Annotated in this window: 101 protein-coding genes (2 of these 101 cut by a window edge); 43 read left to right on the forward strand and 58 right to left on the reverse strand. The window is 68.0% G+C overall.

Annotated features, from left to right (window positions below; translation table 11 throughout):
* Together GGR66_RS17575 and GGR66_RS17580 are read right to left on the reverse strand one after the other, a co-directional pair.
* Window positions 1–239: the start of a lytic transglycosylase domain-containing protein gene (locus tag GGR66_RS17575; RefSeq protein ID WP_184449462.1), read on the reverse strand. 544 nt of this gene lie to the left of the window's left edge; 239 of the gene's 783 nt are visible here — the first part of the coding sequence; the start codon lies at window positions 237–239; its stop codon lies beyond the left edge, outside the window.
* Between the two features lie 277 nt (window positions 240–516).
* Window positions 517–1,515, reverse strand: a complete 999-nt coding sequence (locus GGR66_RS17580) for a hypothetical protein (protein ID WP_326521060.1) — start codon at window positions 1,513–1,515, stop codon at window positions 517–519.
* A 269-nt stretch (window positions 1,516–1,784) separates the two neighbouring features.
* Between GGR66_RS17580 and GGR66_RS17585 the strand changes: the two genes are divergently transcribed.
* On the forward strand, window positions 1,785–2,570 hold the full coding sequence (locus tag GGR66_RS17585) for a transporter substrate-binding domain-containing protein (protein ID WP_184449464.1): 786 nt from the start codon (window positions 1,785–1,787) through the stop codon (window positions 2,568–2,570).
* A gap of 233 nt (window positions 2,571–2,803) precedes the next feature.
* On the opposite strand, the gene GGR66_RS17590 is transcribed toward GGR66_RS17585, so the two are convergent.
* Both GGR66_RS17590 and GGR66_RS17595 read right to left on the reverse strand, forming a co-directional pair.
* Window positions 2,804–4,738, reverse strand: coding sequence for an asparagine synthetase B (locus GGR66_RS17590; RefSeq protein ID WP_184449466.1), 1,935 nt, complete (start codon window positions 4,736–4,738; stop codon window positions 2,804–2,806).
* Window positions 4,739–4,760: 22 nt separating this feature from the next.
* Entirely contained in the window at window positions 4,761–4,907 is a 147-nt protein-coding gene (locus tag GGR66_RS17595) for a hypothetical protein (RefSeq protein ID WP_184449468.1), read from the reverse strand.
* 205 nt (window positions 4,908–5,112) lie between these two features.
* Between GGR66_RS17595 and GGR66_RS17600 the strand changes: the two genes are divergently transcribed.
* From GGR66_RS17600 to GGR66_RS17615, 4 genes are all read left to right on the forward strand, one after another.
* Window positions 5,113–5,853 (forward strand): class I SAM-dependent methyltransferase, encoded by a 741-nt coding sequence (locus GGR66_RS17600; RefSeq protein WP_184449470.1) that lies wholly within the window; start codon window positions 5,113–5,115, stop codon window positions 5,851–5,853.
* Window positions 5,854–5,939: 86 nt separating this feature from the next.
* Complete coding sequence (locus GGR66_RS17605; protein WP_184449472.1) at window positions 5,940–6,221, forward strand: PqqD family protein; 282 nt, start codon at window positions 5,940–5,942, stop codon at window positions 6,219–6,221.
* Window positions 6,222–6,244: 23 nt separating this feature from the next.
* Window positions 6,245–7,165 (forward strand): hypothetical protein, encoded by a 921-nt coding sequence (locus GGR66_RS17610; RefSeq protein WP_326521061.1) that lies wholly within the window; start codon window positions 6,245–6,247, stop codon window positions 7,163–7,165.
* Entirely contained in the window at window positions 7,162–7,983 is an 822-nt protein-coding gene (locus GGR66_RS17615) for a sulfotransferase domain-containing protein (RefSeq protein ID WP_184449474.1), read from the forward strand. The genes GGR66_RS17610 and GGR66_RS17615 overlap by 4 nt, the downstream gene beginning before the upstream one ends.
* A 137-nt stretch (window positions 7,984–8,120) precedes the next feature.
* Here the strand turns inward: GGR66_RS17615 and GGR66_RS17620 are convergent, their stop codons facing one another.
* From GGR66_RS17620 to GGR66_RS17635, 4 genes are read right to left on the reverse strand one after another with little or no spacing between them, the layout of a single operon-like run.
* The gene (locus GGR66_RS17620) at window positions 8,121–8,597 is read right to left on the reverse strand and encodes an N-acetyltransferase (protein ID WP_184449476.1); all 477 of its coding nucleotides are present in this window, start codon (window positions 8,595–8,597) and stop codon (window positions 8,121–8,123) included.
* Window positions 8,598–8,641: 44 nt separating this feature from the next.
* Entirely contained in the window at window positions 8,642–9,229 is a 588-nt protein-coding gene (locus GGR66_RS17625; protein ID WP_184449478.1) for a tail fiber protein, read from the reverse strand.
* 24 nt (window positions 9,230–9,253) lie between these two features.
* Window positions 9,254–9,805, reverse strand: coding sequence for a tail fiber protein (locus GGR66_RS17630; RefSeq protein ID WP_184449480.1), 552 nt, complete (start codon window positions 9,803–9,805; stop codon window positions 9,254–9,256).
* 24 nt (window positions 9,806–9,829) lie between these two features.
* Window positions 9,830–10,363, reverse strand: a complete 534-nt coding sequence (locus GGR66_RS17635; protein WP_184449482.1) for a tail fiber protein — start codon at window positions 10,361–10,363, stop codon at window positions 9,830–9,832.
* A 356-nt stretch (window positions 10,364–10,719) separates the two neighbouring features.
* Here GGR66_RS17635 and GGR66_RS17640 point away from each other — a divergent pair, with 356 nt between their 5' ends.
* Window positions 10,720–11,886, forward strand: a complete 1,167-nt coding sequence (locus tag GGR66_RS17640) for a nucleotidyltransferase family protein (RefSeq protein ID WP_184449484.1) — start codon at window positions 10,720–10,722, stop codon at window positions 11,884–11,886.
* A 326-nt stretch (window positions 11,887–12,212) separates the two neighbouring features.
* Here GGR66_RS17640 and GGR66_RS17645 read toward each other — a convergent pair whose 3' ends face one another.
* The gene (locus tag GGR66_RS17645; protein ID WP_184449486.1) at window positions 12,213–13,112 is read right to left on the reverse strand and encodes an AraC family transcriptional regulator; all 900 of its coding nucleotides are present in this window, start codon (window positions 13,110–13,112) and stop codon (window positions 12,213–12,215) included.
* Window positions 13,113–13,413: 301 nt separating this feature from the next.
* Between GGR66_RS17645 and GGR66_RS17650 the strand changes: the two genes are divergently transcribed.
* A complete protein-coding gene (locus GGR66_RS17650; RefSeq protein WP_184449488.1) occupies window positions 13,414–13,770 on the forward strand; it encodes a hypothetical protein in 357 nt (118 codons plus the stop codon).
* Between the two features lie 31 nt (window positions 13,771–13,801).
* Here GGR66_RS17650 and GGR66_RS17655 read toward each other — a convergent pair whose 3' ends face one another.
* From GGR66_RS17655 to GGR66_RS17670, 4 genes are all read right to left on the reverse strand, one after another.
* A complete protein-coding gene (locus GGR66_RS17655; protein ID WP_184449490.1) occupies window positions 13,802–14,722 on the reverse strand; it encodes a CorA family divalent cation transporter in 921 nt (306 codons plus the stop codon).
* 78 nt (window positions 14,723–14,800) lie between these two features.
* Window positions 14,801–16,171: a D-serine/D-alanine/glycine transporter gene (gene cycA / locus GGR66_RS17660; RefSeq protein ID WP_184449492.1), complete on the reverse strand. Its 1,371-nt coding sequence runs from the start codon at window positions 16,169–16,171 to the stop codon at window positions 14,801–14,803.
* Window positions 16,172–16,310: 139 nt separating this feature from the next.
* Window positions 16,311–16,682 (reverse strand): hypothetical protein, encoded by a 372-nt coding sequence (locus GGR66_RS17665; RefSeq protein WP_184449494.1) that lies wholly within the window; start codon window positions 16,680–16,682, stop codon window positions 16,311–16,313.
* Window positions 16,683–16,865: 183 nt separating this feature from the next.
* The gene (locus GGR66_RS17670; RefSeq protein WP_184449495.1) at window positions 16,866–17,741 is read right to left on the reverse strand and encodes a DMT family transporter; all 876 of its coding nucleotides are present in this window, start codon (window positions 17,739–17,741) and stop codon (window positions 16,866–16,868) included.
* A gap of 177 nt (window positions 17,742–17,918) precedes the next feature.
* On the opposite strand from GGR66_RS17670, the gene GGR66_RS17675 reads away from it, so the two are divergent.
* Entirely contained in the window at window positions 17,919–18,818 is a 900-nt protein-coding gene (locus GGR66_RS17675) for a nuclease-related domain-containing protein (RefSeq protein ID WP_184449496.1), read from the forward strand.
* A 130-nt stretch (window positions 18,819–18,948) separates the two neighbouring features.
* A complete protein-coding gene (locus GGR66_RS17680) occupies window positions 18,949–19,785 on the forward strand; it encodes an SAM-dependent methyltransferase (protein WP_184449498.1) in 837 nt (278 codons plus the stop codon).
* A 21-nt stretch (window positions 19,786–19,806) separates the two neighbouring features.
* Here the strand turns inward: GGR66_RS17680 and GGR66_RS17685 are convergent, their stop codons facing one another.
* A complete protein-coding gene (locus tag GGR66_RS17685; protein ID WP_184449500.1) occupies window positions 19,807–20,700 on the reverse strand; it encodes a LysR family transcriptional regulator in 894 nt (297 codons plus the stop codon).
* Window positions 20,701–20,783: 83 nt separating this feature from the next.
* Between GGR66_RS17685 and GGR66_RS17690 the strand changes: the two genes are divergently transcribed.
* Window positions 20,784–21,599, forward strand: a complete 816-nt coding sequence (locus GGR66_RS17690; RefSeq protein ID WP_184449502.1) for an NAD(P)H-dependent oxidoreductase — start codon at window positions 20,784–20,786, stop codon at window positions 21,597–21,599.
* A gap of 82 nt (window positions 21,600–21,681) precedes the next feature.
* Window positions 21,682–22,773: a DUF1615 domain-containing protein gene (locus GGR66_RS17695; RefSeq protein WP_160970374.1), complete on the forward strand. Its 1,092-nt coding sequence runs from the start codon at window positions 21,682–21,684 to the stop codon at window positions 22,771–22,773.
* 27 nt (window positions 22,774–22,800) lie between these two features.
* On the opposite strand, the gene GGR66_RS17700 is transcribed toward GGR66_RS17695, so the two are convergent.
* From GGR66_RS17700 to GGR66_RS17710, 3 genes are all read right to left on the reverse strand, one after another.
* Window positions 22,801–23,133, reverse strand: a complete 333-nt coding sequence (locus tag GGR66_RS17700; RefSeq protein ID WP_255421763.1) for a hypothetical protein — start codon at window positions 23,131–23,133, stop codon at window positions 22,801–22,803.
* 111 nt (window positions 23,134–23,244) lie between these two features.
* Window positions 23,245–23,565 carry a DUF3817 domain-containing protein gene (locus tag GGR66_RS17705; protein ID WP_184449794.1) on the reverse strand — a complete coding sequence of 107 codons (321 nt, stop codon included), beginning with the start codon at window positions 23,563–23,565 and terminating at the stop codon, window positions 23,245–23,247.
* Between the two features lie 214 nt (window positions 23,566–23,779).
* Window positions 23,780–25,867, reverse strand: a complete 2,088-nt coding sequence (locus tag GGR66_RS17710; RefSeq protein WP_184449504.1) for a beta-galactosidase — start codon at window positions 25,865–25,867, stop codon at window positions 23,780–23,782.
* A 334-nt stretch (window positions 25,868–26,201) separates the two neighbouring features.
* Here GGR66_RS17710 and GGR66_RS17715 point away from each other — a divergent pair, with 334 nt between their 5' ends.
* The gene (locus GGR66_RS17715; protein ID WP_184449506.1) at window positions 26,202–27,419 is read left to right on the forward strand and encodes a glycoside hydrolase family 30 beta sandwich domain-containing protein; all 1,218 of its coding nucleotides are present in this window, start codon (window positions 26,202–26,204) and stop codon (window positions 27,417–27,419) included.
* Window positions 27,420–27,568: 149 nt separating this feature from the next.
* On the opposite strand, the gene GGR66_RS17720 is transcribed toward GGR66_RS17715, so the two are convergent.
* The 5 genes from GGR66_RS17720 to GGR66_RS17740 form a co-directional block, all read right to left on the reverse strand.
* Window positions 27,569–28,393 carry an alpha/beta hydrolase gene (locus tag GGR66_RS17720; protein WP_184449508.1) on the reverse strand — a complete coding sequence of 275 codons (825 nt, stop codon included), beginning with the start codon at window positions 28,391–28,393 and terminating at the stop codon, window positions 27,569–27,571.
* 650 nt (window positions 28,394–29,043) lie between these two features.
* Window positions 29,044–29,679: a DUF2076 family protein gene (locus GGR66_RS17725; RefSeq protein WP_184449510.1), complete on the reverse strand. Its 636-nt coding sequence runs from the start codon at window positions 29,677–29,679 to the stop codon at window positions 29,044–29,046.
* A gap of 212 nt (window positions 29,680–29,891) precedes the next feature.
* On the reverse strand, window positions 29,892–30,095 hold the full coding sequence (locus tag GGR66_RS17730; protein ID WP_184449512.1) for a hypothetical protein: 204 nt from the start codon (window positions 30,093–30,095) through the stop codon (window positions 29,892–29,894).
* Window positions 30,096–30,193: 98 nt separating this feature from the next.
* Window positions 30,194–31,162: a polysaccharide deacetylase family protein gene (locus GGR66_RS17735; RefSeq protein ID WP_184449514.1), complete on the reverse strand. Its 969-nt coding sequence runs from the start codon at window positions 31,160–31,162 to the stop codon at window positions 30,194–30,196.
* 107 nt (window positions 31,163–31,269) lie between these two features.
* The gene (locus GGR66_RS17740) at window positions 31,270–32,085 is read right to left on the reverse strand and encodes a hypothetical protein (protein WP_184449516.1); all 816 of its coding nucleotides are present in this window, start codon (window positions 32,083–32,085) and stop codon (window positions 31,270–31,272) included.
* Between the two features lie 218 nt (window positions 32,086–32,303).
* Between GGR66_RS17740 and GGR66_RS17745 the strand changes: the two genes are divergently transcribed.
* Window positions 32,304–33,260, forward strand: coding sequence for an alpha/beta hydrolase-fold protein (locus GGR66_RS17745; protein WP_184449796.1), 957 nt, complete (start codon window positions 32,304–32,306; stop codon window positions 33,258–33,260).
* A 179-nt stretch (window positions 33,261–33,439) separates the two neighbouring features.
* On the opposite strand, the gene GGR66_RS17750 is transcribed toward GGR66_RS17745, so the two are convergent.
* The 15 genes from GGR66_RS17750 to aceE form a co-directional block, all read right to left on the reverse strand.
* Window positions 33,440–34,360, reverse strand: coding sequence for a hypothetical protein (locus GGR66_RS17750; RefSeq protein WP_184449519.1), 921 nt, complete (start codon window positions 34,358–34,360; stop codon window positions 33,440–33,442).
* Between the two features lie 148 nt (window positions 34,361–34,508).
* Entirely contained in the window at window positions 34,509–35,288 is a 780-nt protein-coding gene (locus tag GGR66_RS17755) for an SPFH domain-containing protein (protein ID WP_184449522.1), read from the reverse strand.
* Between the two features lie 232 nt (window positions 35,289–35,520).
* Window positions 35,521–36,357, reverse strand: coding sequence for a hypothetical protein (locus GGR66_RS17760; protein ID WP_255421764.1), 837 nt, complete (start codon window positions 36,355–36,357; stop codon window positions 35,521–35,523).
* Between the two features lie 85 nt (window positions 36,358–36,442).
* Window positions 36,443–36,928 (reverse strand): hypothetical protein, encoded by a 486-nt coding sequence (locus tag GGR66_RS21275; protein WP_255421765.1) that lies wholly within the window; start codon window positions 36,926–36,928, stop codon window positions 36,443–36,445.
* Between the two features lie 131 nt (window positions 36,929–37,059).
* Window positions 37,060–37,785, reverse strand: a complete 726-nt coding sequence (locus tag GGR66_RS17770) for a hypothetical protein (protein ID WP_326521062.1) — start codon at window positions 37,783–37,785, stop codon at window positions 37,060–37,062.
* A 107-nt stretch (window positions 37,786–37,892) separates the two neighbouring features.
* Window positions 37,893–38,885, reverse strand: a complete 993-nt coding sequence (locus GGR66_RS17775; protein ID WP_255421766.1) for an XVIPCD domain-containing protein — start codon at window positions 38,883–38,885, stop codon at window positions 37,893–37,895.
* Window positions 38,886–38,897: 12 nt separating this feature from the next.
* On the reverse strand, window positions 38,898–39,539 hold the full coding sequence (locus GGR66_RS17780; RefSeq protein ID WP_326521063.1) for a hypothetical protein: 642 nt from the start codon (window positions 39,537–39,539) through the stop codon (window positions 38,898–38,900).
* A 149-nt stretch (window positions 39,540–39,688) separates the two neighbouring features.
* Window positions 39,689–40,342: a hypothetical protein gene (locus tag GGR66_RS17785; protein ID WP_255421767.1), complete on the reverse strand. Its 654-nt coding sequence runs from the start codon at window positions 40,340–40,342 to the stop codon at window positions 39,689–39,691.
* 164 nt (window positions 40,343–40,506) lie between these two features.
* Window positions 40,507–41,106: a hypothetical protein gene (locus GGR66_RS17790; protein WP_184449525.1), complete on the reverse strand. Its 600-nt coding sequence runs from the start codon at window positions 41,104–41,106 to the stop codon at window positions 40,507–40,509.
* A gap of 462 nt (window positions 41,107–41,568) precedes the next feature.
* On the reverse strand, window positions 41,569–42,936 hold the full coding sequence (locus GGR66_RS17795; RefSeq protein WP_184449527.1) for a zf-TFIIB domain-containing protein: 1,368 nt from the start codon (window positions 42,934–42,936) through the stop codon (window positions 41,569–41,571).
* Between the two features lies 1 nt (window position 42,937).
* Entirely contained in the window at window positions 42,938–45,013 is a 2,076-nt protein-coding gene (locus GGR66_RS17800; protein ID WP_184449530.1) for a DUF87 domain-containing protein, read from the reverse strand.
* A gap of 31 nt (window positions 45,014–45,044) precedes the next feature.
* A complete protein-coding gene (locus tag GGR66_RS17805) occupies window positions 45,045–45,956 on the reverse strand; it encodes a DNA adenine methylase (protein ID WP_255421768.1) in 912 nt (303 codons plus the stop codon).
* A 61-nt stretch (window positions 45,957–46,017) separates the two neighbouring features.
* On the reverse strand, window positions 46,018–46,596 hold the full coding sequence (locus GGR66_RS17810; protein WP_184449533.1) for a hypothetical protein: 579 nt from the start codon (window positions 46,594–46,596) through the stop codon (window positions 46,018–46,020).
* Window positions 46,597–46,609: 13 nt separating this feature from the next.
* A complete protein-coding gene (locus GGR66_RS17815; RefSeq protein ID WP_184449535.1) occupies window positions 46,610–47,539 on the reverse strand; it encodes a DUF4747 family protein in 930 nt (309 codons plus the stop codon).
* A 280-nt stretch (window positions 47,540–47,819) separates the two neighbouring features.
* The gene (aceE, locus tag GGR66_RS17820) at window positions 47,820–50,510 is read right to left on the reverse strand and encodes a pyruvate dehydrogenase (acetyl-transferring), homodimeric type (RefSeq protein WP_184449538.1); all 2,691 of its coding nucleotides are present in this window, start codon (window positions 50,508–50,510) and stop codon (window positions 47,820–47,822) included.
* A gap of 216 nt (window positions 50,511–50,726) precedes the next feature.
* Here aceE and GGR66_RS17825 point away from each other — a divergent pair, with 216 nt between their 5' ends.
* The 8 genes from GGR66_RS17825 (at window position 50,727) to GGR66_RS17860 (ending at window position 57,505) form a co-directional block, all read left to right on the forward strand.
* Complete coding sequence (locus tag GGR66_RS17825) at window positions 50,727–52,703, forward strand: SpoIIE family protein phosphatase (protein WP_326521076.1); 1,977 nt, start codon at window positions 50,727–50,729, stop codon at window positions 52,701–52,703.
* Window positions 52,700–53,140, forward strand: a complete 441-nt coding sequence (locus GGR66_RS17830) for an ATP-binding protein (protein WP_184449543.1) — start codon at window positions 52,700–52,702, stop codon at window positions 53,138–53,140. The genes GGR66_RS17825 and GGR66_RS17830 overlap by 4 nt, the downstream gene beginning before the upstream one ends.
* Window positions 53,137–53,523, forward strand: coding sequence for an STAS domain-containing protein (locus tag GGR66_RS17835; protein WP_160970416.1), 387 nt, complete (start codon window positions 53,137–53,139; stop codon window positions 53,521–53,523). The genes GGR66_RS17830 and GGR66_RS17835 overlap by 4 nt, the downstream gene beginning before the upstream one ends.
* Before the next feature lie 395 nt (window positions 53,524–53,918).
* Complete coding sequence (locus GGR66_RS17840; RefSeq protein ID WP_255421769.1) at window positions 53,919–54,464, forward strand: PadR family transcriptional regulator; 546 nt, start codon at window positions 53,919–53,921, stop codon at window positions 54,462–54,464.
* Window positions 54,465–54,547: 83 nt separating this feature from the next.
* Window positions 54,548–55,339 carry a siderophore-interacting protein gene (locus GGR66_RS17845; RefSeq protein WP_184449545.1) on the forward strand — a complete coding sequence of 264 codons (792 nt, stop codon included), beginning with the start codon at window positions 54,548–54,550 and terminating at the stop codon, window positions 55,337–55,339.
* A 439-nt stretch (window positions 55,340–55,778) separates the two neighbouring features.
* Window positions 55,779–56,762, forward strand: coding sequence for a radical SAM protein (locus GGR66_RS17850; protein ID WP_160970410.1), 984 nt, complete (start codon window positions 55,779–55,781; stop codon window positions 56,760–56,762).
* An 11-nt stretch (window positions 56,763–56,773) separates the two neighbouring features.
* A complete protein-coding gene (locus GGR66_RS17855; protein ID WP_184449547.1) occupies window positions 56,774–57,034 on the forward strand; it encodes a hypothetical protein in 261 nt (86 codons plus the stop codon).
* Window positions 57,035–57,058: 24 nt separating this feature from the next.
* Entirely contained in the window at window positions 57,059–57,505 is a 447-nt protein-coding gene (locus GGR66_RS17860; RefSeq protein WP_237475457.1) for a hypothetical protein, read from the forward strand.
* A gap of 114 nt (window positions 57,506–57,619) precedes the next feature.
* Here GGR66_RS17860 and GGR66_RS17865 read toward each other — a convergent pair whose 3' ends face one another.
* Together GGR66_RS17865 and GGR66_RS17870 are read right to left on the reverse strand one after the other, a co-directional pair.
* Entirely contained in the window at window positions 57,620–58,258 is a 639-nt protein-coding gene (locus GGR66_RS17865) for a YceI family protein (protein ID WP_184449549.1), read from the reverse strand.
* Between the two features lie 83 nt (window positions 58,259–58,341).
* Window positions 58,342–58,932 (reverse strand): malonic semialdehyde reductase, encoded by a 591-nt coding sequence (locus GGR66_RS17870; RefSeq protein ID WP_048489355.1) that lies wholly within the window; start codon window positions 58,930–58,932, stop codon window positions 58,342–58,344.
* 127 nt (window positions 58,933–59,059) lie between these two features.
* Between GGR66_RS17870 and GGR66_RS17875 the strand changes: the two genes are divergently transcribed.
* Window positions 59,060–60,031 (forward strand): ELM1/GtrOC1 family putative glycosyltransferase, encoded by a 972-nt coding sequence (locus tag GGR66_RS17875; RefSeq protein ID WP_326521065.1) that lies wholly within the window; start codon window positions 59,060–59,062, stop codon window positions 60,029–60,031.
* Window positions 60,032–60,089: 58 nt separating this feature from the next.
* Here the strand turns inward: GGR66_RS17875 and GGR66_RS17880 are convergent, their stop codons facing one another.
* Window positions 60,090–61,964, reverse strand: coding sequence for a S53 family peptidase (locus tag GGR66_RS17880; RefSeq protein WP_184449553.1), 1,875 nt, complete (start codon window positions 61,962–61,964; stop codon window positions 60,090–60,092).
* Between the two features lie 894 nt (window positions 61,965–62,858).
* On the opposite strand from GGR66_RS17880, the gene GGR66_RS17885 reads away from it, so the two are divergent.
* The 3 genes from GGR66_RS17885 to GGR66_RS17895 all read left to right on the forward strand — a co-directional run bounded on the left by GGR66_RS17885 (window position 62,859) and on the right by GGR66_RS17895 (window position 67,101).
* Window positions 62,859–65,159, forward strand: coding sequence for a TonB-dependent receptor (locus tag GGR66_RS17885; RefSeq protein WP_184449555.1), 2,301 nt, complete (start codon window positions 62,859–62,861; stop codon window positions 65,157–65,159).
* An 80-nt stretch (window positions 65,160–65,239) separates the two neighbouring features.
* Window positions 65,240–66,313, forward strand: a complete 1,074-nt coding sequence (locus tag GGR66_RS17890; protein WP_184449812.1) for a glycerophosphodiester phosphodiesterase — start codon at window positions 65,240–65,242, stop codon at window positions 66,311–66,313.
* Window positions 66,314–66,543: 230 nt separating this feature from the next.
* The gene (locus GGR66_RS17895) at window positions 66,544–67,101 is read left to right on the forward strand and encodes a queuosine precursor transporter (protein WP_160966541.1); all 558 of its coding nucleotides are present in this window, start codon (window positions 66,544–66,546) and stop codon (window positions 67,099–67,101) included.
* A 404-nt stretch (window positions 67,102–67,505) separates the two neighbouring features.
* On the opposite strand, the gene glnE is transcribed toward GGR66_RS17895, so the two are convergent.
* Window positions 67,506–70,346 (reverse strand): bifunctional [glutamate--ammonia ligase]-adenylyl-L-tyrosine phosphorylase/[glutamate--ammonia-ligase] adenylyltransferase, encoded by a 2,841-nt coding sequence (glnE, locus tag GGR66_RS17900; protein WP_184449557.1) that lies wholly within the window; start codon window positions 70,344–70,346, stop codon window positions 67,506–67,508.
* Window positions 70,347–70,977: 631 nt separating this feature from the next.
* On the opposite strand from glnE, the gene proP reads away from it, so the two are divergent.
* Window positions 70,978–72,459: a glycine betaine/L-proline transporter ProP gene (gene proP / locus GGR66_RS17905; protein WP_167088057.1), complete on the forward strand. Its 1,482-nt coding sequence runs from the start codon at window positions 70,978–70,980 to the stop codon at window positions 72,457–72,459.
* A gap of 451 nt (window positions 72,460–72,910) precedes the next feature.
* Here the strand turns inward: proP and GGR66_RS17910 are convergent, their stop codons facing one another.
* Complete coding sequence (locus GGR66_RS17910) at window positions 72,911–75,124, reverse strand: hypothetical protein (protein WP_184449559.1); 2,214 nt, start codon at window positions 75,122–75,124, stop codon at window positions 72,911–72,913.
* 388 nt (window positions 75,125–75,512) lie between these two features.
* Between GGR66_RS17910 and GGR66_RS17915 the strand changes: the two genes are divergently transcribed.
* Window positions 75,513–77,033, forward strand: coding sequence for an acetyl-CoA hydrolase/transferase family protein (locus GGR66_RS17915; RefSeq protein WP_184449561.1), 1,521 nt, complete (start codon window positions 75,513–75,515; stop codon window positions 77,031–77,033).
* A 31-nt stretch (window positions 77,034–77,064) separates the two neighbouring features.
* On the forward strand, window positions 77,065–78,228 hold the full coding sequence (locus GGR66_RS17920; RefSeq protein WP_184449563.1) for an AAA family ATPase: 1,164 nt from the start codon (window positions 77,065–77,067) through the stop codon (window positions 78,226–78,228).
* A 213-nt stretch (window positions 78,229–78,441) separates the two neighbouring features.
* Here the strand turns inward: GGR66_RS17920 and GGR66_RS17925 are convergent, their stop codons facing one another.
* From GGR66_RS17925 to GGR66_RS17945, 5 genes are all read right to left on the reverse strand, one after another.
* Complete coding sequence (locus GGR66_RS17925; RefSeq protein ID WP_184449814.1) at window positions 78,442–78,741, reverse strand: GIY-YIG nuclease family protein; 300 nt, start codon at window positions 78,739–78,741, stop codon at window positions 78,442–78,444.
* 429 nt (window positions 78,742–79,170) lie between these two features.
* Window positions 79,171–80,244 carry a 3-deoxy-7-phosphoheptulonate synthase gene (locus tag GGR66_RS17930; protein ID WP_160966527.1) on the reverse strand — a complete coding sequence of 358 codons (1,074 nt, stop codon included), beginning with the start codon at window positions 80,242–80,244 and terminating at the stop codon, window positions 79,171–79,173.
* Window positions 80,245–81,231: 987 nt separating this feature from the next.
* On the reverse strand, window positions 81,232–84,126 hold the full coding sequence (locus GGR66_RS17935; protein WP_255421770.1) for a TonB-dependent receptor: 2,895 nt from the start codon (window positions 84,124–84,126) through the stop codon (window positions 81,232–81,234).
* 885 nt (window positions 84,127–85,011) lie between these two features.
* Window positions 85,012–86,658 (reverse strand): chaperonin GroEL, encoded by a 1,647-nt coding sequence (gene groL / locus GGR66_RS17940; RefSeq protein ID WP_184449565.1) that lies wholly within the window; start codon window positions 86,656–86,658, stop codon window positions 85,012–85,014.
* A 141-nt stretch (window positions 86,659–86,799) separates the two neighbouring features.
* Window positions 86,800–87,087, reverse strand: coding sequence for a co-chaperone GroES (locus tag GGR66_RS17945; protein ID WP_010340979.1), 288 nt, complete (start codon window positions 87,085–87,087; stop codon window positions 86,800–86,802).
* Between the two features lie 281 nt (window positions 87,088–87,368).
* Here GGR66_RS17945 and GGR66_RS17950 point away from each other — a divergent pair, with 281 nt between their 5' ends.
* The 4 genes from GGR66_RS17950 (at window position 87,369) to GGR66_RS17965 (ending at window position 92,495) form a co-directional block, all read left to right on the forward strand.
* Complete coding sequence (locus GGR66_RS17950; protein WP_184449567.1) at window positions 87,369–89,150, forward strand: endonuclease; 1,782 nt, start codon at window positions 87,369–87,371, stop codon at window positions 89,148–89,150.
* A gap of 126 nt (window positions 89,151–89,276) precedes the next feature.
* Window positions 89,277–89,609, forward strand: coding sequence for a divalent-cation tolerance protein CutA (gene cutA / locus GGR66_RS17955; RefSeq protein WP_160966521.1), 333 nt, complete (start codon window positions 89,277–89,279; stop codon window positions 89,607–89,609).
* Window positions 89,610–89,613: 4 nt separating this feature from the next.
* Window positions 89,614–91,899 (forward strand): protein-disulfide reductase DsbD, encoded by a 2,286-nt coding sequence (locus GGR66_RS17960; RefSeq protein WP_184449569.1) that lies wholly within the window; start codon window positions 89,614–89,616, stop codon window positions 91,897–91,899.
* A complete protein-coding gene (locus GGR66_RS17965) occupies window positions 91,896–92,495 on the forward strand; it encodes a TlpA disulfide reductase family protein (RefSeq protein WP_184449571.1) in 600 nt (199 codons plus the stop codon). The genes GGR66_RS17960 and GGR66_RS17965 overlap by 4 nt, the downstream gene beginning before the upstream one ends.
* A 489-nt stretch (window positions 92,496–92,984) precedes the next feature.
* Here the strand turns inward: GGR66_RS17965 and GGR66_RS17970 are convergent, their stop codons facing one another.
* A complete protein-coding gene (locus tag GGR66_RS17970; RefSeq protein WP_184449573.1) occupies window positions 92,985–94,382 on the reverse strand; it encodes an FAD/NAD(P)-binding protein in 1,398 nt (465 codons plus the stop codon).
* A 182-nt stretch (window positions 94,383–94,564) separates the two neighbouring features.
* Window positions 94,565–96,457 carry a beta-N-acetylglucosaminidase domain-containing protein gene (locus GGR66_RS17975; protein ID WP_255421787.1) on the reverse strand — a complete coding sequence of 631 codons (1,893 nt, stop codon included), beginning with the start codon at window positions 96,455–96,457 and terminating at the stop codon, window positions 94,565–94,567.
* A gap of 393 nt (window positions 96,458–96,850) precedes the next feature.
* Between GGR66_RS17975 and aroQ the strand changes: the two genes are divergently transcribed.
* The 4 genes from aroQ (at window position 96,851) to accC (ending at window position 99,681) form a co-directional block, all read left to right on the forward strand.
* Window positions 96,851–97,297, forward strand: coding sequence for a type II 3-dehydroquinate dehydratase (gene aroQ, locus GGR66_RS17980; protein ID WP_184449577.1), 447 nt, complete (start codon window positions 96,851–96,853; stop codon window positions 97,295–97,297).
* Window positions 97,298–97,389: 92 nt separating this feature from the next.
* On the forward strand, window positions 97,390–97,872 hold the full coding sequence (gene accB, locus GGR66_RS17985; RefSeq protein WP_160966509.1) for an acetyl-CoA carboxylase biotin carboxyl carrier protein: 483 nt from the start codon (window positions 97,390–97,392) through the stop codon (window positions 97,870–97,872).
* Between the two features lie 20 nt (window positions 97,873–97,892).
* Complete coding sequence (locus tag GGR66_RS17990) at window positions 97,893–98,327, forward strand: four helix bundle protein (RefSeq protein WP_160966507.1); 435 nt, start codon at window positions 97,893–97,895, stop codon at window positions 98,325–98,327.
* Window positions 98,317–99,681 carry an acetyl-CoA carboxylase biotin carboxylase subunit gene (gene accC, locus GGR66_RS17995; RefSeq protein ID WP_048489337.1) on the forward strand — a complete coding sequence of 455 codons (1,365 nt, stop codon included), beginning with the start codon at window positions 98,317–98,319 and terminating at the stop codon, window positions 99,679–99,681. The genes GGR66_RS17990 and accC overlap by 11 nt, the downstream gene beginning before the upstream one ends.
* Window positions 99,682–99,881: 200 nt before the next feature.
* On the opposite strand, the gene GGR66_RS18000 is transcribed toward accC, so the two are convergent.
* Together GGR66_RS18000 and GGR66_RS18005 are read right to left on the reverse strand one after the other, a co-directional pair.
* Entirely contained in the window at window positions 99,882–100,235 is a 354-nt protein-coding gene (locus GGR66_RS18000) for a hypothetical protein (RefSeq protein ID WP_184449579.1), read from the reverse strand.
* The gene (locus GGR66_RS18005) at window positions 100,232–101,158 is read right to left on the reverse strand and encodes a hypothetical protein (RefSeq protein ID WP_160966503.1); all 927 of its coding nucleotides are present in this window, start codon (window positions 101,156–101,158) and stop codon (window positions 100,232–100,234) included. Before GGR66_RS18005 ends, GGR66_RS18000 begins: the two co-directional genes overlap by 4 nt.
* A gap of 233 nt (window positions 101,159–101,391) precedes the next feature.
* Here GGR66_RS18005 and prmA point away from each other — a divergent pair, with 233 nt between their 5' ends.
* The 7 genes from prmA to fis all read left to right on the forward strand — a co-directional run bounded on the left by prmA (window position 101,392) and on the right by fis (window position 106,217).
* Entirely contained in the window at window positions 101,392–102,312 is a 921-nt protein-coding gene (prmA, locus tag GGR66_RS18010; protein WP_184449581.1) for a 50S ribosomal protein L11 methyltransferase, read from the forward strand.
* Window positions 102,313–102,479: 167 nt separating this feature from the next.
* On the forward strand, window positions 102,480–103,085 hold the full coding sequence (locus GGR66_RS18015; protein WP_184449583.1) for a hypothetical protein: 606 nt from the start codon (window positions 102,480–102,482) through the stop codon (window positions 103,083–103,085).
* Window positions 103,085–103,306 (forward strand): helix-turn-helix transcriptional regulator, encoded by a 222-nt coding sequence (locus GGR66_RS18020; RefSeq protein WP_160966497.1) that lies wholly within the window; start codon window positions 103,085–103,087, stop codon window positions 103,304–103,306. The genes GGR66_RS18015 and GGR66_RS18020 overlap by 1 nt, the downstream gene beginning before the upstream one ends.
* Before the next feature lie 47 nt (window positions 103,307–103,353).
* Entirely contained in the window at window positions 103,354–104,250 is an 897-nt protein-coding gene (locus GGR66_RS18025; RefSeq protein WP_184449585.1) for a retroviral-like aspartic protease family protein, read from the forward strand.
* A 198-nt stretch (window positions 104,251–104,448) separates the two neighbouring features.
* On the forward strand, window positions 104,449–104,826 hold the full coding sequence (locus GGR66_RS18030; protein WP_184449587.1) for a helix-turn-helix domain-containing protein: 378 nt from the start codon (window positions 104,449–104,451) through the stop codon (window positions 104,824–104,826).
* Window positions 104,827–104,952: 126 nt separating this feature from the next.
* Entirely contained in the window at window positions 104,953–105,828 is an 876-nt protein-coding gene (locus tag GGR66_RS21280; protein WP_255421771.1) for a DUF3426 domain-containing protein, read from the forward strand.
* Between the two features lie 116 nt (window positions 105,829–105,944).
* Window positions 105,945–106,217: a DNA-binding transcriptional regulator Fis gene (gene fis / locus GGR66_RS18040; protein ID WP_003471008.1), complete on the forward strand. Its 273-nt coding sequence runs from the start codon at window positions 105,945–105,947 to the stop codon at window positions 106,215–106,217.
* Between the two features lie 501 nt (window positions 106,218–106,718).
* Here the strand turns inward: fis and GGR66_RS18045 are convergent.
* The 7 genes in view from GGR66_RS18045 to GGR66_RS18075 are tightly spaced (at most 13 nt apart) and all read right to left on the reverse strand, a layout consistent with a single transcriptional unit that may run on beyond the window.
* The gene (locus GGR66_RS18045; RefSeq protein ID WP_184449589.1) at window positions 106,719–107,693 is read right to left on the reverse strand and encodes a phosphatidate cytidylyltransferase; all 975 of its coding nucleotides are present in this window, start codon (window positions 107,691–107,693) and stop codon (window positions 106,719–106,721) included.
* Window positions 107,690–108,322 (reverse strand): lysophospholipid acyltransferase family protein, encoded by a 633-nt coding sequence (locus tag GGR66_RS18050; protein WP_160966489.1) that lies wholly within the window; start codon window positions 108,320–108,322, stop codon window positions 107,690–107,692. The genes GGR66_RS18045 and GGR66_RS18050 overlap by 4 nt, the downstream gene beginning before the upstream one ends.
* Window positions 108,319–108,972 carry a CDP-alcohol phosphatidyltransferase family protein gene (locus GGR66_RS18055; protein WP_160966487.1) on the reverse strand — a complete coding sequence of 218 codons (654 nt, stop codon included), beginning with the start codon at window positions 108,970–108,972 and terminating at the stop codon, window positions 108,319–108,321. The genes GGR66_RS18050 and GGR66_RS18055 overlap by 4 nt, the downstream gene beginning before the upstream one ends.
* Window positions 108,972–110,444: a TIGR04222 domain-containing membrane protein gene (locus tag GGR66_RS18060; protein WP_184449591.1), complete on the reverse strand. Its 1,473-nt coding sequence runs from the start codon at window positions 110,442–110,444 to the stop codon at window positions 108,972–108,974. Before GGR66_RS18060 ends, GGR66_RS18055 begins: the two co-directional genes overlap by 1 nt.
* A gap of 13 nt (window positions 110,445–110,457) precedes the next feature.
* Window positions 110,458–110,892 (reverse strand): hypothetical protein, encoded by a 435-nt coding sequence (locus GGR66_RS18065; RefSeq protein WP_184449594.1) that lies wholly within the window; start codon window positions 110,890–110,892, stop codon window positions 110,458–110,460.
* Window positions 110,889–112,226: a phosphatase PAP2/dual specificity phosphatase family protein gene (locus GGR66_RS18070; RefSeq protein WP_184449596.1), complete on the reverse strand. Its 1,338-nt coding sequence runs from the start codon at window positions 112,224–112,226 to the stop codon at window positions 110,889–110,891. Before GGR66_RS18070 ends, GGR66_RS18065 begins: the two co-directional genes overlap by 4 nt.
* A protein-coding gene (locus GGR66_RS18075; protein ID WP_184449598.1) for a bifunctional alpha/beta hydrolase/class I SAM-dependent methyltransferase crosses the window boundary here: on the reverse strand, window positions 112,223–113,597 show its 3' portion. It continues 380 nt past the right edge of the window; the window shows 1,375 of its 1,755 coding nt (coding positions 381–1,755); its start codon lies off the right edge, out of view — the gene reads right to left on this strand; it ends in the stop codon at window positions 112,223–112,225. Before GGR66_RS18075 ends, GGR66_RS18070 begins: the two co-directional genes overlap by 4 nt.

Below are 113,597 nucleotides of genomic sequence, written 5' to 3' on the forward strand. Positions count from 1 at the left end.
TGCTCGCGCTCGTACAACGTGCCGCTGAACACGCCCAGGTTGCCCCACAGATTGGGCGTGGCGATCGCCGCGTCGTCCAGTTCCTTCGGCGTGCAGCGCGAGCCCGGCTCCGGCGCCGTGGCCAGGCTGACCGTACCGTCGCGCACGCAGCGGTACACGGTACGCGCAGACGCGCCGGCGACCACGCCACAGCACAGCAGCAGGCACAGCGCGGCACGGGCTAGGGGCATCGGCGACATGATCGAACAGGACGGGCGCGCATCATCGCCCAGCGCATGTCGACGCGAGTGACGGCCGGTCCCTCGGTCCGCTTTCCGACAGCCCCTTGTAGGAGCGGCTTCAGCCGCGACCAGGCGCCGACACACCACGCGTCGCGGCTGAAGCCGCTCCTACAGGAACGTGCGACGCGTTGTCTGGATGCACTGTAGGAGGGACTTCAGTCCCGACTGCTGCCATGGTCGAAGCGCCCCGCCGCCTCCGCTCTTCGCAGGTGAAGCCGCGCCCATCGCACGCCACCTACGGCGCGCACGCCGCCAGTTTCTGGTCGGCATACCACAGCGCGCGCCGCGCCAGGTCGTAGGCGCTGTCGGCCTCGCGCGGCAGGAGTTGCTGCGCGCGGATCGGGTCGGCGCCCTTGGCCATCGCGGTCTCCACCTGCAGCAGCGCATCCAGGTGCTGCTGCACCGGCGCCAGCAGGCGCGCACGCTGTGCCGCCGGACAGGCGCCGCGGCGTTGCTGCAGATCGGCCAGGGCCTGGCGAATCCGCCGGCTCGCTTCGCCATCCAGTCCCGGCGCCTTCTCGAAGGCGATCGGCGCGGCCTTGTAGGCATCGCCGGTGGCCTCGCTGCCAAGGTCGCTGGGGCGTTCGTGCAGCGCCGGATTGAAGCGCACGTCCGGCGGCGGCCGCGCCACGGCCGACTGATGCGTGTTCTTGGGCAGCAGCTGCCTGATCGCCCGGTCGATGCCCTGCACCGCGACGTCGCCAAGCGTGCCGTCGCTGGCCCAGTCCTTGTCGAAGCGGGTCGACCGGTAGTCGATCGGGTTGGGCCGTTCGAGCAGGCGCTTGGACTTGGCGACGTCGCGCGGATTGAGCGTCCCCGGCGGCGTGCCTTGCGCCTGCGCGAACGGATCCACCGCCACCCCGTCCGGCAGGCGCGGATGGCCATCGCCGGTATAGAGCGTCGCCGCCATCCGCGTGTCGGCCGCGGCGGGCGCAGCCTGCGTGGGCGTGAGCGTGGGCGGGGACGGCGGCGCGGCGGCGGCGGGCGGCTGCCGTGCGGGGGCGTGCGTGCGCGCGGCCGTCGACGGCGCGGGCGCGGAGGCCGATGGCGGGACCGCGGCGCGCTGCACAGGTTGCGGCGGCAGGAACACCAGCCGCAGCGCATCGTCGGCCGCCACGCGTGGCGGCGCCGATGGTGCGCCCCACAGCAGGCGCCCCAGCAACACCAGGATCATTGCGGTCGCCAGTGCCGCCCACAGCTGCTGCCAACGGTCTTGCGCAGGGAGGGCGGTCACGACGATCGGGGATCCATGGGCAGGCGCGATAGCGAATGTGGAGGACGGACCGGTACAGCGTGCCGCGAGTTCCGTTGCCGGCGCGTGCCGCCGCGCGCGGCGGGCGGCGATACCGCGCCACCTGCGGCCGCTCTGCGCACGCAAGGCCTTGTCCTGCCAGGGATTGTGCCGGCGCGCGCGGAAACCGGCTAAGGTGGCGCGCGCCGGCGCTGCGACAGCCGGCGTACAGCCAGCGGGCACCGGCGCCCGCCCTGCCGCAGGAGACCCGCATGATCCGACGCCTGGCCGCCACCCTGTTCGGCGCCGCATTGGCGCTGCCGGCGCACGCCGCGCCCTCGCACCTGGACAGCGTCCTGCAGCGCGGCGCGCTGCGCGTGTGCACCACCGGCGACTACGCGCCCTATAGCCGCCTGCGTGCCGACGGCAGCTACGAAGGCATCGACATCGCCCTGGCGCAAGCGCTGGCCGAGAGCCTCGAGGTCAAGGTCCAGTGGGTGCCGACACGCTGGCCGACGCTGCTGCCGGACCTGCTCGCCGACCGCTGCGACATCGCCGTCGGCGGCATCTCGGTGTCGCTGCCGCGGCAGCGCCAAGCCTGGTTCAGCGCGGTGCTGGAGGTCGACGGCAAGATCCCGCTGGTGCGCTGCGCCGATCGCGCGCGCTACCGCGCCATCGCCCGGATCGACCGCCCCGAGGTGCGCGTGATCGAACCGCGCGGCGGCACCAATGAGGCCTTCGCCCGCCGCGAGTTGCCGCATGCGCAGCTGATCCTCTCCGACGACAACCCGGCCATCTTCCGCGACCTGCGCGAGGGCCGCGCCGACGTCATGATCACCGATGCCTCCGAAGCGCGCTTCCAGCAGCGCCAGGTTCCGGGCCTGTGCGCGGTGGCGCCGCAGCAGCCGCTGCAGTACAGCGAGAAAGCATTCCTGCTGCCGCGCGACGACATGGCATGGAAGGCCTACGTCGACCAGTGGCTGCACCTGAGCAAGGCCAGCGGTGCCTATGCGCGGATCGTGGCGGCGTGGCTGGGCGAGACCACGCCCAGCCATTGAGCCGCGCTACCGGCGTAGCGCGTGTGATGCACGTTGCGACGAGAGGTGTTGGCCGTCCGTGGTGGGGAAGCGGTGTTGCGGGGTGCGGCCTTGGCTAGCGCCAAGGCAAACCGCGCAGCACTGGCCCCGCGCCGCGGACGACCAACCGTTCGGGCAGCGTCCTGTGGCGCACCGAGACCGCGTCGGCGCCTCGCCTCGACGTCACACGACGCTTCACACGCATCTCAACCGACCTAGCGCGCGCTAATCCCGCCGCGTTCGCGCCACGCGAGGAATCCGCCCATCTGCAGGGCATGCGGCAGCATCTGCAGATAGTCGTGGCGGCGCGGCTCGGCGGCAACCGCATCCGATGGCCAGTGGTCGAGCAGGCCCTGCAGTCGCGGCAGGTCGAGGACGCGATTGGCCAGCGCAGACGTGCGCAGGCCGGCGAGTTGCTGCTGCATGGCGCCGCGTCGGGCGCACAGCCGTGCGAACCAGTCCCCCTGCTGCACCCCGACCGCCCGGTTGTCGAAGACCTGCGGCGGGCCGCCGCGCGCGGCCAGCAACCGGCGCGGCAACGACCGACTGACCCCGTCGCGCAGGAACTGGTCCAGCGGCAGCGCGCCGAAGAACTCGATCACCCGCCGGTCGCCCAGCGGCATGCGCATGTCGATGCCCGAGATGGCACGCAGGGTGCTCCAGTCGTCCATTGCCGCGGCGTTGCCAAGCAGCCACTCGCGCAAGACGCGCAGCGATCGATGGCGCCCGCCCAGACGGAGCCGGTAACGGCCCAGGTCGAGCGACCGATGCAACCCCAGTTCACGCGCCAGGGCAGGATGCAATGCCGAACCCCGCTCCCAGACGGCGGCCGGCAGACCGTGCCAATAGCGCAACAACCATACAGGCGCATACGGACGCAGGACGTGCCGCTGCAGGGCCTTACGCAGGCTCAGGCCTTCGCGCCCGGCCAAGGCGCGCGCCTGTGCCAGCAGCGCCGCCCATCTTCCCTCGCGCAACAGGTGCGGCAGGCGCAGCAGGCCGTCGTAACTGAAGAACGCATTGCCCAGTTCGCCGCCGATCAACACGCGGCCGCCGCGCGCGTGCAGCACCCGATGCAGCGGAAAGAACCAGGCCATGTTGAGCGGCGAACGCACCGGTTGACCGCTTTCCCGCCACCAGCGTGCGTCATCGTTTTCGCCCCAATCGTCGGCATCGTCGCCGACCGCCTGCCAGTCGATGCCGGGATGACTGGCGGCCAGCAGGCGCGCACGCGGCGATTCGTCGTAATAGTGCGTGGCGCTCGCGGCCGCGGTCGCTCCCTGCGGCACGCGGGTCAGCGCAAGCACGCGCGCCGGGGCCGCCTGCCTGGCCGCCGACAGCACGACAGAGCCGCTGTCGAGCCCACCGGTCAGACAGGCAGCCACCGGACCCTGCGCGCGCAACGCGTCGGCCACCGCGCGATCCAGAACCTCCGCCGCTGCCGCCTCGACCTCGGCATCGTCGCCCAGGCGCAGCGATCCCGCTTCCGGCAGCGTCCACCAGCGGCGGCGATGCGTGGTCTCGGGCGTGAGCACCAGCGCATGGGCCATCGGCACCCGATCGATGGCACGGTAGAGCGTGCGTTCGGGTCGGACCCGGTCCATCACCAACTGATCGGCGATGGCCTGCTCGTCCAGGTCCAGCGGCACGCCGGGCAACGCCAGCAGCGCACGCAGGCGCGTGGCGAACGCGATCAGGCCCGCCCCTCTGTGCACGAACAGCGAACGCATGCCCACCGGGTCGCGGGCAAGCAGCAAGCGCCGGCGATCGGGTCGATACAGCGCCAGCGCATAGGATCCGTGGATTCGCGGCAAGGCGTCGACGTCCCAGCGTTGCAATGCCTCCAGCAGCAGCGCGCTGTCGCTGTCGCGCCTGCTGGCCGGCGCCCCCAGGGCCTGCGTCAACTCCTCACGTGCCGCCAGCACCACATCCGCCGCCAGCACGGCACCGGAGCGCCCGACCGACGGCATCGCCTCGCTGGCGTCTTCCGGGGTGATCACCCGCTGGCGATGGACGATGGCCACCGCACCGTCCTGCCAGATGCGGATCGGCCCGATGCCGCGTGCATCCAGCGCCTCACCGAGGCGGAGCAACTCCGCGCGCTCGACCGGCGCCCCGTCCAGGCACCAGACGCCGGCGAAATCGCTCATGCCTCACATCGCGGCCGGTTCTTCAGGAACCCGTGGTGGGACCGGCACCGTCGTTACCGACTGTCGCATTGTTCGCGGTCTCGTCGATGGACAGGAACGCCACGACAGGCGCCGACCAGGGTTTGCGCGCATCGTGCGCGGAAGACACGACTGGATTGTGCTCGTTCATCGGAGGGTCCTTTGCGTGTGAGCGAACCGGCCAGACGGGCGGCTTGCGGTGTAGTGCGTCAAGCACAGGGACGGCCTGCAATTGGGCCATCGCGCCCATGCAACCGAACCGGCGACCCCGTTGCGGTTGCACGTTAAGCTTGGCACTGCAACGTACACGCTGCATGGCCGCCAATCGAGTTCCTAGATAAGAACCACAATTTCGCATGACTTCGTCGTCCGCTCCCTGGCGTCGCGCGTTTTCGATCCAGGCCATCCGCTGGCTGTACCGTGCTCTGCGCAGCCGCGAAGATCGGACCTACGCCTGGCTGCAACTCACCTCCGCTGCTCCGCTGTTCCAGGACTACGGCACCACGTCCATGGATCGCTATCCCGCGCTGTTCCGCTTCGCCCAGGAGACACTGGGTGCCGCGGCCAACCTGCGCCTGCTGTCCTTCGGCTGCGCCAGCGGCGACGAAGTCTTCACCCTGCGGGACTATTTCCCGCAGGCCGCGATCTGCGGAATGGATATCCATCCCGGCCACATCGCCGCATGCTGGCAACGCCTCGCCGCCGCGCCGGATCCGCAATTGGAGTTCCGGGTCGCCGGCAACACGGCGGACGAGGCGGATGCGTCCTACGATGCGATCTTCTGCCTGGCGGTGCTGCGCCGCGGCGATCTGGCGATGCATCGCGGCGCGCGCTGCGACCATCTGCTCCGATTCGAGGACGTGCAGGCGCAGTTGCAGGATTTCGCGCGCTGTCTGCGCCCCGGGGGACTGTTGGTCCTGCGCCACGCCAACTTCCGCCTGCGCGATACCGAAGCGGCGCGCTGGTTCGATCCCGTGCTGTGCGTTGCCACGCCGCCACGGGCGGACACGCCCCTGTTTGGCGCAGACAACCGGCGGCTGTCCGTGCAGTCCGACGACCAGGCCGTGTTTCGCCGGCGCGTTTCGCCGCGCGACTGAGCCGCCACGACATCGCTGCGCTGCGCGCTTTCCAGGCAGGGCGCTTCCCGGGTAAGGTGCCGTTTTGGCACTCGTCACCTTCGCACATGAGCATCGATCCGAACGCAGTGATCGCGCAGCATCCTGGTTGCCTGGCCGCCGAGATGGGCGAGGAACTAGTGATCATGAGCGCAGAGCGCGGCCTCTATTTCTCGCTGGATCCGGTCGGCAAGGCGGTGTGGTCGCAACTGGCGGCACCCTGCACTTTCGCGACCTTGTGCGATCGGCTGGAAGCGGACTACGCAGGCCCGCGGGCGGTCATCGAGACGGACGTGGCGGCGCTGCTGGACACCCTGCTCGGCGCAGGCGCCATCGAGATCCGCGCCTGAACGGTGGCACGGCCGGCGCCGCGGTGCGGGCGTTGCCGGCGGGCGACGACAGGCATTACCTGCTGTGCGGCTGGCATGTGCGCAGTACGCTGGCGCTGCCGGAACTGCCGCCGTGGCCGGCAGCGGCAGGCGCAGCGGACGTGCAGATCGAGGAAGCCCGATTGCCCGACCGACTCGACCCGGCCGAACCGGACGGAACGTGGCTGAGCGTCGGTGCGGACGGCGCGGTGCTGCTGCAGGTCCCGAACCTGGTTCGCCTGCACATCCAGGGCGGTCGCTCGATCCGGGTGCAGCGGCTGTGCGACCACGACGAGGGGTGGCGGCTGTTCCTGCTCGGCGGAGCACTGGGCTGCCTGTGCCTGCAGCGTGGCCTGTTTCCGCTGCATGCCGCCTGCCTGCGCATCGGCGGCCGCACCGTGGCCATCGCTGGCCACAGCGGTGCCGGCAAGTCCACCCTCTCGGCCGCACTGCTCGAGCGCGGCCATGGCGTGCTGAGCGACGATCTGACCGTCGTCCGCACCGCAGCCGAGCGCGCGCCCGAGGTATTGCCCGCCTTTCCGCGCCTGAAGCTTTGGCGAGACACGCTGGAATCGCTGCGGCTCCCCGTCGCCGGCCTGGCGCAGGTTCGCCATGGCATGGACAAGTTCGATCTGCGGCCGCAGTCCGGATTCGATGCGACGCCCGCGCCGCTGGACGCCATCCTGATCCTGCAGGACGCAGCGACGCCGCAGTTGGTGCGCTGCCCACCAAGCGCGGCGCTGCCGCTGTTGCACAGCTATCTGGCGCGACCGCAGGTGGCCGACCGCCTCGGCCTGCGTGCAACCACCTTCGCGCAGGCAGCCGCGATCGCGCGCCATGTCCCTGTCTGGCGCCTGCAGCGCCCGCGCCGCTTCGATGCGCTGGATGCCACCGCGACCGCGATCGAGAACGGCCTGGCGCGATGAACCGGCGCGGCATCGTCTGGCTCGCGTCCTATCCCAAGTCCGGCAACACCTGGGTGCGCTGCCTGATCGCCAACCTGCGCTCGGACGGCGCGGCCGTGCCGTTGAACGCGCTCGGAGACGCACTGCCCAATGGCGCCTCGCATGCGTGGTTGCAACAGCGTGTCGACGTGGACATCGGCGAACTGCTGCCCGCGGAGCTGGACCGGTTGCGCGCCGCTGCCTACCGGCAGTGCGCCGCACAGGACACAAGCCTGCTGAAGGTGCACGACTTTTACCACCCGGCGTTGTTCCCTCCCGACGCGACCCTCGGCACCGTCTACATCGTGCGCGATCCGCGCGACGTGGCACCCTCGTGGGCGGACCATATGCGGGTGGATCTGGACACGGCCATCGAGCAGATGGGCGATGCGCAACGCATCATGAGCCAGTCCACGTCCGCTCCGCGATCGCAGACGCCGCAGCGCTTCGGAACGTGGTCGGGTCATGTCGCGTCATGGCTGCAACGCGCACCGGGCCCGCGCCTGCTGCTGCACTACGAGGCGCTGCAGGCGCAACCGCTGCGCGAAGCGACGCGGCTGGCGCGGTTTCTGGGACTGAACGCCGACCCGGCGCGCGTGGCCGCCGCGATCGCGGCTTGCAGTTTCGAACGTTTGCGCAACGCCGAGAAACGCGAGGGCTTCGTGGAACGTCGCCAGGGCCAGGCGCGGTTCTTTCGCCAGGGCCGCGCCGGTGCCTGGCGCTCGACACTCGACCCGGCGCAGGTGGCACGCCTGACCGCCGACCATGGCGTGGTCATGGCTTGGCTAGGCTACCACTAGGAACGGCCGACACTACGACGGCGCAGCCGCCAGGCGGGCGTCGACGGTGCTCTGAATCCGCATCCACCACGTTCGTACACAGCGGTGCCTGCCGTCCGCACTCACCTGGCGACGCTCGCGACGTTGCGTTGGCCGCCCTAAGCGTTCGCTGCACCGCCGGACCAGGCCATCTGCCAACCGATCGGGGTCTCGGCCCACACACGGAAACCGAGACGGTGGTACAGGCACGCCGCTGGATTGGCCTTGTCCACTTCCAGCAACACCCGCCGTCCACGCGCGGCCGCCTGTGCCTGGACGGCACCGATCAGGGCAGCACCGATGCCCTGGCCGCGATCCTCCGACGACAACAGGATATCCAGCAGGCGAAGGTCGCCGGCCTGGGTGCTGCCGAGGTAGATCCGGCCCGCCAGCCGTTCCCCATGCAGCAGCACCAGGAAGCGGACCTCGGAATTGGCGGCGGCGTAATGGCGGCGCTGCGCATCGAACTGCTGGTCGAGCAGCGCCACCTTGGCCGCATCGTCCCACGGCAGCATCGCGAACTCGGGCCAGCGGTGGTGGCGGAACAGCGCCCGCAATGCGGGCAGGTCCGCCACGCATTCCGCGCGCATCATCATGCCCCGCGCGGATAGCGCCGCCGGACAAGCGACATCCAGCGGCATTATGGCCTCGGCGGGAAGACGCCGTCGGTGGCACAGATGCAGTACCGCAGTGTCGCGAACGGCTGCCGATTCTCGTGGGCCTGCGGCAGCGCCGCCACGTCGGGAAAGGCGGACAAGGCGGCGGGCGACATCTGCGCGTCGAGCGGGGGCCCCGGCAGCATGAACGGGGTATAGGTCGTCGGCGGCGACGTCGTCGGATTGAGCAGCCTGGAGGCGTAGCTCGACGCACTGGGCGTTTTGCCGGAAGCGCCCGGAGCCACGCCCGGCGCCATGTACTTGCTGCTGATCGCATGGGTGTGGGCCGGTAACTGCAGTTCGGAGGCCAGGACCACCCCATCGCTGCCCTGCAGCTGGCCGATCGCATAGGTGCTCAAGCCGACGCCCTGCCCCTGTCCCAGCGCGGCACGGCCGCGCAGGTCCGGCAAGCCGAATGTCGTGCGGCCGTCACCGCCGTACGTGAATCCGATGACGCCGAACAAGGCCTGGTATTGCTGCAGGCTCACCACCTGTCCCAGGCAGTCGAGCCAGCCCTCCGGCGCGAAGTTGTAGGTGAATGCGCGCACCTCACCGATGAAGCTACTGGACATAGCGAACCCCTTTGCGATGGCCGGTCACGGCCGGTCGGGAAAGATGCCATTCAGGCAGATCAGGTAACTCAACGCCTGCGTTGCCATGCGGTTGTCGTGCGCCTGGTTTCCGCCGCCGACGGCAACGGTATCGGGAGCGAAGGTGGAGGCGGTGGGAGTGGAGCTGGGCGGTGGAGTGAAGTACATCACTTCCGCGTTCTGCGGAGTGGCCAGCACGTTACCGGACGGCGTGGTCAGCGTGGCGGCGGCTGTGGTCGCCTGCAGGGTATGCCGATGCGGCGGCATTTCCGCCAGTTGCAAGGCGACCGTTTCCGCGCCCACCTTCTGTCCGATCGTACGCGCCGTCAGTTGCGGCGCCGGCGCTCGCGCCTCGCCCTGTCCCTGCCCGATCGCGACGCGGCTGCGCAGATCGGGCAGATTGAAGTAAACGCGCGCGTCGCCTCCGTACGTGGTGCCGATGAGCGCGTAGAGCGCCTGGTAATCGTTGATCCGCAGTTGGCGCCCATCGCAGAACGCCCAGTCCTGCGGCTCGTAATTGCCGGCGAACAGAATGATCTGACCGGTGTAAGCATCCATGGTGTGGTTCCTTGTATGGCCGCGTCAGGGGTGTTGCGGATACAGCCCGCTCGTGCAGATGCAGAAATTCAGAACCAGGGACGGCTGCATGTTGTTGTGCGCGGCTCCAGCGCCCTCCTGGCTGACCGAATCCCCTGCCAATCCGACCAGCGTACCGCCCGGCGGCGCGTACATGTTGTGCGATGCGGGAGCCTGGGCGAAATGCGCACCGTTGATCGCGCCGATGGTACCGACCACGGAGACCGCGTTCACCATGTGCGTATGCGCGGGAATCTGCGCCGCGGTCAGCGCCACGCCCTCGAGCCCGCCGTAGTTGCCGACCCGGTAGTTCACCGCCGGCGTGGTCAGCGGGTTGACGCCCTGGCTCACCGGAACGCGGCCGCGCAGGTCGGGCAGATTGAAGTTGGTCTTGCCATCGCCGCCGAACTGATTGCCCAGCAGCGATGCCAGCGCCTGGTTGCCGAGGATCGGCAAGGTCCGTCCGTCGCACGGGAGCCAGCCCTTCGGCGCCCAGTCGATCGGGAACAGGCGGATTTCGCCCAGATACGCGTCAGTCATAGAGCATCTCCTCAGATGTCAGTGCCGTCGAGCGAAGGGCCGCATCCATGGCCGCGCGCGAGTCCCGCAGAATCCCCAGGCGATGCAGCCCTTTGCATCGCGTCTTGACGGATATGCTACACAGCCGCTGAGCACCCGAGACATCGGCCTGACGCTGATTCGGACCAACCGAAGCGAACGAGACAGACCAAAATCATGTGCCCAGTGAGTGACTTAGTCCGCCTGCGAAGCGACGCCGCCTGCGCGCGTCAAGAAATTTTGTCTACGTCGGAATACAAATCGCAAAATCCGGCCAATTGCGGCTCAAGCGCCGCGGTCCGTGCCGATCGCGCGCGCGATGCCCGCCGGGTCCGTCGATGACGGCGGCGGCCGCCAACTGGTCGCCCGCCTTCGCACATGCATTGTGTCTTTGGCGGGCCGACGCGGACCCGTTGCGCGCAAGGACCATCGACCCGCGGGCGTTCGCACGCACGCTCGCGCAGCATCGGCTGGCGTTGGCGCTGCCGCCTGCCGACACCTTGGCTGGGGCCATGCCGGCGCCGCTGTGGGCCGTACTCCACCAGCGGCAGCACCGCATGCTCGCCCATACACTGCGGCAGACCGCCGCGCTGCGCGCGGTCGTGCCGCGCTTGCATGACGCCGGCCTGCGCTACTGCCTGCTCAAGGGGCAGGGCTATGCCGCGTTGTTTGGTCGTCCCGAGCATCGCGAAGCCTGCGATATCGACCTGTTGGTCGATGCCGCAGACCGCGATCGCGCGCTGCCGTTGCTGCAGCGGCTCGGCTATGTGCTGGATCCGGCCGTGGCGAAGGCGCTGGATCGCTATGCGCGCGATAATCACGCCTTGTCGCTGCGGCATGCGACGAGCGGCCTGGTGCTGGAGCTGCATCTGCGTCTGGCCAACCAGGCGCATGAGTTCCCGCTGGATCAGCGTGCGCTATGGAACGAGCACACCACGCGCGTCGCCTTGGGCGACCTGCAGGTGACCACGCTGGCGCCGTCCCTGGCGGTGGTCTATGCCGCCTTCCACGGCAGCAAGCACAACTGGCACCGCGCGTTCTGGCTGGTGGACATCGCGCAGGCGTTGCGTAGTCCGTCGCTGGATTGGGACGCAACCGTGGCGCTGGCGCGTCGTCTGGGCGTGGAACGGCACCTGGCGTTGGGCGCCTTGCTGGCGGAGACGGCGCTTGGCACGCCCTTGCCCGAGGCCTTGCAGGCGCAGACGCCGTTGTTGCGCAGCGGGCATTTCGCCGCACGGACGCTGTTGCCGCATCTGGACGCGCTGGGTTCCGACCGCGGCGCCGACCTGGCAGCCAGGCTCGGCGTGATCCGCTATGCCTTGCGCCTGTTGTCGCTGCAATCGAGCTGGCGCGGTCGCCTGCAGGTAATCCCGTTCCTGCTCACTCCGACCGAAGACGATCGCGCCGCAACCGCGCTGCCGCGCGCGCTGCACTGGGCCTATCCGGGAGTGCGTGCCCTGCGGCTGGCCAGACAGCATCTGCACAAGCGGCGGCGCATGCGCTGACACCGGCACCGCTGGCGATCCGGCGCAGTGCGTAATCGAAACCCGAGCGCAGACCAGGATCAGCACGCAGATCGGGCCCGTGGAACCCGTACTTCCTGGCCGCATGCTCGGCGTGCCGATGATGGGTGATGGTGATTGTCCGCGCGTGCCGTGGCCGTCGGAAGCGGCGCCAGCGGGCGTGCCGCAGCCGCAGATCAGCAGGTGGACGCGCTGCCGCGCGGCAATGCGCTACGAGTGTCGTTATCGCCGGAACTGCTCCGGCATCGCGGCGGATTGCTGTGACCGCGGGCAGCCAGCCGATCCGCCGACCGCACCGGCGCACTCGCTCAACCGGCCAGGCCCAACTGTTCGGCCAGGTCGCTGCGCGGCGAACGCCCGTAGAGCCGGCTGTATTCGCGGCTGAATTGCGACGGGCTCTGGTAGCCGACCCGGTAGCCGGCCGCGCCCACGTCCATGCGTTCCACCACCATCAGCCGCCGCGCCTCGCGCAGGCGCAATTGCTTCTGGTACTGCAGCGGCGTCATCGCCGCGACCGCACTGAAATGGTGATGCAGCGAGGACACGCTCATGTTGACCTGGCGCGCCAGGTCCTCGATCCGCAGCGGTTCGGCGTAGTGCTGGCGCAACCAGGCGATGGCCTTGGCGATGCGGTTGCTGGGGCTGTCCTCCTGGGCGATGCGCAGCAGGTTCGGCCCACAAGGACCGACCAGCAGTCGGTACAGGATCTCCTGCTCGATCAACGGCGCCATCGCCGCGATATCGGCCGGCCGCTCGAGCAGCCGCAGCATGCGCAGCGTCGCGTCCAGCAGGTCCGGGCAGGCGGTGTTGACCGATACCCCGCGCGGGCGCTCGGCGCCGACCTGCGGCGGCAAGGGAATGCGCTCGAGCAGTTCGCGCAGCCGGTCCGGCCGGATCGACATGCCCACACCCAGCAGTGGCTGCTCCGGGCTGGCCTGGGTGATGCGCGAGACCACCGGCAGATCCAGCGTCACCAGCAGAAAGGTGCCGACCCCGTAGCGGTACTCCTCGCTGCCCAGGGTCAGGCACTTCTCGCCCTGCAGCACCAGTGCGAAGACGGGCCATTGCGCGGTATGCGTCTTCGGCGAAGGCGCGGAGCGGTAGGAACAGAAGAAGCCCTCGATGGCGGTGTCGTGGTCGCCATCGGGCGTGGCCAATCGGGCAACCAGGGCGGCCATTTCCTGGTAGCGGTGGGCGAGCGCGGTCATCGGCAAGGGCGCCGTAGCGTGCGGAGAAGGAAGGGAAGCTTGCACGATGCTGCGCCGGCACGGACCACGGCGCGACGCGGCTTGCAGGATCGTACAAGAATTCCGTTGGATCGCGCTAACGCGCCCGCAACGCGGGCCAGCATCCTGTGTCGGCCGGTTCCCGTCCCGGCGCCGTCCCGGAACGCCCGCCCCCGCCCGCCTGTTCCGGCCGTTCGGCCCTGTCCTTCCCCCATGCCCCTCGTCGCGCTGCCGCGTCGCCGCCAGCGCGCCATGCGGGCGACGCAGACCGCAGGAGAGACCGATGCATCCCCATACCGAAGCCCTGGAAATTGCCACCTTCCGCCTGCACGACTGCACCTGGCGCACCTTCCTGCGCGCCAATGCCGAAGTCGATGCCTGGCTGCAGCGCCAGCCCGGCTTTCGCTCGCGGCGCATCGCCCGCCGCCGCGACGGCAGCGTGGTCGACATGGTGCTGTGGGATAGCGTGGCGCACGGCACCGCGTCGGCGCGGCGGCTGATGCGCGAACTGCAGGGCGCCGCGATTCACGCCCTGATCGATCCGGACACGGTGTCGTGGGACATCGCCGCGGTGCAGCACGTCAGCGGCGAGGAGCACGACGTAGAGGCCGCCACGGAGGCGGACAGCCTCGCGGCGTGATCCTATGCGGCCGGCACCGAGCGTGGCTGGCTCAGACCCAGCCGCGCCGGCGGAACCACGCCAACGGCAACAGCATGCTCAGCGCGATCACGCCCAACGCCCAGTAGTAGGCGTCGTGCCATTTCAGCTCGGGCATGTGCGCGAAGTTCATGCCCCAGATGCCGACCAGCACCGTCGGCGGGATGCCCACCACCGAGGCCACCGCCATCACCTTCATCACGTTGTTCTGGTCGACGTTGATCATGCCCAGCACGCTGTCGAGCAGGAACTCGATGCGGTCGTCCAGGTGCTGCTCGAATTCGATGAGGGTGGCCAGATCCTTGTGCAACAGGCCGATGCGCTTGGCCGCGTCCTCGCCGAACCAGTCCGGCGCGGCGTCGTCCAGGTAGGTGGCCAGGCGCAGCAGGCCGTGGCCAGCGTTGTGCATGCCGCCCAGGCGCCGGCCCATGTCGCCGACGTCGTGCAGCATCCGCTCCAGGTGCCGCGACTTGTGCCGCGCATGCGGCTTGGCGAACGCGGCGCGCGTGGTCTCGGTGATCTGCGCTTCCAACGCTTCCAGGCGGTCGGCCAGGCGCCCGACCAATTCGTCGAGCAGGCGCAGCAGCAGGTCGTCGCTGCTGCGGCAGGGGTTGTGCTGCAACTGCGCGGCCACCGCATCCAGCGAGGCCATCGGCTGCTCGCGCTGGGTCACCAGCACCCGCGGCGACACCGCAAAGCCCAGCGGCGCGGTCGGGCCATCGTCGTCCTGGAAGCGCGGCACGTTGAGGAACAACACCTCGCCTTCCACCCGCACCCGGCTGCTGAACTCGATCTCGCCGATGGCCGCGCGCGTCGGCACGGCGAAGCCGACCTTACTGTCGACCTCGGCCAGGTCCGCCTCGCTCGGCCGGCACAGGTCCACCCAGCACACCGGCGTGTCGGAGGTGCCGCCGAAGCGATGGATGGTGATCATCGGGACTGGCTCGCGCAGGAAAGGCCGCGAGCATCCGTCAGCGCGCGCGGAGCGTCAACGCCCGCCGCGCGCACCGGTTCAGGCGCTGCGGCGCTTCAACGCGTAGCCCACGCCCAGCAGCAGGAACCAGACCGGGCTGGCGAACAGCGCCTGGCGGGTATCGGCCTGCAGGGTCAGCAGCACCAGCACGAAGGCGAAGAACGCCAGGCACACGTAGCACATGGCCACACCGCCAGGCATCTTGAACGCCGAGGCCGCGTGCAGCTGCGGGCGCTTGTGCCGGTAGGCGATGTAGGCGCACAGGATCAGCGACCAGACGAACATGAACAGCACCGCGGCCAACGTGGTGACCAGGGTGAAGGCGGTGACCAGGTTCGGGATCAGGTACATCAACACGGTACCGCCGAGCAGGCAGGCGCAGGAGAACAGCAGCCCGCGCGCCGGCACCGCCGCGCGCGAGAGCCGGGCGAAACCGCGCGGCGCGTGGCGCTCCTCGGCCAGGCCGTAGAGCATGCGGCTGGTGGAGAAGATGCCGCTGTTGGCCGAGGAGGTCGCCGAGGTCAGCACCACGAAGTTGATCAGGCTGGCCGCGGCCGGCACGCCGGCCAGCACGAACAGTTCCACGAACGGGCTCTTGCCCGGCACCACCTCGCGCCACGGCGTCACCGCCATGATCGCGACCAGCGCCAGCACGTAGAACACCAGAATACGCACCGGGATCGAGTTGATCGCCTTGGGCAGGTTGCGGCGCGGGTCGGCGGTCTCGGCGGCGGTGGTGCCGACCAGCTCGATGCCGACGAAGGCGAACACCGCGATCTGGAAGCCGGCGAAGAACCCGCCCAGCCCCATCGGGAACATGCCGCCGTCGTTCCACAGGTTGGCCAGCGAGGCCACGTGCCCGGACGGCGACTGGAAACCCCAGGCAACCAGCCCGGCGCCGGTGAGGATCAGCGCGCAGATCGCCACGATCTTGATCAGCGCGAACCAGAACTCCATTTCGCCGAACAGCTTCACCGTCACCAGGTTCAGTCCCAGCAGCAACAGCACGCACAGCATCGCCGGGATCCACGGCGCCAGCGTCGGGAACCAGAACTGCGCGTAGGCGGCGATCGCGATCACGTCGGCGATGGCGGTGATGATCCAGCAGAACCAGTAGGTCCAGCCGCAGAAGAAGCCGGCCCAGGGCCCCAGCAGGTCGGTGGAGAAGTCGATGAACGACTTGTACTCCAGGTTCGACAGCAGCAGCTCGCCCATCGCGCGCATCACGAAGAACAGCATCACGCCGATGATCAGGTACACGAACAGGATCGACGGCCCGGCCAGGCTGATGGTCTTGCCCGAGCCCATGAACAGGCCGGTGCCGATCGCCCCGCCGATCGCGATCAGCTGCAGGTGGCGGTTGGACAGGCTGCGCTGCAGGTGGTCGGGCTGGGCGGACGGATCGGTCATGGGCGCAGGCCATCGCGAGGGATTAGCCTGCAAACATAGAAGATGGCGGCAGCGCGCGCCAGCCGCGCGTGCGCCGGATGGCGCCCGCGGCGGCGCGGACCGCGCCGCATGCCGCCGGGGACGCCGAACGCCGCCGGACTCAGGCCAGCGCGCCGCCCTGCCCGATCGCGACGAAGCTGAAATCGCGGTCGGACTGGTTGCCGCCGCCGTCGCCGGTCTTCAGCAGCACCTGGCCCGCGTCCAGGCGGATGATCACCGCGTTGTCGCAGGTGTTGCCGTCGCCCGGGTAGATCTGCGTGACGGAGACCCCGTCCAGCGCCTGGAACGGCGGCTGGAAGCTCACCAGGTAATGCCCGGTGCTGACGTGCGCCACCGTGTACCCCGCGCCGTTGCGGATCCCGCCGTCCGCGCCGACCACGCCCGCCACCACCCGCACACCCGTCGCGCCCGCACTCGCCGCACCCGCATGGGCAGCGGCGTCGAGCAACTGCCCCATCGCATTGTTCGTCATGCCGTTCTCCGATCTTGATAAGGAAAGTCCGATGGCGCGGCGACCGCAGCGATCCCTCGCGGCCGCGCGCCTGCATTGCCTCGTCCGTGAACGGGCAGGATCGCCGCGCTGCGCGCGCGGCCGTATCGGCGATTTCCTGATCGGCGCCGGGGCGGCGACCGAGATCGGCTCAGGCGGCGACACTCACACCAATTTGGTGCGACGCCACCAGCGCGTGACCTTTTCCTCGCGCACCAGGGTGAACAGGCCGGCGCCCAGGATCAGCGCGATGCCCACCGCCATCGGCCAGTCCAGGTGGTCGTGGAACAGCCAGTAGCCGAAGCCGATGGCCCACAGCATCTGGCTGTACTGGGTCGGCGCCACCGCGCTGATCGGTGCCGCGCGCGAGGCGTACATCATGAAGATCGCGGCCAGCCCCGCGAGCAGGCCGTAGCCGGCCAGCAGGATCCACTGCTGCCAGGTCGGCCAGACGAAGGTCGGCAGCATCAGCAGCCCGCCCATCAGCAGCGGGCCGAGCACGCCGGCGCCGTACAGGGTCAGGCGCTTCTCGCCGGGCCCGGCCATGCGCAAGCTGATCACCGACACCGCCCCCACCAGCCCGCAGACGATCGCCGCGACATGACCCTGACTCAAGTGTCGGAAGCCCGGCCGCAGCACCACCAGCACGCCGATGAAGCCGACGATCACCGCCAGCCAGCGCCGCCAGCGCACCTCCTCCTTGAGCAGCAGCACCGACAGCACGGTGACGAAGATCGGCATCAGGAAGATCAGCGCGAACGCCTCGGCCATCGGCAGCAGGGTGAAGGCGGTGACCGCGGACAGATTGCCGGCCGCGCCGGTGAACGCGCGCAGCAGCCAGATACTCGGCCGCTGCGCCACCACCACCTCGCGCCAGCGATCGCCCGGCTTCTTCAGGAACGGCAGCGCCGAGAGCATCAGCAGCGCACCGAAGAACACCACCTCGTAGGCCGGCAGCGAGCCCTCCAACCCCTTCACGAAGGCATCGCTGATCGAATAGGCGGCATAACAGGCGAAACCGAGCAGCACACCCTTGAGCATGGACGATCCTGGCCGGCAGCGGCGCTGCGACGGCGTACGTGGGGGGATGGTCAGTATCTCTCTTTTGCCCGGGGTGTGGCGGCTGAAAGGAGCGGCGGGCATTTGTCCACCCGCAGCCGCTACCGCGCCACTAGCATCCCTGCTCCTCTGCCCAACGCCATACCCCACATGGATGTCATGCCGTTTCTCAAGATTCTAATCGTCCTTACCGTTGCCGCCGCTCCGTTGTTGGCCACATTGTGTTTCCTGATGCTTTACCGCAAGTGGCAGGCCCGTGACGGACGGCGTTCGCCAATCGCCAACAAACGCATCCATGGAGCAGGCGAGCAACTACGCAAACGGATCGATGATCATGACGAGCGGATCATCCAAGGCATCACCTCCCTGGTGTTCATCGGCCCCTATCTGCTCGCATTCTGGGCATTGCTGCAGATCGACCTGCAGCACCTGCGATTCGGGTTCAAGGAGGTGCTGCTGCTTGTGGCGTTCGTGGCAATGACACTTTGGGCTGCTTCCCGAATCGTCGTGCATGGCAACCGGCGTCGCGATGCGCTCCAAGGGCTGCGTGCAGAGCTGTACACCGCGCAGGAGCTCAACCGGCTACAGGCGCAAGGCTGCGTTGTCTTTCACGACGTTCCTGCCGACGGCTTCAATCTGGATCACGTGATCATTGGGCCGGCCGGTGTCTATGCGGTGGAGACCAAGTCGTTCCGCAAGCCGCGCGCCGCCGATGGCAAAAGTCAGTTCAAGGTAACTTACGACGGCGTCTGGCTGGCATTTCCCAATTTCCGTACCGATCGACCGAGCCAACAGGCGAGACAACAAGCCGACTGGCTGCGTCGGCACCTGCAACAGGCGCTTGGCCAACCCATTCCAGTAAAACCGGCCCTGGCACTGCCTGGCTGGTGGATCGACGCGCCGATGATTCCTAAGGATGGTGTACGCGCGTTCAATCCAGCCGGCCGCGGGGCATGCTTCATGGCAGAGCTACGCAACGAGGCACCGTTGGAGCCGGCCACGATTGCCCTCATCACCCAGGCGCTGGCGCTGGCGCTGCGCTATACCCCGGAATCCTGATTTACCGGCGACCACGGGCGCGTGGGGATGCTTCGAGTCATCGCCAGCAGTGCAGATGCACAAAGGCATCGGTTACGATGCGCTCCCGCATCCGAGCCCCGTGCCGCGCCGTGGCGCCGGCAGATCCCACGTGACCCGCTACTCCGGCCCCCTGCTCACCCGTCCGCTCGCCGCCGCCCTGCTCGCCGCACGTGATGCCGGCGCCGCCACCTGGTCCGGCTCCCTGGACCTGGAGCGCAGCCAGGGCCAGGCGCTGCTTGGCACCGAAAGCTGGCAGTGGCAGGGGCGCGATTACCCCTATCCTGGCAAGCTCAAGGACCGCACGCTCTACTACTGGGATGGCGAGGATTTCGCAGCGGTCTCGCGCTTCAGCGGCGCGCTGATCAAGCTGGTGCCGACCGAGTGGGGCGCGCCGACCTTCGAGATCGACGGCATCAAGATGTTGCCCAGCGCGCAGCTGTCGCCGTTCGAGGACGCGCGGCGCAAGGTGGCGCTGGTGGAACCGCGCGGCAAGCAGGTGCTCGACACCTGCGGCGGCCTCGGCTATTTCGCCGCCTGCGCGCTGGAGGCCGGGGTGGCGAGGCTGCAGTCGTTCGAGAAGAACGCCGATGTGCTGTGGCTGCGCACGCTCAATCCATGGTCGCCAGATCCGGCCGCCAGCGAGGGCCGCCTGCAGCTGACCCATGGCGATGTCGGCGCTGCCATCGGCGGCATCGCCGACGCGTCGATGGACGCGATCCTGCACGACCCGCCGCGCTTCGGCATCGCCGGCGAACTCTATGCGCAAACCTTCTACGACCAGCTCGCGCGGGTGCTGCGCCTCGGCGGCCGGCTGTTCCACTACACCGGCACGCCGAACAAACTCACCAGCGGCCGCGATGTGCCGCGCGAAGTCGCCAAGCGCCTGGAGAAGGCCGGCTTCGCCGCGCAACTGGCGCTGGACGGGGTACTGGCCACGCGCCGCTGAGGCGGCAGCGCGTCCACCGTGTCAGATCGACGCGAGGAGGTGCTCGCGCAACCAGCGATGCGCCGGATCGCGATGCACGCGCTCGTGCCAGAGCATGGCCATTTCGTAGCCGGGCAGTTCGAGGGGCGGCGCGCACGCCTGCAAGCCGGATTGGTTGCGCACCAAGCGCTCGGGCAGCATCGCGACAAGGTCGCTGCGCTGCAGCGCGGTGACGACGAACAGGAAGTTCGGCACCGACAGCACCACGCGGCGCTGCAGGCCGTGCGCGCGCAATGCCGCATCGGTGACGCCGCTGAAACCGCCGCCATCGGGCGAGACGATGACGTGTTCGAGCGTGCAGAACTGCGCCAGGCTCGGCCGTCGACGCAATCGCGGGTGGCCGGCGCGGCCGACCAGCACATAGCGCTCGGCGAACAGCGTGCGACGGCGCAGGCCGGGCGGCGCATCGGCGACGGTGTGCAAGGCCAGATCGATCTGGCCCTGCTCGGCCTGTTGCGCAATCGACGACGGCGCCAACGGCAACACCGCCAATTGGGTCCCCGGCGCCACCCGGCGCAAGGCGGCGATCGCCGGCGACAGCACGGTCGAGGCGCCGTAGTCGCTGGCCGCTACCCGCCACAGCGTCTGCGCCCGCGCCGGATCGAACGGCGCTTCCGGCGCCACCGCCTGCTGCAGTGTCTGCAAGGCCTCGCGCAAGGGCGCGCGCAGCGCTTCGGCGCGGGCAGTGGGACGCATGCCGCGCGGCCCCGGCAGCAGCAGCGGATCGCCCAGTGCCTCGCGCAGCTTGGCCAGGTGCACGCTGACCGATGGCTGCGACAGATGCAGGCGCGCCGCCGCGCGGGTCACGTTGTGCGTATCGAGCAACGTGTCCAGGGTCAGCAGCAGATTGAGATCCAGCCGGCGCAAATCAACCATGACAATAGCGGCCATTAAGGCAATTCATTTCCACTATAACCAATGGCGGCCTAGCGTGGCGGCATTCCTCGTGGAGAAGCCGAATGAACGTGCTGCTGGTCTACGCCCACCCCGAACCCGCCTCGCTCAATGGCGCCCTCAGGCAAGTGGCGGTGCAACGCCTGAGGGATGCTGGCCACCAGGTCCAGGTCTCGGATCTGTACGCGATGGACTGGAAGTCCACGGTCGACGCGCAGGACAGCCTGGACGGCGCGGCGGACGCGCGCTTCGATCCCTCGCGCGATTCGCAGCGCGCCTTCGCCCGCGGCCGCCAGCGCGCGGACATCGTCGCCGAGCAGGACAAGCTGCGCTGGGCCGATGCGGTGCTGCTGCAATTCCCGCTGTGGTGGTTCTCGATGCCGGCCATCCTCAAGGGCTGGGTGGATCGGGTGTATGCCTGCGGCTTCGCCTACGGCGTCGGCGAACACTCCGACACGCATTGGGGCGATCGCTACGGCGAAGGCACCCTGGCCGGCAAGCGCGCGATGCTGATCGTCACCGCTGGCGGCTGGGATTCGCACTACGCGCCGCGCGGCATCAATGGCCCCATCGACGATCTGCTGTTCCCGATCCAGCACGGCATCCTGCACTACCCGGGCTTCGACGTACTGCCGCCGTTCGTGGTCTACCGCAGCGGGCGCATGGACGCGGCACGTTTCGCGCAGACCAGCGCCGCGCTGGGCGAGCGCCTGGATACACTGTTCAGTACCGCGCCGATCGCGTTCCGCAAGCAGAATCATGGCGACTACGCGATTCCGGCACTGACGCTGCGGGAGGATCTTGCCCCCGGCCGCAGCGGCTTCGGCATCCATGTTGCCGAGACGGACGCACAGGCGCCAGCGACCTCCGATCACACCTAGTGGTCACCGGCGACGTCGCGCGGCGCCAACACCTCGCCTGTAGGATGCGGACGATCGCCATCTCGCAGGAACCGCCTCGCCGATGCCCGCCGCCGTCTTCGCCCGCCTGCTCGCCGTGTGCACTCTCGCCCTGCTCGGCGCCTGCGCCACGCAGGCGCCGCGCGTGCCCGAGCGCACGCCCAGCGAGGTCAAGGCGGACATCGCCCGGCGCATCCCGGCGACGGTGCCCGATCGCCGCGGCTGGGCCGACGACGTCTACGTGGCGCTGTCCTCGCAGAACCTGCCGACCAGCGCCGACACCATCTGCGCCGTGCTGGCGGTGATCGAGCAGGAATCGACCTACCAGACCAACCCGCCGGTGCCGGGACTGGGCAAGATCGCGCGGGCGGAACTGCAGCGGCGCGCGGCCACGCTGCATGTGCCGGCGTTCGCGCTGGATGCGGCGCTGCAGCTGCGCGGACCCGATGGACGCAGCTATGCCGAGCGCCTCGCCGCCGCGCGCACCGAGCAGGACCTCAGTGCGCTCTTCGAGGACATCGCCGGCAGCGTGCCGCTGGGCGAGCGCCTGTTCGGCGATCTCAACCCGGTGCACACCGCCGGGCCGATGCAGGTGAGCATCGCCTTTGCCGAAGCGCATACCGACGGCTACCCATACCCGCTGACCGACGGCGTGCGCCACGCGGTATTCAGCCGCCGCGGCGGCATCTGGTTCGGCACCCGTCACCTGCTCGGCTACCCGAACGCGGCGGCGATGCTGTACCGCTTCGCCGACTTCAACGCCGGTTGGTACGCCAGCCGCAATGCCGCATTCCAGGCCGCATTGGCGCGGGCCAGCGGTATCGCCCTGGCGCTGGACGGCGACCTGCTGACGCCGGGTGCCGATCTCGACGCTCCCGGCGCCACCGAGCGCGCCGCGCGCAGCCTGGGCACGCAGTTGGGCATGGACGCGCGCAGGATCCGCCGCGAACTGCAGCGCGGCAGCGATGCGGATTTCGGCGACAGCGCGCTGTATCGGCAGGTGTTCGCGCTGGCCGACCGCGATGCCGGCAAGCCGCTGCCACGCGCGGTGCTGCCTGGCATCGCCCTGGAAAGTCCGAAGATCACCCGCAAGCTGACGACCGCCTGGTTCGCGCAGCGCGTGGCCGAGCGTTGGCAGCGCTGCCTGGACAAGTGACGACCGCGACGCTCCAGCCGACGCGCACTACTTCGGCTTGCGCAGCGCCATCACCGACCAGCCAAGGGCAACGGCAAGCGCCAGCAACACCAGGCTGAGCACGCTGTCCCACGCGATCGAGAACCAATAGTGGCCTGGGTCTGTCTGCAGCGGATAGATCCGTGTCGGACCGACCCTCGATACGCCGATGTACACGCCGCTCTGCAGCGCTTTCGCCAGCAGGTACAGCTTCAACATGGCACTCGCGCCGATGGCCATGGCCACCAGCACCAACACCGGCCGTTGCACACGCGCGACCAGCCGCTGCAGGCGCGTGGGCGCGGGCATTGGCGGGGGCGGTCGTCGTTGGCGTTTGCCCATGGTGTCCTCGCCTGCGCTAGGCGCTGCATTCTAGGGCGATGCCGGAGAACGCTGGCACAACGCTCCGCATCGCAGGCCCCGACGTGCCCCGCCTGCGCCGCGGCGCGTGCACTACCCCACTGCGCGCTGGCGTGGCGCGCCGAGCAGGCCGATCCGGCGAAACCACAGTTCCAGCGGCACCGTGACCAGCGGCGGCAGCGCCGCCAGCAGGCTCAACGCCCACGCCCACCAGGGCCAACGCAGGCGCAGCGCCGCGACCAGGCTGGCGGCCACGTACAGCAGGAACGCCACGCCATGCAGGCGGCCGAACAGCCACACACCCAGTTCGGTGGTCTGGGTGCCGTACTTGAGCAGCATGCCGAGCAACAGGCCGGCCCAGGTCAGGCCTTCGAACACGGCGGCAACGGCGAACAGCCGGCCCACCGGCGACAACGGAGAAGAAGACAAGGACACGCGCGACTCCAGTGAGGGGACAAGGCCGCGACGCGATGGCGGCGGCGACGCCCGCTGGCAGTTGCATTGTAGAGCGTGCCGTCGCGCGTGGCGCACAGGCGTGACGTGGCCACGGCAGGCGCGGGCCAGCCGCGCCGGCCGCCCTGCTCCTTCGTTCCTGGCCGCATTGCGCCGCAGCGCACCGCGACTGCGCTCAGCGGCGCTGTTCCAGCACCGCCACGTCGTCGGGCGCCAGCCGCACCGTGTCGCTGCTCGGCGCCGGACCCAGCAGTGAGCGCATCGCTGCCGGCAGCCGTACTTCGTGCGCGACGGTGCCGTGGTTGATCAGCACCACGATGCGGCGCGCGCCGTCGCTGCGCACGCCCACTTCCACGTCGTCCGGCACGTCGGCCAACGGCGCGTGCACATCGGCATCGCGCAGCCAATCGCCGGTGAGGCGGTCGAGGGTGGCATCGTCGAACCAGCCACCGACGTAGCTGATGCGGCCCTTGCCGACGCGCCGGGTCAGTAGCGCCGGCGCACCGTCCAGCCAACCATTGGCCGCGCCGTACTGCAGTGGCGCGGTGGTATCGGCGGCGGTGGCCTGCAACTGTTCGGCCCAGATTTTGGCGCTGCCATCGGTGCCCGCACCGACCAGCGGGATCGGCTTGTCCAGCGCATAGAACTGTTCCACGCGACCGCCAAGCAAGGCCGCCAGCGGACCAGGCTGGCGCTGCGGATGCAGGCCGTTGTCGATGTTCTTCATGCCGCTGCGCGGCCCCAGCACCAGATGCCCGCCGTGCTCGACATAGGCCTTCAGCCGCTGCGCCTGCGCCTCGGTCAGCACGTTCAGCGCCGGCGCCACCACCAGCTTGTAGCGCTCCAACGGCGCCATCGCCGAGACCACGTCGACCACCTGCGCCTGCTGCCGCAGCGGACGGTAGAAGCTCTTCATCTGCACGACCGGATCGAAGTCGGCCGCATGCTTCTGGAAGCCGATCGCCCAGCGGCTGTCGAAGTCGTTGATCAGCGCCACCTGCGCCTGCGGCGTGGTGCCGGCCAGCGCCGGCCCGGCCTTGGCGAACTCGGCGCCGACCTGCTGGATCTCCGCATACACCGGCACCGGCTGGCCATCGGCGCCGACCAGGGTGCCGTGGTATTCCTCCTGCCCGTTGGGCGCGGCCCGCCACTGCCAGTACGACACCGCATCGGCGCCGTGCGCCACCGCCTGCCACGCCATCGCCCGCACCTGGCCCTTGCGCAGCGCCACGTTGGTCGCGCGCCAGTTGACGAAGCCCGGCTGGGTCTCCATCACCCAGTAGTTGCGCTGCTTGTAGCCGCGGGTGAGATCGTGGCGTGCGGCGTTGTCCACCCAGTCGTAGCGCTCGCCGGCGACGTAGTCGTCCCAGGCGGCGATGTCGAGCACGCCGTGCACGGTGTAGGCGTCGAAGCCGGCGAACCAGCCCATGGTGTTGGTGGTGATGAACTGACGCGGATCGGCATGCGGGCGGATCGCATCGATCTGGTTGCGCGAGTAGTCGGTCCAGGTGTCACTGACGAAGCGTTTCCACTCCAGCAGCAACGCCGGGTTCTCTTCGTCCTCGCGCACCGGGATCTGCGCGAAATCGGTATAGGTCTGGCTCCAGTAAGCGGTCGCCCAGCGCTGGTTCAACGCGTCGATGCTGCCGTACTTGCGCTGCAGCCAGGCATGGAACTGCGCCTTGGCCTCGGGGTCGAACGAGGACTGCGCGTACTCGTTGTCCAGTTGCCAGCCGACCACGTGCGGGTTGTGCCCGTAGCGCTGCGCCATCTGCTCGGCGATGGCATGCGCGAAGCGGCGGTAGCGGGTGCTGGCGAAGGAGAACTGCTGGCGGTTGCCGTGCTCGTCGCGCACGCCGTCCTGGCTGACCCGCAAGGTATCCGGATAGGCCTGGGTCAGCCACGCCGGCGGCGCGGCGGTCGGCGTGCCCAGCACCACCACCATGCCATGGCGCGCGGCGGCGGCGATGGCGCGGTCCATCCAGGCGAAGTCGTACTGCCCCTCGCGCGGCTCCATCCGGCTCCAGGCGAATTCGCCGATCCGCACCACGCGCACGTGCGCCGCCTGCATCAGCGCCAGATCGTGCTCCCATTGCGCTTCCGGCCATTGCTCCGGATACCAGGCCACGCCCAGCAGCAGCGGCGCAGCGTCGCGATAGCGGGTGGCCTGCGCCTGCGCCGACGGCGGCAGGCAGAGCGCGATCAGCAGCATCGCGGCGAACAGCGCAACGCCGCAGCGTTGCGGAATACGGAACAGTGGCATGCGCAACACCCTTCGCAAGAGGAAACGCCGGCACGCCCCCTTCGTCCTGCCGGCACCTGCATTGTGCGCAGCTTTGCCGCATGTGCACTTGTGCATCTTGCGGCGTTTGCGCGCGCAACTGCGCACAATCCGCAGGTGGCTCCTCACTGCGCAGCGGCGCAAGCATCCACGCTGCATCGCGTCATCCCACGTGGCCTGCCCGCGTTGCGGACTGAGGACAGGGTTGCGCTCGCCTTGCGCCGTCGGTCTCACTTGCCAGGTTTGGACGATCGCGACATTGAAATGGTCATCTGTGCTGGCTAGCGTCACGCCTCCCCCAACCCCTGGAAGCACCATGAAGACCCCTCGCCTGCTAGGCACCTTGCTCGCCGCGGCCGCCACGCTGTTCTCGGCCGGCGCCGCCCTGGCCCAGACCGTCACCGTCAATCCGTCCGAAGTCCACCAGACCATCCAGGGCTTCGGCGGCATGAACGGCGCCGGCTGGGTCGCCGACCTCACCCCGGCCCAGGTCGATCTGGCGTTCGGCAGCGATACGGGGCAGATCGGCCTGTCGATCATGCGCATGCGCATCGATCCGTCCAGTTCCGGCTGGAGCCAGCAGGTGCCGTCGGCGGTGCGGGCACGCGCGCACGGCGCGGTGCTGCTGGCCACGCCGTGGTCGGCACCGGCCTACATGAAGTCGAACAACAGCCTCAACAATGGCGGCAAGCTGCTGCCGCAGTACTACGACGCCTATGCCAAGCATCTGCTGGACTTCACCGCCTACATGGACAGCAAGGGCGCGCCGATCTACGCCCTGTCGCTGCAGAACGAGCCGGACTGGCATCCGGATTACGAATCGGGCGACTGGAACGGCACCGACTTCCTCAACTTCATCAGCGCGCAGGGCGCGAAGTTCGGCAAGTTCAAGCTGCTCGCCGCCGAGTCGCTGGGCTTCAACACCGCACTGACCGACCCGGTGCTCAACAGCAGCGCCGCGCAATACCTGTCGATCATCGGCGGGCACCTGTATGGCGTGCAGCCCAAGGACTACCCGCTGGCGCGCAGCAAGGGCAAGCAGCTGTGGATGACCGAGCACTACACCGACAACACCGACGGCAACGCCTGGCCCTCGGCACTCGGCGTGGCCAGCGAGCTGAACAACAGCATGCTCGCCAACTACAGCGGCTACATCTGGTGGTACATCCGTCGCAGCTACGGGCTGATTGCCGAGAACGGCACGGTGAGCAAGCGCGGGTATGTCATGTCGCAGTTCGCGCGCTTCGTGCGCCCGGGCTCGGTGCGCATCGGCGCCACCGCCGCGCCGTATAGCGATGTCGCGGTCAGCGCCTATAAGACGCCGAACGGCAAGCTGGCCCTGGTCGTGGTCAATACCGGCACCCAGCATCGGCAGATCACCGTGCGCGTGCCCGCCGGCAGCGCCACCGCGTTCACCAAGTACAGCACCTCGTCGAGCCTCAACGTCGGCTACGGCGGGAAGTACAGCGTGGCATCGGGCCAGACCGTGGTCTATGTCGACCCGCAGAGCGTGGCCACGCTGGTCGGCGAGTGATCTGCACGATGACGTGAGTCGATTGGATCGACCCGCGGTAACTGAACGCTGCCGCGGGTCGGTTTTCTACGTTCTCGCTTCTTGCATCGACACGGTGCCACGCCTAGCGCGGTGGCACCGCGACACGCCGCCGAGGCGGGGGCTCGCGCTCAGCCCAGCTTGGCCAGGAACGTCAGCAAGGCCTGATTGAACTCCTCGGCATGGCTGGTGTTGCAGCCGTGCGGCGCATCCTTCAGCAACACCACGTCGCTGCCGGCGATGGCGCGGTGGGTGCGCTGGCCGGAGCCCTCGTACGGCACCGTGGCGTCGGCATCGCCGTGCAGCACCAGCGTCGGCACGTCGACCTGCTTGAGATCCTCGCGGAAATCGGTGGTGCCGAACGCCTGCATGCAGCCCAGCGCCGCGGTCTGGTCGCTCTGCAGGCACAGCGCGATCGCCTCCTGGCGCTGCGCCTCGCTCACCTTCAGCGTGCCGTGGGCGCTGAAGAAACCGCGGGTGAAGTCGTCGAAGAACGTCTCGCGCGAGGCCTTCAGCCCCTGCTCCATCTCCTGCGCCTGCTCCTTGCTCAACGGCCCTTCGGGGTTGTCGTCGGTCTTGAGCATGTACGGCGGCACGGCGGAGGCGAACACCACCCCGGCCAGCTGTGCGGTGCCATGCCGCGCCACATAGCGCGCCACCTCGCCACCGCCCATCGAGAACCCCACCAGCACCGCCTCGCGCAACTGCTTGTCCTCGATGATGCCAGCCAGGTCGTCGGCCAGGGTGTCGTAGTCGTAGCCATCGGCCGGCTTCTCGGAACGGCCGAAGCCGCGGCGATCGTAGGCGATGACCCGGTAGCCGGCCTGCTGCAGCGGCCCGACCTGGTCCTTCCATGCCTCTGCCGACAGCGGCCAGCCGTGGATCAGGATCACCGGACGGCCGGCACCGCCGGTATCTTCGACATGCAGACGGACACGCGCGTTGGTTGCAGCCATGGGCAAGACCTCGGTGGTGGGGAATCGCGGCAGCTTCCTCTGCGGCATGTCCGGCCCGCGTGAGGGCGATGTGTCGGATCGCTTAACGCGACGCGCAAGCGCTCAGCCGATCCGAGGCACGGCACGCGTCGACTGCGCCAGCGCATCCCGCGCGATGCGCTTGAATCGCGCGGACACGTGGGCGTGCTCGATGACCCGCAGCAGCAACGCCATGCCGGTAGCCACGTGCCAATCGTCGTACTGATGTGGATTTGACGGCAACGTCAGCGCGTGGGCGAAGCGCATTCGCGCGGCTTAGCCAGCCATCGCGCGCAACCACAGCGCGAACCGTCCCCAGTCGATGGGCAGACCGCGTGCACCAGCGCAAGCGAGACGAAGCCGCGCGTCCAACCCATGCGCCGGACCTCGCGCATGACTTCGATTGAATGGATTCATGAATAGACAATCGGCTGGCGCAGGGCAAGGTTATGCCTGTTTTCTGCGATTTTTTTGCGTTCCTGCGCCAGCCCGCCGCACCAACCGTGAATAGATTGAAGAATAGAAACTCGTGCCAACCGGGCGCGTCGATGCTTCGAAGCGCCCCGATTGCGAGCGCCGGCTGGCACTCGCTCGATCAGACGACCAGTGCGGTAACGCAAGCGCGCCCGGCATCACGTCCAGTTGTCGTTGCCGAAGTCGCCGTCGTCCTGGAAGTCCTGGCCCATGTCCTGCTGTGGCGTGTCGTCGTAATAGTTGTTGTTGGTGATGTTCTCGACCACCGTCTCCTGCGGCGCACCTCCACCGAACAGGCCGCCACCGTGGTGGCCACCCAACAGGCTTTCCACGCCTTCGAACAGGAACATGCCGCCGGCCACGCCGGCCGCCGTAGTGGCCGCGGTGCTGAGGAAGCTCGGTCCGCGCGCCGCGGCCGGAGGGGGCGTCGGCTCGGCAGCCGCGGCACCGCCACCGAACCAGCGCTCGCGCCAGCCGGGCGCGCCGGCGCCCGCGACGCCTGCGGTAGCGGGCGCCGGCGGCAACGGCGGCGGCGCCGCGTTGAAACCCTGGCCGAGGAAGCTGGCAGGCGGCGGCGGTGGCGCTGCCTGCTGCAACTGCGCGATCTGCGCCTTGGCGGCCTCCAGCGCGTGCTCCAGCAGCAAGGTGCGCTGCACCAGCAGATACATGGCATCGGGTTGATCGGCCAGCCGCGCGTGGATCAGCGCGTCGGCCTGTGGATCTTTGGCCACCCCGCCGGCGCTACGCAGGCGCGCCAGGAAGTCTTCGAGAAGCTGCTGTTCTTGCGGAGTCATACCCGTACCTGGATGCAATGACCGGCCCAGTGCCGGCACGGCACGGTATGGGCATCGCTCGGCGCAGGCCAAGGGTGCGGCCTCTGTTCGGTGCAGCGGCATTCATCAATCGCGCATGGCCCGCGAGCCAGACCCGCGAACGCCATGGCGAACTTCGACATTTCTCCGACACGCGCGCCAGGCACGCCCTCATCCAGGCACACGCGCCTGGCTCATTCCTCGCCGATGTCGGAGACGGACGAGGGCGACGCGTGCGGCTGCCGCGCGGCCCACATGTTGTCGACCAGGTTCGGATACGGGCGGCCGTTCTCCTCGGCGCGCTGCCGCGCGGCCGCCTTCTGCGATGGCGACAACGGCTGGCTGCGCTGACCGCGCGGATTCGGCTTCTTCCACGGAGGCGTCTTGGACGAGGGCATGGGCGTCAGCGTGAGCGGAGAGGCGTCATCGTGATTCCGGGATGCGTGCGTGGACGGTGAAGGCCTGCCGGGACTCGTCGGCAGCTGCACGCTCTGTGCTACTCCGAATCCACCCCAGACAGCGCGAACACCCAGCGCGGCACCACCGGTTCGCCGGCATAGAAGTCCTTCGGCTTGTCCTCGGCCATCGCCCAGCGATGCAGCCAGCTGATCCCGCCGGGGCCGGTGTAGCCCTCGGCATGTTCATAAGCGGGATCGCGCAGCGCCTCGTCCAGGCCAATGAAGGCGTAGCCGCGGCGGCGCGTGGCCGCGACCAGGTCCGGGAAGGCGGCCGCGTTGAGCGCATTGGCGTGCATCAACCAGACCTGCGGGATGCGGCGGCCGAACAGGGCTTGCGATTCGCGCTCGAAGTAATCCAGCTTGTTGAGCATGTACGGCACGTAGCCCTTGCGCAGGCGCAACAGCAGGGCGTCGCGTGCCGGACCTGGCGGCTCGTCCAATACATGCGCGTAGGCGAACGCCCACACCCACTCGCCACTGTCGACAGTGACCGGCGCGATGCGGTAGCCATGCGCCGCCAGGAAAGCGTTGACCGCCTCGCGATCGGCGACGCTGCGGCCGGTCGCCAGATAGGGATGACGGAACCACTGCAGCGACTGACCACGTTCGGCGAGCAACGGCCGCAAGGTGCGCTCGCCGCGCACGATCGCCTCCTCGTACGCCGGCACGCCGACCTGGTGCAGATTCACGTGGCCATACGTGTGATTGCCCAGCGCATAGCCGGCGTCCAGCCAATCGCGCAGCATCGCCACGCGCTGTGGCTGCACTTGCCCATCCTGCTCGAGCTTGTCCTCGTTGACGAAGCCGACGATGGGCACCTGCGCTTGCTGCAGAGCGGCCATCAATTGCCCATGCAGCGCCGGCAATTGCGCTGGCGGCGTCTGCTCGATGCGCTGCCACGGCAGGTCGTCGATGGTCACCGCGATGCGGCGGGTGTCGTCCTGGGCCTGGGCGAGTGCGGCGACGCACAGCAAGGCCGGCAGCAGCAGGCGGCGAAGCAGTTTCATCGGACGTCCCTGGGAGTTGGGACACCAGTCTATACGCGCAGCACGACGTGGAAGTCAGTGCGGATCCCTGCCTGGGCGGCTCGCCAGCAAACCGAGCGGGCGAAGTTTCAATTCCCTAACTGAAACTTGTCGCGATATGTCCTCTGCGGGCAAGACGTGGGGGCGCCACGTTCCAGGTTTCGAGCCAACACCGTTACCAACTGCTTGCGCGCCAGGCGCTTTCGCGCGGGCGACGTGGCGGGTAGGATTTCCGCAAGCGCATCGCTGAGCGGCAGTGACCAGGTCGCCCTGGGGCCATTCATGTCCTCATCTCGTCCGAACACCGGCTTGCCTTGGATCCATGACAGCATGAACGGCTTTTGCGACTGCGAGTAGAATTCCATCGGCACCCCGCGTTCGAGCACGATGCGAACCGTCATGGACGGATCATCGTCGGTCCATGAAATGGGCTCCCGGTAGATCTGCTCAAGCGCGCCCCTCACGCTATCCCCATTCGCTTGCGCGGCGCGCAATTGGCGCCGTTGCAGGGGGGAGCAATTCGAAGCGACAAACAGCGCGTTGCGGATTTTGGTTATCGTCTCCGCCGCCATCGCTCGCTGCTGCAACTCGCCCAGCCCAGTCGCGCGGTCGATGCGGGGAGCACGCGCTGCCGCGAACAACGCCATCACCTTGTCCGTGGCGACCTGCTGCTCAGCGTGCCTCGTGCCATCGTTGTCCGTCCACCGCATGATAAACCCCATGCCGTTACGCGCCGGAACCAAGTGGAACCTTTCATCGACGTACCCCCACCCCATGTACGTGTATTGGATCGAGACCGAGACGATCCTGATCGGGACTTGCCGCCCAGCCGGCGCTGCAACACTTCCTGCAGCAAGCAGCCAGAGCGATGCAACGGCAACGGCGATGACCAACGCGATACGCATGCGATTCCCCCCAGTGCATGCAACCTAATCCACCTTTCATGCAGAGGGAAGAGGCCAGCGCCGGAATCCCTTCTCGCAAGTCCAGTCGACACGCGCCGCGGGGTTGGCGGAGCGGGTTTGCGCGCGATGCACACGGGAGGCGCCGGCACTCGCGCAGCCATGGCACCATGCAGGCACGCCGACTTGCGCGCGTGCTACAAGCAAACGGAAGCGAAGGAATGAGAAAAGCACTGTGGCTGGTCTGGACATCCCTGCTCCTGGCGGGGTGCACGAACGCGGTGCAAGCACCCGCGGCAGCGACTGCCACCACGCAACCTGCGCGCCCTCCCGCACGCACAGTGGCGACGCAGCTCGGCGGTCAGCGCGGCAGCGGTGCGGCTTACGAACTGGTCGGGACGGAGGTGTGGGATGTCCCCGACCCTGTCTCCGGCCGCACCTATCAGGTGTTCGTGGCGTTGCCTGCCGGCTACGCGGACCATCCTGAGCGGCGCTACCCGGTGCTGTACGTCACCGATGCCGACTATGCGTTTCCGGTGGCGCGCCAGATCGCGCGACGCTTGAACGGCGAAGGGCCGGCTATCGAGGACTTCATCCTGGTGGGCTTGTCGTATGCGCTCGGCGACGCGCCGATGCCTAGCCGGCGCCGCGACTACACGCCCACCACCGAGGACGGCGGCGCCGCGTCCGCTGGCGCGACGCATGGGGGTGCCAGCAGCTACATCGCCTATCTGCGCGATCAGGTGCTGCCGTTCGTCGCGCAGCGCTATCGCACCGACGAAGCGCGGCGCCTGTTCCTTGGCCATTCGTACGGCGGGCTGCTCGGTACGCAGATCCTGCTGAGCACGCCGGAGCTTTTCTCCGGCTACATCCTGGGCAGTCCGTCGTACTGGTTCGGCGAACATGCCGTGCGCGCCGAGGAAGCGCGCTTTGCCTCCAGCCACCGCGACCTGCCCGCGAAGGTCTACGTCTATGTTGGCGAGTACGAACAGCGCCGCTACGGCAAGACCTACGACATGGTGACCGACGCGCAGCAGATGGTGCAGACCTTGCGCGGGCGGCATTATCCGTCGCTGCGCCTGCAGCTGGACGTGCTTGCCGACGAGGATCACTTGAGCGTGGCGCCGCGCGGCCTCACCCGTGGAATGAAGTTCCTGCTAGGTGTGCCACCACAGTGAGGTGTGGTACTCACGCCGCTGGCCGGGCGGATGCCGCGTCTCTACGCATGGCTTTGTCGCGGCTGAAGCCGCTCCTACAAAGGCGCTCCGGTCGCTGCTAAAGATTTCCTAAAGCCATACCTTCCGTTTAACGACGCGTTGTTCGAAGAGGTTTACTGAAGGCGCTCTGCACGGATCGCTCAATACTTCAGCGCATCCGCCGTCGGCGCCAATGGCGCGAAGCGCGCGTTACTGAAATCGTGCAGCAACTGGGAGGCCTGCGCGCGCTGCTGCGCCGCCTCGCGGAAGTCGCTCTTGCGCAGGCGATAGAGCCCACCATCGCGTGCGAACACCAGGTCGCCGCCGTCCCAGTCGGCCCAGTCGCTGCCTGGCAGATCGACCAGCACGTTGCCCTCGCGGTCCAGCACCCGGTGATCCAGGCCGTACCATGCATGATTGTCCTGGCCGACCACATGCAGCAGCGACTGCAGGCGGCGGCCATTGGCGCCAACCTTCTCGCGCACGCGCGGGCGGCTGAAGCGGAACAGCGCATCGCCGCGCAGGCCGCAACGTTCGCCCTCGCCATCATTGTGCAGGTGCCAGCCATCGCGCTCGCGCAACACGCCGTCGATCGGCTCGTCCTCGCCGCCACCCGAATGCTTACCGAACGGACGCACCTGCAGATGGTGCGGCAACTGGAAGCCGGTCGGCATCGGGAACGGATCGCGCCCCTCGTGCGGCCGATGGTTCAACAACAAGGTCTGCTCGTCCTCGAACATCCCGCCGCCGCCCCAACAGTCGCCCTTGGGCCACAGCGCCAGTGCGGTGAAGAACGGTGGCCGCGACAGCGCCGTCCAGGTGCCGTAGTCGCCTCGCTGCGTGGAGGCGAAATACACCAGCAGCCGCCCCGACGGCGACAGATCGCAGCGCCGCTCGTAGATGCGGCCCTTGAACCACTGCCCATGCACGAAGCTGTCGTCGCGCAGATCCCAGTGGATCAACTGCACCTGCTTGCTCGGCCCGCGGCGAAAGATCACGCCGATGCGTGCGTCGCGCGCCAGCAGCGCGAACAGGCGGGTCGCCGGCGGGCGCTGCGATAGTGGGGATTGTCCGGGCTCCATCTGCGGATCTCTTCGCAGGACACGGCGATCACAGTGGCAGACCCGCGGCGTGGCGACAACCGCTGCGGCGTGCCGCTTCGGCGACACGCACAGTGCGAGCGAATCGACATGAGGCGGGCCATCCAAAGCCCGCCTCTACCACGGCGCGTTACTTGGCGATCACCGACGTCCCCGACGGCACCATGTAGCAAGCCTGCGCCTTGGCGCATGCGTCAGCATTGATCTCGGCGATCTGGCTGGCCAGGTACTGCTCCGGGGTCAGGCCCATGCGGTTGCGGTAGGCGTTGTCCGCATCGGCCTTGGCCACCTGTTCCTGCTCGCGCTGGCGCTCGGCGGTGGTGGCTTCCACCAGGGTCTTGACCCGCTGCTGCTGCGCCGCGGTCAGGTTCATCTGCTGCAGCACGTCGGGATTGGGGCGGGCGCGGCCGAGGGTGATGTTCTGGATCTGGATCGGCAGGCCCTGTTCCTTGACCAGGGCGCGCACGTTCTCGGTCACCGCCTCGTCGATCTTCCGTGCACTGTCCGGGTCGCTCATCATCTTGGTCATGTCGTAGCGCTTGACCTGGTCGCGCACGATCGCCGCGTACTGGCTGGCGACGTTGTTCTTGAACCAGTCCTGGCCGAAGCCGGACAGCAGCCGCGCCGGCGCGGTGATGCGGTATTGAATCTGCGTGGAGAAGTCCAACAGGATGTTGTCGCTGGACGAGAAGTCGTCGAAGGCCACCTGCACCGTCTGCGGCGTGGTGTCCACGTACACCGCCGACGTCGTCATCCACGTGTAGGTGCGGCCGGGATCGCGCACGTCGTCCAGGCGGATGCCGCCCTTGCCGAACAGCAGCGGCTTGTCCACCAGCACCGCCTGCTGCCCCGGATCGGGCGAGACCACGGTACAGCCGCACAGCAAGGCCGCCACGACGGCGGCCAGCATGCCATGTTTCATCGATGTCCCCCTGAAGAACGGCGCCGCGCGCCGTCGTGTACCGGGATGCTAGCGCATCATCACGGGCAAGGCATCTGCTGGTCCGCCAAAGCCAGGCACGGATTCGGATCGATCGCTTCTCGCGCCGCAATCGTCTCGCTCCACACCCCGTACTGGAGGCTGACGCCGGCGAATGCCACGTTCGCGCCGGCAGGCTGAAGATCAGAGAGTAGCAGCCTCACTAGTTCGGACTGGCAGGCGCAATCGCATGGCATTGCGCGAGCAGCGCCTGGCCGGCGGTGCTTTCTCTCGTCATGGGAAGGCCATCGAAAGCCCCGAGTACCTCGTCCCGCACACGCTCGGCGCTTTGGGATGAATCGACAAGATGCGGATCGTTCGAGCCCACACCAAAGCCTGGTAGCGCCGAGGGCTCCACCTGACCCAATGCCACCAATTGCCCACACAGCCCATAGTGGTAGGCAGCGTACTCGTTCCCAGCCAGCGCCACGTCGCCCGCGGCGAACATGCCCACGTGGAAACCCTCGTGTGCCACCAGATCGGCGATGTTGGCCAGCGTCGCCGCTTCACTCCGCAACACTGGGGCGATGAGGACCAGCTTTGGCCCTTTGCCTATCCTGTAGAAGGTCGCCTGGTAGTCCACCCGGCTGGGCACCACCAGCAATGTTATGGCGATGTTCTGCACGTGCGACTGGGCGCTGACGAACGCGAGCGCCTCGGAGGCGACGCGGCAGATCGGCTCAGGCGTGCGCTCCAGCCCCTTGGCAAGCGCTACCTTGATTCGGCGATCGCTACACACGCTGCGTCGCTGAAAGTGCATAGGCTGCGCGGCACCCTGGGTTGCCACCTGGGAGCGCGTCAGAAACAGCCCCATCCCGGTGATGACGCTGTGCTTGTTGATCCCCTCGACCGACATGCGGGGCACATCCGCCGCCAGCGCTTTCGTGCAAAACGATCCGATCAACAGGCAGTGGAAGGTCAGCAGACGCATCCAACTGCGTTGTAAACGCGCGCCGGCGTCAACCAGTGCCAAGGCCATGGTTCTGACGTGCTTGGTCATGGGCCGCCTGATGTCAGAGCGCTGTCGTCTCGATGATCCGGCGGGAAGTAGGCGCATAGGCAATCTGTGGATTCAGCGAGAGCGTCTACATGAGGTTCGAGTAGTCGCCGATTTGATTGCAGAGTTCCACAGGCGGGTCGGCCAACGCCATCACTCGGCGCTTGCGCGCCGCTGCGTCGGTCTTCGGTGACATGATGCGATACAGCAGATATAGGCGGCCTTGCATCTGCCAAAGACCGAAGGTGGAGAGATCGGAAAACCGGTACGCCTTGCCGTCCACCTGATGTGCGGTGAAGGCACACTCGGCGTAGCTGCCCCACCCGCAGCTGGCATCCAGCGACCGCAAGCCGCCTGTTCCTCGCAGGTCGAAATGATAGGTTCGTCCTGCATCGCCCTCTACGACCGTCGGCGCGATCTTCTGTGCGAGCATCGATCCGCCATCATCCCAATCGATGGCTTGCTTGCAGATTGCATCTCCAGAACCTGCCGCCACGACATCGCTAGTAGAGGCGGTGGCGCATCCAACCAAAGAGGAAGCGATCAGTCCCAGCCACCAGCATGATCTCGCCATCGCGCCCTCCTTGCGGCCCCAGCACCCGTGAAATGGCAGGTCTCGTTGACCTCCTACCAAAACGTAGCCGACCGCATGGCGTACTGTCCATATCCACAAGATCGACGTAGCCTACCGATTGGCGGTTCGGCTCACTGAAGCACCGTCTGGCAGAACTGCGCCATTGATATTCCCTCGGGCGAGTCTTTGATCACCACGCCATCCCGTATGAACGGCATGAGATCTTTCGCCACTGAGATGCCTGCAGCGTTGGATGCATTGACTCTTTCAGAAATGCCCTCGGCGTGCTGTGGAAGCGCAATGGATGGCAGATCCTTGCTCCGCACCCATCCTAGGGCCTGCAGTTGCCCACATGTGCCCATCGTATAAGCCAGATGCTCTTCCTCTTGCACATCGGACGTCGCGCCGCTGAGGCCACGCAGCAGATGGAATGTTTCGTGTGCCGTCGTGGAGACGACATTCGCGGCAACCAAGTCGCTCTCCTTGTCCAGCGCGAATGCATAGCGCGCGCTTGCGCTGGCCGCCGTTGCCAGCGATGACGTGCGGGCGATGAGCAGTTGGCCTGGACTGATCAGATCCACAGTCAGCTCCAACTCCACTCCAGGCAGTTTCGAAGTAGTGACGGCGTACTGAAGTGCCGCCAGCACTGCAGAACAGGTGGGCGCAGCATAGGGCTCCGCACCTTTCTGTCGCCGTAAGGCGACGTGCAGCTTTCCGCTTCGGCATTCATCGAGGACAGTGAACTTTTCGGCTGCGCGTGAGTTACCAGGCAACACGCTCACTATTCTGATCAAGAAGACCGACCCGATCTTGGTCACCGCCGTGGCGTGTGCGCCCTCCTTGGCGATCAGTCGCACGGGTGGCACCTGGATGGAAGCACATGCCGCCAGCAAGAAAGTGGCCATCGCCATAGCGATCTCACGACATCTAGGACGTCGCGTGCGCAGCCACATGGTACTGGCCGTCAAATTTGATGAGGCTTGGATTGAACCTGAGAAAGCTGGTCCACGCCCTGCGCCTGGCTTAAGCGTTGCGCCTCGTTCAACGACTGCAGTTGCGCCAGCGTCTCTTCCACGGGCTTGCGCAACGCATCCTCCGTCCGCATATGCGCACGCAGGTGCGCGGGGTCGTTCAATGCGCCCTGGACAACAAACAGGTTCTCGCCTGAACGTACGTTGCGTGAGTCCTGGCTCAGCACCACATGATCGATGCGCGAAAGGCCGCTTTCCTTCGCGAGGTAGGCGGCACTTGCCGCCAACTTGGCACTGTCGCCGTCGTAATCCCGGCCCAAGCCTTGTTCCAGCTTCACCACCGCGGACTCTGCCTGCTGCAGCAATGGGTCGCGTGGTCGCTCAGGCCCTGCACCAGCGAGCCTCCCTGACACGCTCGGCTCGCCTTGCGTCCCATTTTCGGTGATGGCCTTCTGCAGGATGGTCTGCTTCGGCATCGGGTTGTGATGCTCTTTGTTGAGCTCGCTTCCCGGCTTGGGCGCGGGGATGCTTTGGATATCTTCCTTGTTGCTCAATGGTTTGAGGTCGCCCTCGAACTTTTCGTCAATGGCGCCATGGCGGTCCCGACGGTGCAGCCCGGCGTAGTTGAGCGCGCCCCAGGTGAAGTCGATACAACTGTTCGTCCCGCCGTTGTAATGCATGTCGAAGCCGTACTTCTTTGGATCCGCACCAAAGTCTTTCAGCTTGTCGTACTGCGCTTTATCGATCTCCATCGTGCGCGAGTAGTAAGGATCCTTGTAGTCCTTTACGTCGTTGTTGAAGACTTTGCCCGGCCCACTGTAGTCCCCATGATTTTTGGGAGCAAAGCCATAGCTATTCTTCGTCGTGCCGTCGTCGATCGCGTAGTAGACATGACCCGCAGCCGACGTACCGCCAGACAGAAGCGTTGGCGTTCCAGGCGCTGCCACATACACCGTCACGGTATAACGCTTATCCGGATTATCCATGTCCGCCACCTCTTACTTTCCCTTTGATGTGTACGCAATCAAGAGCTGCGCATGCGCCTCGACAAGCGCCTCGCGATGCCGATCCACACGCAGCCTCAACCGATAGTGTCCCGCCTTCAGCGACGGGCTGAAGGAGAATGCAAGCTCTCTTTCCGGCTTGCTCGGCGAAAGCAGACCGGCGTCCTGCATCGTGGTCACGTCGGCATCGAAATCGAACAGGCCCGCCGCCGTTCCGTCGGCTGGGAGTGGCACAAGCGCGTCCCGCTCCCGGTCGATGCGCTCACTCCGCAGGAGTTCCACCTTCGTCGCACCAGAAGCGTCGATCCGCTCAAGCTGGAGAACCGCCACGATATCGGTACGCACCAGTCGGTCGGCAAGATCGGCAAGGGCGGTCGCATCCTCACCTGCGATCCTGACCCCGATGAAGACGGGTGGCGTTTCGTCATTGCCTTGTTTCGGCACTTCAAACTCCACCTGGACTTCCGCTGGACCAGTTGGATCCAGGTTGCGTACCAAGGGCACTTCAGTTCGCATATCGCTTCGCTCCTTGACGACGTTCCGTTCCGCAAATTGCGGGGCTCCACCACATCCCGCCAGCAGCCCCACCACCAGCGCCAGCGCAGGAATGCGCGCTTGGCTTAGTACACTCTTCACGCGGGCCTCCTCGTAGGGATTCGATGCTGGACGCAATGCACGGGCATGCTCGCACAATCAACTTCAACCGACGATAGACGAGGGAAATACTCCCTTCATCAGCAGATTGGCAAGCACATCCTTGTGACGCACTCAATGACCGTGGGTTCCTACTTCGCCTTGGCCGTGAAGGCGACCAACAGTTCCGGGCTCGCCTGCTCCAAAGCACGGACATTATCCTCGAAGCGGACGGATACCCTGTATTGGCCGGGCTGCGTATCCCGAACAAACGCCAGATCCATTTCACGGTAAGCGGCACTTGAAGCGATCAATCCAGCGGCGCGCATCGTCGGCTCATCTGCATTCGCCTTGAGAAGGCCTGGCACATGTCCGTCGCGGTCCAATGCCACGGTCCGGTACTCGGTGCGCCCCACCAGCTCGCTCCGCTGCAATGCCACGGGCTCCTCGCCTGCCCCCGTGAGCCGATAGAGGTGGACCTGCGCGGTGACGCCGGCATCGCGTAGGCGGTCCACTTGGGAAAGCGCAGCCTCGGCATTCGGGGCCGTTACCCTCACCCCAATGAGGATGGGCGGCTCCGGATCATCGGCCTGAGCGGGAACATCGAAATCCAACGTGATGACATCAGCCAACACGTGCGGGCTCAGCGGCCTGACCAGCGGCACAGTCGTTCTCATTGCAGATTCCTCCTTGGCATGCGGCGCCCGGTCCGGCGCTGGGGGCTGAGCCGAGTCAGCCTGGCATCCTGTCAATTGCAGCGTCGCGGCAATGAAGAGGATGCCGATCAGGTGCTTCGCTGTCACCATGACACACTCGCTTCGATTCTCTTGCACTAGAGAGTAGTCCGGCCGGCCAGTCGGCGCGAGTATGCCGTAGCCCACGCGGACGCTCGCTGCCGCCCTGTTCGGCCCCAAAGCGTCGGGCCGGCCTTTTCTTATAAAGCGCCCGCACCGCGCCAATGTAGCTAGGATCAATGTAGCCACCCACCTCCCGCAGGCGGCGCTTCAGATTCCAGCGCATAGACCGCCCGCTCTTCGCGGACGCGGTTCGACGGTAGGTCGCGCAGCGGCTGGCGTGCGATCTGCAGCAGCAGTTCATGCACTTCGTTCGCTGCGGCGTAGAGGGTGTTGCCCACATTCGGCAGCGCCTGGCCGGCGCGCTCGGACGCATCGCCGGCCGCCATCACCTGGGCATTGGCCGAGACGGTCTCGGCCAGCAGCGTGAGCCTGTCGATCTGCTGCTGCGTCACCCGGAACGGGCCGCCACCGGCGTCAGGTGCTGCCTGGGCCGTGGCATCGGACCAAGCGCCGCGCGTCGTGTCGGTCCGCTGGGCGGGATAGGACAACGCGTCCAGCACCAGGTCCACCTGCTCGGCCAACAGCTCCAGACAGAGCGCCAGTTCGCCCATGCGCACCTTGGGCTCGGCGGCGCGCTCCTCGGCTTGCGTGCGCGGCTGCGCCAGCCGGACCAGGAAGCGCACGTGATCGCGCAGCTTCGCCAGGCGGAACTGGCTGTCCTCCGGCAGGAAATAGCCGGGCATGTCGTCGTCGTCCAAACGGTCGTGCGCCATCGTTGCCTCCTCGTTCCATGAAGGGGTCCGTCCGCCACGCATGGCGGACGGGAAGTCGGGAGGTTCGAAACCGCTAAGAGCCGGCGGGCGTATTTCCCCGAAGGGTGTTGTATTAGCCGCCCTCCCGACGCAGGCATCGCGTCGGCTTGCGCCCGAGCCTCAGGCACAAAAAACCCACCGGTTTGTCGGAGGTGGGTACCGCTCTTAGAGGAGTTTCGACGCTCCTTGGAGTGGAGATTGCTACTGCACTCCATGGAGTGTCAATAGCAACTTGTAGACCTTGCATTGGGAAATCGGATTGCTCTAACGCAACGTCAATGGGCCGGCACGGCGACTAAACCGCCGAAAATTGAAATAAGCGCAGAGGAAGTGCACTCTGACCCCTGTTCCCGGATACTAGTAAAGGAAGTGTACTCTGACTCCTGTTCCTGGCGGACTCCTGTTCCTGGCGATGTCTGTATCCTAAGATTTGAGAGCGCTTCTGACCATCAGGTCTAACACTTTTCCGCCTGGCATCAGGCTGATGGAAGCGTGACGATGGGCCAAAGCCACCGGCACGATTGCGCTGTCGTAAAGGTCCATCTCAAAGTGCCGGATAAGATCGCATGCTTGCTGGACCAGATCACCATAACGGGCCAACTCGACCTTTGCTTGTGCAAAGCTCTGGTCGGCGCTTGGTGCCCTCTTATCAGCAAAAGGATACGGGATAGCGAAGTTGAAGATGCGCCCCTTCTCCGTCTTGAACAGGAAATCTTGCCCGTAGTAGGTCTCATTGCCAAAGTTGGCGGCGGGCAGGTCTCCGCCAGTGATGTACTCGTTGCGATACGCATCATCCACCACCCTGAACGTTCCAGCCGGCAAGTGCTTTTCGATCAGTTTGGCGTGATCCATCAATCCGCCGGTCTTTTGCAGCCCTAGAACCAGCATATTACGAAGACCTCTGCGTGAAAGCTCGGCATTGATGCGGTGGATGAGCCGCTGCAGCCTCTGAGACAGCTTGGCCGGCTCGCCAAAAATAGCCAACGGGCCATCCAATACGAATGTTAGGTCAGCCAATCGCACCACATCCCCGCGCTCAACCTCGAGGATAAACGCGGCGATCATCAGATGCTCCAAGGCGTTCATCATGCGGGTCATGGCCGCGCTGTTATCACCAAAATCGCTGATTCCCTCATGTAAACGCAAAAAGTCAGTGACATAAATGGAACCGCGGCACTGACCGCACTCATGCACTAGAGTGTTGCCATTGAACTGATACCTCCTTGTGCTGTCGGCGCAGGAAGGACACTTGTCCAGTTCTATCGTGGCTCCATCTTCCAGATCCACTAGCACCTGAGCCACCGATCGGCGGCCGCCGTCAGAGGCCACATGCGAGAGTTGATCAAACAGTGCGGCACGAAAGCCGTCCTTCACACAGGAAGCGCCCTTGTAGCGAATGTTGCTACCGGGCATTGTGAAAGTCAGTGGATGGGCATCCCGATGGATCTCCGACACCTTGAAAGGATCGACAAAGCGGTTCTGCGGGTCGATAAGGCCCGCATACTTAGTCATATTGACCAGCACATGGCTGATCTTGAGGAAGCCCACCTGGGTGCTGGGCAGGCGCTCGCTGATGGGTGTATCGCTCTTGCTCGCATCGGAGGCCAATACATGACGAGGTAGCAACACCTCGCCGCTGGGAGCAGGCAGGAAGGACTGCGCCAGACGAGCGGCCTCCTCCTCCGATGGTGGGCGCATATAGCCGCACTCCCCCAAGAAGGCGACTACATCGGGATTTCGCACGAAATCTGCGTGCCCGCCCTTGCCTGCACTTTCGCGTGCATAGGGCATATCAGCCTCCGCGGCCCGGCTTGGCCTTAACCCCCGCAAGCTCATTGCGCAAGGCCTCGGGCGTAAAGCGGTTGATCTGAGTGGGAATGACAAAGGGAGCCGACAAGGTCTTGATTCGGGCAAAACCGACATCCTGAGCTGCCTTCAAGGAGGGCAGGAAGTCGGCAAAATCGTAAAATTTCCCGAGCGTCTTGAGCTCATCGTCGTTGTTGAGGTGCGTGACGAACCAGTTTTCCGTATTGGCCAGGATGTTCGGATGCACCGAGGATGGCTCCTGGGTCGCATAAACAAACGCGATGCGCGCCTTGGCGCCCTCTTTAGCGATCCGAGGCCAAGTTGTGGTCAGCTCGGCTTTGCGGCCAATCAGGTTGTGCGCTTCTTCTACATACAGCACGACATTCTGGGGGACCTCACCCGCATTGAGCTTGCGCATCTGTCGCTCAAACAACTGCCGGGCGATTCGCTCTGATAGCACTTCTCGAATTTCCACAGGTCCCACCGACAGGTCCAGAATGACAATGCTCCCGGCATCCAGATGGCCCAAAACCTCTTCAATGACATCGCGACTACGATGGGCAGAGTGGTAGGGCGTATAGGCTACGATCGCCCGAAAACCACCGATTGGCTGCCCGGCACTGCGTTCGCGGGCGAGCATGTTCAAAAGCGCCTCTAGGGTCGGATCGACCGCCGCATTGCCAGGCGTGGAAGATTCCAGCCCTATCTGCGGCTTCTGGTTCGCCGACTGTTGCTGCTTGCGTGCAAGATTTGCTTGCCGGACGTTCAAGAACCACTCAGAAGCTTCTTCCAACGAGGCCGCTTTCGGTGGGGTGGACACGTCCTGGCCCAGCGCCTGCTTCACGGACTGAACCATCGCTGTTCCGGCAGTCACATCGATCTTGAAGTCGCGAGGCACCGGATAGCCAGCCTTGTAAAGCATGCATTGGAATACCGCTACATGGCGTTTCCATCGTGTATGTGCGCTGCGGTCAGAAGCGTCCGGCTCCTCCAGTGAGGTGCCCAGGAATTGCTCGAGGTCCTGCCCGGTATAGGGTCCCGGATTGGCTCGAAACAAAGACTGTATCAACCCAATTGCCTGAGCCGGCTCTTCATAGAAGTTGGTGCGCAGATCCTGAAAGCCTGTCGTCGTCATGGCCCGATAGCGAACCACATGCTCGGGTCCAAAGACCTCAGCAATGGAGCTTCCATCGTCCTGATGATTGGCGTTGGCGTATTCACCATTGACGTCGAAGATGAGTTGCCCTACACGAATGTCCGACTTGAGTGCGGCCATCGCCACGGACGCCACTGTCGTTTTGACCGTGTTGGACTTACCCGTGCGTGTCATGCCTAGCACAGCAGTGCGACGTGCCAGGAAATCGGCAGGCTGGATGCGAACTTGGACGCGCACCTCGCCCGCACCGCGATGCAGGCGGTCTGTGGAGGTATAACGCACCTGACCGATATTTATGGGCAGTGGCGTGTCCTTGAAACCAGCCTTTAGGGCATCCTCCCGCGCCTTGGCGGCGGTCTCTGGATTGATGTGGTTGACGATCAACTCCAGCGCTTCGCCGCGAGGCTTGTAAGCTCGCATACGCGAAAGGCTCATGAAGTTTTCCAGATCGCTGCCTAAACGCAGCTGTCCGTCTTGAGTGTAGAAGGTGCCCAGCACGCGGCAGCGCATTCCACCCCATTGCAACTCGCTGGCGGTCATCGGGTCCAGCCCATCGTTGACATCAACGGGCAATTTTTCGTTCTCCAGGCGGCGCTGGTGGTGCTCGATCCGGGTGCGCACCATATCACCGTCCTGCGGCAGTGCCGCCGGCCCCAGAACTCGAAGTAGCACTACCTCGCGATCTACATCGACCGAACGGGAAAAATTGGCCGGATCAAAACCTGCGGCGACCAGGAAGGAGTTATGGGGTATTCCGTTTACATGCTGTTTGAACGCATCGTTAGTCTGGATGAAACATTCGTCGTAGGAAAGACGATATACGTATCCTACAAAGGCTTCCTCAAACGTTCCTACCAACCGGGACAGCGGACTGTCCGACAGCACCTGCGCCAACGCCTTGTTCATGTTAAATCCCCTACTTCTTTTTGCCGATGTCTTATGCCGCCGCGTGCAAACCCCCTGCCAAGCTGGCGCCACGCGTTAACGTCGGCGGCATCGGCAGAGTCAAATTTTTGTAGAACAGGATCTCGCTCGCCAACGGACGGCTCAGATGGGTTGAGTATTTAAGCGAGAACAGAGTCCAGTCCATCCCTCTGTAAATTTTGCGAATAGCAGACGCGTCGTCATAGGTGACCAGCACAGGTCGCGTCAGCGATTTGACCACCTCACCCACAGCGACATGGTCGTCATGCTGGTAGGAGTTTCGGTAAAGCTGCGATCCCTTGACGTAATAGGGCGGATCCAGATATATGAGACTCTTCTTAGGTGGGAGCCGCTCACCCACTTTCTCGAAAAACTCCAGTGCATCAAGCCCATGCACTTGAATCTTTCCACGCATTTCGCCAATGGAACGAATACGTGCAATGAGGTTGTCCTTGTTGTAACGCGCATCCAGCCTGTAAGCACCGCTTTGCGCCTTACCACCGATAACACCACCATTCAAGATGCCAGAGCGGCTCGTGCGGTTGAGCAGGAAAGCGGCAAAGCCCACCTCAAGCGGCTCATAGTCGCCCGGCCGCTCAAGCACCTGTTTGGCCAGCACCCTGGCTTCCATAGTGGGGAGGGTTGTGGTGATTTTGCGCACGAACGCATTTGTGCGATTGACCACACAATCCCAGAAAGCATAAATCGCTGGGTCAGCATCATTGATAACGATACGCCCTGCATGGCCTTGCAAGAGCAAAAACAGGGCCGCACCTGCACCGCCAGCGTAGGGCTCGGCATAGCAGCCGCCCTTGAGTCCGTTAGCCCGCATCAGTGTGGCCAGCCAAGGCCCCAATCGTCCTTTTCCGCCGGGGTAACGCAGTGGACTGGCGAACGCGCCTCCTTGGTCGAGCATGTGCATCATGTCCCCTCCTGGTCTCAACCTGAGCCCGTTACCGCAATTAATTTCGTGTAAAAAAACAGCTTCATTCGGGCGCCTTAGCCGCAGACAGATTTTTCTTTGACTCTTCGCGTGTCGCAAAGCCTGAGAAGACAGTCGCCAAGCGGAATATACTCAAGGTCGCAGCCAAGGCGGTCATCAGCGAATAGCATAATAGAAAGAACCCAGTGAAGCGAAATAATTTAGCCGTTATATGTAGTATTTTTGCACCTAACAGCTCGCTAGCATCTAATGCGGCCAGCATTACCGAAAGCGGCCGCCCTGAAGCAATCAAAGCCACCGCAAGCGCGAGCGCCTGGATAAGAACAAAATGAAAGAATCCAGCAGATGTCTTTGAGAGCGTCGAATGATTACGCCCTTCTCTTTTGACTCCGAGCAGAGAACGAAAGCGGTCATTCCCCACACCTAGCAGAAGTGCAAATCCCGCGATAGAGAAACCAAGCACAGAAGGTAAAATACTCAGGCTTTTATCCCACCAATCTTTAGCCCACCAAAGAGGAAAGCAAAGCATTGTCAATAGCGCGGCTGAATGTAGGAACGGCGAACTGATCAATGCCGCAAGCTTCCCATAGGCCGACCAGTATTGCCCGAGCCCTTTCAACACCCCCTTGTACTGCTTAGTTATTCCCATCGGCTTCCGCCCTACGCGCTGGGCGCCGGCGCCAGCGCCTTCTAATGTCCTGGGCTACCGACTGTGCAAACCGCTTAAACACATCCCAAGAATTTTCTGTCTCTGGGTCAAAATATTCAATCTCGCACAGAGGCTTACGTTCGCGCGTAGATCTCACTTCGCGTCGCCCTAATGGATCTAGTCCATGAGCCTCAACATAACCATTGTCTGCAGCGATTGCCGCCAATATTCTTGTGCGCTCAGACGGTTCTAGGAAACTGTTAGGCTGAGCCGACAGCTTTAGTTCAAGTGCTTCTGCGTTCTGGTCATCAAGCGACTCTTCAAACTCACGGAGATCGTCTTCATCATAGTCCGGATTAGGCCTATGAGCCTGTAGCTTAAGGGTTCTTATTTGCTTCCAATCGACCACTTCATCTAGGGTCTTCGCATCTGGCACCACTGTCAGCCGCACCATCCCGAAATTCGTTATCAAGCCCGGAGTCCAAAGAATCCCCTGAAGAAACTTAAGCATAGAGCGGGGAGCCACACCACCTTTACGGGATGTTGTTTCAAATAAGAAAAGATGCCCGCGAGTATCGAAATAGAACTGGCACTTTCTATGATTCGGCATTAGATAATCAGGGACCTCTAATGCACCGAGATCGTCATCCGAAGCATCGTCAGCAGTTTTAGCATTAAACCAGGGCAGCGACGGATCGAACTTCGTAAAAGTTGAGATTACACCTTCTAGTGCAACCACTTCACCCTGCTCTTTAACCGTATAAAGCTGGCTAATAATTCCACTTCTGTCAGAGTAGACCTGTGCGACTTGACGACTCTTATAGGCCGCTCGTAAAAGTCGTTCGTAAATGCCGTCCGGATGTGGATGAAGAACTACATTGATAGCGCCCACTTGAATTACTTGTTGTACAGCCATCCCATCCCCCCATTTATACTCAGGACTGGCGAAATCAATTTCGCTCTAGCGATCTTATCCTATATCGCTACGATCTTTTGAGCTCTAATTTCTTTGTCTACGGCCAGCATGTGGTTGAACGCTCAAGGCGACCGCCCGCCGCTAAGATCATCTGCATCGTTTTGCGGTTTCGTAGATCGCACAACAAAGGCCCGCACTAGTGCGGGCCTTTGTTGCTAAGGATGCCGCCATGCTTTCCGGCGACTAGCTTTAAGTTTAAAGTGGTGTCAACTCACTTAGTTCAAACCCCAACCGGATTAGCCTTCTCAGGATCAATCTTGTACTGCTTGATCGCCCGAGCCACATCCTTGCCGGTCATCTTCCCTTCCTTCGCCAACGCCGCAATCGCGGCATGCGCGATGTAGTAGCGATCCACCTCGAAGAACCGGCGCAGGTTCGCACGCGTATCCGAGCGACCAAACCCATCCGTCCCCAGCACGGTGTAGTGCATCGGCACGAAGGCGCGGATCTGGTCGGCGAAGGCGCGCACGTAGTCCGTTGCGGCGATGGCCGGGCCCTGGCGGCCTTCCAGCAGCTGGGTGACGAACGGCTTGCGCTGTTCACCTTCCGGGTGCAGGCGGTTCCAGCGCTCGGCGTCGAAGCCGTCGCGGCGCAGTTCGTTGAAGCTGGGGCAGGACCAGATGTCGGCGGTGACGCCGAAGTCCTTGTCCAACAGTTCCGCCGCGGCGATGGCTTCGCGCAGGATGGTGCCCGAGCCCAGCAGCTGCACGCGCAGTTCGCCCTTCTTGGGCTTGCCGGCGTCCTTGAGCAGGTACATGCCCTTGATGATGCCGTCTTCCGCGCCCGCCGGCATTTCCGGGTGGGCGTAGTTCTCGTTCATCAGGGTGATGTAGTAGTACTCGTCCACCTGCTCCTGCATCATCCGCTGGATGCCGTACTGCATCACCACGGTGACTTCGTAGCCGAAGGTGGGGTCGTAGCTGCGCACGTTCGGGATGGAGCCGGCGATGACCTGGCTGAAGCCGTCTTCGTGCTGCAGGCCTTCACCATTCAACGTGGTGCGGCCGGCGGTGCCGCCGAGCAGGAAGCCGCGGGTGCGCATGTCCGCCGCCTGCCAGGCAATGTCGCCCACGCGCTGGAAGCCGAACATGGAGTAGTAGATGTAGAACGGCAGCATCGGCACGTTGCTGACCGAGTAGCTGGTGCCGGCGGCCATCCACGAGGAGATCGCGCCCGGCTCGCTGATGCCCTGCTGCAGCACCTGGCCGGACTGGTCTTCGCGGTAGAACATCAGCTGGTCGGCGTCCACCGGCTTGTACTTCTGGCCGAACGGGGCGTAGATGCCGATCTGCCGGAACATGCCTTCCATGCCGAAGGTGCGGGCTTCGTCGGCCACGATCGGCACGATGCGCGGGCCCAGTTCCTTGTCGCGCAGGGCGATGTTGAGGCTCTGCACGAAGGCCATGGTGGTGGAGTAGGTGCGTTCGCCGCTGTCCTTGAGCAGGCGCTCGAACTTGTCCAGGCCCGGGGCCGGGATGGACAGGTCGGCCTTGCGGCGGCGCTGCGGCAGGTAGCCGCCCATCGCGGCGCGACGCTCCTGCAGGTACTGCACTTCCGGCGAGTCCGGGCCGGGGTGGTAGAACGGCACCTGCTCGGCGTCGGCCAGCTGCTTGTCGCTGAGCGGGATGTTGAAGCGGTCGCGGAACGCGCGCACGGCGTCGTCGTCCAGCTTCTTGGTCTGGTGGGTGGGGTTCAGCGCCTCGCCGGCCGAGCCCATGCCGTAGCCCTTGACGGTCTTGGCCAGGATCACGGTGGGCATGCCCTTGGTGTTCACCGCCTGGTGGTAGGCGGCGTAGACCTTGTGCGGGTCGTGGCCGCCGCGGTTCAGGCGCCAGATGTCGTCGTCGGACAGGCCGGCGACCATGGCCGCGGTCTCCGGGTACTTGCCGAAGAAGTTGGCGCGGGTATAGGCGCCGCCGAAGGCCTTGCAGTTCTGGTACTCGCCGTCGACGGTTTCCATCATCAGCTTCTTGAGGACGCCGTTGGTGTCCTTGGCCAGCAGGGCGTCCCAGTAGCCGCCCCACAGCAGCTTGATGACGTTCCAGCCGCCGCCGCGGAACACGCCTTCCAGTTCCTGGATGATCTTGCCGTTGCCGCGCACCGGGCCGTCCAGGCGCTGCAGGTTGCAGTTGACCACGAAGATCAGGTTGTCCAGGCCTTCGCGGCCGGCCAGGGCGATGGCGCCCAGGGTCTCGGGCTCGTCGCTCTCGCCGTCGCCGATGAAGCACCACACCTTGCGGTCGGACTTCTCGATCAGGCCGCGGTGCTCCAGGTACTTCATGAACTGCGCCTGGTAGATGGCGCTGAGCGGGCCCAGGCCCATCGACACGGTGGGGGTCTGCCAGAAGTCCGGCATCAGCCACGGGTGCGGGTAGGAGGAGATGCCCTGCCCGTCCACTTCCATGCGGAAGTTGTTGAGCTGGTCTTCGCTGATGCGGCCTTCCAGGAAGGCGCGGGCGTAGATGCCGGGGGAGCTGTGGCCCTGGATGTAGAGCAGGTCGCCGGGGTGCTTGTCCGAGGGCGCGCGCCAGAAGTGGTTGAAGCCCACGTCGTACAGGGTGGCGCTGGAGGCGAAGGAGGCGATGTGGCCGCCCAGGTCGCCCGGCTTGCGGTTGGCGCGGACCACGGTGGCCATGGCGTTCCAGCGGATGATCGAGCGGATCTTCCACTCAATGGCCGCATCGCCCGGGCTCTTGGCCTCGTTGGCGGGAGAGATGGTGTTGACGTACTCGGTGGTCGGCGAGAACGGCAGGTAGGCGCCGGAACGACGGGTCAGTTCGACCATGTCCTCCAGCAGCTGATGCGCGCGCTCGGGGCCTGCGACATCGATGACGGCCTTGAGCGATTCGATCCACTCCTGGGTCTCAGTGGGGTTCGGATCGTTCTGCAGCACCTCGTTCAACCAGTTCATAACGCTCCCGTAGGTCGCACGCACGCGCGCGATGGCATGTGTTTTCTCGAAGCCTGCAAGTGTAGCGCAACCGCCTCTCAGGACCTCGTACGCCAGCGTATGGAACGGACTGTCACATTGGCCCGGGACACCCCACAGGACAGCGTTGGCGGCCACTGCGCCGGGCGGCCGCGGCTGCGCTTATGATCGAACTCCAGGCCCCCGTGGAGCGCCGCCATCGCCCTTGCCTCGTCAGCGCAGGACGCCTCCGCGGTCGCCTGGCGGCATAGCCTGCGCACGCGGCTGCTGCTGTGGGGCAGCCTGCTGCAGGTGGCGCTGCTGCTGGGCCTGGCCCTGCTGTTCTACGTGGGCGCGCGCGAGGTGATGGTGCGCAACGCGCGCGAGGAGGTGGCCGGGCTGACCCAGCAGACCGCGCGCAGCCTGGACGCCACGCTGGGCTCGGTGCAGGTGAGCGGGCGCACCCTGGCCGCCACCGCGGCGGGATTGGGCCGGCAGCCGTTCAACCTGCGCAGCCTGCTGCAGGCCACGCTGCAGGGCGACCCGGACATCGCCGGCGCCTTGCTGGTGATCGAGCCCGGGGCCCTGAAGGACGATGGCCGCGGTTTCGCCTGGCACCTGCGGCGCACCGCCGGCGGCGTGCAGGAGCAGTCGGCGGAGACGCTGGGCTTCGACCTGCACAGCATGCCGTGGTATCGGCGCACGCTGACTGCGCCGGCGCCGTGGTGGTCCGAGCCGTACAGCGACGCCAGCAGCGGTGGCGCCTACCTCACCACCTACAACCTGCCGCTGCGCCTGCCCGGCGACGGCCCGCAGGCGCCGGCGATCGGCATGGTCAGCGTGGACGTGCCGCTGCAGCGCCTGCAGGCCATCGTCGCCGAGCTGCCGGCCAACAGCGGGCTGCAGCCGATGCTGCTGTCGCCGGACGGGCTGTTCGTGCTGCACCCGGACCCGGCGCTGCGCTTCCGCCGCACCCTGGAGGCGCACGTGGCGCGGGCGCGGCCGGACCTGTCGCCGCTGGCGCAGGCGGCCGACACGCACACGCCGGTGCGGTTCGAGCACACCGCGCCGGACGGCACCCGCTACCTGACCCAGAGCACGCCCGTCGGCGACACCGGCTGGACCTTCGCGCTGAGCGTGTCGGAGGACTACATCCTGGCCGGGCTCGGCCGCATCGTGCTGTGGGGCGCGCTGGCCGGCGCCGCGGCGCTGGCGTTGTGGCTGTGGCTGCTGCACCGCTACACGGTGCGGCTGGTGCGGCCGATCGAGGATCTCACCAACTCGGCGCTGCACTTCAGCCAGGGCGCGTTCGACTACCCGCTGCGCCACGTCGAGCGCGCGGACGAAGTGGGGGTGATGGCGCGCGCCTTCGACAGCGCGCGCGGTTCGATCAAGCGCCAACTGGACGAGATCGCCACGCTGGCGCAGGCGCGGCAGCGCATGCAGAGCGAGCTGTCGATCGCGCGCGACATCCAGCAAGCGATGCTGCCGGTCGGGCGCACCTTCGACAGCGCCCACAAGCACCTGGAAACCCATGCGCTGCTGGAACCGGCGGAAATGGTCGGCGGCGACTTCTACCAGTTCTTCGAGACCGAGCCGGGGCTGCTGTGGTTCGTGGTCGGCGACGTGTCCGACAAGGGCGTGCCGGCGGCGCTGTTCATGGCACGGGCGATGACCGTGCTGGAGATCGCCGCACGCCGGCACACGCGCCCGGACGCGATCCTGATCGCGGCCTCGCAGCGGCTGGTGGAAGGCAACGAGCCGTGCATGTTCGCCACCGTGCTGTGCGGGCTGATCGACGTGCACAGCGGCGACTACTGGCTGTCCAGCGCCGGCCACGAGCCGCCGCTGCTGCTCGGCGCCGATGGGCATGCGCAATTGCTGCCGCTGGAATCGGGCCCACCGCTGGGGCTGGAGCCGCAATCGCGCTATCCGGTGCTGCACGGGCGCCTGGCCGCCGGCGCCACCCTGCTCAGCTACACCGACGGCATCACCGAGGCGATGGATGCGCAGGAGCAGGCCTATGGCGAGGCGCGGCTGCTGGCGGCGCTGCAGCCCGGCGCCGACGCACAGGCGCAATGCGCTGCGGTGCTGGCCGACGTGCACGCGTTCACCGCGCCCGCACCGCAGTCCGACGACATTACCCTGCTGGCGATCCGGCTGCGCCAGGATCCGGCACGGGAGACGACACGATGATGCTGCGATGGCAGATGGAACCGGCATTGGACGCGCTGGCGCAACTGAGCGACAGCGTGGAGGCGGCGCTGCGGCGCCACGGCGTGAGCGGCGAGCAGGTCAGCCGCACCCGGCTGATCGTCGAGGAACTGGCCTGCAACACCCTGGAACACGGCCACCTGCGCCGCGCACCGCTGCCGGTGGATGTGATCGTGCACCTGCAGCCCGACGCGCTGGTGCTGGAGTTCCACGACAGCGGCCCGGCCTTCGATCCGCGCGACGCACCGGTGCCGGACCTGGACGCGGACATCGCCGAGCGCCCGATCGGCGGCCTCGGCCTGCACCTGGTGCAGCAGCTCGCCGATCGCCTGGAATACCGCCACGACGGCGACCGCAACGTCGTGCGCATCGTCCTGCTGCAACCCGCCGATCCATCCCTTCAGGAGTCGCCCGCATGACCACGTTGAGCCTGCAGATCGATCCGGCGCAGGACAAGCGCCAACGCATCACCCTGAGCGGGCGCCTGGACACCCACACCTACCAGGCCCTGGACGAGGCGCTGGCGCCGCTGCTGGCCACGCCGATCACCACCCTGGTGCTGGACGTCTCGCACCTGGACTACATCAGCAGCGCCGGCATCCGCTCGATCTTCAAGGCGCGCAAGGTGCTGGCCGCGCGCGACGGCCGGGTGCTGGTGGTCAACCCGCAGCCGCAGATCCGCAAGGTGTTCGACGTGGTCAAGGCGGTGCCGTTGAACGAGATCTTCACCTCGGTGCAGGAACTGGACGAGTACCTGGACGAGATGCAGCGGCGGGTGCTGGAGCAGGAGCGTGGTGGCTGAGGGGGTGTGCGTTGCACCCGGGGCGCCCTGCCTTTGTGCTTGTCGTAGGAGCGGCTTCAGCCGCGACAGGCGTCATCGGTAACGCCCGTCGCGGCTGAAGCCGCTCCTACAGGGAGGGGCTGGGCATCCTTGTGGGAGGGACTTCAGTCCCGACGGCGGAGGGTGTCAGTCGGCTTTCGGCTTCGCCCGTCGCGGCTGCATGACAGTTGATTCCCACAGCGCCATCGCTGGCCGATGCACCCTGGGCAGCTCCTCCGCAGAGATCCAACGCGCACCGGCGCGCTCTGCCGTCTTGACTGAACCAATCCCAAAGCGCTCCACCGCCCGCCCTGCCAGGCGCTTGCCCACCGCCCAACTTCGATATATCGTTTCCACACAAGATTCGACATATCGAAATGCCACGACCCCACGCCCCCGGCCCGCACCCTGCACACCGCCTGTTCGAAGAGGACCGGCCTGGCCGTGGCCGTGGCGCCCGCGGCCCCCGCCCGCTCGGCCACGGCGACCTGCGGCTGTTGCTGCTGGCGATGATCGAGACCCAGCCGCGCCACGGCTACGAATTGATCCGCGCGGTCGCCGAGCTGTTCCATGGCCTGTACACGCCCAGCGCCGGCACGGTCTACCCGACCCTGGCGCAACTGGAAGCGCAGGGCCTGGTGCAGGCCGATGCCGACGCCACCCGCAAGCGCTACGCGATCACCGAGGCCGGCCAGGCCTTCGTGCGGGCCGAGCGCGCGCAAGTGGACGCGGCGCTGCAGCGCACCCAGCACAGCGCGCGCGCCCTGGTGCGCGCCAACGTGCCGGCGCCGGTGCGCGAGGCGCTGCGCCGCATCAAGCACGGCCTGCTGGCGCGGCACGGGCGCTGGGACCCGGACGAGATCGACCGCATCGCCGCGCTGTTGCATGCCGCCGCCGACGGCATGGATGGCAGCACCCCCTGATTCCCCTTCCAGCCAGCACGCGGGTGCTTTTCTTGTTCGCCCCGCGTCGCACGCCACCCCCTCCCCCCTTCCGAGGATTCCCCATGGCGACCCACGAACACCGCCTGCTGCGCCACCCGCTGCGCCTGCGTCATCTGCAGGTGCTGCGCACGCAACCGCTGACCCCGCACATGCGCCGCCTCGTCGTCGGCGGCCCCGAACTGGACGGCTTCGTCAGCGCCGGGCCGGACGATCACGTCAAGCTGTTCTTCCCCAATCCCGAAGGCGCGTTCGTGCTGCCGACGATGACCGAGCACGGCCCGGTGTATCCGGCCGACGCGCTGCCCTCGCCCGCCCGCGACTACACCCCGCGCCACTACGACGCCGACGCGCAGGAGCTGACCCTGGACTTCGTGCTGCACGGCGACGGCCCGGCCTGCCGTTGGGCAGCGCAGGCCAATCCCGGCGATGCACTGGTGGTCGGCGGGCCGCGCGGCTCGTTCGTGGCCGCCGACGATTTCGACGCCTACGTGCTGATCGGCGACGAGACCGCGCTGCCGGCGATCGGCCGCTGGCTGGAAACCCTGCCGGCCGACGCGGAAGTCGACGCGCTGATCGAGATCCCCGGCTACGCCGACCGGCAGACGCTGGACTGCGACGCCGAACTGCGCATCACCTGGCTGGAGCGCAACGGCGTGGACGCGCGCAGCAGCCAGTTGCTGGAAGGCGCCCTGCGCGACTTCGACGTCCCCGACGGCGACGCCTTCTACTGGATCGCCTGCGAATCGGCACGCGCGCGGATGATGCGCAAGTTCGTCGAAGGCCACCTGGGGGTGCCCAAGGAGTGGATCCGCGCGACGGGGTATTGGAAGGCGGGCGGCGATCAGGACGAGTAGCACGCCAGGGCGCCGACATGCCGCCAGGCGGCGCCGGAACTGGAACCGGAGGGTAGGCCGTAGACACGGTAGTAAATTGTTAAATTTGTCACAAAACTCACCTGGCCCGGGTTTTAAAAAGCCACCTACCCATCGACGGATCTCGAGATGCGGGTTGCACATGGACAAGGCATTTCACGATATCGATCCCCGCGGCATCACGTTGAACCCGGACGGATCACTCAACTTCGCCAACCATCGATTGCGTGCCGCGGCGACCGCCTCAGCGAAGGCGGACGCCATTCGGCCCATGAGCGAAAACGCCGGGAGATGCACCAACTCCGGTACCTGCTCGTCCACCAACTACACCTGCAACAATACGGGCGACTGTTCCAAAGCCTCGAATGTCGGCTCTTGCGTAGGCGGCAACAGCTCTCTGCCGCCAGGTTGAGGCAGAACGATGCTGAGCGAAGCCACCATCGCCGAAGCGCTTTCTCCGCGCATTCTGTCCCTCATTCTCCTGCCGACCGAAAAATGCAACTTCCGCTGCACCTATTGCTATGAAGACTTTGCAATAGGACGCATGCAGCCGAGCGTGATCAGCGGCATCAAGGCGCTGATCGCCCATCGCGCACCGCACCTGGATCGGCTCAACATCTCCTGGTTCGGCGGTGAACCGCTCCTGGCGCGCGATGTCGTCCTGGAGATCGGCCAACACGCAAATGAAGTTTGCGCGCAACACGGCGTGGCGTTCAGCGCGGGCTTCACCACCAATGGCTACCTGCTGGAGCCGGCTCTACTGCAAAGGTTGACCGAACTCCGGCACCGCGAGTTCCAGATCACGCTGGACGGCGACGCGGAATGGCACGACAGGACGCGGATCACCGCCAACAAAGGCGCCACCTTCGAGAAGATCTGGTCGAACCTCCTCGCCTACCGGTCATTGGCAGCGGATTTCGCAATCTCGCTGCGGCTGCATCTGCACCAGGACAACATCGAGTCGATGCGGCGCCTCTACGCCAGCCTGCATCGGGAGTTGCTGAGCGACGCACGTTTTTCTGTTTACTTCCACAAGGTCTCCAATTTGAGCGCGGGTGGCACGATCGGGGAAAAGATATTGCCGCGCGACCGCTACCTTGAAGCGATCTCCTACATCACGTCCTGCGTCGACCGCTCCCGAAACGACGAACGCCCACTGTCGGAAGAGCACCTGGATGGGTACATCTGCTATGCGGCAAAGCCGAACTCGCTGATGATTCGCGCCAACGGCAAGATCGGCAAATGCACTGTCGCGCTCAATGACGATCGCAATGACCTAGGGCGTCTGCACGCTGACGGCACCATCGATATCGAGAACGACAAGCTCCGGCGTTGGATGAGCGGATTCTCCGATCTCTCCGAACAGACGCTTGGCTGCCCTCTTTCCACACTGGCCAGCACTTGAGATGGATCCCAATGCCAACCCGCATCGACCCAGGCAACATCTCCTTAGGCAAGCATGCAGAAGTGCTGTTCGATGAATCGGAAGCGTCTACCGCTGCTGCGGTCGAAGCGCTTGCAACGCGGCGCTTCGGCCCGCTAGCCACCAATGAAGTTTGCAATGGGACAAACCCGGCATGCACGAATACAAAAGACTGCTCACTGGGGAGCAATACCAACTGCAACAACAAAGGCTCCTGCTTCATTTCTACCGACCCAGGCATAGGCCAGGACTGACGCGCAACCATCAGGTAGATCGCCATGACCACGCATACGAACGATAGCCGCCGCAATTTCCTCTTCGGCACTGCCGCTACTGCAATTGCTGCGATCATTCCTGCCGCTGCTGCATCTGCGGCGGCAACCGGTGCCGGCGCTCCACAAGCGTCGTCTCCCGTCGGCCGCGCCCTGCCCGAGACGCAGATCTTCGCGGTGCAGGTCCTCGGCGACCTGCGCCAGCCGTCGACCGACCTGCAGCTGATCCCCGGCCAGCTCTCCGAGCCGCTGGCGCTCAAGGGCAACGGCACCTATCGGGTGAAGATCAGCCCGACCGAGATCACCACGCGCTTCGGGCCGATCTACCGGCTCACCCTGGCCGATGCGCAGGGCACGCCGCTGGAGGAGATGAACATCGGTAGCGACACCACCGCCACCTTCAGCCGCTACGGCGTACAGGTCTACGCGCTGTCGATCGAACAGGCGATGTAAGCCGCCCGCAGGAAGTGCGTGGAGGCTAGAAACGCGAACGCCCGCCGAATGGCGGGCGTTTGCATTGCGGCGGACGACAGCGCGCGAAGCGCTGCCGCCATGCGCGCAGGCCGCTTACTTGGCCGCTTCCTGCAGCGCTTCGGTGGTGATGCGGATCTTCACCTCGTCGCTGACGTTCGGCACGTAGGCGCCCAGGCCGAAGTCGCTGCGCTTTACCGTGGTGGTGGCGTCGAAGCCCAGCGCCGGCACCTTCTTCATCGGGTGCGGACCGGCACCGTTGAGGGTCACCGCCAGCACCACCGGCTTGGTCGTGCCCTTGATGGTCAGGTCGCCGGCGACGGTCAGCTTGTTGGCGCCGGCCGAGGTCACCTTGGTGCTCTTGAAGGTGGCGGTCGGGAACTTGGCGGCGTCGAAGAAGTCGGCGCTCTTCAGGTGCTCGTCGAACTTGGCGGTGAAGCTGTTGAGGCCGGACAGCGGCAGGGTCACGTTGACGCTGGACTTGCTCACGTCCTGGGCGTTGTAGACCAGGGTGCCGTCGACGTCGCCGAAATGCGCGGACGGGTTGGAGAAGCCGAAGTGGCTCCACTGCACCAGCACGTCGGTGTGGGCCGGGTCGAGCGTGTAGGTACCGGAGACGCCCTTGGCGGCGGCAGCGGCGGCGGCCGGCGCGGCGAAGGCGCTGGTGGCGGGCTGGGCGACGACGACGGCCAGGGCCAGGGCGAGCGGGAGCAGCAGTTTACGGGTCTTGGTCATGGTGGAACTCCTTGAAAGGGTGATGGGACGAAACTGCGGCAGGCGCGGGCCTGCGGTGGGACAGGGAAGCGGGACGCGCGCGCTCACTCGATGCGCGCGGCCTCGTCGAAACTCAGCCGCGGCAGGCGCGGGAACAGACCGCTGGGGTCGCCGTAGCCGAGGTTGACCAGGAAGTTGGATTTGATCGCAGTGCCCGCGAAGAACGCAGCATCGACCTTGGCGTTGTCGAAGCCGGACATCGGGCCGGCATCCAGGCCCAGCGCGCGCGCGGCCAGGATCAGGTAGGCGCCCTGCAGCGAGCCGTTGCGAAACGCGCCTTCGCTGCGGCCTTCGCGCGGGCCGTCGAACCAGCTCTTGGCGTCGGTGTGCGGGAACAGGTACGGCAGCTTCTCGTGGAAGTCTTCGTCGTGGGCGACGATCACCGTGACCGGCGCGGCCAGGGTCTTGGCCTGGTTGCCCTCGGACAGCGCCGGCTTGAGCTTCTCCTTGGCCTGCGGCGAGGTGACGAAGACGAAGCGCGCCGGGCTGCCGTTGGCCGCGGTCGGGCCCCACTTCACCAGGTCGTACAGGGCGCGCAGGGTGTCTTCGCCGACCGGCTTGTCCAGGAACGCGTTCTGGGTACGGGCGGTGCGGAACAACTGGTCGAGGGCGGCGTCGTGCAAGGCGTCGGACATGCGGGGAAGTTCCTTGGTCGAGGGAAGCGCCAGGATGCCGGTGGGGCCGTCCCGATGCGAGGCGGCCAGTGTAGAGTGGCACGATTGTCGCAACACCCGGCCGCAATGCAACGGATTACTACCAAACGTGAAACGATCGGACGCGACCTGGGCGATTAGCGATGGCCGCGCCGGCAACGCCCGCCAGGCCGAGGCGCTGGCCGCCGCGTTGGCGCCTGCGGCCGCGACACCGATCCAGCCGCGGTTGCTGCAGCCGCACATGCCCTGGCGCTGGCTGGCGCCGCGCTGGCTTCCCGGCGCCCAGCATGCCTACGGCGCGACCTTCGCCGAAGCGCTGCGGCAACCGCCGCGGCTGGCCGTGGGGTGCGGCCGCCAGGCCGCGCTGGCGACGCGGTTGCTGCGCGCGCGCGGCAGCCAGGTGGTGCAGATCCTGGATCCGCGGATGGATCCGCGGCACTGGGACGTGGTGGTGGTGCCGGCGCACGATCGCCTGCGCGGCGGCAACGTGCTGCCCCTGCTCGGCAGCCTGCATCCCATCGACGACACCTGGCTGGCCGCCGGACGCGCGGCGTTTCCCGCACTGGGCGCATTGCCCTCGCCGCGCATCGGGCTGCTGGTCGGTGGTCCGTCCGGGATGGCGCCGTGGCGCGAGGCGCAGGCGCAGGACGCGTTCGCCGCGATCGCCGCGCCGTTGCGCGCGCACGGCGGCAGCATCCTCGCCAGCGCGTCGCGGCGCACGCCGCCGGCGGTGGCCACGGCCTTGCGTCGCACGTTCGCCGACGTGCCGGGGGTGGTCTGGTGCGGCGCGGACGATGGCGCCAATCCCTACGCCGGTCTGCTCGGCTGGGCCGAGCGCCTGGCCTGCACGCCGGATTCGGTGAATTTGCTGTCGGAAGCCTGCGCCACGCGCGTGCCGGTGCAGGTGCTGATGCCGGAAACGGCGCGTGGCCGCGCCCTGGATTTCCATCGCGCCCTGCAGGCACGTGGACGACTGCTGCCTGTAGACAATGCCGGCGACGCGCACGCCACCGGCATCGAACCGCTGCGCGAAACCGCGCGGGTGGCCGCGCTGATCCGCGAGCACTTGGCGCTGGCCTGATCGGCCGCCGCGCCGGCGTCGCTGCCACGACGCCGACACGGCAACCGGGCCCAACGCCTCAGGGGTTGCTCGGCGAACGCGGCACGCCGGCCGGCGCCGCATCCAGCGCGCCGATCAGCAACCGCACCACCGGCGTGCCCAGGCCGACCGTGTAGTTGTACTTGCCCTTGATCGGCTGGTTGTTGTCGACCACGCCGTTGTAGCCGGGGATGCCGCGATGCAGCGCCTCCGGGCCATTGGCGGCCAGGCGGTACAGGTAGTCGTTGAGATTGCCCTGGCGGCCCTGCTTCTCCACCAGCAGCGCGACCGCGCTGGCGAACTCCGGCGCGGCGACGCTGGTGCCGATCACTGCCTCGATGCCGCCCTTGAAGTAGGTGGCGACCGAGCTGTCGCCGTCGCGGCAGGGTTGCGTGGCGATCGTCGGGCAGCCGCCGACCAGCATGCCGATGTCCGGCAGCGTCCGCATGGACGTGCGCGTGCCGCCGAGCGCACGCAACTGGTAGGCCGGGCGCTGGAACAACGTGCTGACGCCGCCGCCGGCGCCCCAGTAGCCGCCGGCCAGGTTCGCGCCGAAGCCGTAGTAGTCGGCGGTCTCCAGCGGATCGCCGTAGGCGCTTTCGCTCTTGTAGCCCGACTCCAGGCTGCCCTTCTTGTACGCGGTGAGCAGGTTGCCGCCACCGACCGCGGTCACGTGCGGGCTGGCCGCCGGATGCTCGACGCCGGCGACGAAGTGGCCGTCCTTGTGGTCGACCGCGTACTGCGTGTCGGCGCAGTCCAGGCCGGCGTTGTCGCCGCTGGAGGCGACGAAGGTGATGCCCTGCGCGTTGCCCTGCTTGAACACCGCATCGTAGGGGCGCAGCAGCGAAGTGAAATCCTTGCCGCCGTTGTAGGCCGCGGTGTAGTACAGCTCGCAACCGCCGAACGAGGAGCTGACCACGTCGGCCTGGTTGTCCTGCACGATCTGCCGGTAGCCGGCCAGCACCGATGCGTCGGTCAGATCGGGGATCACGTACAGCAGCACGCGCGCGCCCGGCGCGCCACCGAGCGCCATCTCCACATCGAGCGCGGCTTCGCCCGCCGCGGCGTCGTTGCCGTCCTGCAGGCCCGGCTTGGCGCCGGCCACGTAGTGGCGCGCGTACAGCGTCGGGTTGGCGTGGTTGGCCGCGTAGCGGCTGAAGTTTTCGTGGTCGAACATCGCCTTGATGTCCGAATCCAGCACGTCGCTGCTGATCAGGATGGCGATGGTGCTGCCGCTGCCGTCAAGCCGGCGCTGCTGCCCGGCCGCGCCGGTCGTGGCCTGGTAGGAAGGATAGCCGTAGGCCTGCTTGAGGTCGTTGTACCAGTAGGTCGTGCCACCGGCGCCGTAGCGGTTGGCGGGATTCTTGGTGGACGCGCGCTGCCAGTTGACGTGCATCGGCGGCGCACCGCGGGTGAGGCCGGTCACGGTCGCACCGCTGTCGCGTAGCGCGGCCGGCAGTTGCAAGGGAGCGGCGGCGGCGAGGCGGGCCTGGTTGCCCTGCTGCACCTCGGCGGTCAGCGGCACCGCGAACAGCCGCTCGACGTTGTCCGCACTCGCGCTGACATGCAAGGTGGTGCCCTGCTCGGTGACGTTCATGTGCGCGGCCTGCAGCGCGGCACGCACCTGCGCGACCTGCGCGGGCGCCGGGGCGAAGCGGCGCTGGAACTCGGCCGGCGTCAGCCAGTGGTGGTATTGCGGCGAAACCGGATCCTGGATATCGGCCAGCAGCGCGTCCAGCCCGGCTTGATCGCGCAACGGCAGGTGCACGTCGAAGTTGACCGGCGCGCTGCGCAGCGTTGCGGTCATCGCCGCGATGGAGGCGTCGGGCGCGGCACTGGCGGTGCCGAGCGCGCACAGCAGGGAAGCGGACAACACGGCAGCCAGCAAGGGCCGACGGCGGATGCGATCAAGCATGGGCGTCTCTCCGGGGGTAGAGCGAATGGACGAGGCCGTGGCGGCCTCGCGGTGGGAAATTCATCGCCCCTCTCCCACCGGGAGAGGGGTTGGGGTGAAAATGCGGAGCGCGAAGCGACCCATCGCTGCGAGGCTGCGCCCGACCCTCATCCGCCCCTGCGGGGCACCTTCTCCCGATGGGAGAAGGGAGAGGCCGAGCCCCTCTCCCACCGGGAGAGGGGTTGGGGTGAGGGTACGGCGCGCGAAGCGCACGCATGATCCGTCACTGCGAGGCTTCGCCCGTACCCTCATCCGCCCCTGCGGGGCACCTTCTCCCGAGGGGAGAAGGGAGAAGCCAGGGCCCCTCTCCCGCCGGGAGAGGGGTTGGGGTGAGGGTACGGCGCGCGCAGCGCGCACGCAGGCCGGTCGATGCGAGGACTCAGCGCAGCAAACGAACGGCGATTCAGCGCAGATGGACACGGACGATGATCCAAGCGACACAAATGCGCTGCGCTTCCTGCTCATGTCTGCACGCATCGGCACGTCGTCGGGCTTGGGCGAGGCCTGATCATTGAGGAGGAATACACCACAAAACTTTGACGGCCGGCGCCGTTTTCGACTTTGTAAACAGCGCTTTTCACGGCGTTTCCGATACATGCGCGTACATGTGCTCGCCACCCGCCATGCGTGGCAATGGACGACACTCTGTATCGCATTGATGTCGATGCACGCGGTGCCACGCCGTGTCTTCCGGCATGGCGCGCGATGGCCTGCTTGCCGCCATGACCCGCCTTGCGGATGCGCCGCGAACGCCATGCCACAGGACCGCTGCATGACAAACGCAATGCAGGTGACGCCAACCTGCAACGTCGCTGTCGCATCGTGTGCGCACTTCCTTTACGAATCCCCTTGCGCATGCCTCTCCATTCCCTGCTGAGCACGGCGATCCTCGCCGCCCTGTTGTCGCCCTTCGCCGCCACCGCCGCGGAGCCCGCCGCTGCCGATGGCGCTGCGTCCGACGTGCAGCAACTCGACGCGGTGTCGGTGATCGGCCAGGGCGAGACCCGCCAGGTGCAGCGCATCACCGCGCAGGACCTGGCGGTGCTGCCGCCGGGCACCAGCATCCAGAAGCTGCTCAACCGCATTCCCGGCGTCAACGTGCAGTCCAACGACGCCTTCGGCGCCAACGAGGAATCGCAGACCATCAGCCTGCGCGGTTTCAACGGCACCCGCCTGGGCTACACGCTCGACGGCCTGCCGCTGGGCGACAACGCCTACGGCAACTACAACGGCCTGAACATCAGCCGCGCGCTGATCGCCGAGAACTTCGGCGGCGTGGAACTGGCCTCGGGCATCGGCAGCCTGGGCACCGCCTCCACCAGCAACCTCGGCGGCACGGTGCAGTACTACTCGGACGATCCGTCCACCGAAGTGGGCGTGCGCCTGGCGCAGACCGTGGGTTCGGACAACAACCGCCGCACCTACCTGCGCCTGGATACCGGCGAGCACAACGGCTTCTCCGCCTACCTGTCCGGCATCTACGCCGACGCCGACATGTGGGCCAAGCCGGAATCGCCGACCCACACCGCGCAGTTCAACGGCAAGGGCGTGTACCAGTTCGAGGGCGGCAAGATCACCGCCTTCATCGACACCTCGCGCACCTCGCAGGCCGACTACGCCTACCTGTCCAAGAGCGGCCTGCACCGCGGCCTGGGCTGGGACTGGAACCTATACGCGCCGGACTGGCAGCGCGCGCTGGCCGCGGCCTACTGCGCGCCGGCCACGCGCGACCCCAGCCGTTGCGGCTACAGCGGCGGCGTGGACAACACCGACGACGCCTACTACCAGAGCCGCGCGCTGCGCAACGACGACCTGTACTACCTGGCCGGCGACTTCCAGCCGTCGGATGCGGTGAGCGTGCACACCCAGGTCTACCACCACGAGAACGAAGGCCAGGGCCACTGGTGGTCGCCGGGCCAGCCGTCCTACCCGGGCACGCCGCAGGCGCTGCCGATCTCGATCCGCAGCACCAACTACACCATCAACCGCACCGGCGGCATCGCCTCGCTGGGTTGGGACATCGGCCCGCACCACCTGGAAGCGGGCGTGTGGTACGAGCGCAACAAGCACCACGTGGAGCGCAACTTCTACTGGATCGATGGCCCGATCGACGACGACCTCTTTCTGAGCAACCCGAACCGCCGGCTGTTCTCGCAGGACTACGTCATCACCACCAAGCAGGCCTACGTGCAGGGCACCTTCAAGCTGCTCGACGACCGCCTGACCCTGGACATCGGCGCCAAGAGCCCGCACACCACGATGACCGCGCGCGAGACCCCGGGGATCGCGGTGGAAGCGCCGGTGGCCAACGGCGAACTCAAGGCCAGCAAGGCATTGCTGCCGCAGGCCGGCGTGCGCTACCGCCTGGCCGAGGGCCAGGAAGTGTTCGCCTCCTACGCCGAGAACATCGCCGCGTTCCAGGGCGGCGGCGCCGGCGGCCCGCTGCTGGTGACCCAGGCCTCGTTCGACGCCAGCGTCGGCGCGCTGCAGCCGGAGAAGTCCAAGACCTTCGAAGCCGGCTATCGCCTGGTGCGCGACCAGTTCGAGGCCTCGCTGGTCGGCTACGACGTCACCTTCGACAACCGCCTGCTCTCGCTCAACCCCTGCCCGAGCATCCAGCAGGGCACCACCCCGGCGTGCACCACGCGCTTCTTCAACGTCGGCTCGGTGAGCAGCCGCGGCGGCGAGTTGACCTTCATCTGGAAGCCGAACGCGCACCTGCAGTGGTACAACTCGGCCTCGATCAACCGCTCCACCTACGACGACAACTACGTGCAGAACGGCGTGGTCATCCCCACCGCCGGCAAGATCACCGTGGACACGCCCAAGCGCATGTTCGCCAGCGAACTGAGCTGGACCTGGAACGGCTGGAACGCCAACCTGCGCGGCAAGTACACCGGCCAGCGCTACTACACCTACACCAACGACCAGGGCTTCGGCGGCTATACCTCCTTCGATGCCGGCGCCGGCTACGATTTCGGCGCGGTGTCGTTCCTGCAGGACCTGAAGCTGTCGTTGAACGTCACCAACCTCACCGACAAGCGCTACGCCTCCAACCTCACCGCCTTCAGCAACAGCGACCCGAATGGCCGCTCGCTGGCCTTCCACGCCAGCGCGCCGCGGCAGGCGTTCCTGACCCTGGACGCGCGCTTCTGAGCGCGTCCATCCTGTCCGCCCGCCCCCGCACCGGAACGCATGCGATGATCCGATCCACCTCCTGGTTGTTGGGATGCGCGATGGCCGTGTTGACGACCACCGCGGCGGCCGCACCGGCCGCCGCACCGGGCGAGAGCAAGCCGCTGGTGATCGGCCACCGCGGCGCCAGCGCGCTGCGCCCCGAGCACACCCTGGCCTCCTACGCCAAGGCCATCGCCGACGGCGCCGACTTCATCGAGCCGGACCTGGTCTCGACCAAGGATGGCGTGCTGGTGGCGCGCCACGAGAACGAGATCGGTGGCACCACCGACGTGGCCGCGCATCCGGAGTTCGCCGCGCGCAAGACCGTCAAGCAGATCGACGGGCAGCGCGTGGAAGGCTGGTTCACCGAGGACTTCACCCTGGGCGAGCTGAAGACGCTGCGCGCGCGCGAGCGCCTGCCGCAACTGCGCGGCACCGCCTTCGACGGGCAGTTCCAGGTACCGACCCTGGACGAGATCATCGACTTCACCGCGGCCGAGTCGGCCACGCGCGGGCGGCCGATCGGGCTGATCCCGGAGATCAAGCACGGCACCTACTTCCGCGGGCTCGGCCTGGCGATGGAAGACAAGCTGGTCGCCACGCTCGATGCGCATGCCTACACGCGCAAGGCGCCGGTGGTAATCCAGTCGTTCGAGATCGGCAACCTCGAGTCTCTGCACGGCAAGCTCGGCGACACCCATCCGAACGTGCGCCTGGTGCAGTTGCTGGGCGATCCCAATGACCGCCCGGGCGACCAGTTGCGCGACGGCCCGACCTACGCGCAGATGGGCAGCGCGCAGGGCCTGCGCGCGATCGCCAGGTACGCACAGCTGGTCAGCCCGAATCTGCGTGCGATCATGCCGGTGACCGCCGACGGCGCCCTGGCCGCGCCCACGCCCTTCGTTGCCGACGCGCATGCGGCCGGCCTGCAGGTGATTCCGTACACCTTCCGGCCCGAGAACTATTTCCTGCCCAAGCAGCTGCAGGACGCACGCGGCCCGGCCGCGGTGAACGCCGCCGGCAGCATGAAGGAAATGCGCGCGCTGATCGATGCCGGCATCGATGGCTTCTTCACCGACGACCCGGCCGTGGGTCGCGCCGCGGTGGACGGGACACCGCCGCCGGCGCGTTGAGGCCGGGAGTGGGGATTGGGGATTGGGGAATCGCAACAGCGGTTCCCATTGCGGCGTTCCTCCTGTAGGAGCGGCTTCAGCCGCGACCACGCGAGATCGGGAAATGCCCTGTCGCGGCTGAAGCCGCTCCTACGACGCAGGGGTGCGTTGAGATCGTCCACACGCCCGGCATTGGTCATGGTGCGTCCAGGCCGCGATAATGCGCGCCCACCGCTCCTGCCTCGATCGCCGTGTCCTCCGTCGCCGCTCCCTCGCCCACCTTCGCCGCGCTAACCCCGCGCGCGCTGCTGCTGTCCGTGCTGGCGATGGGCGCGGTGGTGCTGCTGTCGAACGTGCTGGTGCAGTTCCCGATCAACGACTGGCTGACCTGGGGCGCCTTCAGCTATCCGCTGGCGTTCCTGGTCAGCAATTTGATCAACCGCCGCTTCGGCCCGCGCGCGGCGCGGCGGGTAGCCTGGTGCGGGTTCGCGCTGGCGGTGCTGCTGTCGATCTGGATCGCCACCCCGCGCATCGCCGCGGCCTCGTGCCTGGCCTTCATCGCCGCGCAGCTGCTGGACATCACCGTGTTCGACCGGCTGCGCCGCGGGCGCTGGTGGCGTGCGCCGATCGTCGCCACCACCTGCAGCGCGACCCTGGACACCACGATCTTCTGGTCGATCGCCTTCGCCGGCTCGGCGCTGCCCTGGTTGAGCTGGGCCGCCGGCGACTTGGCGGTGAAACTGGGCATCGGCGTGTGCCTGCTGGCGCCGTTCCGCGCACTGCTGTGGCGGATGGCGCCGACGCGGTAGCTTGTGTAAGACATCGATAATGCAGCAATCCGCCGCCTCCACCCGTCGCGGCTGAAGCCGCTCCCACAGTGGCGGCGTCGACGCTGCCAGGAACTGCATTGTGGGAGGGACTTCAGTCCCGACGGCCGACTAGGGCTGCACTCTTCCACCTCCGCGCGTCGCGGCTGAAGCCGCTCCTACAGTGGCGGCGTCGACGCTTCCGGGCACTGCATTGTGGGAGGGACTTCAGTCCCGACGTGCTGTGTCGAACGCGCTGCACTGCGCCATCGCAACGCATGCACACTCCTGGGTAGAGCGGCTCCCACACAGCCTGCCGCTCTCGCGACCGTGGCACCCCGCAGCCCATGCCCATGCGCTGGACAGCACCCGCAGCATCCTCTCGACACAGCGCGTCCGCCGCGCCTTCAGTGCGCCGCCTCATCGCCTGCACGCCCTTCGACGAACACCAGATCCAGGGCGGCCGCGGCCTGGCGAATCGCCGCACGCGCCGCGGCGATCTCGGCGGTAGGCGCGGTCAGGCGCGGACGTCGGTCCAGTGTGCAGGCCAGGCCGGCCTCCACCAGCGTGGCGTGCGCGGCATGCAGGCCCGCCGCGATGGACGGTGGCAGCCAGCCGCTGTGCGCCAGTGCGTCGATCAGCGCCGGGGTGTCGCGCGGCGCCAGCAGCGCCGGCTGCTGCGCGGCGTCGAGCAGCACGCCGGCCTGCACCAGGAACTCCAGGTCGACCAGGCCGCCGGCGCCCTGCTTGAGGTCGAAGCGCGCGGCATCGCTGCGGTCCAGCTCGGTGCGCATGCGCGCACGCATCTTGCGCACTTCCTCGCGGAGCGCTGCGGCCTCGCGCGGGCGCGCCAGGGTCTGCGCGCGCACCTGCTCGAACTGCTGCAGCAACGGCGCATCGCCGGCCACGCCGCGCGCGCGCACCAGCGCCTGATGCTCCCAAGTCCAGGCGCGCTCGCGCTGGTACTCGCGGTAGCTGGCCAGCGACGACACCAGCGCGCCCTTGCCGCCGTCCGGGCGCAGGCGCACGTCGATGTCGTACAGGCGGCCGCCGCCGGTGACCGCGCCGAGCAGGGCGATCACCTTCTGCGCCAGCCGCGCGAACCAGCGCCCGCTCTCCAGCGGCCGCGGCCCGGACGAGGCCTCCACGCCCGCTGGATGGTCGTACAGGAACACCAGATCCAGGTCCGAGCCGATGCCCAACTCCACGCCGCCGAGGCTGCCGTAGCCGACGATGGCGAAACTGCCGCCGGGCACCCCGCCGTGCGCGGCGACCAGCTCGGCGCGGGCCAGGCGCAACACGGTCAGCACCACTGCTTCGGCCAGCTGCGCCAGTTGGCGAGCGCTGTCGAGCGCGGGCTGGCGCCGATCCAGCGTGGCCAGGGCGATGCGGAAACTCAGCGCCTGGCGCGCTTCGTTGAGGCCGCGCAAGGCCGCTTCCGGATCGTCGCCGGCCGCGGCGACCGCGGCATCGCACAACCGCTGCATCGCCGCCAGATCCGGCATCGGGCCGTCCACGCGGCTGTCGAGCAGTTCGTCCAGCAGCAGCGGGTGCGCGGCCAGCCGTTCGGACAGGAACGCGCTGCGCGCCAGCACATCGACCAGCCGCGCCAGCGCGCTGGGTTGTTCGTCGAGCAGGGCCAGATAGCTGGCGCGGCGCAGAATCGCCTGCAGCAGGCCGAGCACGCGATGCAAGGCGGCATCGGCCTGCGCCGAGCGCGCCGCGGCATGCAGCAGCGCCGGCAACACCCGATCCAGGCGCGCGCGCGCGGCATCGGACAGGCTACGCACGCCCAACGACTGCACGAAGCCGCGCAAGGCCTGGTCGGCGCCGTCAGGGTCTGCGAAACCAGCGGCGCGCAGCACCTGCACCTGGCCACCATCGGGCAGGCCACGCCAGTAGTCGGCCAGCGCATCGGGCGCCAGCGTGCGTTCACGCGGCGCCAGCAGTTCGGCGAACTCGGCGGCGACGCGGTCACGCTGTACCTGCAGGGCCGCGTGCAGCGCGGCCCAGTCGGCATAGCCGAGGCCGAAGGCGATGCGTGCGCGGTCCAGCGGATCCTCCGGCAGCGCATGGGTCTGCGCATCGCGCAACATTTGCAGCCGATTCTCCACCCGGCGCAGGAAGCGGTAGGCCTGCGCCAGCGCAGCGCCGTCCTCGGCGGCGACCTGGCCGGCAGCGACCAGCGCGCGCAACGCCGGCAACAGGCGACGCTCACGCAAGGCGGCTTCGCGGCCGCCGCGGATCAACTGCAGCGACTGCACCAGGAACTCGATTTCGCGGATGCCGCCGGCGCCGCGCTTGATGTCGTCCAGGCGGTCGTGGCGCGCGACCTCGGCGGTGATCGCGGCCTTCATCTCGCGCAGGCCGTCCAGCGCGGTGTAGTCGAGATAGCGCCGGTACACGAACGGGCGCAGCGCCTGCAGCCACTCCTCGCCGGCGGCGATGTCGCCAGCCACCGCGCGTGCCTTCAGCCAGGCATAGCGTTCCCAGTCGCGGCCTTCGCGCTGGAAATACTGATCCATGCCGGCGAACGACAGCGCCACCCGGCCGGCCGTGCCGAACGGGCGCAGGCGCAGATCCACGCGGTGCGCGAAGCCGTCGGCGGTGGTCTCGTCGAGCAGCCGCGCCAGGCGCTGGCCGAGCCGCGCGAAGTATTCCTCGGCGGCCAGCGCCCGCGCGCCATCGGACTCGCCGCCCTGCGGATAGGCGTAGACCAGGTCCACGTCGGAGGAGAAATTCAGTTCGCCGCCGCCGAGCTTGCCCAGGCCGAACACCACCAGCCGCTGTACGCTGCCGTCGGCGGCACGCACCACGCCGTGGCGCGCGGCGAACTCGCCCTCCAGCGCCTGCAGCGCCAGCGCCAGGCAGTCCTCGGCCAAGTGCGTGCTGCCGGCCAGGGTGGCATCGACATCGTCCAGCCCCAGCACGTCGCGCCACACCAGCCGCGCCGAGGCCGCCGCGCGGTAGCGGCGCAACTGCGCCGGCCACGCGGCGGGCTGCGCCGGATCCAGCTGCGGCAGCGGCAACGGCGGCGGGTCCGGCTGCGCCAGGTGCGCGAGCAAGGACGGCTGCCGGCACAGCGTGTCGAGCAGGAAATCGCTGGCCAGCAGTGCACGCGCCAGCGCGGGCTCGAAATCGGGGAAAGATGGCCATGGCTGCGCGGCCATGGCCTGGCGCAGGCGCGCCAGGCCGCGATCGAGTGTGGGCTGCAGGGCGGCGGGAACGGCGGCGGGAGTGTTGGACATCGGGCGATTCTGGCATCCCGGGCGTTCAGGCACATGCAATAGCGCATGCGTTTCGCGGCTCGTCGCGAACAACATCACGTCGTAGGAGCGGCTTTAGCCGCGATAGGCATTCCCGGGAACGCCCCGTCGCGGCTAAAGCCGCTCCTACGGGATGCTTCTGCCTTTCACCATGCAAGGCGTTCGGCATCGCTCCCTCATTGCAACTGCGATCGGCTCATAGCGACACGCCACCATCCGCGTGCACGCAGCACCACGCGCCAGGCGTGTCTCGAGGCAATGCCCGCTGCGCGCCGGCGGCGCGGTTGAGGCGTCGCAAACACGGCGCCGCACGCGCCACGCGTTGCCGCACATCGCCGCAATACGCAGCGTTTCACGCCATATTCGCCGCGTTTCGCAGACCCTGCCGCCCGGCCGAATCGGGCGATGGTGTATCATGCGCCCCTCGACGGAGTCCCGCGTGATCACGCGCACCCGCTCCGTCCTTCGATCCCGCGGCGTCGTGGTGTTGACGCGGCCATCCGGGATCGTGCCCCCGCAGACCAGTGCGGCGCCTCTTGCGCCCTTCCGTCTTGCTTTGCCTGCCCTGTGCGGGCCGGGGGTCATGACCTCACCGTTCCAGACAGGAGAAGACATGTCGGAGTTCCACGCCCATTTCGGATGGTTCAAGCGACGCCGCCAACTGCGGGTGGAAGAAGTCACGGTCGTCGACAAACCCATGCTCAAACGGGCGGTCGGCGCGGCGGCGCTGGGCAACGCGATGGAATGGTTCGACTTCGGCGTGTACGGCTATCTCGCCGTGACCCTGGGCCACGTGTTCTTCCCCAGCACCAACCCGACCGCGCAGCTGATCGCCACGTTCGCGACCTTCACCGTGGCGTTCCTGGTGCGTCCGCTGGGCGGGCTGGTGTTCGGCCCCCTGGGCGATCGCTACGGGCGACAGAAGGTGCTGGCCGCGACCATGATCCTGATGGCGCTGGGCACGTTCTCGATCGGCTTGATCCCCTCCTACGAACGCATCGGCATCTGGGCGCCGATCCTGTTGCTGGTGGCGCGGCTGGTGCAGGGCTTTTCCACCGGCGGCGAATACGGCGGCGCGGCGACCTTCATCGCCGAGTATTCGACCGACCGCAACCGCGGCTTCATGAGCAGCTGGCTGGAGTTCGGCACGCTGGCCGGCTACATCGCCGGCGCCGCCACGGTGACCGCGCTGCACGTCGCGCTGAGCGATGCGCAGATGCTCGACTGGGGCTGGCGCGTGCCGTTCCTGATCGCCGGCCCGCTGGGCCTGCTCGGCCTGTACATGCGCATGAAGCTGGAGGAAACCCCGGCGTTCCAGGCCTATGCCGAAGAGGCGGAGAAGCGCGAACACGACGCGCCGGGCCTGGGCGCGCTGTTCCGCATCCACTGGCCGCAGCTGCTCAAGTGCGTGGGCCTGGTGCTGGTCTTCAACGTCACCGACTACATGCTGCTGACCTACATGCCCAGCTATCTCAGCGTCACGATGGGCTATGCCGAGAGCAAGGGATTGCTGCTGATCATCATCGTGATGCTGGTGATGATGCCGCTCAACGTGGTCGGCGGACTCTTCAGCGATCGCCTGGGACGCAGGCCGATGGTGATCGGCGCATGCATCGCGCTGCTGGTGCTGGCGATACCGTGCCTGCTGCTGATCGGCACCGGCAACGACTGGCTGATCTTCCTCGGCCTGATGCTGCTGGGCGTGGCCCTGGTGTGCTTCACCAGCTCGATGCCGTCCACCTTGCCGGCGCTGTTCTACACGCCGGTGCGCTACAGCGCGCTGTCGATCGCCTTCAACGTGTCGGTGTCGCTGTTCGGCGGCACCACCCCGCTGGTCACCGCGTGGCTGGTCGAGCGCACCGGCGATCCGCTGGTGCCGGCGTACTACCTGATGGGTGCGGCGGTGGTGGGCATCGCGACGATGGTCTTCGTGCGCGAAACCGCCGGCCTGCCGCTGCGCGGCTCGCCGCCGGCGGTCGCCAGCGAAGCCGAGGCGCACGCGCTGCTGCGCAGCGATGAGCCGCTGACCGTGGATCCGACCCGGCCGGAACTGCCGCCGTCGCCGGAACCGCCGTCGCAGGCCATGCCGACCTGACGCCATCGCGGAAGCTGCACGCTGGCCGTACCCGATACGGCCAGCGAAGACGTCCCCGAAACGTGGCGCATCGACGCCACTGCGCCGGATGACGGGATCGACATCCCAGACCACGCCGTCGCACCGTGTCCGCGCTCGCCCCAGCCCGGGAAACAGGCAATAAAAAAGCCCGCTTGCAGCGAACTGCCAGCGGGCTTTGCTCCCTCCCCCACGTCGGGATGCAGGGCGATCTTGGGCGCTTTTTTTGGACATTGCACGCTGCACTGCAAAACGATACCGGGCAGTACATTCTGCGGTGTTGGCGGGAATGGGGAAACGGGAATAGGGAATGGGAACAGCGGGCGGATGCGCGCCTTGTGCATGTCCGCGTATTCCCGGCGCCGCGATGCATTGCCCCACCCTTGGCCGGTGCACTGATCGCGGCGCACGGCACGACGCGTTCGCCGTCGCGCTAGGGCGATGCGGCCGGTGCCGGCGCCTCTGGCAGCCACGCCGGTTGCTTGTCGTACCATTCGCGCGCGCCGAGCAGATGCCATTGCCGTTGTTCGCCGCGCAAGGCCACGCCCACGCCGAGCACGCCCCAGCGCGCATACAGATCGCCCTGCGTTCCGGCGTCGCCGACGCGCAGGCGCGCGCGCAAGGCCACCCGTTCGTTCTCTGCCGAGACCCGATCCAGCCATAGCGCGTCCTTGCGCCAACGCAGCTGACCGCTGGCCTGCAGTTGGCCGGCGTCGGCCAGCTTCAACAACCACGCCGGCGCATCGCTGTGCTGCGCGAACACCGCCAGCACCGGGCCGGCGTCGCGCATCTGCATCTGCACCTGCGCATCGGCCTGCACCGGCGCCGCCGCGGCGATGCGGCCCTGCGGAATGCGCAGCGTCGCCCACCAGTCGCCTTGCTTGGGCTGGGTGCCGTAGCGCACGCCCTGCAGGCGCAGCGTGCTGCCGCTCAGATCGAAGCGCTTGTCCTGCAGTTCGGCGCGGCGCAGCCGCGCGTCCAGGTCGAGATCGCCGGCCAGTTCCAGGCCCGCGGTCTGCAGCCGCGCCTGGCGGCCGAGCACGCGCACGCTACCCTGGCCGACCTGGCCGGACGCGTCCAGCTGCAGGTCGCCGCTGAGCCGGCCGTCGCCACCGAGCACACGCACCTGCGCCGCCGGCAGGTAGCGGTTGTAGGCGCGCAGGTCGGGCACACGCGCGTCGGCGAAGCGCAACCGTGCCTGCAACGAATCGCGCAAGGTGGCCAGTGCGCCATCGCCCTGCAAGTCCAGTTGCAGATTCTCGCCTTCGACGAAACTCGCCTTGGGCTCGGCCAGCGGCGCCAGCACGAAACGACGCATGCGCACATCCAGCTGCGTGCGCGGCTGTTCGGCGCTGCCGACGATGCGGCCGACCGCCTGCGCCTTGCCGCTCAGTCGCACGCGCATGATCTCCGCCACCGCCTGCACGTCGGGCACGTCGAGGCGGCTGCCGGGCTGCAGCGCGCCCTGCCGCAGCAGCAGATCGGCGGCGACGTCGCCGCCGCCGTCGAGCTGGAACCAGGGCTTGCGCACCAGCAGGTCGCTGATCCAGTTCAACGATTCGAAATGCCAGCGCCCCTGCACGCGGCCGGAGGTGCGCGGCAGCAGCGCCGCCGGGTCGGCGAACGGCACCTGGCGCCCGGCGATGCGCAGGTCGGCATCGAGCATGCTGCGCGGATCGACCTGGCCGGGCAGGCGCGCGCGTGCGCGGATGCTGTCGCCCTCCATGTCCAGCAGCAGCGCCAGCACGCCGCGATCGGTGGCGCCGACGCCGGCATGCAACGGCACCCGCCAGTTGAGCGTGCTGCCGGGCTGCAGCGCGCCGCGCAGCAGGTGCAAGTCGGCCTGAATGTGACCGAGCCCAGGTTCGGTGCTCAGCTTGGTGGTGTCGCCGGCGGTGTCGATGCGCAGTGCCACGCTGCGCCCGTGCACGCGCAGCGCCAGGTCGGTGATATCCAGCTTGCGCAACCCCGGCGCCTGCGCGCGGTAGTGGCGCGGGAACGAGAAGCGCGCGTCCAGCGTGGCCTGGTCGGCGATCTGGCGCTTGCCGTAGCGCACGCTGGCGTCCTCGAACACGATCTGCGAGCGGAACAGTTCCGACGGGCCGCCGCGCAACTGCTTGAGGAAGCCGACGGTGCCATGGCCCTTGCCCTCGATCGCCAGCTCGCCGAAGCGCGCGCGCTGCAGCGTGCCGCTGTGGATCGCATCGAAGCGCAGGGTCCAGCCCTGGTCGCTGGGCGGCGGCGGCGGGATCATGTCGTCGACGCGGTCCATCTCGCCGATCACGTTCACCGCTTCCATCCACGGCAGGCGCACTTCGCGATGCAGCAGCGGCAGCAGCGCGATGCGCGCGCTGACGCGGTCGGCGCGCACCTGCCAGACGTTGCGTTGCACATGGCCGCGCATGCGCACGTTCCAGGCGGTGATGAAGCCGGGCAGCACGGTGAATGCCGGCCCGGTGTGCATGCGGAACTTCTCCGGCTTGCGGTTGGTGGCCAGGTCGAACAGCGGCGTGTTGAGGAACACGTTGCCGGCCAGCAGATACAGCAGGTACGCGATCAACAGGCCGCGCAGGAGCAGGCGCCAGCCGCGCGGCAAACGCCGGTAGCGCGCGTGGACGGCAGTCAGTGGGCGAGTGAGGAGCGGCACCGCCGCACTATCGCCGCGGCGCGGCGTGGAGCGCGTGAAAGCGGCAGTGGCGCGCACCCGGCGTTGCGTGGCGGTGCACGCATGGCCGCCAGATCGCGTCCGTTGCACCGGCGGCGCGCGCGCTGCGTCCCGCCGTCGCAATGCCGGGCTCCACCAGGAGAAGGGAGAAGCCAGAGCCCCTCTCCCACCGGGAGAGGGGTTGGGGTGAGGGTCCGGTGCGCGCAGCGCCGCACACATCGCACACACCGTGGTGCGGCGGCATTTCTGCGTTTCGTTGCGCCAGCATGCGCTGCCGCGCGACAGGCGCGGAAAGTGGGGACGCACCCCAGGGCGGGCCTGGTCCCGATCCGCGATAATTGCCGTCCCCTTCCCATGTCATGGTCGCCGCATGTCCGCCGAACGCATCCTCCATCCCCGCCTGCGCGAGCGCATCGTCAGCGCCGAGGCCGCGGCGGCGTTGATCCAGCCGGGCGAGACGGTGGCGATGAGCGGCTTCACCGGCTCCGGCTATCCCAAGGCGGTGCCGATGGCGCTGGCGCAGCGCATCGAGGCGGCGCACCTGCAGGGCCAGCCGTTCAAGATCCAGCTGATGACCGGCGCCTCCACCGCACCGGAACTGGACGGCGCGCTGGCCAAGGCCGACGGCATTGCCCTGCGCATGCCGTTCCAGTCCGACCCGGACGCGCGCCAGCGCATCAACGCCGGCAGCCTGGACTACATCGACATCCATCTCAGCCATGTCGCCCAGCACGTGTGGTTCGGCTTCTACGGGCAGATCGACACGGCGGTGGTGGAAGTGTCCGGCATCCGCGAAGACGGCAGCCTGATCCCGTCGACCTCGATCGGCAACAACAAGACCTGGCTGGACCTGGCGAAGAAGGTGATCGTCGAGGTCAACGACTGGCAGCCGGCCGGCATCGACGGCATGCACGACGTGTACTACGGCACTGCCTTGCCACCACACCGCAAACCGATCCCGTTGCTGCATGCCGACGATCGCATCGGCGAGCCGTCGCTGCGCTGCGACCCGGACAAGATCGTGGCGGTGGTGCGCACCCACGGGCCTGACCGCAACAGCCCGTTCACTGCGGCCGACGCCACCAGCCAGCGCATCGCCGAGCACCTGATCGCGTTCTTCCAGCACGAGGTCGGCAAGGGCCGGCTGCCGCCCAACCTGCTGCCGCTGCAGTCCGGCGTGGGCAACATCCCCAACGCCGTGCTGGCCGGGCTGGCCAGCAGCGGCTTCCGCGATCTCAGCGCGTTCACCGAAGTGATCCAGGACGGCATGCTCGACCTGCTGCGCAGCGGCGTGCTCAAGGTCGCCTCGTGCACCGGCTTCGCGCTGAGCCCGGAGGCCAACGAGGAGTTCAAGCGCAACATCGATTTCTACCGCGAGCGCATCATCCTGCGCACGCAGGAGATCTCCAACCATCCGGAACTGGTGCGGCGGCTGGGCTGCATCGGCATGAACGGCATGATCGAGGCCGACCTGTACGGCAACGTCAATTCCACCCACGTGATGGGCAGCCGCATCATGAACGGCATCGGCGGCTCCGGCGACTTCGCCCGCAATGGTTTCCTGTCGATCTTCCTCAGCCCCAGCACCGCGAAGAACGGCAGCATCTCGTCGATCGTGCCGATGGTCAGCCACGTCGACCACACCGAGCACGACGTCTCCATCATCGTCACCGAGCATGGCTTGGCCGACCTGCGCGGCCTGCCGCCGCGGCAGCGCGCGCAGCAGTTGCTCACGCACTGCGTGGACCCGAGCTACCGCGCGCAGCTGCAGGACTATTTCGATCGCGCCCTGCACGCCAGCTACGGCAAGCACACCCCGCATCTTCTGCCTGAGGCGCTGTCCTGGCACCAGCGCTGGCTGGACACCGGGACGATGCACGCGGGCGGCTGAGCGGGGCGCCGACAGTGGGTATGCTGCGCCGATGCTGACCACCCTGGCGGTTTCCTCCTATCGTTCCCTGCGCGAGCTGGTGCTGCCGCTGGCCGGGCTGACCCTGATCACCGGGGCCAACGGCAGCGGCAAGTCCAACGTCTATCGCGCGCTGCGCCTGCTCGCCGACACCGCCCAGGGCGGGGTGATCGCCGCGCTGGCCCGCGAAGGCGGTTTGCCGTCGGCGCTGTGGGCCGGCCCGGAGACGCTGAGCCGCGCGGTCCGGCGCGGCGAGCATCCGGTGGAGGGCACGGTGCGGCAGCAGGCCGTCGGGCTGAAACTGGGCTACGCCAGCGACGCGTTCGGCTATGCCATCGACCTGGGCCTGCCGACGCCCTCGGCCTCGGCCTTCGGGCTGGATCCGCAGATCAAGCGCGAATGCATCTGGGCCGGCCCCTGGCTACGCCAGTCCAACCTGCTGGTGGACCGCAACGGGCCGGCGGTGCGTCTGCGCACCCAGGACGATGGCTGGACCGATGCCGGCGCCGGCATTGCCAGTTTCGACAGCGTGCTGGCGCAGTTCTCCGATCCGCGCGCGGCGCCGGAGATGCACCAGGTGCGCGAGAACATCCGGCGCTGGCGCTTCTACGATCACTTCCGCACCGACGCAGCGGCACCGGCGCGCATGGCGCAGATCGGCACGCATACAACGGTGCTGAGCAACGACGGCGCCGACCTCGCCGCGGCCCTGCAGACCATCCTGGAGATCGGCGATGCCGACGGCCTGCATGCGGCGGTGGACGATGCCTTTCCCGGCGCGCGGCTGACGATCGAGGTGCATGCCGGGCGCTTCGACCTGGCGATGCATCAGCATGGCCTGCTGCGGCCGCTGTCGGCGGCGGAGCTGTCCGACGGCACCTTGCGCTATCTGCTGTGGATCGCCGCGCTGCTGAGTCCGCGCCCGCCGGAACTGCTGGTGCTCAACGAACCGGAAGCGAGCCTGCACCCGGACCTGTTGCCTGCGCTGGCGCGGCTGATCGGCGGCGCCGCGCGGCAGGCGCAGATCATCGTGGTCTCGCATGCCAGCCGGCTGATCGCGGCGCTGGAGCAGCAGCCCGATTGCCTGCACCACCTGCTGATCAAGGAGCACGGCCGGACCGACGTCGCCGGCCTGCGCGCGCTCGACCGCCCGGCGTGGCACTGGCCCAGCCGCTGAGGCGGGTCGTGCCTCGCGGGCGTGCCTGCTGCGGATAGCGGCATGCCTGGTGCGATTGTCGAGGCGTTCGAACGTATCGCGTCGGGACTGAAGTCCCTCCCACAGTGCAGCCATCCTCCATCCGGACATCTGCGCGAACGCCCCGCGCCCTTGTAGGAGCGGCTTCAGCCGCGAGAGGCGCTACCGGTAGAGCCGTCGCGGCTGAAGCCGCTCCTACACTGCTGAGGATTCGGCGGTCGGTTGCGGGCTGTCGGACGCCGGCGCGGACAGGAACGCCAGCTTGCGGCCACGCGGCAACTGCTTGAGGGCGTATTCGGCACGCGAGGCAGCGGCGCGGTCGGGATAGGCGCGGCTGGCCAGCAGCCGCACCGGCGGGTTGGCGCGGGTGTACTTGGCGCCGGTGCCGCGCAGATGCGCCTGGAAGCGTGCGTGCAGGTCGGGAGTGATGCCGGCGTAGTAGCTGCCGTTGCGGCATTCGAGCAGGTACAGGAACCAGGGCGTGTCGGCGGCCATGCGCCCATTATCGACGTGGCGGCCGGATTCGCCAGCAACGGTGTCGCCGGTGCGCTCACGCAAACGCGGTCGCCTTGCTGACCAGACCATGTTGTCGCGCGCACCTGGCGAGTCTGGCAGACGATCCCTGCTGCGTTCCCAAGCTTCATCACTACCCGACGAAAGCATGTGCTGTCGTGCCGCTCCTCGCGCCCGCGCTGAATCGGCGACAACAGGCTTTAACGCGCTGCGAACACCTTGCCAGCCGCTGCCACACGGCGGCATACCGCAGCCACCGGACGGGCGGATAACGTCATCACCGGTACGCAGCCGTCGACACCGAAGCTCTCTCCCTTCGCATTCGGCGGCGCGGCCGGCCCCTCTTCGGGCGATTCTCGCCCTCCACGCACGCAGCCGGTCTGGCTGCGTGCGCTTCCCGCACCATCGTCCTCAGGCTGCCTGCGCCACCCGCGCCTGGCGCCGCGCGCGCACCGCCTGCGCCAGCCGCTCCAGCACCTGCACGGAATGGTCCCAGTCGATGCAGCCATCGGTGATGCTCTGCCCGTAGACCAGCGGCTGGCCCGCCACCAGATCCTGGCGGCCGCCGTGCAGGTGGCTCTCGATCATCGCGCCGACGATGCGGGTCTGCCCGGCCTCGAGCTGGCGTGCGATGTCCTCGATCACCTTGGGCTGGTTGTCCGGGTTCTTGCCACTGTTGGCGTGGCTGGCGTCGACCATCAGCCGCGCCGGCAGGCCCGCCTTCTCCAGCACCTGCGCCGCCGCAGCGACGCTGTCGGCGTCGTAGTTGGGCTGGGTGCCGCCGCGCAGGATCACGTGGCAGTCGGGGTTGCCGGCAGTGGCCGCCACCGCGGTCTGCCCGTCCTTGGTCACCGCCAGGAAATGGTGCGGATGCGAGGCCGCGCCGACGGCATCGACGGCGATCTTGACGTCGCCGCTGGTGCCGTTCTTGAACCCCACCGGGCACGACAGGCCCGAGGCCATCTCGCGGTGCACCTGGCTCTCAGTGGTGCGCGCGCCGATCGCCCCCCAGGCCACCAGGTCGGCGATGTACTGCGGCGAGATGATGTCGAGGAATTCCACACCGGCCGGCAGGCCGAGGCGGTTGATGTCGCGCAGCAGGCCGCGCGCCAGGCGCAGGCCCTTGTTGATGTCGAAGCTGCCGTCGAGATTGGGATCGTTGATCAGGCCCTTCCAGCCGACCGTGGTGCGCGGCTTCTCGAAGTACACGCGCATCACGATCTCCAGCGCATCGCCGTAGGTGTCGCGCAGCGGGCGCAGGCGTTGCGCGTACTCCATCGCCGCGACCGGGTCGTGGATCGAGCAGGGGCCGATCACCACTGCCAGGCGGTCGTCGCGGCCGTGCAGGATCTCGTGCAGCGCCGCGCGCGAGGCGGCGACGGTCTGCGAGGCCTCCTCGTCGCAGGGCAGCAGCGCCAGCAACTGGGAGGGCGGGGTCAGCGGTTCGATCTTGCGGATGCGCAGATCGTCGGTGTGGGGGGCCATGTGCATGTCTCGTCGGGGGGCTGTGGGGGGCCAGATCCGGCGGCATGAAAAAAGCCGCCAGGTTCGCTGGCGGCTTTCGGGATTGCGGCTGAAGTTGCCTTCAGGGTGAACGCGATCCTTCCTCCGCCAGCGGCATCGGAAAACCGTAGTACCAAAAATAAAAGCTGCGGCAGGAAGCGTTCATGGGACGTAGTGATAGCACAGGGTTTGCGGCAGCGCCACAGTTGCTGATGCAACGAACGTGGGATTGGGGAGTGGGGATTCGGGATTGGAAAAAGCGGGTCAACGCGGCGGGAAGGCTATGAGGTCGCCGTCATCGAATAGGAGCGGTTGATTCATGCGTTCTTGCGTGGCGCTGCGCGCTCCGGACCCTCACCCCAACCCCTCTCCCGACGGGAGAGGGGCTAACGCGCTTCCCTTCTCCCACCGGGAGAAGGTGCCCCGAAGGGGCGGATGAGGGTGCGGCAGCAAGCGATCCATCTCCACAAGCGCACGCCTCTGGGTTCTTGCGCGGCGCTGCGCGCTCCGGACCCTCACCCCAACCCCTCTCCCGGTGGGAGAGGGGCTAACGCGCTTCCCTTCTCCCACCGGGAGAAGGTGCCCCGCAGGGGCGGATGAGGGTGCGGGAGCTAGCGATCCATCTCCACAAGCGCACGCCTCTGGGTTCTTGCGCGGCGCTGCGCGCTCCGGACCCTCACCCCAACCCTTCTCCCGATGGGAGAGGGGCTAACGCGCTTCCCTTCTCCCGCCGGGAGAAGGTGCCCCGCAGGGGCGGATGAGGATGCGGCAGCAAGCGATCCATCTCCACAAGCGCACGCCTCTGGGTTCTTGCGCGGCGCTGCGCGCTCCGGACCCTCACCCCGACCCCTCTCCCGATGGGAGAGGGGCTAGTAGCGCGCTTTCCTTGCCGCATGTTGCGCATGCATCGGATCGGCTTCAACGCTGACCAAGCCCCATCCCGAATCCCCAATCCCCAATCCCGGCTTTTCAGAAATCCAACACATATTCCGCCGCCACCTCGCGGCCGATCGCGTCGTAGAGGGTGGTGTTGTAGAACTGGTAGCCGTAGTAGCGCTCCTTGTTGTCGTAGCCGACGGTGTCGAGCACGTTGTTGACGTACAGATTGATCTTCATCTTCGGGGCGATGCGGTAGCCGGCGGTGAGGTTCCAGTACAGCGCCGGGCCGACGCGGCCGAAGTAGCGCGTGGTGCTCTCGCCGAAATGGCGGTTGCCGCTGTCGGTGACGCGGCAGGCGTCGGAAGGGCTGGGCTGGTAGCCGTCGTCGAAGCGGGTGCAGGTGCCCCAGTTCACCGCCTGGGTGGAGCCGAAGCGCTTGACGTAGACGGTCAGGTCCAGCGGACCGCCGTTCTCCCAGTGCACGCTGCCGCGCAGCTTGCTGCGGATCTTCTGGTCGCGCAGGTTCTTGTCGTCGTCGGTGCGGTAGGTCTGCTCGTGGTAGCCGATCAGGTTGTTGTAATCCAGGGCGAAACTGAAGTTGCCCCAGCGCGCGGTGTTCAGGCGGTACTTCAGCGAGGCATCGACGCCGGACACGTGCATCTGCGCGATGTTGATCGGCCCTTGCTCGATGCCGGTGACGCGGCCGGCGGCGTCGCGCGACACGCGCGAAAGGATGCGCGCGCAGTATTCGGCGCCGCCGGGATTGACCCACACGCCACCGGCGGTGGTCAGGCCGGTGCGGCAGCCGGCTTCGGCGCTGAGCACCTCGTCGCGGTTGAGGTCCTTGATCATGTCCTGCAGGCGGATCCGGTAGTAGTCCGCGGTCAGCGACAGGCCCTCGGCGATGTCCCAGACGAAGCCGGCGGTGAGCGAGCGGCCGTGCTCCGATTCCAGGTCCGGGGTGCCGCGGCGGTTGACCTGCATCAGGTAGAACACGTCGCTGTTCTCGGCGCTGCAGCCACCGGTGAGGTAGTAGCCCTTCTGGATGCAGCGGTACTGGTCGATCACGGTCTGCTGGGTCGAACTGGGTTCGCCGAGCACGTAGTGCATGTCCGGGGCGCGGAAACTGGTGGCGACGCTGCCGCGCAGCAGCAGCGTGCTCAGCGGCCGCCATTCCAGGCCGGCGCTCCAGGTGGTGTCGCGCTGCGTGCCGATGGCCGCGCCGAGGTCGCTGCCGTAGGCGCGGTAGTCGCCGTAGCGGTCGTGGCGCGCGGCCAGGCTGGCATTGACCGAGGACAGCAGCGGCACGTCGAACTCGATGCCGCCGGAGTAGCGCAGGCGCTCGCCGCCGCCGTAGTCGACCACGTCCAGCGGATAGCAGGTGTTGGCACAGGGATCGGGCGCCAGCCGATAGCCCTGCTTGGCCACTTCGCCGACCGCGGCGAACTTGATCGGCCCGGCCCAGCCCTGCAGCAGTTCGCCGGTGATGTTGGCGCTGGCCTGGTTGACCCAGGAATCGGCGCGATTGTGCGCCTTCACCGCCAGGTCGTCGTACTGCGCGCCGGTCAGCGGCTGGTACCAGCGCGCTTCGTTCAGATCGTAGATCGGGATGCCGCTGGCGGTGCTGCCCAGCTGCGGGCCGAGGAAGTAGGCGGTGGCCTTCTGCGTGTCCACGGTGCGCACGTACTCGTCGACGGTGTAGCGCGCACGGCCCACCGCCACTTCCCAGTCGAAGCGGTCGGCGAGGCGGCCCTTGAGGCCGGCGCTCAGGTCCCAGGACAGTTCCTTGGTGGTGTTGGCCAGGTTCTTCCAGCCGCCGGATTCGAAGCGGGTCAGTTGCCGAATCGCATACAGGTCGCGGTCGCTGCCGGTGTCGTGGAACGGGCCGAGGTAGACGTAGGGCGGGTCGTAAGTCCAGTAGCCGAGGCTCTTGGTCGTGGACAGCGTGCTCCAGGCCTGCACGCCGTTGTCGAAGTCGAAGGTGCCGTACAGATAGGCCGAGCCGCTGTCGCCACCGCTGGCGGCCAGCCAGTCGGCGTAGTCGTGGGCCATGCCGCAGTAGCCGCCGAGGTTGCGCACGGTGTCGCTGTTGTAGTCGTAGCTCAGCCGCTGCGCATCGACGAACTGGCCGCCGAAGCGCGCGCAGGTGCCGGCGGGCGGCGCCAGGCGCGTGTTGTCGCCGGCATCGACCAGGCTCAGCCCGGTGGAAGGATTGAAGCCGTACTTGCGCGCCTGCGCGGTCCAGTTGCTGTAGGACTCGTCGTCCTGGTCGTCCATCTTCGGCCGCTCGCCGACCGAGAGCGGGTCGCGCCGGGTCCACTGCAGCGCGTAGGTCAGGTTCCACTTGTCGCCGCTATGCCCGCCGACCCAGGACAGGTCGACCACGTCGCGTCCGCCGGCGGTGGCGGTGCCGCCGCGCAGGCGCACCTGGTTGCCTTCGTAGCCCTGCTTGAGGATCACGTTGATGACGCCGGCAACCGCATCCGAGCCGTAGATCGCCGAGGCGCCGCCGGTGAGGATCTCGATGCGCTCCACCGCCGCGGAGGGGATGTTGGCGTAGTTGGCGAAGTTGCTTTCGCCGGCGTAGGGCTGCGGGTAGTCGGCGACGCGATGGCCATTGACCAGCAGCAGGGTGCGCCCGGGACCGAGGTCGCGCAGGCTCACCGGCGAGGCGTTGGGCGTGTGCGAGCCGTACTTGGTGTCGGCCTCGACGCTACCCTGCTGGTTGAGCGTGCTGAGCACGTCGTAGACGGTGAGGAAGCCTTCCTGCTGGATCTGCTGCGCGCTGATCGTCAGCACCGGCTCGGCGCCCTCCACGTCCGAGCGCTTGATCCGCGAACCGGTGACCACGACCTGGCCCAGGTCGGTGGCGGTGGCCTTGGAAGAGGTGGTGTCGGTGGCCTCGCTTTGCGCGCGAGCATCAGGCGCGCCGTGCAGCGCCAGCACGATGCCGAACGCGAGGGTGGTGAATGGGCGAAGTGGCATGCAATGTCCCCGGCGGCGGATGGGAGCAGCGCCGTGCGCGCACGACGTGCGGTGTCCCCTTCGCTGCGCCGCGCCCACGGCCATGCCACGCCGCATGCCGCAGGCACGCGCCACTTTGCGCCGGCCGCGGCGCACAGAAGAAGACGAACATGCGGGCGTGCAGATCCCCCTGGGCGCCCGTACGTCCTAACCTGCATGCCGCCGAAAACCCTGTCAACACGCGGCCACCCCGCGCATGTAGACGATTGCGCGTTGTGCGCGATTCACCGCGCAGCGCGTCGATTCTCGCCGTATCGCCATCGTAGGCGGTCACAGCAGCAGCACTGGCCGAAACGCTGGTGAGCGACGACGTGCTGCTCCCGCATCGCGATCGCGTGCCCCTCTCCCGTCGGGAGAGGGGTTGGGGTGAGGGTTCGGCGCGCAGCGTCTCGCAGTGCCTGGGGTGCATGGCGCGACGCCCGCATCTCGTCCCTCCCATCCGGCACTGTCGCCCGGCACGCCTGTGCCGCGCCTCGGTCGGGGAGATCGCACGAGCGCAGCTGCAGGCAGCTTCTTCCAATGACGCACTTTTTGCTGCGGCTAGCGGACACGCCGCTGTCCTCGCAGGAGCGGCTTCAGCCGCGACGCGGCGTTACCGGTAATGCCCGTCGGCTGAAGCCGCTCCTACAACACTGCTTCCCGCCTCTGCCAAAGTGCTCTACAGACGCTCGCCAAGCAGGTTCTGCCGCGGCACGGCCAGCGGATGCACCGCGTCGTTGACCAGGGCGCACGAACGCGCGGACGCGCGCATCGGCATGCCGCCATGACGACCCACAAAAAAAGAGCCCCGCATCGCTGCGGGGCTCCTTTCGACTGCGTGGAACAGGTCGGCCGAAGCCGGCTGGATCAGAAATCCATGCCGCCCATGCCGCCCATGCCGCCACCCATGCCGCCCGGGGCGGCCGGCTCTTCCTTCTTCGGGGCCTCGGCCACCATCGCTTCGGTGGTGATCATCAGGCCGGCGATCGAAGCGGCGTTCTGCAGCGCCGAACGGGTCACCTTGGTCGGATCCAGGATGCCGAACTCGACCATGTCGCCGAACTCGCCGTTGGCGGCGTTGTAGCCGAAGTTGCCGCTGCCTTCCTTGACCTTGTTGAGGATCACGGACGGCTCTTCGCCGGCGTTGGTGACGATCTCGCGCAGCGGCGCTTCCATCGCGCGCAGCGCGATCTGGATGCCGTGGGTCTGATCTTCATTGGCGCCCTTCAGCTCGCCGATCGCGGTCAGCGCGCGCACCAGGGCCACGCCGCCGCCCGGGACCACGCCTTCTTCCACCGCCGCACGGGTCGCGTGCAGGGCGTCTTCGACGCGCGCCTTCTTTTCCTTCATCTCGATCTCGGTCGAGGCACCGACCTTGATCACCGCCACGCCGCCGGCCAGCTTGGCCACGCGCTCCTGCAGCTTCTCGCGGTCGTAGTCCGAGGAGGTCTCCTCGATCTGCGCCTTGATCTGCTTGATGCGCGACTCGATCGCCGTGGTGTCGCCGGCGCCGTCGATGATGGTGGTGTTCTCCTTGGAGACCTGCACCTTCTTGGCGCGGCCCAGGTCCTTGATGGTCGCCTTCTCCAGCGCCAGGCCCACTTCCTCGGAGATCACGGTGCCGCCGGTCAGCACGGCCATGTCTTCCAGCATCGCCTTGCGACGGTCGCCGAAGCCCGGGGCCTTGACCGCCACGACCTTGACGATGCCGCGGATGGTGTTGACCACCAGGGTCGCCAGCGCCTCGCCTTCCACTTCCTCGGCGACGATCAGCAGCGGCTTGCCGGCCTTGGCCACGCCTTCCAGCACCGGCAGCAGGTCACGCACGTTGGAGATCTTCTTGTCGTGCAGCAGGATGAACGGGTCGTCCAGGTCGGCCTGCTGGCTCTGCTGGTTGTTGATGAAGTACGGCGACAGGTAGCCGCGGTCGAACTGCATGCCCTCGACCACGTCCAGCTCGTTGTCCAGGCCCGAACCTTCCTCGACCGTGATCACGCCTTCCTTGCCGACCTTCTTCATCGCGTCGGCGATGATGTTGCCGATCGACTCGTCGGAGTTGGCCGAGATGGTGCCGACCTGGGCGATGGCCTTGTCGTCGGCGGTGGGCTTGCTGATCTTCTTCAGCTCGGCCACGGCGGCCACGACGGCCTTGTCGATGCCGCGCTTGAGGTCCATCGGGTTCATGCCGGCGGCGACCGCCTTGGAACCTTCGCGGATCAGCGCCTGCGCCAGCACGGTGGCGGTGGTGGTGCCGTCGCCGGCGTTGTCGGAGGTCTTGGACGCGACTTCCTTCACCATCTGCGCGCCCATGTTCTCGAACTTGTCGGCCAGTTCGATTTCCTTGGCGACGGAGACGCCGTCCTTGGTGATGGTCGGGGCGCCGAAGCTCTTCTCGAGCACGACGTTGCGGCCCTTCGGGCCCAGGGTGGCCTTGACGGCATTGGCGAGGATGTTGACGCCGCGCACCATGCGCGAACGAGCGTCTTCACCGAAACGGATATCTTTGGCAGCCATGTGTATTGCTCCGGGATTCGTGATTGGGGATTAGGGATTCGCTAGAGCGGGGATTCGTGTCTGAGATCCTGGGTCGCGCGGCGCCGAGCGCCTTGCCAATCCCGAATCTCGACTCCCGAATCCCGCGATCGGCGGCGCTTCTTAGCCGACGATCGCCAGGACGTCGTCTTCGCGCAGCACCTTGTACTCGACGCCTTCGGCCTTGTAGCTGGAACCGGCGTACTGGCCGTAGATGACCTTGTCGCCGACCTTGAGCGCCGGGGCGCGCACGCTGCCGTTGTCCAGCGGCTTGCCGGCGCCGACGGCCACGACTTCGCCCTTGGTGGACTTTTCCTTGGCCGAATCCGGGATCACGATGCCGCCGGCGGAGATTTCGTCGGCTTCGATCGGCTTGACTACGACGCGGTCGTGAAGCGGCTTGATGCTCATTGAGTGAGACCTCTTAAGTGATTGATTGGTCTAGGAAAGGCCGGCGATATTAGCACTCGCCCATGACGACTGCTAGCAACGCTCGCGAAAAAACCCGGTAACGCCGGGATGCGCCTGATGTAGTGCCGTGGCAGGCCCTTTCAAGGGCTGGAGGCAAAAAATTTTTGCCGGCAACGTGCATTCGGTGCCAAGCAGTGACCGAAGCCCGTCACATTGTCACAGAGGCAGGCTAGGCTGGCCGCGGACCCAGGGGGGGGATCCGTCACCAAAAGGAGTTGTCGATGAAGCCATCCGCCGTTGCGCTGCCGCTGGCCTGCCTGCTCGCCCTTGTCGGGCCGGCCCAGGCCGCCGTATTCATCAATGAATTGCATTACGACGATGCCACCGCCGCCGGCGACACCGGCGAGGGCGTGGAGATCGTCGCCACCGCCGGGGAGAGCCTGAGCGGCTACCGCGTCTACCTGTACAACGGCAGCAACCCCGGCTCGGCCACCGTCTACGCCAACAGCGCGGTGCCGGCCGGCAACCTGGTCAGCTGCGGCGGGCAGGTGCGCATCGCCACCGTCGGCTATGCCAGCAACGGCATCCAGAACGGGCCCAACGACGGCCTGGCGCTGGTCGACGGCAACGGCAAGGTGGTGCAGTTCCTCAGCTACGAAGGCAGCATCACCGGCGGCGGCGGCCCTGCCGCGGGCATGACCAGCCAGAACCTGCCGGTCAGCGAGAGCAACAGCACCCCGGCCGGCACCTCGCTGCAGCTGCGCGGCAACGGCAGCGCCGCAGCCGACTTCAGCTGGACGGACAGCGCCACCAGCACCTTCGGCGCCTGTAACAACGGCCAGACCTTCGCCGGCGGCGGCGGCGGCAACGCCGCGCCGACGGTGACCGCCACCACCCCGACCCAGGGCGCCACCGACTTCCCCGCCGCCGGCGACCTGGCGGTGACCTTCAGCGAAGCGGTGAGCCTGGCCAGCGGCGCGTTCGGCCTGAGCTGCCAGCAGTCCGGCAGCGTGGCGCTGACCTACCCCGGCAGCGGCACCCAATTCGCGCTGTCCACCAACACCGCGCTGAAGGCCGGCGAGAGCTGCACCCTGAGCATCGTCGCCGCACGCGTGAGCGATGCCGACGGCGCGCATCCGGCGCAGGACCGCAGCGTCGCGTTCAACGTCGCCAACGGGTCCGGCGGCGGCGGCGGCAGCGGTGCCGGCACCTATTATTCGCGGGTTAACACCTCCAGCCCCAGCCAGCTGCGCTGCTCGCTGCACGAGACGATCAAGGGCCACACCGCCTATCCGTACAGCAGCAGCTCCGGCACCGACACCTGGGCCATCCTGGAGATCGCCGACGAGGATCCGAACAACAGCCAGCGCGTGCTCGACGCCTACCGCAACCGCAGCTACGCCAAGGGCACCGACCGCGCCGGCAGCGGCAGCGGCCTGAAGTACAACCGCGAGCACAGCTGGCCGAACTCGCTGGGCTTCGGCACTTCCACCGGCGACAAGGGCCTGCCCTACGCGCCGTACACCGACACCCACATGCTGTACCTGACCGACGCCACCTGGAACGCCGACCGCGGCAACAAGCCCTATGCCAAGTGCGACAGCAACTGCGGCGAGCGCGCCACCGAGGCCAACGCCGGCTTCGGCGGCGGCAGCGGCCGCTACCCGGGCAATTCCAACTGGGTGCGCACCCCGGACGGCAACGGCGGCACCTTCGAGGTGTGGGACCACCGCAAGGGCGACATGGCACGTGCGGTGATGTACATGGCGATCCGCTATGAAGGCGGGACCGATGCCAAGACCGGGCAGTCCGAGCCGGACCTGGAGCTGACCGACGACCGCAGCAAGATCGTCAAGACCTCGTCCTCGCCGGCCTACATGGGCCTGCTGTCGACCCTGATCGCGTGGAGCCAGCAGGATCCGCCGGACGATGCCGAGCGCGCCCGCAACGAGGTGATCTACAGCTTCCAGGGCAACCGCAATCCGTTCATCGACCACCCGGAGTGGGCGACCTCGTCGCTGTTCACCTCGGCCAAGCCGGCCAGCTGCCAGTTGCTCAACTGAGCCGTGTTGCCTCGCCCGCTGCATTTGCAGCGGGCGGGGATTTGGGATTCGGGATTGGGGATTCGCGGCGGCCGGCCACGGCCGGGCGCCGCCAAAGCGGGCCGGCATCCCTATACTGTCGGCCGCATGTCCGCGCCCGCCCTCCGCTTGCTGCTCAGCACCTGCCCCGATCCGGCCAGCGCCGCGCGGATCGCCCAGGCGCTGGTCGACGAACGCCTGGCCGCCTGCGTCAGCCGCCTGCCCGGCGTGCAGTCCACCTACCGCTGGCAAGGCGAGGTGGAGCAAGGCGAGGAAGTGCTGCTGCTGATCAAGACCGCCGCCGACCGGCTGCCCGCGTTGCGGCAGCGGCTGTGCGCGTTGCACCCCTACGAGGTCCCCGAACTGGTCGAACTCGAGGTCGCCGGCGGCCTGCCGGCCTACCTGCAATGGGTGCATGCCGAAACCCGTGAGGAACCGTAAGCCGATGACCCTGCTGCACCGCCTCGCCGCCCTGTGCCTGCTGGCCGTGGCCGCCTTCCCCGCCCTGGCGATCAGCGAAAAGGACTTGCTGCCGGTGGACCAGGCCTTCGCGCTGAGCGCGCAGGCGCCCGAGCGCGGCCGCATCGCGCTGCATTGGGACATCGCCAAGGGCTATTACCTGTACCGGCACCGCATCGCGGTCAAGGTGATCGGCGGCTTCAAGCCCAACCCGACCCTGCAGCTGCCGGCCGGCCACAAGAAGACCGACCCGTACTTCGGCGAGGTGGAGACCTACCGCGACGCGTTGAACGCGGTGCAGAGCGGCATCGCCGACCCCGGCACCGACCGCGTGCAGTTGGAGGTGCGCTACCAGGGCTGCGCCGATGCCGGCGTGTGCTACCCGCCGCAGAAACGCCTGCTCGAGGTGACCCTGCCGGCCGCCACCGCCGCTGCCGATCCCACGCCGGCGCCGCCGGCCGCGATGGGCGGGCTGCCGGGCAATGGCCTGGGCGCGAGCACTGGCGCCAAGCCGCTGTTCGGCGCCGGCGCCGGCGCGGTGCAGGGCCTGCCGCTGCCCTCGGACCAGGCTTTCCACTTCGAAGCCATCGTCGGCGATGGCAATACGCTGCTGCTGCGCTTCACCCCGGCACCCGGCTATTACCTGTATCGCGACCGCACCGCGCTGGCGCTGGAAGGCGCGCCCGGCATCCGTACCGGCATGCCGCGCTGGCCGCAGGGCAGCTCGCACCAGGACGAGCACTTCGGCAACGTGGTGGTGTACTTCGACCAGACCGAGGTCACCGTGCCGCTGCAGCGCCAGCGCGCCGACGCCACCGCCGCGACCCTGGTGGCGACCTTCCAGGGCTGCCAGACCGACGGCATCTGCTACCCGCCGATGACCCGGCGGGTGAAGCTGGCGCTGCCCAAGGGCAGCGTCACGCCCGCCGACCAGGCCGAGGTCAGCCCGCTGCTGGTGACGCCGCTGGACAGCCGCCAGGCCGACGCCAACGACGCGGCCGCCGCCACGGCCGCCAACGCCCTGCCGGCGACGCCGGACGCCTCGGCGCACAACGCCGCGCGCAGCGCCGCACCGCCGCCGGCCACGCAGAACCTGCTGTGGATCCTTCTGCTGGCGCTCGGCGGCGGCCTGCTGCTGAACCTGCTGCCGTGCGTGCTGCCGATCCTGTCGCTGAAGGTGCTGGGCCTGGCGCAGAGCGGCGAGAGCCGCGGCCGTGCCCGCAGCCATGCGCTGTGGTACACGCTGGGCGTGCTCGTCTCCTTCGCCGTGGTCGGCGGCATCGCCGTGGCCGCGCGCCTGCTGTGGGGCTTCCAGTTGCAGCGCCCGGGCTTCGTCGCGGTGCTGGTGTATCTGATGTTCGTGGTCGGGCTGAGCCTGTCGGGCGTGTTCACCCTCAGCGCCAACCTCGGCGGCGTCGGCCAGTCGCTGTCCACGCGCAGCGGCCCGGTCGGCGACTTCTTCACCGGCGTGCTGGCCTGCGTGGTCTCCAGCGCCTGCATCGGCCCGTTCATGGGCCCGGCCCTGGGCTATGCGCTGACCGCACCGCCGGCGATGGCGATGCTGGTGTTCCTGACCCTGGGCCTGGGCCTGGCGCTGCCGTTCCTGCTGATCGGCTTCGTGCCGTCGCTGGCCAAGCGCCTGCCCAGGCCCGGCGCCTGGATGGAGACGCTCAAGCAGGTGCTCGCGTTCCCGATGTACCTGAGCGCGATCTGGCTGCTGTGGGTGCTGGGCAAGCAGCGCGGCGTGGACGCGGTGGCGCTGCTGCTGGTCGGCGCCACCCTGCTGGCGCTGGGCCTGTGGTGGTTCGAGCGCGCGCGCTGGCGCGACCACAAGACCGGCATGCGCCTGGCCGCCGTGCTGCTGCTAGCCGCGCTGGTGCCGGCGTGGAGCGTGACCCGGCTGCCGCCGCCCGGCGCCAGCGTCGAGCGCAACACCGTGGCCTATTCGCCGCAGATGCTCGACCGCCTGCGCACCGACAACCGCGTGGTGTTCGTCAACATGACCGCCGACTGGTGCGTCACCTGCAAGGCCAACGAGCGCAACGTGTTCGACAGCGATGCGTTCCGCGACACCATCAAGCGGGTGGACGCGGTGTACATGAAGGGCGACTGGACCAACGAGGATCCGCGCATCAGCGCCTTCCTCGCCGAGCACAAGGCGGTGGGCGTGCCGCTGTACGTGGTCTACGGCCCCGGCGCGCCGCCGACGGTGCTGCCGCCGGTGCTGAGCCAGGCGGTGGTCGAGGACGCCCTGCTGCGCGCGGCGCGATGACACCCGGCACCGCGCGCCTGCTGGCGGTCGCCGCGGTGGCGGCGGTGCTCGGCGTGGCGGCGGCGCACTGGTGGGAACGGCGGACGCCGGCTGTGGCCGTGGCCTCGGTGTCCTCCGCCACGGCCAGCGGCCATGCTGCGGCGGCCCCGGTTGCCGCAGCGCGCCCGGGCGACCTCGCCCCGGCGCTGCGCCTGCCCACGCTCGACGGCGGCCAACTGACCCTGGCGCAGTTCCGCGGCCGACCGCTGCTGGTCAACGTGTGGGCGAGCTGGTGCGAGCCCTGCGTGCGCGAAATGCCGGAACTGGACCGGCTGGCCCGCGCGCAGCCGGCCGACGGCCTGCAGGTGCTCGGCATCGCCCTGGACCGCGCCGAGGACGTGCGCGCCTTCCTGCAGCGAGTGCCGATCGGCTACCCGATCGCCCTGGAGACCCCGGGCCCGGCCGACGCCAGCGTGCGCCTGGGCGACACCCAGGGCCTGCTGCCGTACAGCGTGCTGATCGACGCCGACGGCCGCATCGTCAAGCAGAAGCTCGGCCCGTTCGCGCCGGGCGAAGTCGAGGGCTGGGCGGGCGGCGCCGCGCAGCCCTCGCGTTAGCCGATGGCCGCACCCGCCGGTGCGCGCTCTTGTGGGAGCGACTTCAGGGCACCTCTAATAACTCACGTTGCCGCGACTCAAACGAACATGTCGTGCCACCTTCGTAGGAGCGGCTTCAGCCGCGACGGGCCTTCCCGGGAAAGCCCGTCGTGGCTGAAGCCGCTCCTACAGGAGGGCTCGCGTAGTCATCAAAGGTGTCCTTCAGTCGCGACGAAGCAGTCCCGATAACGCCTCGTCGCGGCTAGGCCGCTCCTACACGCGCCTTTCAGAAGTATGCGGAGGCTGCCCTGCAGTCGCGACGCGATGCCAGGTCACGCCCGTCGCGATCGAAGTCGCTCCCCCAGAGGCTTGCGGCGAACCCGCCGGGTGCACTGTGGGAGGGACTTCAGTCCCGACGCATGGCGCCATCGGAAAGCACCCCACTTCGCGCGTCGCGGCTGCATGGCGGTCGACGCCCACACCACCTCCACGCCGCACTGGATCAGCCCGCTACAACGCCTGCCGCTGCCGCGCATCGCTAGCACCCTCATCGGCAGTCCGCGCCTGCGCCAGCGCCGCCAGCTCCTCGGCCAGGCGCTGCGCGGCGGTACGCAGCTCCGGCACCGCGGTGATCTCCCACAGGCCGCCGCGCAGCAGCGGGCCCAAGCAGTACAGGCCGGCGACCGGCTGGCCGCCGGCGTCGCGCACCCGCAGCCGCGGATCGACCGCCAACCCCAGGCCCAGCGGATCGGCCTGCAGCAGGCCGGCCTCGCGCATCGCCGCGACCAGCGGATGGCTGGTGCGGGCGACGTCGGTATCCAGCCCGGTGGCGCGGATCAGCACGTCGAACTGTTCGGTACGCGCGCCGCGGTCGGCGCGGTCGCGGATCACCGCCTCCACGGCATCGTCGCCCAGGCGCGCACGCAGCAGGCGCCCGGCGCGGATCCGCAACTGTCCTTGCTGCTGCATCTGCGCCAGTGCGGTGGCCGCGGCCGGCGCCAGGCGGTGCCGCGCCACTTCCCAGTACGGCCGCAGATGGCGCAGGAAACGCGCGCGCGCCGCCGGCGCCAGGCCGCTCCAGAACGGCTGCAGGTACGGACGCAGCGCATCCACCACGCAGCGCCAGTCCTCCACCACCGTGGTCAGCTGGCGCAGGCTGCGCACCAGGCCGCGCAGGTCGTGGCTGCGCAGCGCCTGCACGACGCTGGGCGGCAGGCTCACCGGCGCGCCCGGCTGTGGCAGATGCGCCTGCGGCGCCAGGCCACGCCGCGACAAGGCGGTGATCGCGCCGCGGTGGCCGCGCCGGCGCAGGGTCAAGGCCACGTCGGCCATGGTCAGGCCGGTGCCGACCAGCAGCAGCCGCGCCTGCGGCGGCACCGTGTCGAGCACGCCGTCCTGCCACGGCCAGCCGATGTAGCGCCGGTGCACCGCCAGGCGCGGGCCGATGCCCGGCAACGCCGCCGGCGGCAGCGCGCCGATCGCCAGCACCACCACGTCGCTGGCGAAGTCCTCGCCGTTGGCCAGGAACACGCGGAAGCCCTGCGGATCGCGCTCCAGCGCCACTGCCTCCTGCGCCAGCGGCACCACCTCGGTCGCCGACTCCGCCAGCGCGGCGGCCAGGTGCTGTTCCAGGTACTGGCCGTACTGCAGCCGCGGCAGGAACGCCATGCCCTGCGCGGCGTCCAGGTGCAGCGCCGCGGCGAACCCGCCCGGATCCTGCGGATCCACGCCCAGGTCCTTGGCGCGCACGTTCAACAGGTGCTCCGGCCGCGCCGCGCCATAGGCGACGCCGCGGCCGAAGGTGTCGGCCATGCCGACCAGGGTGACGTGGCTGGCGATGCCCTGCCTGGCCAGCGCCGCGGCCAGCACGTTGCCGCAGAATCCTGCGCCGATGATCGCAATTCGCATGGCTGGCACCTTGGCCGCTCGGGGCATCCTTTGTGCCCCGGATGCGACGCACGGGTGTAAATCGCCGGTTAATGCGTGCGCTGCGCGGCATGGCGATCGGGCATCAGCACATGGGCGATGCCCATGAGCAGGTCTGGGCCACCGGCGCGCGGACCCGCCGATCCGCCACGGCCCCCGTCTCGCTAGCGCGCCGGCGGGCGCTCCACCAGGCCGGGCGCATCGGCGACGAAGCTGTCCAGCACGCCATCGGCGACCTTGACCGGACCGCCGAAGCGAGTCGCGCCGGGGATGGAAGGGATCGCCGCGGCCTGCGCGGCAAGCTGCCCGGCCGTGGCGAAGGCCTGCGCGGCCGCCGGATCGCCAGCCAGCGCCTGGTTCAGTCCGTCCACGCTCAGGCGCAGCGCGCGGCCCCACAGCGCGGTCGCGTCCAGCCATGGCGCCGCCTCGGCCACGAACGCGCCGGTGGCGGCACCGGCACGGATGCGCTGCGGTGCCGCCGCCAGGTCGTCGGCCGCCTGGCCCAGCGCGGCCAGCGCCGCGGCGCGGGCGGCCGGATCGCCGTCGGCCAGTGCGTCGCGGGTGGCGTCGATCAGCGCCTTGAGTCGCGGCGCCTGCGGCTGCCAGGGCAGATGGCCGAAGGTCGGGGCCAGGTGCTGGGTGTCGAAGAAGGTCAGCAGCGCGTCGGCCACCTGCGCATCGCCGCCGGCCAGGTCGCGCGCGGCCGCGCGCCAGGTGCGGGGCGCGTCGTAGCCGCGGTCGTTCCAGGCGAAGGCCAGCACCCCGGCCACCGCCGGCCGACTGGCCACTTCCTGGTTCATCGGGTTGGCGACGATGCCGCTCAGCTCCGCCGACAACCCGGCCTGGCGGCGGTCGTACGGCGCCAGCAGCAGGCGCCCGGCGGTCTCGGCGAAGTCGTTGACCGGATAGTTGTCCCACAGCAGCGTCTTGCGCCCGAACGCCTTGGTCGCGTTCTTCGCATCGCTCACCGAGATCGACGCCGGGACCACGTCGGTGCCGGTCCACTGCACCACCACGCGCGGATCCAGCGCCTGCCGCAGCGTCGCCTTGTACGGCGACTCGGTGACGTTGTAGTACTCGGTCGGCACCATGATCAGCGCGCCGTGGCCGGCCGCGGCGATGTCCGCCTGCACCGCGTTGAGCAGCTGCGCCTGCGCGGTGGCCGCGGCCTGCTCGCTGGCGGCGCCGAACGCGGTGGCGTCGCCGGGGCAGTTCCACTCGGTGTATTCGATGTCGTCGAAGGCGATGTAGAAGCTGCGCACGCCGCGTGCGCGCAGCGCGGCGAACTTGCGCCGGATCGCCTGCAGGTCGGCCGCATCGCTGTAGCAGATCGACGGCCCCGGCGAGAGCGCATAGACGAAGTTGATGTGCTCGCGGTTGGCGACCGCGGCCAGCCGGCCCAGCGCCGCCAGCGTGGCGGCCGGGTACGGGGCGCGCCAGCGGTCGCGCGCGAACACGTCGTCCTTGGGGCTGTAGATATAGGTGTTGGCCTTGAAGCGCGCCAGGAACGCCAGGTGCGCAGCGCGCTCGGCCATGCTCCACGGCTTGCCGTAGAAGCCCTCGATCGTGCCGCGCACCGGCATCGCCGGCGCGTCGGTCACCGCCACCGAGGCGACGCGCCCGTGCGCGACCAGCTGCCGCAAGGTCTGCGCCGCGTGGTACAGCCCAGCGCCGTCGCGGCCGGCCAGCACGATCAGCGTGCCGCGGCCGCGGGCCATGCTGCCCAGCGCATAGCCTTCCGCGCGCTCGGGCACGTCCAGGTCGATGGCGGCCAGCGCGTCGCGCACCGGCGCCGCGTCGACGGTGCCGAGCACCACCGACACCGCTTGCGGGTCGCGCGGCAGCGCGCTGGCGCGGCGGATGCGGGAGACCCCGGCGTCGCGCAGCACCGTGCGCACCAGCGCGTCGGTGGCCGGGTCGGGCGTGCCGGCCTGCACCAGCACCACCGAGGACCCCAGCGGCAGTTCCGGCCCGAGCAGGCGCAAGGCGGTCGGCGCCGGGTACACCGCCGGCAGGGTCGCCGGCGCCGCCGCCACTGCGACTGCGGGGGTGGCCATCGCCCCGGCCAGCAGCGCAAGCGCCAGGATGGAGTAGCCAAGGCCGCAACGGCCAGCGCGGTCGGTTCGCATGCGCCCACTCCTGATTGGTCTTTCAGTGATTTTCAAATGGTATATACCACTTCCAGGAGCGTCGCCGCGCTCCCGTGGCGACATCTGAAATGCCGCCGTCCCATGCTGCGGCGACACTTGCGCGGCGCGCGCAGGATGCGACATAAACGTAGGCGCCAGCGCGCGCCGTCCAGCGCCGCCGACGCCAATCAGGCCCGCCGCATGCGCACTGCGGCCCGGCGGCAAAATCAAACAGTTGTTTAAAACACCCGCAACTTCGCCGAACTGGACAGCAATGCCGGCTTCGCGCAGACTGCCGCCCTTTCCGCTGCTTTGTTCCCGATGGCGCGACTGTTGCTGCTGCACGGCCCCAACCTCAACCTGCTCGGCACCCGCGAGCCGGGCGTGTACGGCCATGCCACCCTGGCGCAGATCGACGCCGCGCTGCAGGCCCAAGCCAGCGCCGCCGGCCACCAGCTGGACAGCCTGCAGTCCAACGCCGAGCACGTGCTGGTGGAGCGGGTGCAGGCCGCGCGCGGCGACGGGACCGCCTTCATCCTGATCAACCCGGCCGCCTTCACCCATACCTCGGTGGCGCTGCGCGACGCGCTGGCGGCGGTGGCGATCCCGTTCATCGAGATCCACCTGTCCAACCCGCACAGCCGCGAGCCGTTCCGCCACCACAGCTACTTCAGCGACCACGCGGTCGGCGTGGTCTGCGGCTTCGGTGCCGACAGCTACCGCTACGCGATGGACGCGGCGCTGACCCGGCTGGGGGCGGCCGCATGAGCCGCGCCCACGCACGACCGGCACCGCACACCCCCGTCTGAGTCCCCGGGCCGCGCGCCCGGTCTTTTTCAAAGTCACTTCACGAGGCCGTTATGGATCTCCGCAAAATCAAGAAACTGATCGACCTGCTGGAAGAATCGAATCTCGCCGAGATCGAGATCAAAGAAGGCGAGGAAAGCGTGCGCCTGGCGCGCACCCCCAAGGGCATGACCGCCAGCGCGCCGCAGTACCTGGCCGCCGCCCCCGTGGCCGCGCCGGCCGCCGCCGCGCCGATGCCGATGAGCTCGCCCACCGAGGCCTCCACCGGCGGCAGCGCCAAGCCCGGCAACGCCCTGCCCGAGGGCCACGTGCTGCGCGCGCCGATGGTCGGCACCTTCTACACCTCGCCGTCCCCGGACAAGCCCGCCTTCGTCAGCGTCGGCCAGTCGGTCAAGGCCGGCGAGACCCTGGCGATCATCGAGGCGATGAAGATGTTCAACCCGATCGAAGCCGACGTCTCCGGCACCATCGTCGCGATCCTGGGCGAAAGCGGCCAGCCGGTGGAGTTCGACCAGCCGTTGTTCGTGATTGGCTGAGACGCCGGGATTGGGGAATCGTGATTCGGGATTCGCAACAGCGGCCTCACGAGCGCCTGGACGTCTGGCGCGACGCGATGGCGCTGGTGGAAGCGACCTACCGGCTCACTCAGGATTTCCCGGATGCCGAGCGCTTCGGACTGACAGCCCAGATGCGGCGCGCCGCGATCAGTATTCCCTCCAACATCGCCGAGGGCGCCGCGCGGCGCTCCACCGCCGAGTACCTGCGCTATCTGTCGATGGCGCGGGGTTCGCTGGCCGAGTTGGATACGCAACTGCAGATCGCGACACGGCTGCAATTCTGTGCGACCGACGCGGCAACCCATGATCTCTTGAACCGCACGTTCTCCAGGCTCAACGCATTGATCCGCACGCTGGACGATTCGCGACACCTGCGCGATGCCGGCGCCCTTTACGAATCCCCAATCTCGAATCCCGAATCCCATGCTCGATAAAGTCGTCATCGCCAATCGCGGCGAAATCGCGCTGCGCATCCTGCGCGCGTGCCATACGCTCGGCATCCGCACGGTCGCGGTGCATTCCACCGTGGACCGCAACCTCAAGCACGTGGCCATGGCCGACGAGTCGGTGTGCATCGGCCCGGCGCCCTCCTCGGAGAGCTACCTCAACATCCCGGCGCTGATCGCCGCGGCCGAGGTCACCGACGCCCAGGCCATCCACCCCGGCTACGGCTTCCTGTCGGAGAACGCCGACTTCGCCGAGCGCGTGGAACAGTCCGGCTTCATCTTCATCGGGCCCAAGGCCGACACCATCCGCCTGATGGGCGACAAGGTCGAGGCGATCCGCGCGATGAAGGCCGCCGGCGTGCCGTGCGTGCCCGGCTCGGGCGGCCCGCTGGGCGAGGACATCGTCGCCAACACCAAGATCGCCCGCGAGATCGGCTATCCGGTGATCATCAAGGCCGCCGGCGGCGGCGGCGGCCGCGGCATGCGCGTGGTGCATTCGGAGGCCGCGCTGAAGGCCGCCATCGAGACCACCAAGTCCGAGGCCAAGGCCGCTTTCAGCAACGACCAGGTGTACATGGAGAAGTTCCTGGAGAACCCGCGCCACGTGGAGATCCAGGTGCTGGCCGACGGCCAGGGCAACGCCATCCACCTGGGCGAGCGCGACTGCTCGATGCAGCGCCGCCACCAGAAGGTGGTGGAGGAAGCGCCGGCGCCGGGCATCACCGAGGAACTGCGCAACGAGATCGGCAAGGTCTGCGTGGACGCCTGCATCCGCATCGGCTACCGCGGTGCCGGCACCTTCGAGTTCCTGTTCGAGAACGGGCGCTTCTACTTCATCGAAATGAACACGCGCATCCAGGTGGAGCACCCGGTCACCGAGCGCATCACCGGCATCGACCTGGTCTGCGAGCAGTTGCGCATCGCCGCCGGGCACAAGCTCAGCATCAAGCAGAAGGACATCGTGTTGCGCGGCCATGCGATCGAGTGCCGCATCAACGCCGAGGACCCGGAAACCTTCATGCCCAACCCGGGCCTGATCACCGGCTTCCACCCGCCCGGCGGCCCCGGCGTGCGCGTGGATACGCACATCTACAGCGGCTACAAGGTGCCGCCGAACTACGACTCGATGATCGGCAAGCTGATCGTGCACGGCCCCGACCGCGAGACCGCGATCGCGCGCATGCGCGTGGCGCTGAGCGAGATGGTGGTGGACGGCATCAAGACCAACATCCCGCTGCAGCAGCGGATCATGCGCGACAAGGGCTTCCAGGCCGGCGGCCAGAACATCCACTACCTGGAAAAGCGCCTGGCCGAACGCAAGAACAAGTCGATCGCGTTGTAGGAACGGCTGGGATTCGAGATTCGGGATTTGGGATTCGCTAGAGCCGGCTTCGGATCGATGCCGGCAGGCGCAAAGGGCGCGGCTTCGATGGACCCATGGTCCTGCCGGGCTTCGGGTCGCAGATGCGCCCAGACGCACCTGAAAGATCCGGATCTGGATCCGCTTTTGCGAATCCCGACCTCCCCAATCCCGAATCCCGGCTACTTCGTCTGCGTCCCCGTCACCGGCTCCACGCCCAGGCTCGAGGTCGGGCTGACGATCATCACCGTCTCGGTGGAGCCGTCCGGCCAGACGATCTGGAAGGTGCTGCCCGGGGCCAGGGTGGAGAACGGCATGCCGCTGTTGGCGCGGTAGATCGCCGCCACCTGCGCGGCGCCGGCGCGGCGCACGTCCGGCGCGGAGTGTGCCGTGGTCAGTTCGACCTTGGACAGGCCGCGGTAGCGCTGTTCGGCGGTGTCGATCAGCAGCAGGCCCGCCGCCGCCGCCGAATAGGCGACGAAGGCCAGGACCCAGAACCAGAATTTGGCGCCATGCAGCCATCGCCGGTAATTCATGAGCCTGCTCCCGTGGTGTCCACCAGTCGGTTGACCATGTCGTTCATCGTGTCCGTGCCTTGCCGCGGAACCGCGGCGTCATAAACAAAACTGCTGAAATCCTGGCTGGGGTCGCGCGAGCAGATCCCGCCGTTGGCGCAATAGCGGGTCATCAGCTCGCTGTCCGGGCCGCAATCCAATCCCAGCCTGCAGGCGGCCAACTGCCAGGCCAATTCGGAAAACTGGGTGCCGGCCACGCCGCCGTCCATGCCGTCGTCGCCGCTGGCGGCCAGGCCCATCGCCGGCGCCAGCGCCACGTAGGCATCGGGATCGCCCGAGGCGCGCACCCGCGCGACCAGATCGCGCTTGTACTCGGCGCCGGCATGCAACGGCTGGCCCAGCGCCAGCAGCGCCGCTTCGGCGGCCAGGTTGCCGCCGCGCGCGGCCTGCACGCGCTGGGCGACGATGGCCTGGCGGGTCAGGCCGTCGCCGGGCAAGAACCCGGCGCAACGGCGGCCGACGCGGGCACGCGCCTGCACCATCTGCGCCGAGGTCGGCAGGCGGGCGTCGGCGATCGCGCGGGTATCGGCGCCGTAGCCGACAGGGTCCATCGCGTAACCGGCGCAGTAGTCGTAGATGCGGCTGAGCCGCCAGGACGCCTCGGGATCGCCGTGCGCGGCGGCGATCGACAGCTGCTGCGCGGCGCGGTAGAGATCGGCGCCGCGTTCGCCCTCGGCGTCTGCACGCGGGCGCATCGGCGCCGAGGACGGCACGGGCGCGGTGGCAGGCGCGGCGGGCGCAGGGGCGGCAGCGGACGCCACCGCAGTCGACGGCGCGGCCACCACTGGTGCAGCCGGCAGCGACAGCGCGCGATAGGCGACCACGCCCAGCAACAGCGCGGCGGGCGCCAGCAACAGCCAGGTTGGACGGGACACGACGGGCATGCGCGAGAGAGCCGGACAACGGGCAGAAGCGCAGCCGGACCCCCTGTCGCCCGGTGCTGCGAGCCGGCAGTCTACCCCAGGCCGCGGCCATGGCATGCGCCAAATGGCGCCGCAGCACGGACGCGCGGACCGGCGGCACGGACGAACGGCACGACGCGCCAGCACAGGCCGCATCCAGCGCGAGGTCCGCCGCCCGTCTAAGATGCGCCCTTCCCCCCATTGCCCACCGACCGATGCCGTTCCTCGAACTGACCCTGCGCTGCACCGACGCCACCCAGCCCCGCTACGAGACTGCGTTGGAGGATGTCGGCGCGCTGGCGGTGACCCTGCTCGATGCCGACGCCGACACCAGCAACGAACGCGCGATCCTGGAGCCGGGTGTGGGCGAGACACCGCTGTGGGGCACGCTGGTGCTCACCGCGCTGTTCCCCGAGGAACAGGACGCGCTGGTGCTGCTGGCCGCGCTGGAAGCGTTCGACCCCGGGCTGGACTGGACCCAGGCCACGTTCCGCAAGGTCGACGACCAGGATTGGGAGCGGGCCTGGCTGGACCAGTTCCAGCCGATGCGCTTCGGCACGCGTACCTTCATCGTGCCGTGGAATCACGACCTGCCGGAGGACGCCAGCGGCGCCGACGCCGCGGTGGTACGCCTGGACCCGGGCTTGGCGTTCGGCTCCGGCACCCACCCGACCACGGCGCTGTGCCTGCGCTGGCTGGACGCGCTGGCCACCGACGGCGTCCTGGCGCAGGCGCGCGTGCTCGATTTCGGCTGCGGTTCGGGGATCCTGGCACTGGCCGCACTGAAGCTGGGCGCCGCCGCCGCGGTGGGCGTGGACAACGATCCGCAGGCGCTGCTGGCCAGCCACGACAACGCCGAGCGCAACGCCGTGGGCGAGCGCCTGGCGGTGTACCTGCCCGCCGACGAACCGGCGGCCACCTATCCGGTGGTGGTGGCCAACATCCTCGCCTCGGCGCTGGACGCGCTGGCACCGACCCTGGCCGCGCGCGTGGCGCCGGGCGGGCGCATCGCCCTGTCCGGCATCCTGCACGGCCAGGAACAGGAACTGCTGCAGCGCTACGCGCCGTGGTTCACCCAGCTGCGCACCGAGCAGGACGGCGACTGGATGCGCATCGACGGCGTGCGTCGCGCCTGATTCCGCCACACCCGATCCGACCCGCCACCGCACCCGGCGCCGACCGGCCCGCGGCAGCGGCAGCGGGTAGGCACATGGACCGGACCTGCACGCCCTGCAAATTAGCTCTTGATTAATTATCGTAAAAAGATAATTATCGCTGCGTAGCGCACCGACGCGGAGGCAGCATGATGCGGCATCAGGGGAAAGAGGACGGCGGAGCAACACCCGCGGCAGGCGACGCGCTTGCTCGCCGGGGAAGGGTGTTCTTCGCCATCGCGTGTGCCGTGATGGCGCTGATGGCGGCAACCGCCGCACTTCAGGTGCTCTTGCTGCTTTTCCGTGTCGGGGACCACGCCGGCATGCTGCATGGCGGGTTCGCCTTCATCCTGACGCAGGCGCATGATGGCGCGATGCCGGCCGGTTTCGTGGCGATCTCACGCTATGCAGGTTGGCAGTCCGCCTTGGCGGCTGCGCTGCTGACGTTGCGTCTGATTCCGGGTCTAGTGATCCTGTCCGGGCTGATCGGTCTGTTCCGTCTTTATGCCCGACACCTGATTTTCACCGCCGCCAATGAAGCGCTGGTGCGTCGGATCGCATGGGCGCTCATCGCCTATGCCCTCGTCCCGCTCATGACCCATGCCGCGCTCTATGCCGCCGACATGAGCCCGGTCGCCATCAAGCTGGAACTCCGCCAGCTCGACGCGGCGGTCCTTGGCATCCTGCTGTTCGCGTTCGTGAACGTCGTCGCCGTCGGTGCAGAGATCGAACGCGACCGTGCCGGGTTCTTTTGATGCCGATCGTCATCCGGCTCGACGTCATGCTTGCGAAGCGGAAGATGCGGTCGAAAGATCTGGCGCGTGCGATCGGCGCGACCGAGGCCAACCTGTCGCTGTTCAAATCGGGGAAGGTCAAAGGACTGCGCTTCGAGACACTGGAAGCGATATGTCGGGAGCTGGACTGCCAGCCCGGCGACCTTCTCGAATACGATCCGGACACGCCGTCGCCCCCCTGATCAGCCGCGCTCAGCGCGCCCTCGCCCCCTCAATGATGGAGAAGCCCATGCGTCCGATGTCGGCGCTCGTCGCCTCGTGCCTGTTGCTCAGCCCCCATGCCGAATCCTCCGTGCCGCTGACCCCGGCGGGGAACGGCCATTTGGTCGTGCCTGCCTTCGTCAACGGCAAGGGGACCGTGCCCTTCATCCTCGACACCGGGGCTGACGGAACACATGTCTATCAGTGGTTCGCCAAGCAGCAGGCGTTGGAACCGGGCCTGCCCATCAGCGTGGAGGGCATGACCGGAGCGGCGATGATGCCGACCTATCGACTCGACAGCCTCACGGTCGATGGCCGCACGATGCGCAACCTCGAGGCCACCGGCTTGCCGGATCGCAAGGATGCCGAGATCGCGGCGGGGGTGACGGGCAACGACCTGATGGACGGTGCGATCGCAATCTTCGACTTCCCGTGCCGCGAAGTCTCGCTGCGCCCCAAACCCGTCTCGATGCGCCGCATCCTCACCAAGGATGCAGTGATGCTCCAGGGCGGGACCGTCGTCGACGGAACGCAACTGACGCTGCCTGTCACCGTCAACGGCGTGGCGGGAATCGCCGTGCTCGACACGGGTTCGCGCGGGACGCAGATCAATCCGGCGTTCGCACGTGCCGCGCATCTCGATGTGGATGGCCCGTCTTTCCGGCGCGGGGAGACGCTCTATGGCGCGGCATCGGAGGCAAGGGAAACGCGCGAAGGCGAGGTCGACGCGGTGGCATTCGCAGGTCGCCGCGTGGACCGTCTCACCGTTCGCGTGGCCGATCTGCCAGTGTTCAAAAGCTTCGGGTTTGGCCAGGAGCCGGCGATGATCCTGGGCATCAACGCGATGATGGGGCAGCGCCTGGTCTACGACCACCAGGCAAAGCGGTTCTGGTTCGATCGCTCGCGCTGCGAGGCACCTGAATAAGCCAGCACCACCCCGCGGCGCATGGTCGACGCTTTGCGCGATTGGGCGCGTGGAACGGGAAAACGGGAAAGCGTCGGGGGCCGCAGAGGGCGGGCTCGCGACGAAGACAGTATCGCTAACATTAAGCCAATAGGCAGCGCTGCGAACCAACCGCAACGACCGGCACGGCTATATCTCGCCTCCCTTGCGGAGGTGCGTGTGAACAGCAAGCTGTACCAACGGGTGCGCGAAGCGCGCAAGCGCACCGGCCTCACCCAGGAGGCGCTGGCGCTGGACCTGGGCGTGACCCGCAGCGCCGTGGCGCAGTGGGAAATGGCCGAAGGCACCGCGCCGGCGGTGGAGCACCTGATCGCGCTGGCCCGCCGCAGCGGGCTGAGCTTCGAGTACCTGGCCACCGGCCGCGGCGAGCGGGTGTTCGGCGAACCGATCGGCGCAGACGCCGCCGCCATCGGCGAACTGCCCAACCAGTACCAGTTCACCGACCAGCAGCTGCGCCTGCTGGAGCGCTTCGAAAGCCTGAGCCCGCGGCAGCGCGCCGGCTTGCTCGACCTGCTCGACACTCGCAAGTCGCGCTGAGCACGCCGCGGGACCCTCGCGCCGTGACGCGTCTAGCGCTGACGAAGGCCACGATCCAGCGGTAGCGCGCTGCAGATCCAGCCGGCGCATGCTTGAATACGGCTCTCGCCGTCGTTGCCCGCGCGCATGCCCGATCGCACTCCGCCCCGTCCCAGCCTCGCCACCTTGCTGCGTCAGCCCGATCCGTCCGCCACGCGGGACGAGGCACCGGTCGCGCCGGCAGCGGGCGACGATGCACCGGCGGCGGCGCTGACCGACACGGCAGCACCGCCCATAGCGCCAAGCGTCTCGCCAACGTCTGCGAACGCGAAGCCGAGCAAGACCGAGGACGACGCCGACACCAACGCGCACCACGCCGCGCGTGACACGGACCTGGGGGCGCTGCCGTCAGCGCCCGCATCGGCGACGGACCCGGCACCAACACTGGCACCGACTACGACCGCGGCCATCGGTACCGCCCCCATCGCGCCTGCGTCCGCCGCCACTGCCGCGCCGAGCTTCCTGCACGGCCCACGCGCGCGACGCCCGGTGCTGCGCGCCGCGCCATGGCAGTGGATCGCGCTGGTCGGGCTGGGCCTGCTGCTGGCGCTGCAGATCCTGATCGCCGATCGCCAGCGCCTGGGAGCCGACCCGCGCTGGCGGCCGTGGGTGGCCGGGGTGTGCCAGGTCCTGCGCTGCAGCGTGCCGGCCTGGCGCGAGCCGGCGGCCTTCACCATGCTCAGCCGCGAGGTGCGGCCGTTGCCCGGCCATGCCGGCACCCTGCAGGTGCAGGCGACGTTCCGCAACGACGCACGCTGGGCGCAGGCCTGGCCGCTGCTGCAACTGTCGCTGGCCGACACCGACGGCCGCACCATCGGCAGCCGCGTGCTGCGCCCGCAGGAGTACCTGGGCCGCGCACGCCCGGACAGCGCCACATTGGAGCCGGGACAGAGCGCACAGATCGCGTTCCAGGTGCGCGAACCGGCCGCCGAGACTGCGGCATTCAGTTTCGACTTCCACTGAGAACGCTGCGTTCGGGCACTGCGCCATGGCAGCGGCGCAGGCCACGCGCTAGACTCGTCCCCCCGCGCCGGCCCTCCTGCCGTCCGGCGCCGCTGTCATCCGGGGATCCGTCGAACTTGAACGCCGCCACCACTCGTCCTGACTCCAGTCGCGGCGCGCCGAAGCCGCCGCTGCGCGAACACGTGGCGCAATCGGTCCGCCGCTACCTGCGCGACCTCGATGGCTGCGACGCCGACGACGTGTACGAGATCGTGCTGCGCGAGATGGAGATCCCGTTGTTCGTGGAAGTGCTCAACCATTGCGAAGGCAACCAGAGCCGCGCCGCGGCGATGCTGGGCATCCATCGCGCCACGCTGCGCAAGAAGCTCAAGGAATACGGGCTGGCTTGAGGGCCGGGATTCGGGATTGCAGCATCCTGTCCTGCAGGACTTGAGTGGCAAGCGATCCGACACAGCACGCGACGCTGGTTGTAAGCGCTGCGCATCATCCTTGTAGGAGCGGCTTCAGCCGCGACGCCTGAAACCTGCATCGCCTCGCGAGGCGATGTCGAGCGAAGTGTTGCCGCGAAGAAGCAGCGAGCGCCGAAGGCCGCACATTGCCATGTGGGAGGGGCTTCAGCCCCGACGCGACACTGGCTGAAGCGCCAGGGCTGCAGCCCTGCTGCAACGAATGCCATGCCACCACCTGGCCGCAAAGCGCGATCGCATCACCCAACCTCCATCGCCGACAGACGAACGGCGATGGGGTCCGAGAGAAATTCCTGCCCGCTTGCTGCGCGATCGGCCCCGACGCGCTATCGGGAAGGCATCGCGGCTGAAGCCGCTCCTACGCACGCACAGCGCGCGACACTCCAGCGAATCCCAAATCCCGACATCCCCACTCCCCGCCCCTCACACCCATCCATAACGGATCAGGTGGAAGAACACCGGCGCCGCAAAACACACCGAGTCCAATCGGTCGAGCACGCCGCCATGGCCTTCGATCATGTGGCCCCAGTCCTTGATGCCGCGGTCGCGCTTGATCGCCGACATCACCAGGCCGCCGAAGAAGCCCATCAGGTTGGCGACCAGCGCCAGCGCGAACGCCTGCAGCGGCGAGAACGGGGTGATCCACCACAAGGCCGCGCCCAGCAGGCTGGCCGAGAGGATGCCGCCGACAAAGCCTTCCACGGTCTTGGACGGCGAGAGCCTGGGCGCGATCAGATGCTTGCCGATCAGCTTGCCCCACACGTACTGCAGCACGTCCGAGGACTGCACCACGATCACCAGGAACGCGAACAGCAGCAGGTTGCGGCCTTCGTAGCCGGGAATCTTCAGGTTCAGCAGCGCCGGCACGTGCGAGATGCAGAACACGCAGATCATCAGCCCCCACTGCACTTTCGCGGTGCGCTCCAGGTAGCGCGTGGTGTCGCCGCCGATGGTGGACAGGATCGGCAGCACCAGGAACGCATAGACCGGGATCAGCAACGTGTACAGGCCGTACCAGTCGCTCCACACCAGCCAGTACTGCCACGGCAGTACCACATAGAACGCGGCCAGCAGCGCGTAGTAGTCGCCGCGCCGGGTCGGGGTGAGGGTGATGAACTCGCGCAGTGCGAACAGCGACACCAGCGCGAACAGCACGATCACGCCCAGGCGGCCGAAGGCGAACGCCAGCGCCACCACCGCGGCCATCACCCACCAGGCGCGGATCCGCGCCACCAGGTTGTCCAGCACCGCGCTGTGCCGTCCGCGCGCGCGCCAGCGCAAGGTCTCGGCGATCAGCGTGGCCACGATCAGCACCGTGGCGATGCCCAGGAACAACCAAACCGTCTGTTGCCGCAGCGAGGATTGCTGCAGGTGTTCGCTCAGCGCGATCGGATTCATCGGGCCGCCTCCGCCTGCTCCGGCGCCAAGGCCAGCAAGGCCGCACGCGCGCGATCGAGGAAGGCCTGCTTGTCCTCGCCGGCGCCCAGCCGCAGCGGTTCGCCGAAGGTGGTGGTGCACAGCAGCGGCAGCGGCAGCCACATGCCCTTGGGCATCACCCGCTTGAGGTTGTCGATCCACACCGGCACGAACTCCAGTTCCGGCCGCTGCCGCGCCAAGTGATAGAGACCGCTCTTGAACGGCAGCAGGCCATCCTCGGTGTTGCGCGTGCCTTCCGGGAACAGGATCAGCGAGCCGCCGGCGTCGACCGCCTCGCACAGGCAGGCGATCGGATCGCGCTGGCGCTGCTGCGGATCGCGCTCGATCAGCACGCCGTTGAACACGGCATGGATCAGGTAGCGACGCAACGCGTCGCGCTGCCAGTAGTCGGCCGCCGCCACTGGCCGCACCTCGCGCCGCAGCGGCGCCGGCAACGACGACCAGATCAGCACGAAATCGCCGTGGCTGGCGTGGTTGCCGTAGTACACGCGGCGCTCGCTGGACGGCATGCAGCCACGCCACAGCGCACGTGCGCCGGTGAGCAGACGGATCGCGGCGCTGCAGCCGCGGGCGATCAGGCGGGCGATCATGTCCACTCCAGTTCGCGCACGATGGCGCGCACGCGCATCACGATGGTCAGGGCGGCGGCGGCGATCAGCAGCGCCAGCGCCACGGCCAGGATCATGTGGGCCAGCGTGGCGTGCTGCAGCAGCAGCGCCGCGGCCGCCGCCAACGCGGCCAGCGACAGCCAATGCATGCGCTGCACGCGCGCCATCGGCCCCTGCAGCGGTTCGCGCACCGCGCAGGCCAGGCCGAGCATGCGCACATAGGCGGTGCCCACGCACAGCAAGGCGGCGGCCCAGCCCAGTTCCGCGCCGATGCCCAGCACCGGCTGCAGGCCATAGCCCACGCCCAGGCACACCGCCACATCCGACAGCCGGTCCGGCGCCTCGTTGTACACCGCACCGGCACGGCCGATCAGTTGCGCCTGATGCGCCAGCAGCCCGTCCAGGCGGTTGCACAGCAGCCGCGCCTGCAACGCCAGCGCCGCCAGCACCAGCAGCGCGGCGGCATTGAGCGGCGGCTCGCGCCAGGCCAGGGCGAACATCAGCGCGGCCAGCACTGCGCACGCCAGCCCGGTCCACGACACGCCGTTGGGCGTGGCCCCGCGCGCGCGCAACGCCAGCGCCAGGCGCGCACGCCACTGCGCACGCCGCACCTGCCAGGTCGAACCGGCCATCAGTCGCCGCCTCCACACCCGCCGCAGCCACCGCCGCCGCAACTGCTGCCGCCGCCGCCGTCGCTGCTGCCACCGCCGCCACCGCAGCTATTGGTCGACGCGTTACCACCGCCACCGTTGGACAGCGGCGAACGCAAGGCGTGGTAGTCGGCCCAGGGCGTGGTCATCAACACACTGGTGCCGGCCAGGGCCAGCGGCAGCGCCAGGTGCGAACCGGGCGCCAGCGAGGGAGCGGCGACGCCGTCGCGCCAGGCCGCATCGCGATCGGCCAGCAGCGCGTCGCCGGCGACGCTGCGCCGCGGCGGCGTGAGCAGGAAGCCGAGCGCAACGACCGTGACCACCACCATCGCCGCCACCAGGAAGCCGATCGGGCGCTGCAACTGCAGGCCGATGCGCAGCTTCAGCAGGCCCACGGTCCACAGCGCCAGCAACGGTGCGGCGCCGAACAGGCGCGCACACAGCGCCTGCGCATGGCCCAGCCACAGCCCCTTGGCGACCAGGGCCCGGCGCAGCGGTGCGGCGTCGCGCCGCAAGGCGGCCAGCGCCTGCTGCAGCTGCGGTTGCGCACGCACGATCGCCAGCGCGCGCTGCAGCGCCGGCGGTGCGGCGACCCGGGTGTGTTCCAGCCGCGCGTGGCGGCGCAGGCGCGGGTCGGCTTGCAGGCGCACCGCGCCGGCCGCCAGCAGCAGGGCCAGTTGCTGATCGGCGACGCGCTCGCTGCCGCCGGCCAGATACGCCAGCTCGGCCGGATCCAGCGGCGCCTCGGTGTCGCCGCCGCGCAGTCCGCGTACGGCCAGGCGCAGCCGCGCGCCCAGGCTCCAGGCCAGGCCGATGCCGGCCAGGAACAGCAGCAGGAACGGCGGCCCGGGCCAATGCAGCGGCGAGTGCGGGCCGTTGCCCTGCCAGAGCACCGCGAACAGCAGCGCCACGCCCAGGATCCAGCCCCACAGGGCGACGCCGCCGCGCGCGCGGACCACACGGCGCGTGCCTGCCTGGCGCGGTGCCGGCGCGGTCGGCGCGCCGGCCGGGGCCGGCCAGCACGCCAACGGCGGCTCGCCGAAGTGATGCCAGTAGTGCCCCAGCGTGGCCTTGTACTGCGCCTGAAAGCGCTCGGCGTCGGCCGGGTCGCCGCGCCCGGGGTGATGATGCAGGGTGATCCGCAGCACCTGCGGACAGAACCGTTGCCAGTACTCGCGGGTGTCGGTGAGGTGGGTATGCCAGACCTGGTCGACCAGGGCACTGGGCGTCACCTCCTCGCCGGCCACGCAGGCCAGGAAGCAGAAGCGTCGATATTCCTCGACCGCCCGCGCGGCCAGCGCCTGCGACACGTTGGCTTCCTTGGCGACGCGGCGCACGAACGCCGGCAGCGCCGCTTCGCCCTCGCCGAAACGGTAGGCCTGCAGCCGCTGCCACAGCGCGTGCCGGGCCGCATCCACCTCGGAACGCAAGGTCGTTGCGGGTTCATCGGTCATGGCGCCTGCCTCCTCATGCAAACTGCCCCGTGCACAGCGCCAGTACCAGTGCCAGCAGCTGCACCGCGAGCGCGATCAACTGCCGCCGCAGCAGGCGGCGCATGCCCTGCCAGCGCGCCAGCCAGTCGCGCGGCGGCGGCAGCGTGCGCAGCAGGCCCAACCTGTGCAGGACTGCGTCCAGATCGGCACCGGCGCGCGCTGGATCCGCTTCGGTCAGCACTGCCTCCAGCAGATCCGCATCCAGCCCGACCCGGGCCGCCCAGTAGCGCTGCAGCAGGCCGGCCAGCGCCGAACATCCGCACAGCGCCGCGGCGAGCACGGCGCCGGTGCCGGCATACCAGGCGACCAGCAGCAGGGCCGTTGCCAACACCACCTGCGACAGCCGGTCCAGTGGCGCGCCCTGGCGCAGCACGGCCGCCATCGTGCGCAGTTCCAGCGACGCGCTCATGCCGGCAGCTCCTGCGCCTGCAGCGACGCCGGCGGCGCAGTGCAGGCGGCGGCGATGGCGGCACGCTGCGCCGGCCCCAGCACGATGCGTGGCGCGCGCGCCTGCAGCAGCGCCAGCGCGTCGTCCACGCTAACGGCGCGGCCGCTGCGCAGCAGCCAGGTGGCGACCGCGGCCGCGCTGCGCGAATAGCCCAGCGCGCAGCAGGCCAGCACCGGGCCGTGCACGCGCGCCGCTTCGATCGCGTCGGCGGCCGCATGCAGGGCCGCGGCCGGCGGCGCCACCAGGTCCAGCATCGGCACCACGCGGTCGTGCGCCTGCGCCGGATGCAACGACAGTTCCGCGCTGACGTCGACCACCGCGGCGAAGCGCGTGCGCTCGCCGCGGCCGGGCATGCGCCCGAGCCAGACGCCGTCGGCGATCGCGCGTGGCGCCGGATCGCGCCAGGTCCAGGCGCGCGAGTTGAGCCACGCGGCAACCAGGTACGGCGCGTACAACCAGCGCGCGGCCAGGCTCAGGCGGCCGTCGGTGCGCTTCTGCAAGCCGAGCGGACCGAGCAGCGCATAGCTGAGCGCGACCAGCAGCAGCGACAGCGCCGGCCACAGCAGCCACCAGCCGGCGCCACCGAGCGCGCGTGCGGCGGCCACGCAGGCCGCGCTGCCGAGCAGGTACAGCGCGGCCAGGCGCCAGCGCCGCGGATCGCGCGCGAGTGCCGCCGCGCGCAACGGCGCGGCGATGCGCTCCGGCCATAGCCACACGCACAGCCAGCCGGCGGCCAGGCCGGTGGGCACATCCAGGAAGTGGTGCTGATAGGTGGTCAGCACCGACAGCCCGATCAGCGCGAACCAGCCGTGCAGGGCCAATCGCGCCAGCCCGTGCAGGTGCTGGGCGTAACGCACCCACAGCACCACCAGCAGCACGATGTGCAGCGACGGCGCCTGGTTGAACGGTTTGTCGAAGCCGAGCAGCACCGCGAACAGCCAGCCGAACACGCCCTCGGTGGGCGGCCGCTCGAAACCGAAGCGCAGCGGCCACAGCAGGAAGCAACCCACCGCCAGCAACTGCGCGGTGAGCAGGCGCCGCGCATGCGTGTCCAGTTCGGCACGCGTGCGGCACACGAAGAACGAGGCCACGTAGAACAGGTCGATCGACCAGTACGGCACGATGGTCCACGGCCAGAACGGGATCTGGGTTTCCCAGGCGAATGGCAGCGACGGCACCTCGACGCGACGCGCGGCCAGCGTGTTGGCCAAGCCGTAGCTGAGGAAGAAGAACGGCCCCAGCAGCGCCAGCCAGACCAGCGCACGCCGCCACGGCCGCGCGGCGGCAACGCTCATGGCGCGATCCGCTGCGCCAGCGACACGGTGAAGATGCCCCAGTCGTCGATGCGCTGCTCCAGCTTGCGGAAGCCGGCCGCGCACACCAGCTCGTCCATCTCCTGCTGGGTACGCCGGCGCATCACCCAGGCCGCACCGTCGCGGTGGCTGGTCAACGCGCGGGCGATGAATTCCAGCTGCGGGTGCCAGGGCTGGCCGGTGTAGGCCAGGTAGCCGCCCGGCTCCACTGCCGCGGCCACGCCCTGCAGCGAGCGCAGCACCTGGTCGTTGTCCGGGAACAGCTCGTACAGGCCCGACACCACCGCCAGCGTCGGCCGCGGCTGCAGCGCCGCCAGCGCGTCGCGGTCGAAGGCATCGCCCTGCTCGAAGCGGGCGATGTCGGTGGCGCCGAGCGCGGCGATCAGCGCGCGGCCCTGCGCCACGTTCAAGGGACTGAAATCGCGCAGCAGGATCGCGTCGGCGCGCTGGCTGCCACCGGCCAGCGCTTCCAGTACGTAGCGGCCATGGCCGGCGGCGATGTCCAGCGCGCGCACCGGCAGGCCGGCCGCGCGCAGGCGCTGCATTGCCAGGCCCAGCAGTTCGTGCAAGTGCTGGCGACGCACGCGGATGCCGCGCCAGCCGATCGCATCCAGGTAGTTGCGGTCGATCATCCGCCCCAGCGGGCCGCGCCCGGCGGCCTGATCGCGGTAGATGTAGTCCAGCGTGCTGCCGGAATCGAAGCCGGTCTGCAGGCCCAGCGCGATGCCCTCGGACAGCCGCCCCCCCAGGCGCAGGCCGGCGCGCACGCCGCGCCAGCGCAGGTCCTGCAGGCTGTAGCGCTCCGGCGGCCAGGCCAGGCGCTCGGCTTCCTCGAAGGTCGGGCCATGCCGGTGCGCCTGCAGCAGGCTGGGCAGCGCCGGCGCGGCGGCGAAGCGCTCGCGCACGAAGCGGCGGATCTGCGCCAGCGCCGGTGCGCGGTCGCGCTCGCCCAGGGTGTCGTGGAAGAAACCGGGCAGCAGGTGGCGCTCCTTCACCGGCGAGGACAAGCGCTCGTAGAAGCGATCCTGCGGCCCGCGATGCACCACGAAATCGCTGCCCGACACCAGCAGCTGCACCGGCACGGTGATCGCCTGCGCGTCGCCGACCACGCGGTCGGCCGCCGTATACAGACCCAGCAGCACCCGCACCGAGATCGGCCGGGTGATCAACGGATCGCTGCGGTAGCTCTCGACCCGCGCCGGGTCGTGGGTCAGCCACTGCGGCTTGACGTAGCTGTTGACGAAGAAGTTGCCGCGCAACTTCTGCATCAGGGCCAGCCCGGGCCGTGCGAACGGCACGTACAGCTTGACCTTGAACGCCGGCGAGGCCAGCACCAGCGCGCGCAGCGGCGGC

The sequence above is a fragment of the Xanthomonas sp. 3498 genome, from assembly GCF_014199795.1.
GTDB classification, from domain to species: Bacteria; Pseudomonadota; Gammaproteobacteria; order Xanthomonadales; family Xanthomonadaceae; genus Xanthomonas_A; species Xanthomonas_A rydalmerensis.

Excerpts from the sequence above, each read along its gene's own strand:
- GGR66_RS17970 (WP_184449573.1), bottom strand. The coding sequence starts at position 94,382 with ATGCGAATTGCGATCATCGGCGCAGGATTCTGCGGCAACGTGCTGGCC.
- glnE (WP_184449557.1), bottom strand. The coding sequence starts at position 70,346 with ATGTCCAACACTCCCGCCGCCGTTCCCGCCGCCCTGCAGCCCACACTC.
- GGR66_RS18065 (WP_184449594.1), bottom strand. The coding sequence starts at position 110,892 with ATGAGCGCGTCGCTGGAACTGCGCACGATGGCGGCCGTGCTGCGCCAG.
- GGR66_RS17595 (WP_184449468.1), bottom strand. The coding sequence starts at position 4,907 with ATGAACGAGCACAATCCAGTCGTGTCTTCCGCGCACGATGCGCGCAAA.
- GGR66_RS17720 (WP_184449508.1), bottom strand. The coding sequence starts at position 28,393 with ATGGCTGCAACCAACGCGCGTGTCCGTCTGCATGTCGAAGATACCGGC.
- GGR66_RS17725 (WP_184449510.1), bottom strand. The coding sequence starts at position 29,679 with ATGACTCCGCAAGAACAGCAGCTTCTCGAAGACTTCCTGGCGCGCCTG.
- GGR66_RS17735 (WP_184449514.1), bottom strand. The coding sequence starts at position 31,162 with ATGAAACTGCTTCGCCGCCTGCTGCTGCCGGCCTTGCTGTGCGTCGCC.
- GGR66_RS17655 (WP_184449490.1), bottom strand. The coding sequence starts at position 14,722 with ATGATCACCATCCATCGCTTCGGCGGCACCTCCGACACGCCGGTGTGC.
- GGR66_RS17945 (WP_010340979.1), bottom strand. The coding sequence starts at position 87,087 with ATGAGCATCAAGCCGCTTCACGACCGCGTCGTAGTCAAGCCGATCGAA.
- GGR66_RS21280 (WP_255421771.1), top strand. The coding sequence starts at position 104,953 with ATGCCCGATCGCACTCCGCCCCGTCCCAGCCTCGCCACCTTGCTGCGT.
- GGR66_RS18045 (WP_184449589.1), bottom strand. The coding sequence starts at position 107,693 with ATGAATCCGATCGCGCTGAGCGAACACCTGCAGCAATCCTCGCTGCGG.
- GGR66_RS17585 (WP_184449464.1), top strand. The coding sequence starts at position 1,785 with ATGATCCGACGCCTGGCCGCCACCCTGTTCGGCGCCGCATTGGCGCTG.
- GGR66_RS17975 (WP_255421787.1), bottom strand. The coding sequence starts at position 96,457 with ATGGCCACCCCCGCAGTCGCAGTGGCGGCGGCGCCGGCGACCCTGCCG.
- GGR66_RS18025 (WP_184449585.1), top strand. The coding sequence starts at position 103,354 with ATGCGTCCGATGTCGGCGCTCGTCGCCTCGTGCCTGTTGCTCAGCCCC.
- GGR66_RS18015 (WP_184449583.1), top strand. The coding sequence starts at position 102,480 with ATGATGCGGCATCAGGGGAAAGAGGACGGCGGAGCAACACCCGCGGCA.
- GGR66_RS17760 (WP_255421764.1), bottom strand. The coding sequence starts at position 36,357 with ATGACCAAGCACGTCAGAACCATGGCCTTGGCACTGGTTGACGCCGGC.
- GGR66_RS17620 (WP_184449476.1), bottom strand. The coding sequence starts at position 8,597 with ATGATGATGCGCGCGGAATGCGTGGCGGACCTGCCCGCATTGCGGGCG.
- GGR66_RS17650 (WP_184449488.1), top strand. The coding sequence starts at position 13,414 with ATGCATCCCCATACCGAAGCCCTGGAAATTGCCACCTTCCGCCTGCAC.
- prmA (WP_184449581.1), top strand. The coding sequence starts at position 101,392 with ATGCCGTTCCTCGAACTGACCCTGCGCTGCACCGACGCCACCCAGCCC.
- GGR66_RS17750 (WP_184449519.1), bottom strand. The coding sequence starts at position 34,360 with ATGGAGCCCGGACAATCCCCACTATCGCAGCGCCCGCCGGCGACCCGC.
- GGR66_RS17800 (WP_184449530.1), bottom strand. The coding sequence starts at position 45,013 with ATGAACAAGGCGTTGGCGCAGGTGCTGTCGGACAGTCCGCTGTCCCGG.
- GGR66_RS17815 (WP_184449535.1), bottom strand. The coding sequence starts at position 47,539 with ATGGCTGTACAACAAGTAATTCAAGTGGGCGCTATCAATGTAGTTCTT.
- aroQ (WP_184449577.1), top strand. The coding sequence starts at position 96,851 with ATGGCGCGACTGTTGCTGCTGCACGGCCCCAACCTCAACCTGCTCGGC.
- GGR66_RS17755 (WP_184449522.1), bottom strand. The coding sequence starts at position 35,288 with ATGCTGGCCGCCGTCGTGGCGGCCTTGCTGTGCGGCTGTACCGTGGTC.
- GGR66_RS17600 (WP_184449470.1), top strand. The coding sequence starts at position 5,113 with ATGACTTCGTCGTCCGCTCCCTGGCGTCGCGCGTTTTCGATCCAGGCC.
- GGR66_RS18060 (WP_184449591.1), bottom strand. The coding sequence starts at position 110,444 with ATGACCGATGAACCCGCAACGACCTTGCGTTCCGAGGTGGATGCGGCC.
- GGR66_RS17960 (WP_184449569.1), top strand. The coding sequence starts at position 89,614 with ATGACCCTGCTGCACCGCCTCGCCGCCCTGTGCCTGCTGGCCGTGGCC.
- GGR66_RS17615 (WP_184449474.1), top strand. The coding sequence starts at position 7,162 with ATGAACCGGCGCGGCATCGTCTGGCTCGCGTCCTATCCCAAGTCCGGC.
- GGR66_RS17885 (WP_184449555.1), top strand. The coding sequence starts at position 62,859 with ATGCCTCTCCATTCCCTGCTGAGCACGGCGATCCTCGCCGCCCTGTTG.
- GGR66_RS21275 (WP_255421765.1), bottom strand. The coding sequence starts at position 36,928 with ATGGCGAGATCATGCTGGTGGCTGGGACTGATCGCTTCCTCTTTGGTT.
- GGR66_RS17590 (WP_184449466.1), bottom strand. The coding sequence starts at position 4,738 with ATGAGCGATTTCGCCGGCGTCTGGTGCCTGGACGGGGCGCCGGTCGAG.
- GGR66_RS17630 (WP_184449480.1), bottom strand. The coding sequence starts at position 9,805 with ATGGATGCTTACACCGGTCAGATCATTCTGTTCGCCGGCAATTACGAG.
- cycA (WP_184449492.1), bottom strand. The coding sequence starts at position 16,171 with ATGACCGATCCGTCCGCCCAGCCCGACCACCTGCAGCGCAGCCTGTCC.
- GGR66_RS17605 (WP_184449472.1), top strand. The coding sequence starts at position 5,940 with ATGAGCATCGATCCGAACGCAGTGATCGCGCAGCATCCTGGTTGCCTG.
- GGR66_RS17890 (WP_184449812.1), top strand. The coding sequence starts at position 65,240 with ATGGCCGTGTTGACGACCACCGCGGCGGCCGCACCGGCCGCCGCACCG.
- cutA (WP_160966521.1), top strand. The coding sequence starts at position 89,277 with ATGTCCGCGCCCGCCCTCCGCTTGCTGCTCAGCACCTGCCCCGATCCG.
- GGR66_RS17665 (WP_184449494.1), bottom strand. The coding sequence starts at position 16,682 with ATGACGAACAATGCGATGGGGCAGTTGCTCGACGCCGCTGCCCATGCG.
- GGR66_RS17835 (WP_160970416.1), top strand. The coding sequence starts at position 53,137 with ATGACCACGTTGAGCCTGCAGATCGATCCGGCGCAGGACAAGCGCCAA.
- GGR66_RS17860 (WP_237475457.1), top strand. The coding sequence starts at position 57,059 with ATGACCACGCATACGAACGATAGCCGCCGCAATTTCCTCTTCGGCACT.
- GGR66_RS17795 (WP_184449527.1), bottom strand. The coding sequence starts at position 42,936 with ATGCCCTATGCACGCGAAAGTGCAGGCAAGGGCGGGCACGCAGATTTC.
- GGR66_RS17685 (WP_184449500.1), bottom strand. The coding sequence starts at position 20,700 with ATGGTTGATTTGCGCCGGCTGGATCTCAATCTGCTGCTGACCCTGGAC.
- GGR66_RS17925 (WP_184449814.1), bottom strand. The coding sequence starts at position 78,741 with ATGGCCGCCGACACGCCCTGGTTCCTGTACCTGCTCGAATGCCGCAAC.
- aceE (WP_184449538.1), bottom strand. The coding sequence starts at position 50,510 with ATGAACTGGTTGAACGAGGTGCTGCAGAACGATCCGAACCCCACTGAG.
- groL (WP_184449565.1), bottom strand. The coding sequence starts at position 86,658 with ATGGCTGCCAAAGATATCCGTTTCGGTGAAGACGCTCGTTCGCGCATG.
- GGR66_RS17950 (WP_184449567.1), top strand. The coding sequence starts at position 87,369 with ATGAAGCCATCCGCCGTTGCGCTGCCGCTGGCCTGCCTGCTCGCCCTT.
- GGR66_RS17695 (WP_160970374.1), top strand. The coding sequence starts at position 21,682 with ATGCCCGCCGCCGTCTTCGCCCGCCTGCTCGCCGTGTGCACTCTCGCC.
- GGR66_RS17920 (WP_184449563.1), top strand. The coding sequence starts at position 77,065 with ATGCTGACCACCCTGGCGGTTTCCTCCTATCGTTCCCTGCGCGAGCTG.
- GGR66_RS17830 (WP_184449543.1), top strand. The coding sequence starts at position 52,700 with ATGATGCTGCGATGGCAGATGGAACCGGCATTGGACGCGCTGGCGCAA.
- GGR66_RS17865 (WP_184449549.1), bottom strand. The coding sequence starts at position 58,258 with ATGACCAAGACCCGTAAACTGCTGCTCCCGCTCGCCCTGGCCCTGGCC.
- GGR66_RS17845 (WP_184449545.1), top strand. The coding sequence starts at position 54,548 with ATGGCGACCCACGAACACCGCCTGCTGCGCCACCCGCTGCGCCTGCGT.
- GGR66_RS17690 (WP_184449502.1), top strand. The coding sequence starts at position 20,784 with ATGAACGTGCTGCTGGTCTACGCCCACCCCGAACCCGCCTCGCTCAAT.
- GGR66_RS17625 (WP_184449478.1), bottom strand. The coding sequence starts at position 9,229 with ATGTCCAGTAGCTTCATCGGTGAGGTGCGCGCATTCACCTACAACTTC.
- GGR66_RS17715 (WP_184449506.1), top strand. The coding sequence starts at position 26,202 with ATGAAGACCCCTCGCCTGCTAGGCACCTTGCTCGCCGCGGCCGCCACG.
- GGR66_RS17935 (WP_255421770.1), bottom strand. The coding sequence starts at position 84,126 with ATGCCACTTCGCCCATTCACCACCCTCGCGTTCGGCATCGTGCTGGCG.
- accB (WP_160966509.1), top strand. The coding sequence starts at position 97,390 with ATGGATCTCCGCAAAATCAAGAAACTGATCGACCTGCTGGAAGAATCG.
- GGR66_RS17745 (WP_184449796.1), top strand. The coding sequence starts at position 32,304 with ATGAGAAAAGCACTGTGGCTGGTCTGGACATCCCTGCTCCTGGCGGGG.
- GGR66_RS17640 (WP_184449484.1), top strand. The coding sequence starts at position 10,720 with ATGACGGCGGCGGCCGCCAACTGGTCGCCCGCCTTCGCACATGCATTG.
- GGR66_RS17870 (WP_048489355.1), bottom strand. The coding sequence starts at position 58,932 with ATGTCCGACGCCTTGCACGACGCCGCCCTCGACCAGTTGTTCCGCACC.
- GGR66_RS18020 (WP_160966497.1), top strand. The coding sequence starts at position 103,085 with ATGCCGATCGTCATCCGGCTCGACGTCATGCTTGCGAAGCGGAAGATG.
- GGR66_RS17635 (WP_184449482.1), bottom strand. The coding sequence starts at position 10,363 with ATGACTGACGCGTATCTGGGCGAAATCCGCCTGTTCCCGATCGACTGG.
- GGR66_RS17850 (WP_160970410.1), top strand. The coding sequence starts at position 55,779 with ATGCTGAGCGAAGCCACCATCGCCGAAGCGCTTTCTCCGCGCATTCTG.
- GGR66_RS18000 (WP_184449579.1), bottom strand. The coding sequence starts at position 100,235 with ATGAATTACCGGCGATGGCTGCATGGCGCCAAATTCTGGTTCTGGGTC.
- proP (WP_167088057.1), top strand. The coding sequence starts at position 70,978 with ATGTCGGAGTTCCACGCCCATTTCGGATGGTTCAAGCGACGCCGCCAA.
- GGR66_RS17740 (WP_184449516.1), bottom strand. The coding sequence starts at position 32,085 with ATGCGTATCGCGTTGGTCATCGCCGTTGCCGTTGCATCGCTCTGGCTG.
- GGR66_RS17965 (WP_184449571.1), top strand. The coding sequence starts at position 91,896 with ATGACACCCGGCACCGCGCGCCTGCTGGCGGTCGCCGCGGTGGCGGCG.
- GGR66_RS17790 (WP_184449525.1), bottom strand. The coding sequence starts at position 41,106 with ATGGCGCACGACCGTTTGGACGACGACGACATGCCCGGCTATTTCCTG.
- GGR66_RS17730 (WP_184449512.1), bottom strand. The coding sequence starts at position 30,095 with ATGCCCTCGTCCAAGACGCCTCCGTGGAAGAAGCCGAATCCGCGCGGT.
- GGR66_RS18055 (WP_160966487.1), bottom strand. The coding sequence starts at position 108,972 with ATGGCCGGTTCGACCTGGCAGGTGCGGCGTGCGCAGTGGCGTGCGCGC.
- GGR66_RS17775 (WP_255421766.1), bottom strand. The coding sequence starts at position 38,885 with ATGGATAATCCGGATAAGCGTTATACCGTGACGGTGTATGTGGCAGCG.
- GGR66_RS17880 (WP_184449553.1), bottom strand. The coding sequence starts at position 61,964 with ATGCTTGATCGCATCCGCCGTCGGCCCTTGCTGGCTGCCGTGTTGTCC.
- GGR66_RS17840 (WP_255421769.1), top strand. The coding sequence starts at position 53,919 with ATGCCACGACCCCACGCCCCCGGCCCGCACCCTGCACACCGCCTGTTC.
- GGR66_RS17675 (WP_184449496.1), top strand. The coding sequence starts at position 17,919 with ATGCCGTTTCTCAAGATTCTAATCGTCCTTACCGTTGCCGCCGCTCCG.
- GGR66_RS17710 (WP_184449504.1), bottom strand. The coding sequence starts at position 25,867 with ATGCCACTGTTCCGTATTCCGCAACGCTGCGGCGTTGCGCTGTTCGCC.
- GGR66_RS17700 (WP_255421763.1), bottom strand. The coding sequence starts at position 23,133 with ATGGGCAAACGCCAACGACGACCGCCCCCGCCAATGCCCGCGCCCACG.
- GGR66_RS17645 (WP_184449486.1), bottom strand. The coding sequence starts at position 13,112 with ATGACCGCGCTCGCCCACCGCTACCAGGAAATGGCCGCCCTGGTTGCC.
- GGR66_RS18005 (WP_160966503.1), bottom strand. The coding sequence starts at position 101,158 with ATGCCCGTCGTGTCCCGTCCAACCTGGCTGTTGCTGGCGCCCGCCGCG.
- GGR66_RS17855 (WP_184449547.1), top strand. The coding sequence starts at position 56,774 with ATGCCAACCCGCATCGACCCAGGCAACATCTCCTTAGGCAAGCATGCA.
- GGR66_RS18070 (WP_184449596.1), bottom strand. The coding sequence starts at position 112,226 with ATGAGCGTTGCCGCCGCGCGGCCGTGGCGGCGTGCGCTGGTCTGGCTG.
- GGR66_RS17785 (WP_255421767.1), bottom strand. The coding sequence starts at position 40,342 with ATGGTGACAGCGAAGCACCTGATCGGCATCCTCTTCATTGCCGCGACG.
- GGR66_RS17805 (WP_255421768.1), bottom strand. The coding sequence starts at position 45,956 with ATGATGCACATGCTCGACCAAGGAGGCGCGTTCGCCAGTCCACTGCGT.
- accC (WP_048489337.1), top strand. The coding sequence starts at position 98,317 with ATGCTCGATAAAGTCGTCATCGCCAATCGCGGCGAAATCGCGCTGCGC.
- GGR66_RS17915 (WP_184449561.1), top strand. The coding sequence starts at position 75,513 with ATGTCCGCCGAACGCATCCTCCATCCCCGCCTGCGCGAGCGCATCGTC.
- GGR66_RS17930 (WP_160966527.1), bottom strand. The coding sequence starts at position 80,244 with ATGGCCCCCCACACCGACGATCTGCGCATCCGCAAGATCGAACCGCTG.
- GGR66_RS17670 (WP_184449495.1), bottom strand. The coding sequence starts at position 17,741 with ATGCTCAAGGGTGTGCTGCTCGGTTTCGCCTGTTATGCCGCCTATTCG.
- GGR66_RS18050 (WP_160966489.1), bottom strand. The coding sequence starts at position 108,322 with ATGATCGCCCGCCTGATCGCCCGCGGCTGCAGCGCCGCGATCCGTCTG.